We start from the raw sequence: 114,910 nt of genomic DNA, 5'->3' as shown, positions 1-114,910 counted from the left end.
CCGGCTTTATTATCAAGCAAATTATAGGCAGCCATTAAAAACTGCATACTGGCACCCCCTTGTAAGAATAAGGCTTGGTACCCTTTGCCTTCCAGTCCCATTAGTTCAAGGGCCAAGGAGCGGGCCTTTTCCATAATGGCCACAAACTCTTTGCTGCGGTGCGATATTTCTATAAGTGATAATCCGATACCATCCAGTTCCACTACGGCTTCGGAAGCTTTTTGCATGACCTCCTTGGGCAAAATGCAAGGTCCTGGACTAAAATTGTGTTTTTTCATTCCCTTATTTTAAAGAGTAAAGGTCTAAAAAAAACTTGGATCTAAAAACGGTTTTGCGAATCGGTTTCTTTATAGCTGAAGTAAAAATTCCAAGGTATCCACACCATCCGCATAATCGTCCAGTCTAGGTTTTTGGGTCTCCCCAAAAGATACTGCGTTTGGTATGGCTCCGCCGGAGACGACACATTGGATTTGTTCTTCTTGTCCCGATAATTGGTTACGTAATGTTTCCAATGAGTCATAACGCGAGTAAAATAATGCGGCAATGGGAGAGGAGAAGCCCTCATCTTCCTTGAGCACTAAAAACCCATTGTCCAAGATTTTAAAATCACTCATCAGGTATACGGCCTTGTTATAATCGTAGTTGTTGGCGTATTTATGTTGATGGATTACGTCTTGAAACTTAAAAACAGCCTTGTAGAACGCATCAAAATCATAGTCTTGGGGGACAAACAGCTTGGAGACATTTCGGCAACCCAATCCGTAATACCTGAAAATATCTTCACCCAAGGCTTCCAGTTCGGCATTGGACTCGTTCCCTGTTAAAACGGCTACCGAACTTCTATTCTTACGTATAATATTGGGCTTTTTTCCAAAGTAATATTCAAAATAGCGCCCTGTATTATTGCTTCCTGTTGCAATAACGGCATCAAATTTTTCCAGTTTGCCTTCAGTGAATTCAATTCGTTCTGCCAGTAAGGGCTCTTGCTGAATCAAATAATCGGCAAGAAAAGGAAGCAAAACTTTATCATTGGAGGATAATTTTGCCAACACCTTGTTTCCAGAAAGCAATACACAAAGTAAATCATGGAATCCCACCAGAGGAATATTCCCTGCCATGACAATACCAATGACCTTTGGGGCGTTATCAACCGGAAAATCATACTTGGAAAGCCATTGGGATAGATTTTCATCCGTCAACAATTTGCTCCATTGCCTTAAGGCAAAGATGATGTTTTCACGGGTAAACCATCCGTTTTGCTGTTCGGCCCTGACCAATGTCTCGTTAAATGAAGAAAACGAATCATTGTCATTTTCACAAAAATCGGTGAGGTAGTTTCCAAGTTTAACAAAAGCTTTCGATATTGGGAGATGTGCCCTCATTATATTTGTATACTAATTTGGTAGGGTTTATTTTTGCCAAAAATACGCATGCTGAAATGAATCAGCACCACGGAAAAAGAAAATTATGGCGATAATTATTACTGACGAATGCATTAACTGTGGGGCCTGCGAGCCAGAATGCCCCAATACTGCAATATATGAAGGAGCTGATGAGTGGCGATATAGTGATGGTACTTCCTTGGAGGGCGATGTGGTCCTTCCCAATGGAAAGGCCGTAAATGCTGATGAGGTTCAAGAACCGGTCAGTGACGAGATTTACTACATTGCACCCGACAAGTGTACCGAATGTATGGGATTCCATGAAGAACCACAATGTGCAGCAGTTTGTCCTGTAGATTGTTGTGTTCCTGACGAGGACCATGTTGAGAGCGAAGAAGAACTTTTGGGTAAACAGAAGTTCATGCATCCCAACGGATAGCCCATAAAAAACATGTAATTTTGGCCCGAACTTAAAATGGTTCGGGTTTTTTTATGCAAGAAAAAGAAAAAACATACAATGGTTTTTGGAAACAAGCTGGGTGTATTTTGTCACTGGTGGCCATCTTTGGCATGATTGCACTTTTTGCCATGGGTTTTTATTTCCTGATAAAAGGGTATTAAAACGTTCAAAACAAAACTTCAACTTATATTTGCAGCCTTAATTCAGTAATTCAGTTGGCAGTATTCAGTAAGATATCTTTTATTCGAATGCTTCTAATACAGAAGTATGACATCTGATAATCTGACATCTTAAAATCTAACATCTAGTATTTAGCCAATGAAAGCCGGTATCGTAGGACTGCCCAATGTGGGAAAATCCACCCTCTTCAACTGTTTATCCAATGCCAAGGCGCAAAGTGCCAATTTCCCTTTTTGTACCATTGAGCCCAATATAGGTGTGGTAAATGTGCCGGATACCCGTTTGGAAAAGCTTGAAGAATTGGTTAAGCCAGAACGTGTGATTCCAGCAACGGTAGAAATCGTGGACATTGCAGGTTTGGTAAAAGGTGCCAGCAAAGGTGAAGGATTGGGCAACCAATTTTTGGGCAATATCCGTGAAACGGATGCCATTCTTCATGTGTTACGATGCTTTGATAACGATAATATTGTACACGTGGATGGTTCCGTGGACCCTATTCGCGATAAGGAGACCATAGACATGGAACTCCAATTAAAGGATTTGGAAAGCGTTGAAAAGAAGCTCGAAAAAGTAAAGCGTGCCGCCAAGACCGGAAACAAAGAGGCCCAGAAAGAAGAAGCTGTTCTTACTGCTTTGAAAACTGGTCTGGAATCGGGTAAATCGGTAAGAGCCATTGTAATAGGTGAGGAGGATAGGTTGGAATACGTAAAACCCCTACAACTCATCACGGACAAGCCCGTAATGTATGTCTGTAACGTGGGCGAAGAAGCCGCAGCAACAGGGAATGCCTATGTAGACAAGGTAAAAGAAGCTGTGGCCCAAGAAAATGCAGAGGTCATCTTTTTGGCTGTAGGAACCGAAGCCGATATCACCGAACTGGAAACCTACGAAGAACGACAAATGTTCTTGGAAGATTTGGGACTTTCAGAACCTGGTTCCGCTAAATTGATACGTGGGGCCTATCGCTTATTGGATTTGGAAACCTATTTTACCGCCGGGGTAAAGGAAGTTCGCGCATGGACCATTCCTGTGGGAGCCACGGCACCCCAAGCCGCTGGTGTAATCCACACCGACTTTGAAAAAGGATTTATTAGGGCCGAGGTCATTGCCTATGATGATTATGTAAAGCATGGTAGCGAGGCCAAGGTCAAGGAAGCTGGCCGTATGCGCGTGGAAGGCAAGGAATACATTGTTAAAGATGGCGATGTGATGCATTTTAGGTTTAATGTGTAGACTTCCTTTTGCATGTCCTTTTTTGAATATCAACATTTCTTGTTGATTAATTTCTTGCTTCCATACTTTTATTTTTGCCCCTAAATTTTATATTAGCAAGGATTAACCCTTAACACATGGCAGAAACCCAGTATACCGAGGATAATATTCGTTCACTGGATTGGAAGGAGCATATTCGTATGCGTCCCGGAATGTACATTGGCAAATTGGGCGATGGCTCTTCTGCCGATGACGGCATCTACATTCTTCTTAAAGAGGTCATCGATAACTGTATCGATGAATTTGTCATGGGGGCCGGAAAAACCATAGAAATCAACATTAAGGACAACACCGTGCATGTTCGTGACTTTGGTCGGGGCATTCCATTGGGAAAAGTGGTGGATGTGGTCTCCAAAATGAATACTGGAGGTAAATACGATACACGTGCCTTCAAAAAATCCGTGGGACTTAATGGGGTAGGTACCAAGGCCGTGAATGCTTTGTCCAGTTATTTTAGGGTAGAGTCTACCCGTGATGGACAATCCAAATCTGCAGAATTTGAGACAGGAAATCTTACCAACGAGGAATTTTTGGAGGAAAGTTCAAGACGGAGGGGCACCAAGGTAAGTTTTGTTCCTGATGAATCTATTTTCAAGAAATATAAATATCGTAACGAGTATGTGGAACGCATGCTCAAGAATTATGTTTACCTAAATCCTGGACTCACCATTATCTTTAATGGCGAAAAATTCCATTCGGAAAACGGTTTAAAGGATTTATTGGAAGACAATAACAATAATGAGGATTTCCTATATCCTATCATTCATTTAAAAGGAGATGATATTGAGGTGGCCATGACCCACAGTAAAACCCAATATAGCGAGGAATATCATTCTTTTGTCAACGGCCAGCACACCACCCAGGGAGGAACCCACCAAGCAGCCTTCCGGGAAGCCGTGGTCAAGACCATTCGAGATTTTTACGGAAAGAATTACGATGCTTCAGATGTAAGAAAGTCAATCATTTCTGCCATCTCCATTAAAGTGATGGAACCCGTTTTTGAAAGTCAGACAAAAACCAAATTGGGTTCTACGGACATGGGAGGGGACTTGCCAACTGTGCGTACGTACATCAACGATTTTCTGGGAACACAGTTGGATAACTACTTGCACAAAAATCCGCAAACCGCTGAAGCCCTGCAGCGTAAGATTGTACAGGCTGAAAAGGAACGTAAGGAACTTTCAGGTATCCGGAAATTGGCACGTGAACGCGCAAAGAAAGCAAGTTTGCACAACAAAAAACTTAGGGATTGCCGTGTGCACCTCCAAGACATGAAAAATGAGCGACGCTTGGACACCACTCTGTTCATTACGGAAGGGGATTCTGCATCGGGTTCCATTACCAAATCCAGGGATGTGAACACACAGGCTGTTTTCAGTTTGAGAGGAAAACCCTTGAACTCCTACGGCATGTCCAAAAAGATTGTGTACGAAAACGAGGAGTTCAATCTACTCCAGGCTGCCTTGAATATTGAAGAATCCATGGAGGATTTGCGGTACAACAATATTGTAATCGCCACGGATGCCGATGTGGATGGGATGCACATACGGTTGCTGTTAATTACCTTTTTTCTTCAATTCTTTCCTGAACTGATCAAGGAAAACCATTTGTACATCCTTCAAACCCCACTTTTTAGGGTTCGAAATAAAAAAGAAACCATTTATTGCTATAGTGAGGAGGAAAAAAGAAAAGCCATTGACAAGCTAAGTGGAAAACCAGAGATTACCCGATTTAAGGGATTGGGTGAGATTTCGCCAGATGAATTCCAGCATTTCATTGGAGATGACATTCGATTGGAGCCTGTAATGTTGGACAAAGCCATGAGTATAGATAACTTATTGCAGTTCTATATGGGGAAAAATACTCCCGATAGACAGGAATTCATTATAAATAATCTTAAAGTTGAACTTGATTTAGTTGAAGAAAACTAACTGTAAAACAAATAAATACACATCCTTCTGAATGGAAGAGAACGAAGAACTGAATGATGAAGGTTTAGAGAATCAGGATACCTCCCAAGATAGCTTGGTAAAAGTTACCGGGATGTACAAGGACTGGTTTTTGGATTATGCTTCGTACGTAATCCTGGAACGTGCCGTACCAGCAATTGAAGACGGGTTTAAACCAGTGCAACGGAGAATCATGCACGCTCTCAAAGAACTGGATGACGGCCGTTACAACAAGGTGGCCAACGTGGTAGGACATACCATGCAATACCACCCCCATGGAGATGCCAGCATTGCTGATGCCATGGTTCAAATAGGGCAGAAAGACCTTTTAATTGACACACAGGGAAACTGGGGAAATATTTTAACAGGTGACGGGGCCGCCGCACCAAGATATATTGAGGCCCGGCTTTCCAAATTTGGGCTTGAGGTTGTCTATAGCCCCAAGATAACAGAATGGCAACTATCCTACGACGGTAGAAAAAAAGAACCCATACATTTACCGGTCAAATTTCCTTTGCTTCTTGCCCAAGGTGCGGAGGGAATTGCGGTTGGGCTTTCAACCAAGATACTACCACATAATTTTATAGAACTTATTGATGCTTCCATAAAGCACCTTAAAGGTCAACGCTTTACTATATATCCCGACTTTCCCACTGGTGGAATCATTGATGTGACCAATTATAATGAAGGGGTTAGAGGCGGAAAAATACGGGTCAGGGCAAAGATTTCGGCTCTGGACAAAAATACGTTGGTCATCAACGAAATACCATATGGCACCAATACATCTTCTTTAATTGATTCCATCCTTAAAGCTAATGACAAGGGGAAGATCAAGATCAAAAAAATAGAGGACAACACAGCTGCAGAAGTTGAAATTTTGGTTCATCTGCCCAGCGGTCTTTCACCCGATAAAACTATTGATGCCCTATATGCTTTTACCGCATGCGAATCCTCCATTTCGCCATTGGGCTGTATCATAGAGGACAATAAACCCCTGTTCATTGGGGTCAAGGAAATGCTTGAGCGATCCACGGACAATACAGTGGAGTTATTGAAATCCGAATTGGAAATTCAATTGAGTGAGTTGGAAGAGCAATGGCATTTTGCCTCCTTAGAACGAATTTTCATAGAGAATAGAATCTACCGGGACATTGAGGAAGAAGAGACCTGGGAAGGAGTGATTGCTGCCATAGACAAAGGATTGAAACCATTTACCAAGAATTTAAAAAGAGCAGTTACCGAAGAAGACATTGTCCGTTTAACAGAGATTCGCATTAAGCGTATCTCCAAGTTCGATTTAGAGAAAGCCCAACAACTTATCGATAGTTTGGACGAACGTATTGCCCAAACCAAGCACCACTTGGAGCATTTGGTAGAATATGCCATAGACTATTTCAAAGAGCTGAAAAAGAAATATGGGGCTGGTCGTGAAAGACAGTCAGAGATTAAAGTTTTCGATGACATCGAGGCTACCAAGGTGGTCATTAGAAACACAAAACTCTATGTAAACCGCGAAGAAGGTTTTATAGGAACGTCGCTTAAGCGCGACGAGTATGTAACTGATTGTAGCGATATCGATGATATTATTGTCTTTACAAAGAGCGGGGAAATGATGGTCACAAGGGTAGACTCCAAAGTCTTTGTGGGCAAAAACATCATCCACGTGGCCGTGTTCAAGAAAAAGGACAAGCGCACGGTCTACAACATGATTTATAAAGAAGGCAAAGGAGGCTCCAGCTACATCAAAAGATTTAATGTCACCAGCATCACCCGGGATAAAATCTACCCATTGGCTGGGGACAAAGCCTCTTCTGAAGTGCTATATTTTTCAGCTAATCCCAATGGAGAAGCAGAAGTCATCACAGTACTCTTGCGGCAATCCGGGAGTATCAAAAAACTGAAATGGGATTTGGACTTTGCCGATGTACTCATCAAAGGCAGGGCATCCAAAGGAAACTTGGTCACCAAATACAGCGTCAAGAGAATAGAATTGAAAGAAAAAGGAGTTTCTACCCTAAAACCTAGAAAAATCTGGTTTGATGATATCGTAGGGAGACTAAATGTTGATGGAAGGGGAGAACTATTGGGAGACTTTAAAGGAGACGACTTACTTCTGGTCATAGATCAAAAAGGAACGGTAAGGACCATTCCTCCAGATTTGTCTACCCATTTTAATGAAGATATGATCGTGCTGGAAAAATGGCACCCCAAAAAACCCATATCCGTAGTGCATTTTGAAGGTGAAAAAGAGCGTTATTACCTCAAAAGGTTCTTAGTGGAGAACCCCAACAAAGAAGAATTGGTAATTTCTGAGCATCCGAAATCATTTATGGAACAGGTGTCAACAGATTGGCGACCCATGTTAGAGATAGAATTCGTGAAACCTAGAGGTAAAGATGCCAAACCCAATCTTCAGGTGAATGTTGAAGATTTTATTTCCGTTAAAGGGATAAAAGCGATTGGAAATCAACTTACTACGGAAAAAGTAAAGAACATCAATGCATTGGAACCATTACCATTTGAAGAACCCGAGGACACCAAAGCAGAGGACTTGGAAGTAGTGGATGAAGAAAGTGTGGATGTTGACAAAACCGAATCCGAACCTAAAAAAGATAGTTCTGACCAAACCTCTTTGTTTTAAAGTAATTTCTACCTATATTCTCAACCGAACATGATTATAAAAAATCCTAACCCCATAGCATAGATACTTTATGGATTTCACCAACCCGCTGGTATATGGCGTACCAGTTTTTATTGCCTTCATCTTAGTTGAACTCACTTATAGTAAAACCCATGGAGACGACCATCTGTATGATTGGAAGGATTTAGCCGCAAGCGGGTTTATGGGTATAGGCTCTGCCATATTGGGACCTTTGTTCAAGGTAGTTTTCGCGATTGTATTATTTAAAGCCACCTATGCTTTTTTTAATCCCGAGATAGATGGGGTAAGGCAAAACTTGCTGGGCTATGAGTCTTTTGGTTATGCATGGTATGTTTGGATACTTTGTCAGTTGGCCGACGATTTTACCTATTATTGGTTTCACAGAGCCAACCATGAGATTCGTATTTTGTGGGCAGCCCACATCGTACATCATTCCTCTGATAATTTTAATTTAGGTACAGCCGTTAGAAATGGATGGTTCACAATTTTATACAAGCCTTTATTCTATATGTGGATGCCTGCTATTGGTTTTCCGCCTGAAATGGTAGTGGTTTGTCTAGGTATTGAGGCACTATGGCAATTTCAGTTGCATTCTGTATACATCCCTAAGCTTGGTTTTTTGGAAAAGTTTCTAAATACCCATACCATGCATCAAGTGCACCACGCCCAAAATGTTGAGTATTTGGATAAAAACCACGGCGGTTTCCTCAATATTTTTGACAAGGTATTCGGAACATGGAAAGAGCTGGATGATGACATTGATGTTAAATACGGCGTAATCCACTCTCCAAACTCCTATAATCCGGTAGTAATTCTGACCCATGAGTTCAAGGATATCTGGAATGATGTAAAGAAGGTGGATAAACTATCACACAAACTTATGTACATTTTTGGACCTCCTGGATGGAGCCATGATGGAAGCACCCTAACCGTAAAGCAGCAGCAAAAACTGTTTGAAGAACATCGAGAAGCTCATCCTGAACTTGTCTACCAGCGCCCTAACTAACTTTAGGTCAATTATTTTCGATGGTTTCCTGTTCTGGAGTTTTGTTTTTCTGCATTCTTAGATTTAAGAACTCCACCATTAAAGAGAACGCAATGGCAAAATAAAGATACCCTTTGGGTATTGCCCCAACCTCGTTGCCAAACACAACCAGATGTGATAGGTGGGCCGCTTCGGCAATCAGCATAAACCCAATAAGAATCAGAAAGGACAGTCCCAACACTTGTATTGATGGATGACGATTCACGAACTCCCCAACAGGGTTAGCAAATAGCATCATAATAACAACAGAGATAACCACTGCGGTAACCATAAGTACCAATGCATCTGTTGGATTGGGAGAAATTCCATTGGTCATTCCTATTGCCGTTAAAATGGAATCAAATGAAAATACAATGTTGATCACGGTAATCTGAACAATGGCGTTCGTCAAGGACGAAGACCTTGATTTTTCAACTTCACGCTCATCATGACCACGGTCCTCTATCTTTTCGTGAATTTCTTTGGTACTCTTGTACAAAAGGAACAATCCCCCAAGAAACAGGATAATAGCCTGCCAGCTAATGCCACCCGTGATCCAAGATTCATCAAGAAGCATGAAAGGTTTTTTCATCTTTGTAAGCCAGGTAATTCCAAACAACAGTAAAATTCGCATTACCATTGCAAGTACCAACCCAATGTTGGTCGCTTTTCTTCGATCTCTTTTTTCCAGTTTGCCGGCGGCAATGGAAATGAAAATGATGTTGTCTATCCCCAGTACAATTTCCAAGAAGGTCAAGGTTATCAAGGCCATCCAGGCATCTGGGCTGGAAAAAATTTCAAACATGGTCAGTGTGTTTTATATGCGGTTCCCCTAAATTTTCGTTTGTCGCCAATGGCGCTATATTCAAATGTATAAGAAGAATCCGTAGTGGTCAAGATTTTTATATGGATTGATTTTTCCTCGGCCTTGCTCTTTGGGTTAATGTTCTTGAGAACATACTCACAGTCATTGATCCACCGAACTGTTGATGTGTCCTGTTTACCATCATAAAAATCGACTTCGGTATCCAAAGTCCTATGAAAGGTGGTTTTCTTTTCTTCACCATCAACCATGGCAGTGAAGGTAAATTCACCTGTCTTAAAATTTGCACAATTGCGTTGTGGAGGCTGATTACAGGCTATAAAAATCAAAAAAATCCCGATGGAGAAAAAGTATTTTACCATAGTGGCAAATTAACGGAAAGAACTAAAGCGGGTCAATCATTTTTTGGGAGAAACGACTCAAAAGTACCGTCTTCGTAAAAAACTACAATTTTTGAAGGCACTTGAGATCTATTTTCGTCTTTTGAAACCCTCTTTTTTGGCTCATCCATATCCAAATTTGCTACTTTAAGTGATGGCGCAGCGGGTATTTCTTTACCGCTTTCTGTTTCTGAAGGGAAATTTCCAATGCCCATTAAAAGCCAATACAGATTAACGCTAGGGTAGGCGTCCACTAATTTTATTACAAAATCCAAACTAGGTTTATTGCGTCCATTGAGCAAATGGGAAATACTGGATCGTTGTACACCAATCTCATCCGCAAAGGCAGACACCGTTAAACCGTAGTGCTCCATTATTGATTGTATACGTGGAATTATATCGTTATTCACAAATGTAAATTTATCAATTTCAAAGATATGGATAAATTTAGAAGATGTTAGAAAAGCACTAGTTATAATCAGGTTTTACTATAAGTTTTGATTTACATAAACTACATTAAACGACTCTTTTTTACATGATTATAATATGGTTATAGTTTTACATTTACAATTGTATCAAGATGTATTATCCAGTACATCATATCTATTACATTTGTAACATAAATTTATTTGACAGGGTACATTTGTAAACTTTTCAAAGATTACTTTTGTATGCTTTAAGTTTAGCTACGCTATGATTGAGCATTCCGAATACAAGGAGCCTAACTTAAAGGACAGGTACATTACATTAGATATGTTAACGCCCTGTTTTAAAAAAGTGGCTTCATCATCGTTAAGGGTATTGGGGAAATCTGTACAAGGTGACCCTATAAGCGCATTTACATTGGGCCATGGTAAGCACAGAGTGCTTATGTGGTCACAAATGCATGGAAACGAATCCACAACCACAAAGACGGTTTGGGATATGGTAAACTATTTGCAGGGCAACGAAACGCTTGCAAAAACTATTCTTGATTCTTGTACCCTTATGGTAGTTCCCATGCTTAATCCTGACGGCGCAAAGGCTTACACAAGGGTAAATGCCAATCAGGTTGATCTAAACAGGGATGCGCAACAACGCTCACAACCTGAGAGCAAGATACTGAGAGAACTTTTTGAAGCGTTTAAACCTGATTTTTGCTTTAACCTGCATGACCAGCGCACACTTTTCAGTGCAGGATCGGCTAAAAAACCGGCAACGGTTTCCTTCCTGTCACCTGCCAGCAACGAGCAGCGTGATGTGACTCCGAGTAGGGAAGTAGCCATGAAGCTGATTGTGGCCATGAACAGGGTCTTGCAAGAGTTGATTCCAGGTCGGATTGGACGTTATGATGATGGCTTCAATGCCAATTGCGTAGGGGATGCATTTCAAATGCAAGGTGTACCCACTATACTTTTTGAGGCAGGTCATTATGAAAAAGACTACATGCGTGAGCACACGCGAGAGTACATATTCCATGCACTCATGGCCGCTTTGGATACTATTTCCAAAGAAAAAATAGATGAGCAGCGTACTGAGGATTATTACCGGATTCCGGAAAATGAAAAATGGTTTTTTGATATTTTAATCCAAAACCCACAAACAATCAATTCTAATTTGGAAACCGGTTCCCGTATTGGTATCCGTTTTCAGGAAATTTTGGAAGGAACCGCAATTCAGTTTAAACCTGAGCTTGCTGAAATTGGTAAACTGGAGGGTTTTTATGGCCATGAGACCTTTAACTGTTTAAATAAAAAGGATTTGGAACAGTTGTCCAAGCACAATGAAATCATGGCTTTGATCAAAAGGGTTAAAAATTAAATAGGTAATTTTTACCACTCCTTGCATTTTATTTAAAAAAGAAGCATTTTTATTACGTTAATTTCTTTATTTAACTAATTTTGCTGTTAAATTCAATGTAATGACCAAAGTAAAACTAGACGAAATCGACCATCAGATATTAGATATGCTGATCGATAACACCCGTACACCCTTTACTGATATTGCTAAGAAACTGTTGATTTCTGCAGGAACAGTACACGTTAGGGTGAAGAAAATGGAAGAATCAGGAATCATCAAAGGTTCCTCACTTACATTGGATTATGTGAAGCTGGGCTACTCGTTCATTGCCTATGTGGGAATCTTTCTTGAGAAAACCCATCAGACCAAGTTTGTGCTGGAGCGGCTTAACCAAATTCCGTATGTAACTGTCGCACATATTACCACGGGTAAATTCAATATTTTCTGTAAGATTCGGGCCAAGGACACCACTCATGCCAAAAACATCATCTTTAAGATTGATGACATTGACGGTATCAGCAGGACCGAAACCATGATATCATTGGAAGAAAGCATCAATGACAAGAAGCGTTTGATGCATACCATTTTCAACGAACTGTAATTCTACAGTTCTTTTTATCGCCTTATGAAAAGTTCAGAATTACCGTCTTCTGAGTATAGTCCTTTTTACCATAAATATATACTCGCCTTGGGGGATGTATCCTTAATGGATGAACTGCAAAAGGGAAAAGAACGATTTCTTTCCTTTTTGGAAAAACTGCCCGAAGATAAATTGGGGCATGCCTACGTCGAAGGAAAATGGACCTTGGCAGAATTGGTAGTGCATATTATTGATGCAGAAAGAGTTTTTCAATATAGAGCGCTTCGATTTGCAAGAAATGACAAGACCCCCTTACCTGGTTTCGAACAAGACGACTATGTTCCCCAATCCAATGCCTCCAAAAGAACCATAAAAGATTTGATGGAAGAGTACAAGGTGGTTCGGGACTCCACTATTTTGTTGTTTCAATCTTTTGATGAAGAGGCTTTGAAAAGGGTAGGGGTTTCCAGTGGTTCGCCCTTGAGCACAAGGGCCACAGGATTCATTATAAGTGGCCACCAAGCTCATCACCTTAAGATTATTACCGAAAGATATCTTTAGCGTAAAATTCTAGTATAGGCTATCATTTTCGTAATCTGAATCTGAATCCGGTTCAAAATCGGCTTCATTGTATGAGGTTTCTTCAGTTTCCATAACCTCTTCCTTGCCAAGTTCTTTTTCTATCTTCTCCTCAAAAGTGGAAATGAAGTGGGAAAGACTTTTACTGATTTTTACCAAGTAAATGGTGTCCTCGGTTCTTACTTCAACAGCTTCGATCACTTCACCGTTTGGCTTTTTGATCGTAATGATGTCTTCATCGCCGTAACCGTAAGGATAGGAGTCAATTAGTACGGCGGCCACCTTGTGGTCCAACTTTTTGTAGTCAATTAATACTCGTTTCATAATGGATAGGTTTTTATGCTATCCTAAACTATGAATTTTTAAAAATGGGGCTTCCAAAGAGTTGTAAAACGAATGTATTTAGTATACGAAGCTCTTATTCCCTGTAGTAAGCAAATGCTTTGTAAAAGAGTTCTACAGGCACTTTTACATCGGTAACTGCAGTTCCAATGGATTGCAATAGCACAAAATTCACATCTCCGTGCGAATTCTTTTTATCGTATTTGAGCAATTGCAAAATGGAACGGATATCATTATCATCAAACTCTACCAAATCAAAATATTGTAAAAAGACATCTTTGATTTCCAAGAGCGACAATTTAGGAAGTCCCTTTAACTCGTGGGAAAGATATCCTTCCAAAATCATTCCAACCGCAATGGCCTCTCCGTGTAACAACGTTTTCTTGTTTGGGTTTTCCAGACAGTATGATTCTATGGCATGGCCAAGTGTATGGCCAAAATTCAAAATCTTTCTTAGTCCTTTCTCTGTAGGGTCCTCCAAGACCACTTCATTTTTAAGAGCTATAGATCGTTGTATGCACGAAGCATCGGTAAAATTTCCGTCTGTTTTCAAGTTCTGCCAATATTCGGCATCCATGATCAACCCATGCTTCAACATTTCTGCATAGCCACTGGTCACCTGTCGCGGATCCAGCGTTTTTAAAAACTCAGGAAATACCAATACCATTTGTGGTTGATTGATAACCCCGATTTGATTTTTCAATGCTCCAAGATCTACCCCCGTTTTTCCACCAATGGAAGCATCTACCATGGAAAGCAGGGTAGTGGGAATATTTATAAAATCAATTCCCCTTTTAAAAGTTGAGGCAACAAAACCACCCATGTCCGTAATCACACCTCCGCCCAAGTTAATCAGCAAACTTTTACGGTCACCATCGAAATTTGACAATTGCTTCCACAAATCCAAGCAAGTGTAAATATGCTTATGTTCTTCTCCAGATTTGATCTCAAAAATGTGATCAATGGGGTGGTTCAACATTTCTTTAAAGGAAGGCAAACAATGTTCTTTGGTGTTTTCATCCACCAAAACGAACACTTTGGAATAGTTGATTTTTGCAATATGCTGTTTTAGAGCAGCTTCTGCAAGCTGGCCCAAATGCACTTCGTATGATTGTGATTTAACGGATTCCATATTTCAATTTACACCACTAAATAAAGATTATTTTTATTGATAATCTTCTTGAAAGGCGACTTATATTTGGATCTTTAAAAGATTGCCAAAAATGCGACCAAATTTTGAGAATACCGCAATAGCTTTTGAGCTAAAATCGGACTCCCAACTAGAAAGGGCCTACTTTTTATTCAAAATGATTGCCAATGAACCCTTGGTTAGAATCGGGACCGCTGTGACCAACTTTGCCATAAAGGCGCACTTGCCCGTAGAAGGCCTCATCCGGGCCACGGTGTTCGATCATTTTTGTGGTGGGGTCAGTGAAAAAGACTGTCTTCGGGTAATAGATAGAATGTATGGTAATGGTGTTTGCTCCATTTTGGACTATTCCGCAGAGGGAAAGGAAGTGGACAATCAATTTGATTTTGCCCTGGAAAAGACTTTGGAGATTCTCTCATTTGTAAAGGAGAAGGATGCCATTCCATTTGCCGTATTCAAGCCAACTGGTTTTGGTCGATTTAAACTCTATGAAAAGATAAGTGCCGGGGAAAAATTAACAGAAAAGGAAACTGCGGAATGGGGTAGGATCATTGATCGATTTGAAAAAGTCTGTAAAAAAGCACACGAACTGGAAGTAGGTCTTTTAATTGATGCTGAGGAAAGTTGGATGCAAGACGCTGCAGATGATTTGGTATTGCAAATGATGCGCAAATACAACAAAGAGAAGACCATTGTTTACAACACTTTCCAAATGTACAGGTGGGACAGAATGAATTATTTAAAGCAATTATATGATTTGGCCGCAAAGGAAGGTTTTACGATTGGGGCAAAAGTGGTTCGCGGGGCTTATATGGAAAAAGAGAATGAACGAGCGCAGGAAAAGGGATATGAGAGCCCAATTTGCAAGTCCAAACAGGAAACGGACAATAATTTTAATGATGGGATTACCTATTGCATGCAGCACTTGGACCGCATCACCATATTCGCTGGAACCCATAACGAGGCTAGTTGCCATAAGCTAATTGACTTAATGGAAGAGAGAAACCTTGATTCTTCCGATCAGAGTATTTGGTTTGGGCAGCTTTTTGGGATGAGCGATCATATTACATACAATTTGGCCAAGGAAGGTTACAATGCTGTAAAATATGTTCCTTACGGGCCCGTAAAGGATGTAATGCCCTATCTTATCCGAAGAGCTGAGGAGAACACATCAGTGGCTGGCCAGACCTCTAGGGAGTTGGCACTTATCCAAAAGGAGCGAAAACGCAGGAAGTTGGATGTTTAAGGGTTTTTCTCCAAGGTTTCAACTACGGCTTCGTTAGGGCAATTTTTTATGGTAAGAGTAAACTCGGCACCATCAATCGAACTACGAATCACATAAGTTTTACAAGGCTCAGATTTGGTATCACTACTGCCAAAATCTATATCGCCATCCGTTAAAAAAGCCTTTACAAGTAATGTGTCCTTATATTGTTCAGGCAGGTTATCATCAAAAATGAGGGTCTTGGACCGCATGTCCTTCAATACCCTGCAATTGGGGAAGTAACAAAATTCTATTCCCTCTTCACCCGATTTTTTCTTCAGAAAAAAAACCAAAAACACAATCCCAATGGACAGTCCTACCAAGTACCATCCCAAACGCCGTAAAAAAGCCATCCGTCTTAGAAAATCAGAAAATTAATATCACTATAGTTTAGGCCAAACCAATCCCCAACAGATTTATTGGTCAAGATGCCATGGTACATGTAAAGCCCGTTTCGCAATCCCTTATCAAAATGCAAGGAATGTTCCAATCCACCGTCTTCGCCAATTTTCAACAAATACGGTGTAAATATATTACTAATGGAAATGGAAGAGGTTCGTGGATAACGAGAAGGTATATTGGGCACACCGTAATGGATCACCCCAAATTTTTCAACCGTGGGTTTATTATGTGTTGTTACCTCAGAAGTCTCAAAACAGCCGCCCATATCAATACTCACATCTATGACCACGGCGCCTTTTTTCATGTTTTCCACCATGGAACTGGAAACCACAACCGGGGAACGATTTTTGCCACGGGTAGCCCCAATGGCCACATCGCAACGCTTTAATGCCTTGATAAGGTTTTTTGGTTGGATGGTAGAAGTATATACGGTTCTATTAAGGTTGGTTTGAAGCTTTCGCAGCTTGGTAATCGAATTATCGAACACCTTAATATTGGCACCCAACCCCAAGGCAGACCTAGCGGCAAACTCCCCAACCGTACCGGCACCTATAATAACCACTTCAACAGGAGGGACCCCACTGATGTTGCCCAGCATAAGCCCATTTCCTTTGTTGGTGGTTGCCATGAGCTCCGATGCAATTAAAATGGAAGAAATCCCTGCTATCTCGCTTAATGAGCGTACCGCAGGATAATTTCCATCCTCGTCCCTTATATATTCGAAGGCAATGGCAGTAAGTCTTTTCTTGGCCATGGCCTCAAAATACTCTTTACGCTGTGTTTTTATCTGCAAAGCAGAAATTACAATGGTCTGAGGGTTCAGAAAATCAATTTCAGAAAGTGAAGGTGGCTCCACCTTAAGAATAATGGGGCAAGAGAACACTTTTTTGGTATCTCGGGTAATTTCCGCACCGGCATTGGTATAATCTATGTCCAAAAAGTTGGCGCCATTTCCTGCACCGGACTCAATTAAGACCCTATGCCCGTTGGCAACAAGAGCATTTACAGCATCAGGGGTGAGGCAAATCCGTTTTTCTTGATATTGGTTTTCCTTTGGGATTCCAATATACAGTTCGCCCTTCTGCTTAAGAACCTCCAGAGTTTCTTCCTGGGGCAGTAATTGTTGTTTGCTAAAAGGGGACGATGGTTGGTTCATAGAAAGTAAATCTGAGTATCATGCCATGGCAATCAAACAAATTTACATTTTTTTTGAAAGGGTCTTCTGGCGTTGTTCCAGTTTCTCTCTTTCTTTTCGCAGCTCTTCCTTTTCCTTCAAAACTTGGAGTTCGGCATCCATGGCATCCAAATCAATACCATGAACGTGTTTATCTACCAACTTGACCCTGATAAAATATACAATGGGAGTCACAACCATGGTAACGGCCACTACGTACATGACCTCATTCTCATCCACAATATTGGAATCGAAGGTAAGTACGGCAAACAGCTGAAAGCTGTACATGGAAATTGGGATCAGAATGGCATAGTACCACCAATTTTTGCATGTTACGAACCATACCACCAATAGTAATAATGGAACAATTTTGTTGAAATAATAATAAAAGGCTTCCCCGACATCATCAAATCCATTGGTGCCAAACTCGATGCCCAAAACAGACCATGTTTCAGCGCCTTCCGGCATGTATTTGTACCAGTAGAATAAGATGGGGGTTACTGCGATCAGAAAAGCAAAAGCGCCTTCCATGATCAGTTTCTTACGGATACTTTTTTTTGTCACTCATCACTCATGATAACATAAAAAAGCTGATTTTATTGCAAAAAAATGGCCCTACCGTAAAATAGGACCATTTGTACTTAAGTTAAGATCGAAAAAAATTACAGCTTTCTAATCTTAGACTTCTCGATACTAGTAGTTTGATTTTTGTCTAAATCAACTGTAGCTACTGCAACAGTCATAGCCAAAAAGGCAACACCTAGTAATCCAAAAAAAACTTTTTTAGTGTTCATCGTAAAAGAGTTTTTGGTTAATAAATGAATTCATCTACAAGACAAATGTAGGAAAATATTTCAACTTCACCTACACTTCATCGATAAAAGTGGCATTTTAACGTAAAAAAAATACACTTCAACGATTCGTCGATGTTTTGATAAATGTATTGCTTGAAGATAAACGGATTGTCCGTTAACAAACATTTAACTCGATTGAACGTGTATTTTCATCGACAAAATGCAGGAAAATGGATACAGCATCTTCTGGCAGGAGGGATGAAATTTTTTCTGGCCATTCCATGAAAAGCCAAGCAGAAGAACTTAGGTAGTCTTCCAGTCCCATATCCAAAGCTTCGGACTCATCATTTAATCGATAAAAATCAAAATGATAGGCCAAAAGTTTTCCATGGACGTCACTATACTCGTTTACAAGACCAAAAGTAGGACTGCTGCCAGCATCTTTGGCGCCTAATTCTTTCAACAAGGTCTTGATCAAGGTGGTTTTGCCAGCTCCCATTTGTCCGTAAAAACACAGCGTCTTGTTGGGAACGGCCTTAATGAGCTGTTGTGCCACCTTTTGAATCTCTGATAATTGGAAGGTAATTTTCAATTCAGTCTATTTTGCTTCCAAAACTACAAAAGGTACGATCATTTCTTCCAAAGATACCCCACCATGTTGATAGGTGTTTCTATAATAGCTCACGTAATGGTTATAATTGTTGGGATAGGCAAAGAACAAATCGTTCTTGGCAAAAATATAACTGCTGCTTAAATTAATGTTGGGCAAGTGAATGTCCTGCGGATTCTTAGATGCCAATACATCCTTATCTTCAAAAGTAAGGCTCCTACCAGTTTTGTATCTAAGATTTAGACTGGTGTCCCTGTCCCCAATCACTTTTGAGGGCTGTTTGACATTGATCGTGCCATGATCGGTGGTCAAAACTAATTTCATGCCCAAGTTCTGTGCCTGTTGAATAATTTCCAATAGGGGCGAATTCTTGAACCAACTGAGTGTTAGTGAGCGGTATGCCTTGTCGTTTGATGCCAACTCCTTAACCACTTCCATTTCGGTCTTGGAATGGGACAGCATATCAACAAAATTGTAGACCAGCACCGTTAAATCATTATCTTTTTGCGACCTGAAATTCTGTGCCAATTGCTTTCCCTGCTTGAGGTTGTTTATTTTATGGTATTCCCATTTTAGGCTAAGACCGAGTCGCTTTAGCTGAGCGTCCAAAAACTGGGCTTCAAATAGATTTTTGCCTCCTTCGTCGGTATCGTTCTTCCACCAATCGGGATACTTTTTCTCCATATCCAAGGGCATGAGCCCAGAGAATATGGCATTTCGCGCATACTGGGTGGCGGTTGGCAAAATACTGTAATAGGCAGATTCTTGCTTCTTTTTGTAGTGGACAGACAGTGTTTCCTCAAAGGCCAACCACTGATCATAACGTAGGTTGTCTATGATGACCAACAAGGTTTTGTGTCCTTCCAATTCGGGTTGTATTTTGTTCCGAAAGAGGGTATGGGACATTATTGGACCATCTCCATTTTTGAACCAATCCCGATAGTTTTTGTCCACGAACTTTCCAAATTGTGAATTGGCTTCTGTTTTTTGGGATTCTAAGATTTCAAACATGCCAGAATCTTCAATCTCTTCCAATTGAAGCTCCCAATAAATAAGCTTTTTGTATAGTTCAACCCATTCCTCGTACGAATTCACCATAGAGAGGTCCATGGCAATTTTTCGAAATTCTTGTTGGTAATTGGCAGTGGTTTTTTCTGAAACCAAACGGGAGTTATCCAAACTCTTTTTAAGCGACAACAATATTTGGTTTGGATTTACAGGTTTTATGAGGTAATCTGCTATTTTGGAACCTATGGCCTCATCCATAATGTACTCTTCCTCACTCTTGGTGATCATTACTACAGGTATGGAGGCATCAAGTTTTTTTATTTCGGTGAGGGTCTCCAAGCCAGAGATGCCGGGCATGTTCTCATCTAAAAAAATAATGTCAAAAAAGGAATTTTTGAGCTCTTCAAGGGCATCTTGCCCACTTTGACTAGTAACTACTTTATAATTCTTGCCCTCAAGAAAAAGAATGTGCGGTTTTAGGAGATCGATCTCATCATCGACCCAAAGAATTGTAATCTTGTTCATATAGTAGTTATCTTTGTTGTTCTAAAAACAAAAATCCTTGGTAAAAACCAATAAGCTTAACGTTTTTAACGATCCAATTTACGGTTTTATTGGAACTCCAAATGAACTTATTTTTAAACTGATCGCCCATCCTTTTTTTCAAAGGCTTCGGAGGATTTCCCAAATGGGGATGTCCTTTTTGGTGTATCCCGGTGCCCATCACACTAGATTTCATCATGCTTTGGGGAGCATGCATCTGATGGACAGGGCCATTCAGATCTTAAAGTTAAAAGGTGTGGATATCAGTGAAGAAGAAGAGAATGGTCTTTTGTGCGCCATTTTATTGCATGATATTGGGCACGGCCCTTTTTCACATGCCCTAGAAGGTTTTGTGGTGAAAAATCAAAGTCACGAAAGTTTGTCCCTTCAGTTCATGCAAGAACTTAACAGACAATTTAATGGTGATTTGGATACGGCCATTGCCATTTTTAAGGGCGATTATCCAAAACCTTTTATGAACCAATTGGTGTCCAGTCAATTGGACATGGATCGATTGGACTATCTTAAAAGGGATAGTTTTTATGCAGGGGTCACCGAAGGAAATATTAATTCGGAGCGACTCATTTCCATGCTCAATGTGGTCGATGGAAACTTGGTGGTGGAAGAAAAGGGCATATATGCCGTTGAGAAGTTTTTAATGGCCCGAAGATTTATGTACTGGCAAGTGTACTTGCACAAAACGGGACTTATGGCAGAACAACTGTTGGTTAGGATCATGCAAAGGGCGCGTGAACTTTTGACAGGTGGCCATGCATTGCCAGCAAGTGGTTCCCTCTTGTTTTTTCTTGGAGAACCTGAGCAAGAAAAATTTGATGCCGAAGCGCTATTGAAATTTGCGCAATTGGATGATGTGGATATTCTTGGAGCTATAAAGTCTTGGCAGTTTAATGAAGATTTTGTGCTTTCCAAAATGTGTGGGATGCTGCTAAACAGAAAATTATTGCACATCAAGATTAAAAATCGCCCTGCAAACCCACAAAAAATGCTAATGAAATTAGAAGAAGTCATGCAGAAGTATGATCTTTCGAAACAAGAAGCCTCTAACTTTGTGTTTCAGGGCGAAATTTCGAACAAGGCCTATAATGTAAGCAAACAGGCCATATACATTCTTAAAAAGAATGGAAGGATAACCGATGTGCTTAAAGAGTCTGACCAGCTCAGCCTAAAGGCACTTTCCAAAACCGTGACCAAATATTATAGCTGCTACCCCAAGGAAGCTGTTTAACAAATTTTGTTACTTTTGCACAAATGAAATTTACGGCTACCCAAATTGCAGGAATATTAGAGGGTGAAGTTGAGGGAAATCCTCAAATCGCCGTGCATAAATTATCCAAAATTGAAGAGGGTGAAAAAGGCTCTCTAACCTTTTTGGCCAATCCTAAATACACCTCTTATATTTACTCCACCAAAGCCTCTATTACTATCGTAAATAAGGATTTTGTGCCAGAGCAATCCTTGTCTACAACTTTGATAAAAGTAGAGGATGCCTATAAATCCTTTTCCAAATTATTGGAATATTATAACCAGGTGAAGAACAACAAAGTGGGCATAGAAAGCCCTTCTTTTATATCTGGTAATGCCATTTATGGTGAAGGTTTTTACTTTGGAGCTTTCTCCTATTTGGGGGAAAATGTAAAAATTGGGGACAATGTAAAAATTTACCCCAATGTATATATTGGCGATAATGTTACCATTGGGAACCATGTCACAGTATTTGCAGGAGCCAAAATATACTCAGAATCCATTATAGGAAATCATTGTGTAATTCACAGTGGTGTAATTATTGGGGCAGATGGCTTTGGATTCACTCCAAATGCCAATGGCGAATACAGCAAAGTGCCCCAAACCGGTAATGTTATCTTGGAAGACAACGTAGATGTAGGGGCGGGCACTACCATTGACAGGGCTACCTTGGGTTCCACCATTTTACGGAAAGGCGTAAAGCTGGACAATCAAATACAGATTGCACACAATGTTGAAATTGGTGAGCATACCGCCATTGCAGCGCAAACCGGTATTGCAGGGTCTACCAAAATTGGAAAAAACTGCCTCATTGGCGGACAAGTTGGAATCGTGGGCCATATAACCATAGGGGATAGGGTCAAGATTCAGGCACAATCAGGAATAGGACGGAATGTGAAAGACGACGAAGTGCTTCAGGGATCCCCTGCATTAAACTACGGCGACTTCAATAAATCATACGTACACTTCAAGAATTTACCAAAACTGGTAAATCAAATCTCCAACATAGAAAAAAAGGTTGAAGGTGAGCAAAACAAGCAATAAGCAACGCACCATTGAAAAGAAAGTGACCCTGCAAGGTGTAGGGTTGCACACAGGAGAAAACGTAACCATGAGCTTTCTACCTGCAAGGGAAAATCATGGCTTTGCCTTTAAACGGGTAGACCTTGAGGGGGAACCCATTATTGAGGCCGATGCCAATTATGTGGTAAATACACAACGGGGCACCAACCTGGAAAAGAATGGAGTGAAAATCCAAACTTCAGAGCATGTGCTTGCCGCCTTGGTAGGGTTGGATATAGATAATGTCATGATTGAACTTGATGCTCCAGAACCTCCTATCATGGATGGGTCTTCCAAGTTTTTTGTAAAAGCACTGGAAGATGCAGGCATTGTGGAACAAGACCAAGAGCGTGAAGAATATATAGTTAAGGACGTCATCTCCTATAAAGATGAAACCACTGGAAGCGAAATTACCGTAATCCCATCCGACCACTACCAAATCACTACCATGGTGGATTTTGGCACAAAGGTATTGGGAACCCAAAACGCTACCTTGGAACATATTTCTGATTTTAAGGATCAAATTGCAAACGCACGTACCTTTAGCTTTCTTCATGAGCTTGAAATGCTTTTGGAGCATGGTCTTATAAAAGGTGGTGATCTGAACAATGCCATAGTCTATGTAGACAAGGAGATTTCCGAGTCTACTATGAAAAAACTCGAAAAAGCCTTCAATAAGAAAAAGTTGTCCGTGAAGCCCAATGGTATTCTGGACAATCTAACCTTGCACTATCCCAATGAAGCCGCAAGGCATAAGCTATTGGATGTAGTTGGGGATTTAGCCTTGGCCGGAACCCGGATTCGCGGTAAGGTCATTGCCAATAAGCCAGGACACTTTGTAAATACCCAGTTTGCCAAAAAACTGTCCAAAATCATCAAAATTGAAAAAAGGAACAAAGTTCCCACCTATGATTTGAACCAAACACCCCTAATGGATGTGACCAAAATTATGGGGATGTTGCCACATAGGCCGCCTTTTTTATTGGTGGATAAGATTTTGGAGCTTTCAGACACCCATGTAGTGGGAGTAAAGAATGTGACCATGAATGAACCTTTCTTTGTGGGACATTTTCCGGGTGCTCCAGTGATGCCTGGGGTACTCCAAGTTGAGGCCATGGCACAAACAGGAGGAATTTTGGTGCTGAGCACCGTTCCCGATCCAGAAAACTACTTGACCTTCTTCATGAAGATTGACAATGTTAAGTTTAAGCAACAAGTGGTACCTGGGGACACTTTAATATTTAAATGCGATTTGATCTCCCCAATCCGACGCGGTATCTGTCATATGCAAGCCTATGCCTATGCCAACGGAAGATTGGTTTCCGAAGCCGAATTGATGGCCCAAATTGTAAAAACCAAAAACACAGACTCTTAGATGAACCAACCTCTTGCATATGTACACCCTGGGGCCAAGATTGCCAAAAATGTGGTAATCGAGCCTTTTACAACCATTCACAACAATGTGACGATTGGTGAAGGAACTTGGATTGGTTCCAATGTTACCATCATGGAAGGTGCTAGAATTGGTAAAAACTGTAACATTTTTCCAGGTGCCATTATATCCGCCATGCCCCAAGATTTAAAATATCAAGGTGAGGACACAACAGTCCACATTGGTGACAACACTACAATCAGGGAGTGTGCCACTATAAATAAAGGGACTTCGGACCGCATGAAAACGGTCATTGGAAACAACTGCCTCATTATGGCCTATTGTCACGTTGCCCACGACTGTATTGTGGGAGATGGGTGTATTTTTAGCAATAATTCCACTTTGGCAGGTCATGTGACCATTGGCCAAAATGTGGTTTTAGCTGGAATGGTAGCAGTGCATCAATTTGTATCCATTGGCAACCATGCCTTCGTAACAGGAGGTTCCTTGGTCCGTAAAGATGTTCCTCCTTTTGTTAAGGCAGCACGGGAACCACTTTCCTATGTTGGCATCAACTCCATCGGTCTTAGAAGAAGAGGTTTTGAGGCAGAAAAAATAAGGGAGATACAAAACATCTACCGTATTTTATATCAAAAAAACTACAACAATTCCCAAGCGGCATCCATTATAGAAGCAGAGATGGAAGCCACCCCTGAACGCGATGAGATACTTCAGTTCATCAGGGATTCGCAAAGAGGAATCATGAAAGGTTATTTTAGTTCAAATTAATTATATGGCAAGTACTTCTGATATTCGCAAAGGGTTGTGCATTCGATTCAACCATGATATCTACAAAATTGTGGAGTTTCTTCACGTAAAACCTGGAAAAGGCCCGGCCTTTGTCCGCACAAAATTGAAAAGTGTCACAACGGGTAAGGTTCTCGACAATACATTTTCGGCAGGTCATAAAATAGAGGATGTTCGGGTAGAAACCCGTTCCTATCAGTATTTGTATCCAGAAGGGGAGACCTTTCACTTCATGAATACGGACGATTACAACCAGATTGCGTTGCAAAGAGATGCTCTGGATGCTCCAGACCTATTGAAGGAAGGCGAAGTGGTTACCATCATTTTTAATGCAGAGGACAATATGCCACTTTCAGTGGAAATGCCTGCAAGTGTTATATTGGAGGTGACCCATACCGAACCGGGAGTAAAGGGAAACACCGCCACAAACGCCACCAAACCAGCCACTGTTGAAACAGGTGCCCGTATTAATGTGCCTCTTTTTATCAATGAAGGAGACAAAATAAAGGTAGATACGGAAAAAGGTGCCTATTTGGAACGTGCCAAAGAGTAGCAGAACATGAAATTTCCAAGGGTTCATACCTTAAAAGAGGTTTCCGAAATCATAGACTCGGAATTTGTTGGGGAGGAATCATTTCCCATTTTGGGAATGAATGAAATCCATGTGGTGGAAGAAGGGGATATTGTATTTGTGGATCACCCAAAATATTATGATAAGGCACTTGAATCAAAAGCCTCAGTGGTGCTCATCAACAAAACGGTGGATTGCCCCGAAGGAAAAGCGCTGTTGGTTTCTGATGATCCATATCGGGATTTTAACAAACTGACCCGCCATTTTAGGCCTTTTCAGAGCTCGAGTATGGCCATTTCCGAGACTGCTGAAATTGGCAAGGGAACCATTATACAACCCAACGTTTTTATTGGAAATCATGTTACGATTGGTGAAAATTGCATGATTCATCCCAATGTCACCATATATGACCATTGCATCATTGGCAACAATGTGACCATCCACGCAGGAACAGTATTGGGTTCAGATGCATTTTACTACAAAAACCGCCCAGAAGGTTTTGACAAATTACTGTCTGGTGGTAGAGTCGTCATTGAGGATTATGTGGATATCGGGGCATCTTGTACCATTGATCGCGGAGTTACAGGCGATACAATAATTAAAACTCACTCGAAATTAGACAACCAAATCCAAATAGGACATGATACCGTTATTGGTAAGAAATGCTTAATTGCTTCTCATGTGGGGATTGCTGGATGTGTTGTTCTAGAAGATGAAGTTACCATGTGGGGGCAAGTAGGGGTTACAAGCGCGATCACTATTGGAAAAAAAGCCGTGATTCTGGCCCAGACCGGTGTGGCCAAATCCTTGGAAGGCGGCAAGACCTATTTTGGCAGTCCAGCTGAAGAAGCCCGTGATAAACTAAAACAAATGGCCTTGGTTAAGAAAATCCCCGAAATCCTTGAAAAATTGAAAAAGAATTAAAAAAACAATAGACAAAACGCATAGCAAAGCCTATTTTTACACCTAATTAAGTTTAACATATGAGCGTCTTAGTAAACAAAGATTCAAAAATAATTGTACAAGGTTTTACCGGTAGCGAAGGAACATTCCATGCCGGACAAATGATAGAATACGGAACCAATGTTGTAGGTGGTGTCACTCCCGGAAAAGGAGGACAGGAACATTTGGGAAAACCTGTTTTCAATACGGTTCAAGAAGCTGTTCAAAAAGCAGGTGCGGACACTACTATTATTTTTGTTCCGCCAGCCTTTGCTGCAGATGCTATTATGGAAGCTGCCGATGCAGGCATCAAGGTCATCATTACCATTACGGAAGGGATTCCCGTTGCCGATATGGTAAAGGCCAACGATTATATAAAAGATAAGGACTGTACATTGGTAGGTCCAAACTGCCCTGGGGTAATTACTCCCGGTGAAGCCAAGGTAGGCATCATGCCAGGATTTGTCTTTAAAAAAGGACATGTGGGCATTGTTTCCAAATCAGGAACATTAACCTATGAGGCTGCCGACCAAGTTGTACGTCAAGGATTGGGCATTACTACCGCCATTGGAATAGGCGGGGACCCTATAATCGGAACCACCACCAAACAAGCCCTAGAGCTTTTAATCAACGACCCTGAAACAGAATGTGTGGTTATGATTGGAGAGATTGGTGGTCAATTGGAAGGCGATGCCGCCAAATGGTACAAACAAAGTGGCAGTAAAAAACCCGTAGTAGGATTTATTGCTGGGGAAACTGCACCAGCTGGACGCACCATGGGACATGCCGGAGCCATTGTAGGAGGTAGTGACGATACTGCACAGGCCAAGAAGCGAATCATGAGGGAATGCGGTATCCATGTAGTGGATTCCCCCGCAGAAATCGGTATTAAAGTTAAAGAAGTGGTTGGCTAGACCAACCGTTAAAACTATTCTAAATCCCGTGCAAAGCGGGATTTTTTTTCGGCAAAACATAAAACAACAACTATATTTGGTAGATAACCATTCAAACACGATCATCTTATGAAACTTTTGGAAGGCAAAAATGTAATTATCACAGGGGCAAGTAGAGGAATTGGAAAAGGGATAGCCCAAATATTTGGACAACACGGCGCCAATGTGGCATTCACCTATAGTTCCAGTGAAGCCCCTGCATTGGAATTACAAAAAGAGTTGGAGGACATGGGCGTAAAAGCCAAAGCTTATAAAAGTAATGCGGCCAGCTATGAAGACTCTGAAGCTTTGGTGGCACAGGTCTTGGAAGATTTTGATGGGAGAATCGATGTATTGATCAACAATGCAGGAATCACCAAGGACAATCTGTTGATGCGTATGGGTGAGGAAGATTTTGACTCGGTAGTCGAAATCAACCTAAAGTCTGTATTTAATATGACCAAGGCGGTACAACGCACCATGTTGAAACAACGGAAAGGTTCCATTATCAACATGAGTAGTGTTGTGGGTATAAAAGGAAATGCCGGACAGGCCAATTATGCCGCCTCAAAAGCCGGAATGATTGGGTTCACAAAATCTATCGCACTTGAATTAGGTTCCAGAAACATTCGCTGCAATGCCATTGCTCCCGGTTTTATTGAAACCGAAATGACAGACAAGTTGGATGAGAAAACGGTTCAGGGTTGGCGAGATGCCATTCCATTGAAACGCGGTGGAAAACCAGAAGATGTTGCCAATGCCTGTCTGTTTTTGGCATCGGACCTTTCAGATTATGTTACCGGACAAGTTTTAAGTGTGGACGGTGGCATGCTAACCTAAAAGAACTGCATGGAATTGCGCACGGTACTCCTTATTGTTCTTGCAGCGATTGCCGCGCTTTCCTTGGTAGTCTATCAATATTTCTTCAAAAACCCTAGAAAGGGATCGCTAAAGATAATACTGGCCGCATTACGGTTTCTAACCTTGTTCTGCGGCCTTCTATTGTTGATCAATCCCAAGTTTGTCAATAGAGATTATTTTTTGGAAAAGGCGAACCTGATTGTATTGGTCGATGATTCATCATCCATGCTTCAGGCCCAATCCCAAGACAATCTTTCTGGGATGTTGCAAACCCTTTCAGATAACCAAAACCTTAAAGAGCGTTTTGAGGTTCATCAATACGCCTTTGGTAAAGATATCCGTCCTATGGATTCCCTTGGGTTAAATAAAAAGAGTACCGACATTGCCGCTGCTATTTCTACCGTAGATGAAATTTTTGTGAATGGGAACAACGCCGTAGTGCTTATAACGGATGGCAACCAAACGTTGGGCAGGGATTATGAACATCTCAACCTTGGAGAAAACATTTCTATAAACCCTATTGTGATTGGGGACACTACGGCCTATGAAGACATTTCCATCGGACTCACCAACACCAATACCTATGCGTTTCTCAACAATAAGTTTCCAGTTGAAACGACCATCCTGTACAATGGAAAAACAGCCGTTTCCAAGACAATGACCATTTCTTTGGATGGAAAAACCGTTCACCGACAACAAGTAACACTAAATGACACAAAGAACAGTCAAACCGTGCATGCTTTGTTGGAGGCTCAAAGTGTTGGGGTGAAAACCATACGGATTGAAGTGGAAAATCTAAGTAATGAAAAGAACACTATCAATAACCAGAAGGAAACGGCCATAGAGGTCATAGATGAGCGGACCAAGGTGATGATTATTTCAGATTTGCTTCATCCAGATATTGGCGCTCTAAAAAAATCCATTGAAGCAAACGAACAACGTTCGGTAACGTTACATGGACCCAATGTTTCTTCCAACACTCTAGATGAAGCCGATCTTTTGATTCTCTATCAGCCTACAAGGGCTTTTGCCAATGTCTACGACCATGTTTCCAAATCAAAAGTGAGCACCTTCACAGTTACAGGGAAGCATACGGATTGGAACTTTTTAAATAGGGCGCAAAAAGCGTTTCAAAAAGCGAACAGCACTCAATCCGAGGATATTTTGCCAGTTCGAAATAATTCCTTCCGAACATTTGGTCTAGAAGATTTTGATACTAGCGGATTTCCTCCTTTGAATGGAGCGTTGGGAGATATCCAACTCAATAAAAACGGGGAGGTTTTACTGTTTCAACAAATCAGGGGAGTTAATTTGGACCAACCTTTATTTGCAGTTTTAACCGATGGAAGTCAGCGAGAAGCAGTCCTTTTTGGGGAAAACATTTGGAAATGGCGAGCCCAAACTTACCGAAGCCACGAAAACTTTGAAAGTTTTGACGCCTTTATAGGAAAACTGATGGTGTATTTAGCCAATAGTGGGCAACGCAACCGACTGGAATTGGACTACAACCTGGTTTTTGATAGTCCAAGCTTGGCACTTATACGGGCTTCCTATTTTGACGAGAGCTACCAATTTGATTCCAATACCAACCTTAATATTGACATTCAAGGTAAAGAAAACAATTTTGTACGTAGGTCCCCCATGCTACAAAAGGGCAATTTTTTTGAAGTTGATTTAAGTGATTTGGAAGCGGGGGAATACCAATTCACTGTGAGCGTAACAGGCGAAAATTTAAAACAATCCGGACAGTTTAAGATTTTGGATTTTAATCCTGAAAAGCAACATATGGGAGCCAATTACGGCAAGCTGGGCCGTTTGGCCAACAACACTATGGGCAAGCTTTATTTTCCCAAGGATTTGCAAACACTTTCGGATGATTTGTCTACTGCACAACAATATCTTCCGGTGCAAAAGAGCAAACAGAATATTGTATCTTTAATAGATTTCCGTATACTACTTGGATTGATGGCCCTAACCCTTACTTTGGAATGGTTCATCAGAAAATACAATGGATTAATTTAAATGTTATAAAACCATGGATAGATTACCAAAGATTGCTTTACCAGCCTTAGCGGGCATTATTTTTCTTATCATATTTATTTCTAGGTCTACAGTGACCATCGGTTCCGGGGAGGCCGGGGTTCTCTATAAATATTTTGGTGGGGGTGTGGTCACCGATGAGCCGCCCTTGGGCGAAGGATTCCACTTGGTTGCTCCATGGAACAAAGTGTTTGTGTATGAGGTTCGACAGCAAGAAAAGTTGGAGAAAATGAATGTGCTTTCTTCAAATGGTCTAGATATAAAACTTGAAGCCTCTGTGTGGTTTCAACCAAAATATGACGAGCTTGGGAAATTGCACCAAGAAAAAAGTGAACAATATATAGAGCGTGTCCTATTACCTGCCATTCGTTCTGCAGCCCGTAGTGTGGTGGGACGATATACCCCGGAACAATTGTATTCCAGTAAACGGGATGCCATTCAACAGGAAATCTTTGAGGAAACCCAAAAAATTGTGGATGACCAATACATTCAACTGAATGAAGTTTTGGTACGTGATGTAACCTTGCCGCCCACCATCAAGGATGCCATCGAACGAAAGCTAAAACAGGAACAAGAGTCCTTGGAGTATGAATTTAGATTGGTCACTGCCCAAAAGGAAGCGGAAAAAGTTCGAATCGAAGCACAAGGAAAAGCGGATGCCAACAAGATTCTGAGTGCTTCCCTGACAGATAAGATATTACAGGACAAGGGTATTGAAGCTACATTGAAACTTGCCGAATCCCCCAATGCAAAAGTGGTAGTGGTGGGGTCTGGAGACGATGGTTTGCCCCTAATTTTGGGAAATAACTAAATAAGTCTTTTTTGATAAAAAAATATGTCCTACTTTTGATTCCATAATGAGAAACAAAAACGTACATCATCATTTTTACACTTGCTCTCAAGCGAGGTAGAGATGTATTGCTGTAACCAAAAATATATTCTAACCCGTTTGAGAAATCAAACGGGTTTTGTTTTTGTGCCCGTTTGGGTTGTTGAACACCAAAAAAAGAGTAATGACAAAGATTAGGATCGCGGTTCAAAAAAGTGGCCGGTTAAATGAGGATTCCCTCGCTATTTTAAAGGATTGTGGCATTTCCATAGACAATGGAAAAGATCAACTCAAAGCTACCGCCCGAAATTTCCCCTTGGAGGTATTTTACCTTCGCAATGGAGATATTCCCCAATACCTAAGGGATGGGGTAGTGGACATTGCCATCATTGGGGAAAATGTACTGGTGGAAAAAGGGCAGGATATTTCCGTTATTGAAAAACTGAACTTTTCCAAATGCAGGGTGTCCTTGGCGGTTCCGAAAGGCGTAAAGTATAACTCCGTAAAAGACTTGGAAGGCAAAAAGATAGCCACTTCCTATCCCAATACGGTAAATGAATATCTGAAATCCAAAGGTGTTACGGCAGATTTGCACATTATTAACGGTTCCGTGGAAATTGCCCCCAACATTGGATTGGCCGATGGTATCTGTGATATTGTTTCCAGCGGAAGCACCCTCTTCAAGAACAATTTAAAAGAGGTCGATGTGATCCTGACCAGTGAGGCAGTCTTGGCGGTATCGCCTACCATATCCAAAGAGCGTTTGGAGATTCTGAAGAAAATCCAATTCAGGATAAAATCGGTGTTACAAGCACGCCAAAACAAATATGTATTGCTGAACGCACCCAATGACAAGTTGGATGAAATCATTTCGCTTTTGCCCGGAATGCGTAGTCCAACAGTATTGCCGTTGGCAGAAGAGGGCTGGAGCTCCGTACATTCTGTCATCACAAGAGATACCTTTTGGGAAGTCATCGATGCCCTGAAACAAGCCGGAGCCGAAGGAATTTTAGTATGTCCTATTGAAAAAATGGTACTGTAGTGAAGCGAATAGATTTTCCAGAACGAGAAAATTGGGAAGGAATTTTAAAAAGACCCACCCAAACGGTATCCGATATTGAGGGTACCGTCAATACCATCTTTGAAGAGGTGAAATCCGGAGGGGATTCTGTTGTCAAAAAATATACGGAACGCTTTGATGGGGTTGCCCTTAATGACTGCAGGGTTTCTTCTGATGAGATAAAAAAAGCGTCAGCGCTTGTTTCTGAAGATTTAAAACAAGCTATAGATCTGGCCAAGGCGAACATTGAAAAGTTCCACGCGGCGCAACGTACGGAAAGGGTAGAAGCGGAAACCATGCCCGGGGTATCCTGCTGGCAGGAAAAGCGTCCCATCCAAAAAGTTGGATTGTACATCCCTGGAGGTTCCGCGCCACTGTTTTCCACTATTTTGATGTTGGCCATTCCAGCGAAATTGGCAGGTTGCACAGAAATTGTACTCTGCACGCCTCCAGACAAGAAAGGGGAAATCAACCCCGCCATTTTGTATACCGCACAACTTTGTGGTGTAACGCAGATCTATAAGGTAGGGGGCATACAAGCCATTGCGGGAATGACCTTCGGCACGGAATCCATCCCTAAAGTCTATAAAATCTTTGGCCCTGGAAACCAATTTGTTACCGTGGCCAAGCAACTGGCCACCAAGTATGGGATTGCCATTGACATGCCTGCCGGACCTAGTGAACTTTTGGTGGTGGCAGATGATACGGCCAATCCAGCTTTTGTAGCGTCAGATTTGTTGAGTCAGGCCGAACATGGAGCTGATAGTCAGGTGATTTTGGTATCAACCTCAGAAAATTTGATCAATGCTGTAGAGGAGGAAATCGAGACTCAGCTAAAAGTGTTGCCCAGGGCTTCCATTGCTGAAAAAGCTATTGCCAACAGCAAACTGATTCAGGTAAAGAATGACCAAGAAGCCTTGGATTTAATCAATGAATATGGCCCTGAACACTTTATTGTATGTGTGGAAAATGAGGGTTTTTACCTTGACGGAATCCAAAATGCCGGTTCGGTGTTTATCGGAAACTATACCCCGGAAAGCGCTGGGGACTACGCTTCGGGGACCAATCACACCCTGCCCACCAATGGGTATGCCAAGCAGTACAGTGGAGTGAACCTGGACAGTTTCATGAAAAGCATGACCTTTCAAAAAATATCCGAAGAAGGCATAAAAAGAATTGGAAGTGCCATAGAACTCATGGCCGAAGCAGAAGGTCTCCAAGCACACAAAAATGCAGTGACCCTAAGATTAAAAAGTTTACAATGAGAGCTGTTTTCAATATAAAAAATATGGTAAGGGAATCCGTGGACCAATTAAAACCCTATTCTTCCGCGCGGGATGAATATGTTTCGGACGGTTCTGAAATGATTTTCTTGGATGCCAATGAAAATCCGTTTGAGAACGGCGTCAATCGCTATCCAGACCCCTACCAACGAAGCCTAAAATCACTCTTGGCCGAACAAAAAGGAGTTTCTGAGAGCAACATGCTTCTGGGAAATGGAAGTGATGAAGTATTGGATCTTATCTATAGGGCATTTTGTGAACCCAATCGGGACAACATCATCACTTTGCCCCCCACGTATGGCATGTACAAGGTTCTGGCAGGTATCAATGCGGTGGAGAACAGAGAGGTATTGTTGACACCGGATTTTGAACCCAATATCCCTGAAACCCTGAAAGCGGTGGATGGGAATACCAAGTTATTATTTATTTGTTCGCCAAATAACCCCACTGGAAACACCTTTACGGTGGATAAGGTGCAACAATTATTGGAATCTTTTCCAGGACTAGTGGTAATCGATGAAGCCTACATTGATTTTTCAGAAGAAGAGAGTTGGGTTGGCAAATTGACAGATTATCCCAATTTGATAGTGACCCAAACCCTTTCCAAAGCCTATGGTTTGGCGGGGATTCGACTGGGGATTTGTTATGCCTCGGAAGAAATCATTGCCATTTTAAACAAGATCAAACCACCCTATAATGTGAATCAACTTACACAGCAGCAAGCCTTGCAGCGTCTGTTGAATCAAGATGCGGTTGCCTCTGAAGTTGAAAAAATACTAAGAGAACGGGCATCATTGACCGAAGCATTAAAAGCATTGGCTTTTGTACAGGAAATCTATCCAACAGATGCTAATTTTGTATTGGTCAAGGTGGATGATGCCAATAAACGATATCAACAATTATTGGGGCAAAAAGTAGTGGTGCGCAATAGAAGCACCCAACCTTTATGTGAAGATACCCTTCGGTTTACCGTTGGGACTCCCGAAGAGAACAAAACACTGATAGCCATTTTAAAACAACTACCATAATGGGCAAGAAAGTATTATTTATTGATCGTGATGGAACCATTATAAAGGAAACGGCCGACGAACAGATTGATGCATTTGAAAAAATGATTTTTTACCCCAAGGCCTTCACGTTTCTGGGAAAAATTGCCAAAGAACTGGATTATGAGTTGGTCATGATCACCAATCAAGATGGTTTGGGTACGGATATTTTTCCAGAAGATACCTTTTGGCCGGTACACAATTTTATCATGAAATCTTTTGAGAATGAAGGAGTGGTTTTCGACCAAGTATTTATTGATAAAACCTTTCCCAAGGACAATGCCAACACTAGAAAACCGGGAACAGGGATGTTGACTTCTTATTTTTCCGATGCCTATGATTTGGAAAATTCCTTCGTGATCGGAGATCGCTTGACCGATGTGGAATTGGCCAAAAATTTAGGGGCGAAGGGAATCTTCATCAATGATGACACCCATTTGGGAACAGGAGAGATTACGGTAAAGCGGGAGGAATTGGACGATTATATCGCCTTGGAGAGCAATGACTGGGAAAAAATCTATGAGTTTTTAAAACTCGAGAACCGTATTGGTGAAATTTCAAGAAAGACCAATGAAACGGACATCCAAATCAAGTTGAACCTGGATGGGACCGGAAAAGGTAACATCCAAACAGGATTGGCCTTCTTTGATCATATGTTGGACCAATTGGCCCGTCATGGACAAATGGATTTGGACATCAAGGTGAATGGTGATTTGGAAGTGGACGAACACCATACCATTGAAGATACGGCCATTGCTTTGGGGGAAGTTTTTTCAAAAGCCTTGGGCAATAAATTGGGCATAGAACGCTACGGTTTTTGCTTGCCCATGGACGATTGCTTGGCGCAGGTGGCCATTGATTTCGGTGGAAGAAATTGGCTGGTATGGGATGCTGAGTTCAAAAGGGAAAAAGTAGGGGATATGCCTACCGAAATGTTCCTGCATTTCTTTAAATCCTTCACGGATGGAGCCAAGGCCAATTTGAACGTTAAGGCCGAAGGTGACAATGAACACCACAAAATAGAGGCTATTTTCAAAGCTTTTGCCAAGTCCATTAAAATGGCTGTGAAACGGGATGCCGAGAAAATGGTATTACCCTCAACCAAGGGTTTATTATAAACTAGGTCATTTCGAAGGAGTTTGCGACTGAGAAATCTAGATTTCTTAATACGTTCCAAATGACATAAAAAAATTAATGTAGATGAAGTTGGTGATAATCGATTACGGCGCAGGAAATATCCAGAGCATAAAGTTTGCCATACAACGCTTGGGTTTTGAGGCGGTCTTGAGCCATGATGCCGAAGAAATCAAGCAAGCGGACAAGGTTATCTTCCCTGGCGTGGGAGAGGCCAGTTCGGCCATGGCCAAGCTTCGGGACACTGGTTTGGACAAGCTCATTCCCACACTGAAGCAACCTGTTTTAGGCATATGTCTTGGTATGCAGCTCATGTGCAGCTCCTCAGAAGAAGGAAATACAACGGGCTTGGGTATTTTTGACCTGGACGTGGTTAAGTTTCCCAATACCGTAAAAGTACCCCAAATTGGATGGAACCAGATTACGGAACTCCAATCGGATTTGTTCAAGGGAGTACCTGAAGAATCCTATATCTATCTGGTGCACAGTTTTTATGCCCCAAAGGGTGAGGATACCATTGCAGAATCCGATTACGCATTGCCCTACAGTGCTGCATTACAGAAAGATAATTTTTATGGGGTGCAATTCCACCCGGAAAAGAGCAGTGAGGTGGGCAGTACCATTTTGGAGAACTTTTTAACGGTGATTTGATCATGGAGTACTATATCTCATCGGACAAGGAAAAATTGGATGTCCCCAGAATCCACCAAGAGGTGAAATCTACCTATTGGGGTGGCTATAGAACCCCGGAAATGACCCAAAAGACCATTGATACCTGCCTGTGTTTTGGGGTATACACCAACGATGGTGAACAAGTGGGTTTTGCCCGTATACTGACTGACAAAGTGGTTTTTGCGTACCTTATGGATGTCATCATTTTTGAACCACACAAAGGAAAGGGATTGGGTAAAAAACTGGTGAGTACTATCTTGGAACACCCGGATATCAAAGCGGTTCTCACCGTTGGATTGAAGACCATGGACGCCCATGGACTTTATGAACCATTGGGATTTAAAAAAATAGGGGACTCCACCATGTGGATGGCCATGGACAACGCTAAATACGATTACGAATGAGACTGATTCCAGCTATAGATATTATTGAAGGGAAATGTGTTCGCCTTTCCAAAGGGGATTACAACACCAAGAAAATTTACAATGAAGACCCCGTGGAAGTGGCCAAGGAGTTTGAGGCCCATGGAATTCAAAACCTCCATTTGGTGGATTTGGATGGAGCGAAATCCAAGCATATCGTCAACCACAAGGTGTTGGAAAGCATTGCTTCCAAAACCAGCCTAAAGATTGACTTTGGGGGTGGCCTAAAGACCGATGAAGACCTGCACATCGCTTTTGAAAGTGGCGCCCATCAAATAACAGGAGGGAGCATTGCTGTTAAGAATTCGGACGTTTTTTTGGGGTGGTTGGAGAATTATGGCCACCGCAAGATCATTCTTGGGGCCGATGCCCAAGATGAAAAAGTGGCGGTTTCGGGCTGGCAGGAGGAATCCGATCAAGAATTGGTTCCTTTTATCCAGTCTTACCAAAAGAAGGGAATCCGATATGTGATTTGCACAGACATTGGCAAAGACGGCATGTTGGAAGGGCCTTCTTTTGAACTCTATAAAAAAATCATCTCCAAGACCATGAAACATGAGACTGTGGTCTCAGGAAGCGGTGTGGAAGACAAAGAGGTAATCGGCATCAACCTTATTGCCAGTGGTGGTATTTCAACTTTTGACGAACTGCCCAAACTAGCCGAAATGGGCTGCGAGGGCACCATTATTGGCAAGGCCATCTATGAAAACCGAATCAGTTTAAAGCAATTGGAAGCTTATATTCTTCAAAATGGATAAGGAAAAACAACTTCAGGAAGAACTCATCTGGAATATAGGCTATCGCATGGACGAAAGCCTACGCATGATCAAAATCTGTCTGGACCAACTTTCGGAATCCGATATCTGGAACAAGCCTAATGCATCGGCCAACAGCATAGGAAACCTTATCCTACACCTTTGTGGCAACATTACCCAATATGGGATTGCCTCCATCCAGAATTTGGAGGATACCCGTGCACGTGATGAGGAGTTTTCTGTTTCTTCCGGGTTCACCAAGGCCGAGCTTATACAAAAGCTCAGTGATACCATTGATGAGGCCAAGAGGGCCTTTTATGAAGCTCCCTTGGAAGAATTGTTGCGAAAAAGAGCGGTGCAAGGATTCCAATTTTCTGGGGTGGGCAATATCATTCACGTTGCGGAGCATTTATCCTATCATACCGGGCAGATAGCCCTATGGACCAAATTGTTGAAGGATACCGATTTGGGGTTCTATAAAAATGTAGACTTGAATATTAAAAATGAATAACGTTTAGACCCATATGCTTACAAAACGTATCATACCCTGTTTGGACATCAAGGACGGAAGAACCGTAAAGGGCGTCAATTTTGTGGACTTGCGTGATGCAGGGGACCCTGTGGAACTGGCGGCCATCTACGCCCAAGAAGGAGCCGATGAGTTGGTGTTCTTGGATATTTCGGCCACCGAGGAGAAACGAAAGACCTTGGCGGAGTTGGTGTACCACGTTGCCGAAACCATCAACATTCCCTTTACCGTAGGTGGGGGCATCTCATCGGTTGAGGATGTGGATATCCTTCTAAAAAATGGTGCGGATAAGGTCTCCATCAATTCTTCGGCGGTGAAACGGCCTGAGCTGATCAATGAACTGGTGGCCAAATTTGGTTCCCAATGTATTGTAGTGGCCATAGACGCCAAACAAATTAATGGACAGTGGATAGTTCACTTGGTTGGCGGCAAAGTCCCCACGGAAATGGACCTTTTTGAATGGGCCAAGGAAGTGGAACAACGCGGTGCGGGGGAAATCCTGTTCACCTCCATGGACCACGATGGCACCAAAAATGGCTTTGCCAATGAGGCGCTGGCCAAATTATCCGAGTTGGTGAACATTCCCATCATTGCCTCGGGTGGAGCCGGGACCATTCCCCACTTTGCGGATACGTTTAAAGATGGAAAAGCGGATGCCGCTTTGGCCGCGAGCGTATTTCACTTTAAGGAAATTGAAATAAAGGATTTAAAGAACGAACTGAAGGAAGAAGGAATTCCTGTAAGAACTTAGGATATGAAAATAGATTTCACCAAAAACCCCGATGGGCTGATACCCGCCATCATCCAAGACGCAAACACCAAGAATGTCCTCATGTTGGGCTATATGGACCAAGAAGCCTTTGATACCACCCAAAAGACCCAAAAGGTGACTTTTTTTAGCCGTAGCAAGCAACGTTTATGGACCAAGGGGGAGGAAAGTGGTAATTTTTTGGAATTGGTCGATATAAAAAGTGATTGCGACAACGACACTCTATTGGTGTCCGTCAATCCTGTAGGGCCTACTTGTCACAAAGGAACCGATACCTGCTGGGCCGAGGAAAATACCCAAACCTATGGTTTTCTATCTACTTTGGAGCAAATCATCACCTCCAGAAAGAACGACCAGGAAAATCAGGATAGCTATGTGGCCTCCCTATTTCGAAAAGGCATCAACAAGATTGCCCAAAAGGTGGGTGAGGAAGCTGTGGAAACTGTGATCGAGGCCAAGGATAATGATGAAGAACTATTTTTGAATGAAAGTGCCGATTTGCTCTTCCACTATTTGATTCTGCTTCAGGCCAAGGGATATACCTTGGAGGATATTGTACATACCCTCCAAAAAAGGCATAAGTAAGCCATAGCGTTAAGTTTTCTTTAAACGCTGAGCCATTAGATCAAAATGAGTTAATTTTATGTAATGGCTATGAATACAAGAAAAGGGTTTCGTTTTACCACCTACGAAGCGCCGGACCAAACCCCGTTCGAAAAACTCTTTGAGATTTTTCAGGAACTCATTACACATACTTCAGGTGATGTGGAAGAGGCTTTGGACTGGCTCCGGGAGTTGGACAAGGAGTACGAACTTACCGATGACGACTATACCATTGACGACTTTATAGAGGACCTCAAGGCAAAAGGCTATATCCGCGAGGAATTTGATACGGATAATCCCGAAGGGGGGCAAGGCGAGGAAGGTGATGAAGAAGGACCTGGAGGCGGTATCTTGTCCATCACCGCCAAGTTGGAGCGTATGTTGCGCCAGCGGGCCTTAGATCAAATCTTCGGAAAACTCAAGCGCAGTGGTGCCGGGAACCATAGAACCGGAAAATCAGGCAGAGGCGATGAGCATACGGGAGAATTTCGGGAATATCGTTTTGGGGATGCCCTGGAACATATTTCCATGACCGAAAGTCTTAAAAATGCCCAAGTAAACCATGGACTCGACAGCTTCTCGTTGAATGAGGATGACCTTGTGGTGGAAGACACCCAGCATAAGGCCCAGATGAGTACGGTCTTGATGATCGATATCAGCCATAGTATGATCCTCTACGGTGAAGACCGGATTACCCCGGCCAAAAAAGTGGCCATGGCCCTGGCGGAATTGATTACCACTAGATATCCCAAAGACACCTTGGATATTTTGGTCTTTGGAAACGATGCTTGGCCCATTCCCATCAAGGATCTTCCCTACCTAAAGGTAGGGCCATACCATACCAATACCGTAGCCGGTCTACAGTTGGCCATGGACATGCTCCGAAGAAAACGGAATACCAACAAACAGATTTTCATGATCACAGATGGAAAACCTTCCTGTCTGAGACTCCCCAATGGTGATTATTACAAAAACAGTGTTGGGCTGGACGACTATATTGTGGAAAAGTGCTATGCCATGGCCCAACAGGCCCGAAAGCTCCATATTCCCATAACCACATTCATGATTGCCCAAGACCCTTATTTGATGCAGTTTGTGAGGGAGTTTACCAAAGCCAACAAGGGGAAAGCATTTTATACAGGTCTAAAAGGTCTGGGTGAAATGATTTTTGAGGATTACGAACAAAACCGAAAAAGACGAATCAAAGGATAACGATTTATATGAAATTAGATCATACCAAAATAAAGACCCTCGGGGAATTGAAAGCCGCAGGGTACCAAAGTAAGAGTATCAAAGATGAGCTACGTACCAACCTGCTGGGGAAAATTGCCAGTGGCGAGGACACTTTTCAAGGGGTATGGGGTTATGAAAACTCCGTAATCCCTGAATTGGAACGGGCCATATTGTCACGGCACAACATCAATCTATTGGGATTGCGTGGTCAGGCCAAAACCCGCTTGGCCCGATTGATGGTACAGCTTTTGGATGAGTGGATGCCCGTTGTGGCCGGTTCTGAAGTGCATGACGATCCCTTGCAGCCCATTTCCAGGTATGCCACGGAACTGATCAAGGAAAAAGGGGATAAAACCCCGATTGAATGGATTCATCGGGATGAACGTTTCTATGAGAAGTTAGCCACGCCAGATGTTACCGTTGCAGACCTCATTGGTGATGTAGATCCCATAAAAGCGGCCAACCTCAAGCTTTCTTATGCAGATGACCGGGTAATCCATTTTGGGATGATTCCACGGGCCAATCGATGTATTTTTGTCATCAATGAGTTGCCCGATCTACAGGCAAGGATTCAAGTGGCACTTTTCAATATCCTTCAAGAAGGAGATATCCAGATCAGAGGATTCAAACTACGCCTTCCTTTGGACCTACAATTTGTTTTTACCGCCAATCCAGAGGATTATACCAATAGGGGTAGTATTGTAACCCCACTGAAAGATAGGATAGGGTCCCAGATTTTGACCCATTATCCGGAAACTATTGAAATCGCCAAGAAAATCACCCAGCAAGAAGCTAAGTTGGATGAGCGACAATCTGAGGGTGTCTATGTTCCGGAAATCGCTATGGATGTACTGGAACAAATCAGCTTTGAGGCCAGAAACAGCGAATACGTGGATACCAAAAGTGGAGTAAGTGCCCGTATGAGCATTACCGCTTTTGAAAATTTATTGAGTACCGCGGAACGTAGGGCCATTAAATCTGGAGATGAAAAGACTACCGTTCGTCTGAGTGATTTTATGGGCGTGATTCCGTCCATCACAGGAAAAATAGAACTGGTTTATGAAGGGGAACAGGAAGGAGCCGGTTTTGTAGCCGAAACCTTGGTTGAAGAAGCCATAAAATCCATATTTCCCAATTATTTCCCAAAGATTGACAAGCTACAGCGAAAAGATGCCGAAACGGAATACGATGAGCTTATCCATTGGTTCTTTGAAGGTGAAGGCTTTGACCTTCTAGATGAGGATTCCGATGAGGAATATAAATCTAAATTAGATTCAGTAGCTCCATTGCGGGCTCTTTTAAAAGAATATCAACCCGATATTTTAAAAGAAGACTCCTATTTTATGAAAGAATTGTTACTCTGGGGCTTAGTGGCCCATAAAAAATTGAGCAAGCACCGTTTTACCCAAGGGTATCAATTCAAAGATCTTTACGGAAGTTACATTAGGGGGTTGTAAAACAGAAACTATTTCCAAATATCGAATTGCTCATTGTAGCTTTCAACATTATAGGGGCCTACATATTGTTTTCTATACCTAAACAGTGTAATGGTAAGTATAATGAGCAGACAGTACAGTGTCAATGTGAGAACGGCCACTGGTTTAAACGTCTCGGGGACTATCCGCTCTACAAACTCTGGAAATAAAATAAAAGCCTGGACACTATCATAGATTTTAAAAATATATACGATCATGATAACGTAAAGGGCGAACTCCGTATTCCGCAATTTGGAACTGTGCGGTGCCGTTTTCCCTATTCCATACCATAAAAAATATAAGTAGACCAAGTGGACCAAACTCAATATTGGAAATATATAGTTGTCTGGTTTTGAAAAATAAAATTGATTGGTGTAAACACCATAAAAGTTTAGAATATCCAATGCTATCAGTACCATCAAACTAATGATGATGCCTATTTTGCAAGGTAGGATTTTGTCGTAATGTTTCATTTACGTCCAGAGATTTGGGATCACTCAAAAACTTTAAAAAAACGGGAGGCCTTTGGCTTTATTTTAAATTAATCGACGAACCGTAAATAATGTTGGCAAGGCATAAGATATTGATGTGAACTCCCAGTTTTTATTAATCAATTCCCTCTATTTACTATCATGAATACTACTACTCGACCCTTAATGCCGTGTAGTTGACTTGTCTGTATTTTTTGTATTTTGGAGCAAATGATTTAGTATGCAAAATTGGCTCTACATAGTGTTTACTCTACTTGGAGTGTACCTTTTGTTAAGCATACTATTGTATTATTTACAGGACTATTTTCTTTTCAAACCAGAAAAACTGCCCAAAGATTTTCAGTTTTATTACGATAATCAAGAAATTGAGGAGTATAATGTTGAGACAAGGGACGGAGCAACCATTAATGGACTTCGGTTTAAATCAAGAGATCCCAAAGGTGTAGTTTTCTATCTAAAAGGAAACTCCAGAAGTATTAAAGGATGGGGCAAGTTTGCCGTGGACTTTACCCGTCATGGGTATGATGTGATTATGGTGGACTATCGTGGTTTCGGGAAGAGTACGGGACGACGTACCCAAAAAGCCATCAAGCGTGATATGCAGGTGGTGTACAATAAAATCAAGGAAAAGGTGCCTGAAAAATACATTATTCTCTATGGACGCTCCATGGGTTCGGGTTTTGCGGCCAAACTGGCCTCCATGAACTCTCCGCGAATGCTCATTCTGGATGCTCCCTACTACAGTTTAAGCAAGGTGGCTAAAAAATTTATCCCGTTTATGCCACTCTCCCTCTTGATAAAGTTTCCCATGCCCACATACAAATGGTTGAAGTACGTTAACTGTCCCATACATATCATACATGGGACCGACGATAGACTCATTCCCTATAAAACCAGTGTCAAGCTATCTAAAATAAAACCGGAATTATCAAAATTATATACCGTAATAGGAGGAGGGCACAAAGACCTTAACAACTTTGAATCATACCACAGCATGTTGGAGGAAATCATAACCAGCCGCCCCACTAAGGTAAATTTGGAAGGTTCCAGCATCAATGTCAAACACTCTTCAAAGCGCGCCAATGCCAAAGCTTAAGCGTTTCGGTATTTTAGTAGCGTCTATCTTGATACTGCTCTCGATTATGCTCTATTCATTTCAGGAAAAACTCATTTTTTTGCCCACCAAGCTATCCGAGAACCATCTCTATGAATTCAATGCCAATTTTAATGAAATCTTCCTTGATGCCAAAGATGGAGCACGTTTGAACGCCCTTCATTTTTATTCGGAAAACCCTAAAGGATTGATTTTATATTTTCATGGGAATGCTGGCGATTTGTCACGCTGGGGTGAAATCGTATTACCCTTTGTTGACTTGGATTATGATGTTTTGGTGATGGATTATCGCAATTATGGCAAAAGCACAGGCAAACTTAGTGAACAGGCACTCTATCAAGATGCCCAACTGTTCTATACCTATGCCAAGGAAAAATATGAAGAAAACAATATTATTGTTTATGGAAGATCATTGGGAACGGGCATTGCAAGTCAGTTGACTTCCAAAAACCGACCCCAAAAACTTATTTTGGAAACTCCTTTTTATAGTCTTTCAGAAATAGCCCAAGAACGTTTTCCATTTTTACCGGTTTCCTATCTATTGCGCTATAAGATTCCGTCATATCAATTTTTGAAGAAGGTAGATTGCCCCATTCGTATCTTCCATGGTACCGACGATAGAGTAGTTCCCTATAAATCTGGCAAAAAATTGTTTGATTCCATTCAGAATGAAGACAAAAAAATATACACCATTCCCAATGGAAACCATAATAATCTTATAGATTTTAAGGAATACCGAAACGCAGTTGAGATGGAACTAAAATAATCTCAATCAAATAAATCCGAAGAAAGGTAACGATCCCCTCTATCACAAACAATGGATACAATAGTGCCTCTTTCAAGGGTTTCGGCCAATCGAATCGCTGCCGCAGCGGCTCCACCACTGCTCATCCCTGCAAAAATCCCTTCTTCCTTGGCCAAGCGTTTGGCCATTTCAGTAGCTTCTGTCTCACTGACCTCCAATACAGTATCCACTTTTTTGGGATTGAATATCTTGGGAAGATAAGCTTCGGGCCATTTGCGAATGCCCGGAATTTTGGAATCATCGGTAGGCTGCACACCCACAATCTGAACCTTGGAATCCTGTTCCTTCAAATAGGTAGAGGTTCCCATAATAGTTCCTGTGGTACCCATACTGGATACAAAATGGGTGATTTCGCCATGGGTGTCCTTCCAAATTTCCGGTCCAGTGGTTTGGTAATGGGCCATCCAGTTGTCGTTATTGGCAAACTGGTTGAGCATAACATACCCTTCATCCCTGACCTTGGCCTCTGCATAGTCTCGGGCACCTTCAATCCCCACATCTGTTGGTGTCAAAGTTACCTTGGCTCCATAAGCGCGCATGGTCTGTACGCGCTCCTTGGTGGAGTTTTCGGGCATTACCAACTCAATATCAAGCCCATAAATTCCCGCAATCATGGCCAAAGCAATACCTGTATTTCCACTAGTGGCCTCAATTAGCTTTGAAGACGATGAAAAATCCCCTCGCTCCAATCCGCTCTTGATCATATTATAGGCAGGTCGGTCCTTAACACTTCCACCAGGGTTGTTTCCTTCCAGTTTAAAAAGTAATTTCACATTGGGATTGGGATTCAACACCTTGGATTCTACCATAGGCGTGTTCCCTATAAGGTCCAGAATAGTTTTAGACATTGCTTGGAGCAGTTTTTATTTTGATTTCGGGCGTATGAAATACTGTTGAATTCGGTGGAACAGAAGACGTTAGCCATGCATTACCCCCAATTACCGAATTCTCCCCAATCACAGTGTTCCCACCTAAAATGGTGGCATTGGCATAAATGGTGACATTGGACATAATGGTAGGGTGCCTTTTGGTCTTTTGCAGACTTTTGGCCACATAAAGGGCCCCCAGGGTTACCCCTTGATAAATTTTCACATGGTCATGAATCACAGCAGTTTCCCCTATGACCACACCAGTGGCATGATCAATAAAGAATGATTTTCCTATCTGTGCACCCGGATTGATGTCCACTCCCGTTTGTCTATGGGCATATTCAGTCATAAGTCTCGGCACCAAAGGAAAACCTTGAATATACAGTTCATGGGCCAAACGGTATATGGCAATGGCGTAAAAGCCGGGATAGGCCATATAGATTTCCTGAATGGACAATGAGGCTGGGTCACAATCCAAAATGGCCTCGGCATCCAAGTTGAGTTTTTCCAAAACCTCTGGTAATCGGGACACATAATTGTCCCACACTTTGGTGCATGGCTTTTGCAATTCCCAACAGGCCATATCTGCCAAATGCTGAAACTTTTCCTCCAAAACATCAAGATTCTCGGCTACGGGTGTATTTACATCAAAGAGGGTATAGAAAAGTGTATTGGTAAATTCCTCTGTTTCTTCTTTTAGTCTATAGTCTAAATAGGGTTGTTTCTTGTGCCTATTCAGTTCTGCGATGATTTTCTCCTTGTCCATGCTTTAAAAGTTGTCCTAAAATTAGCCAAAACCTAACCATCCACTTATAGAAATGTATAACTTTAGCTTAAAAATAACACATCCTAAAAAGAAGTCGTGAATAATTCCATTATCTCCAAAGAAGCTTTTGACATATTAAAAGTACTTGCCAAAAACAACAATAAAGAGTGGTTTGAAAAGAATAAATCCGTTTTCAAAAAACATGAATCGGAGGTTAAATCCTTTTTTGAAAGCGTTAAGGAACGACTGAGTCAACACGACGATATCGAGAAAATGAAAATGTTCCGGATTTATAGGGATGTACGTTTTTCCAAGGACAAAACCCCATATAAAACCCACTTTGCAGGGTCGTTTTCACGACTGGGCGCACATCTAAGAGGAGGATATTACATTCATTTACAGCCGGGAAATTCTCTGCTGGCCACCGGCTTTTGGGCACCCAATAAAGAAGACCTTTTTCGCATACGAAAAGAATTGGAAATGGATGCGTCCGATTTTAGGAAGGTCATCAGTGACCCCGATTTCAAAAAAATCTGGGGAGAACTTCAAGGCGATGCCGTAAAAACAGCGCCAAAAGGTTTCGACAAGGACCACCCGGATATTGGCCTCATCAAAAACAAACAGTATGTCTTTGTGCGGAATTTTACAGACCAAGAGGTGCTATCCCCAAATTTTATAGAGGACGTGGACAAGTCGTACCGGGCTATTCGACCTTATTTTGATTTGATGAGCGATATCCTTACCACCAATCTCAATGGAGAATCAATGCTGCAATAGCGCTTCACTTTCCAAAAGTTGTACTTGGTCCTTCAGCCGTTCAATGACCATATTCATCATCCGCTTGTTCAGGGCAGAGGAGTTTTTAATGTATGTTTGGTACTCTTCAACCGTAAATTGCCCAATGACCATGCCCTTGAGCGAATTTCGAAACTTGATGTCCTTTTGGATGGCCCGCTCAATATATTCCATCTTTTTCTCTAAAGGAAGGTCATGGAAAACCCCTTTGTGTTTGGCAATGTAATTCTTGAAAGCTTCTACCAACAAAAGGTTTTGGAGTTTAATGACAGGGCGTAAAGTCTGGTTCTGAAAACGTTCTTCCGCACTCATTTGGTTGTTGAAATAAGACTGTAGAATTTCGGGGCGGAGGTCCAAAAGACTCTTAGATCGTGAATCCATGGCTATTAGTTTCAATAAAGTTACACAATCGTCCACCTAGCATTTTTGGTAAAGCTGATAGTTGTTAACGATGTTATGAACATGCATTGCAAAGTTTATTTAAGTATTTTTAGGCCAAATCAAAATCCATGAGCGTAAAATTTGTTGGCTTTTCTTTGCTTTTTTTGATGGCCATTTCCTGTAAAAAAGAAACCAAAAAAGAAGACACCCAAGTTTGGAATACCAAAAAACTGGCAGAGGAAAACGCCACCCACAACCAATTGCTCGATATTGAAAAAGAGCAGGGGTGGGAACTGCTGTTTGATGGGAAAACATTAAACGGCTGGCATGTGTACAACGCTGGCGCACCAACAGTCTGGGAAGTGAAAAACGGCGAACTCCATAGAAATGTGGAACTAGAATCCGAGCATAATGAGGATTTGGTCACGGACAAGGCCTATGAAAACTATGAGCTGATCTTGGAATGGAAAATCTCGGACCGTGGAAATAGTGGCATCTTCATCAACGTTCAGGAAAAGCCCGATGTTGGCACAGCCTATCAAACAGGGCCTGAGTTCCAAATTCTGGACCCCAACCATATGGATCATGATGTTGCTGTTAAAAAATCGGGCTGCCTGTATGGTTTTTCCCCTCAAAAGAATGAGGCCCTCACCAAATCTGGCCAGTGGAATCAAACCCGTATCAAACAGGTAAATGGAAAAGTGGAATTCTATTTAAACGGCGTACTTACCGCAGTCGAAGATTTTACTACACCGGAATGGAAAGAAAAAATCACGCAGACACATTTTAAAAACTATCCCGAGTTTGGACAAGCCACAGAGGGAAAAATCACCTTACAGGATTGGTATTTTGAGGTATGGTTCCGGGACATAAAGATTCGGGAACTTTATTAAGGCCAGTCTCAATAAGGTCAAATGACCTTCTTCTTTTGAAACTGACCCTCTTATTATTCTTCTGGTATCAAAACCACTTCTTCCGGTATCAATAAAAACAATACGCAACCTGTGTTGGATATTACGCTGTGTTTGCCCTTGGGAGGAGTGTACAGATAATCTCCTTGGGTAAGGGTTTCATGGTGGATTTGGCAACTTCCTTCCAAAACCAAGATTTCTTCCCCGGCCGGATGTACATGATAGGGATACGAAGCTCCTTTTTCAAATTTTAACAAGATGGCCTTTGAACGATTAGTTTCCTTGTCAAAGCGGAGCGATTTAACGTAGATGCCCTCGTAATGCACCCCACTTTCCACTAGGGGCTGCCATGCTTTCTTTTCACTCTTAGTAATGTAGTCTTTAATATTCATCGTGTTATTTTTTTTGATGAACAAAGTTGGGGAAAGGGGTAAGGCCAAAAAATGGAAAATCTTGGGTTTTTGATGGAGAATTCAGTTTTTGAGATTTTTTAGATACTCGATAGGGGGCATCCCCACATGGTTTTTGAAGAATTTTGAAAAATAGTAGGGATCTTGAAATCCAAGGGCAAAGGCTACCTCTTTCATGCGCTTGTCCTCGTACTGGAGAATGCGTTGGGCTTCGGAGACCACCAATCCATGGATAACGCCCTGTGCGGTTTTGCCCGCGTGCAATTTGGCCAGTTCGTTCAGTTTTAACTCGGTTGTTTGGAGCTGATCGGCTATTTGGGAGAGTGTATAGTTTTTATCAAAGTTATTACGAACCAATTCCAGGAAACGTAAAAATAAGGCATCGGGTTTCCAGACCACACCACCATGGGCCAGTTTGGAGCGGTTGGTCTCAACAAGCAGCAATTCTATTCTAGCATGAATGGATTCCAAATATTGAAATGGTCTTTCAATGAGTTCTTGCTGTATTTTTTGGAGTCCCGATTCAATGGCTACGGAATCATCTATGGTGATAATCTCATTATAATCGAAATGGCAAAAAAGACTGTTCTGGAAAATGAGTTCAATATCCTTCTCCGTTTTGCAGATATAGTCCAAGGTAAAATCCAATACAAATCCTTTGGCGTTTTTCATATTGGAAAAACAGTGGTATTGGCCAGAAGTAATAGTAAGTACCTGATTTTGGACCAATCTCAAAAGTTTTTGGTCCACAAGAACGGTAAACTCACCGCTGCTGCACCAAACAAAAAGGTATTTCTTCACCCTTTTCGGCGCAAAGCTTTTTAAGGTTTCAATATTTTGGATATCAACCATATACAGTATCTCTTTACCCTATTTTCCCACCTTGGATAATTTGTATGCCCTCTTTTTGAAAATAGTGTTCAACGGCTTCTTGCACAGCCCGTAACGAGCTGTATTTGGGTTGATATCCCAACAGCTTCTTTGCTTTATCAATGCTGCCACATGGGCTGTGCGCAATGTGGTCCCAAGTGAGTTCCCTATCCCTATCGCTGACGCCCTTTTGCCATTCCTCCCAAGGCTGAAACCGCAATTGGGGTACTTGTTCAAATAGTTTGGCCATTTCTTCCGCATAGCCCCGTAAAGTAAGTGCCTGCTCGGAAACTACATGAAAGCTTTCTCCAATGGCATTTTCCCTATTCTGCATGGCCTTGACAAAAGCTTGTGCCACATCGTCCGCATGCACATGATGAACCGTTTCCAAACCAAGGTTGGGCAAGGTGATTTCCTCGCCTTGGGCCAATCGCAGAAATACCTCCGGATTTAGATTCCCCGCCGGGTTCACGGGCAACCATCCCGGTCCCGTAATATGCCCTGGGTGGAGAATAGTGACCGGAAACCCACATTCTTCATGAAAATTCAACAGGTAGGCTTCAATTTTAGCTTTATTGATTCCATAGGTTCCAAAAGGATTCCGCTCTTGGGTTTCCGTCGTGGGAACCTGTACGGTATGTCCATGGACCCACATGGTGCCACAATGCAGAAAATGTTGCACTTTGCCCTTTAGGTTTTCAGCAAGACGTTGGGCACTCTGGGGGGTGAAACAAATCAAATCAATGACCACATCGCCGTTCAGGGATGCGATTTGAGTCCCAAAATCCCCGTTCTCTTCAGATTTTTCCCGATCAATGTTCACAAACTCCACCGATTGCCATGCCTCATGACCAGCATAGGGTTGGGACTGTTGCCGACTTACACAGACCACATCATGACCGGCTTCAACAAGTTTTGGCACCAAATAAGTGCCAATATGGCCAGTGCCTCCAATCAATATTACTCTCATCTTCGATATTTATTTCTTGATGTGGAACATTTCCTCATTCAACTGCGAAGAGCTATAAACCCTGTCCGAAAACGCTGGATATCGCCCATAACAAGAATAGGGGGAGGGTAATGTTCTTTTTCATTTGTCTTACGAGGTTATTTTAAAATACGACAGGGTTCAAATGCGAATCTATGGTCTCTCCAATGGCCACTCCCGGGCACCAGGTCTCCCAATCGTTCTTTTGGCCGTCGTTCTCAGGTTTCTTCAAAGTCATGTCTTTGTCCATATAGATTACCGTCATGACCTTTCTGGTTTCCGCGGTAGTATTGGCCCCGGCCCGGTGGAAAATCCAACCGGAATGAAAACTGACCTCGCCAACATCAAAAGCTTCTATGGTGTGCGGAAAATTATTGATCTTCAGGTTTTTTTGAATTACTTGTTCACTCTCATCGCTGATGGACAGTTCGCGCCCCAACAGAATCTCTTGACTGCCCGCACTGAATTCCAGGGGTCCCATCTCCAAAGGTGTTTCTTGCAAGGGAATCCAGATGGTGATGGACTTGTCCGAAGACAACGGCCAGTAATATTGGTCCGCATGCCAAGGGGTGATTCCCCCGCCAGCCTCCTTAAAAAGGGCTTGATCGTGGTAGATACGAACCCCATCTACCTGCATGAGGTCTGCGGCCACTTTGGCCAACCGTTTGCTTAGGATCAGTTTTTTGATTTCCTCGTCCTGCACCCAGAGATTACAGAGTTGCAAAAAGGCCTTTCCGTAGGTATCTCGCTGATTGATGGGAACATCCACCTTGTTCAGTTCTGCAACCTTTTTGGAAATGACCGTATTGAAATGCGCCACGATTTCGGGAGATAAAAATTCCTTGATCTTGATGAAGGCGTTCTTTTGGTAAAAGTCCACCTGTTCTTTGGTCACCTGAAAAGATTCATCCAATAGGGTTAGATTCATAATATTTTTAGCTCTGTCTTAGTATTTTTTCCATTTTCCGGCCCTTGGCCAACTCATCCACCAGTTTGTCCAAATAACGGACCTGTTGGGTCAGGGGATTGTCGATGTCCTCTATTCGATACCCACAAATCATCCCGGTAATGAGGCTGGCATTGGGGTTCAAGTCCGCATCTTGGAAGAAGGTCTCAAAAGTACTCTTGGCATCGATATGTTTTTGAATGTCATCATTATCAAAGCCCGTGAGCCATGTGATTACCTCGTGCAGTTCTTCTTTGGTGCGACCTTTTTTCTCCACTTTGGTCACGTAATGGGGGTATACCCCGGCAAAGGTCAGTTTTGCCATGCGTTCGTTATGTTCTGGGGTGACTTTCATGTTCACTTATGATTATCTGTTAAACTCTACGGCAATTATTTATAGGAATTGTTGGTTACAGGTCTTTCTTCTTTAAATTCAGTTGGGTCATGATACCCAAAATAGTCCAAATCGCTTCCATGATCTTCAATGATCATCCGTACAGTATCCAAAGATTTTAGGCGTATTTCATTGTTTACGGCCCTTATGGTGGCCAGTTGGTCAACGGGGTGGTTCCTATCTTGTAATTCAGCCTTTAAATAGTATGCATCGCCCACATAAAAAGTCCAACGGTCATCTAATCTGTAAGCTACACCGCAATGCCCAAGCGTGTGCCCAAAAAGTGGTATTAGGTATGCCTCAAGAGCCAAATCCAATCTACGGGCAGGTAAGCCGAGCCATTCGCTATCATCATCGCTGTACATGCGGATTTCAGGATTGTGCGATAGTTGATGGGGAAAGTACCTTTCATTGCCGCTTTTATAGCTATCGTATTCTTCCTTTGATACGTGGACTTTAGCGTTGGAAAAGTCGGCAATCCCACCAATATGGTCCGGGTCTAGATGCGAGCAGATGATGTTGGTTACCTTGAGCGGATCCAAACCCAATTCCTCTATTTGCCGAATTGCAGTAAAGCTCTCATCAAATTGGAATCCCGTAATCTCCACCAATTCCCTGCCCAGTTTTTTCTCCGGTTCCCTAGTTTCTGCCAACCCGATTCCTGCGTCAATAAGGGTAAGGTTCCCATGGTTTTCAATCAGTATGCAATGACCGATAGCCGAACCAAAGGGCGATTCTATTTTTGTGCAGTTTAAATGATACGCTTTCATCTATCCTTGTTTTTTGATTTGTGGTCAGTGTATGATGATTAAAAAGAGTAATCAAGCAATCTTTTGTATAGGCTTGCTTAAATGTAGCGATTTTGAAAGGATCTAGGAAGACAGTCACGGTCAGTTGCCCACCTTGCGTAGGATCTTCTCTTTTAGCCGGACAAAGTCTATCCAGTAAATATCACCGATTTCAACTTCTTGATCATCTCCAGAGACACCGCGGTGAAAAAACAGGTACTTTCCATCAGGGGAGACACTTGCGGTCATTTCACAATGTTCCGTATTAACTTCGGGGCCCATATTATACGGTTCTGTCCAAGTGCCGTTCTGGTTAAAACTGATGTACAGGTCGCAGTCCCCAAATCCGTCTTCGCTTTCACCATCATAGATCATATAGCTCTCATCCGGTGCAATGTAGGAATGGGCGATCCACTTTCCTGAGAAATTGATGTCCGTTGCCATGGTCTTGGCATCGCCATAGCCGTTTGCTTCTTTATCGGAATTATAAATAACCCAATCCCCGGGCTTGTCGTCCTTCTCGCCAGAAGTAAAGTACAGGTTGCCGTTTTCCGAAGCGGTCAGGTACATGACCACCCGATCCACGAACGGACTGCCCAGAGGCTCGGGGGCGCTCCATCCTTTTGCGGTTTTTGTACTGTACCATTGGTGCATCCCGGAAGCCTTGATGGTATCGTTGAGGGGTCTTGTGGTCCCAAAATAGAGCAGCTTTCCAGTGGGGTCAATATGGGGCTCAAAATCCCAGCCCGTATCGGTGGAAAAAAAGGCCGGCTCCGGTTTGGACCATTGTCCATTTTCCAGTTTCATGGTGAAAATCTCATTATCGTCTTCCGGTTTTCTTCGTGTGAAGAACATTTCATCCATTTCTGGGCTAAAAGTGATGGCAAACTCAAAATCATCGGTGGAGACCACACCTTCCCCAAAAATCAGGGCGGTGTCCGTAGGGATTTGATCGCTGAGCAGCGTTAGGTTCGACTTTTTCTCTGGCTGACAGGACACGAAAAAAATCAGCAGTAAGACAAAAATAGGGTAGTGGATTCTCTGTTTCATTCTATGGATTTTTTGATTGATGTTCATTGTATTGTCTTTGGTAAAACTTGCGCTATGGCCCTTCATTAGCCGCATCTTCCCCGATCTGCGCTATTTTTTCCTGACAGATTTCCTCGGTAAGCTGCTTTAGTTGCAGCACTTTGTGGGACAGGTATTCCAGATCACCTTTGGTGATGTGGTACTCCTTCATGTTGTAACGGGCATCGATGTAGGCGCGTTTCAGCAGCTCAAAAAGGCGCTTGTGCTCCTCGGTCTGTTTGGGAAAAAGGTCGAAACGCTTGTCGCACATGGCCACCTTGATTCCCAAAGTCTCCAGATTGTGGTCCTTGGGCCGGTAATCCGTGAACACCAACAAAATGGTAGTGTAGTAGCGCTCCACGGCTTGATGAAGATCAAACGCAGCCTCATTCAATAAATCTTCGCTTATGCTGAATTCGTATTTTTTCAACGCATTGTTTGCACTCGGGAACCATTGGTCAAAATAGTCTTGGGCCTTGTCTTGGTACTGTTTTGGGGTGAGCTTTTTGGGCGAGGCCAGTTGATGCTTGCCCGAATCGTACAGCACAATGCCCTCTTCCTTGATGTCCTTAAAAAAGTAGTTCCCCACCCTTAGGGCCTGGTTCAGGTGTTTGATCCCGTGGAAAATAAGGTTCACCGGGGTGGCCACTTGGCCCGTGACGGTGAGCTCCGCCTTGATCTGGTCCTCTATACGGAACTTTTGCTGCAGGTCTTCGTGGGTGAGGACCACGAGCAGGTCGTAATCGCTGCGGTACTCGTAGGTGATGCCCTGTTCCACATAGGTGTCCTCTACCCAGTTGCCGCGGGCGTAGCTGCCAAAGAGCAGTACCATTTCCACTTCCTTGAACCCGGACAGCAAAGCGGTGAGCTTGTGCAGCTCGGCCTGCTTGTGATCTGGGAGATGTGCCACGGTCTTGTTCAATTGTTGGGTGTTTGTGCCCGAAAGATAGGCATATTTGGGTTTGGGTGGTTTTTGGTTGGGGAGGTTGAAAGTTTAATGCTTAACCACTTTTTTAATTTTTCCCTCATCCAAGTATTTTATCCATTCGCCTGTTTTCTTGTAATTCAACATTTGTCCTTCATCGGATAAAAACCATTTACAGGCTTTATAAGTATACTTGTAATGCTTTTCAAGCGTCAAGATATCAACGGAATTCTTGTCATCTAAAAACTTCTTGAATTCCTTTACATCGGTATCTATCTTTAAAGCTTTGGATTCGCGAAGTAAGTTTCCTTTGCCATCATATAATTTCCAAACCAAAGGATTTCCAAATTTGTCATATTCAGCTTCTGTAAGAACCTGTCCATTTTTATAATATTTGGTCCATCTACCAACATTAAAAACATATTCATAATTCTCAAAGTCATAAACTGCAAGTGTCCCCAACTCTTTTTGTACCCCATTTTTGAACTTTATATCAACGACTTCTGTTCTTGATGGTAATCTACCTGAAACTATTTGCTCAAATCTTTCCGTATGTTGTGCTTCTGATAAATTACATACCAGAAATATGATTATGAAAGTGAAAATACTTCTCATTGAATTTTCTTAAGAACCTAAGTCATGGATTAGAGGCAGAAGAACGTGAATACTTCTTATGGGTTATTTTCTATACTTTATTTTTCTAGTGGAAACCTGATACTTTCTTTTTTTACCGTTTTTATATTCATACCAGGTTTTTTTTACCCAATTATTGAATTCGTCATATTTATATTCATATTCATTTCCCTTTGATTTTATTAAATCCCCTTGTTCATTATATATGAGGTCATCAAATTTTCTTTCTTCAAAATTGATTTTCATTTCACTTGTGGAAATTATATTGCCCCTTTCATCCAGCACCGATATATTGGCGATATTTTTTTCATAATCATAATCAGCTATCTCGACTCCAGTAAAGTTTGAACTTAACTCTTTCAATACCAGTTTTTCAGGATGTCCTTTATCATTGTTCTGCAAAGAAGTAATTCTAAATGGTTGGTTATCGACATTTTTATCTATTGTTTTGATTAAGTGACCATTTTTGTCATAAACATATTCCGCAGTCTGTGTAGAATGGCCAACTATTCTATTCCAAGTTTCAAATCTTCTGGAAATACTTTTGGTGTTTGTTGAGTCGTACATAAAGTTAAGCCTTGCCTTCATATTTCCTTTATCATCATACCTCATTTCGGACAGCAGCATATTTTTTCCATTGAAAAAGGAAACGGATTTTGACTTTTCCGTTTCATTTTTTCTGTAATACGTCGTGATGGTTGTTATTTCGGCAACATTGGGTTCATCTTTAATGTCTGGTTTACGATCATGGTTTAAAGCCGTTGCAATACTTTGAGAATAACAATTCAGTCCTACAAATAATATGACTATAAGATTTAGCTTTTTTTTCATGAATACTGACATTACTTCCAACTTATCAACATGATGGACCATTTGGTTCCAACAATATTTTCTAAATGTAGGTATTCTTAAAAGATCTTTCCCCATAATCCCAATGTGGAAGTTTTCCAAAAAAATCAACCATAAAATTATACGTTTTTTCCTACTTATTTAATAAGAATTACTATCTTAACCAGGAAACACCTATTAAACATTTAATCATTGACATTATGAAAAAACAGATCTTTTTTTTCGCGATTCCCGTATTGCTTTTGGTAGGGCTACTGTTCTTGAACACACCACAAGAAAGGGCCTACAACGAGTTGCCGGAAAACCCGGAAACCGAACAGGCCTTTACGTTTCCCTGCGCATTCTGTGATGCGGAATTGGCCGCTTGCATAGCGGGAGGCTCCTTTACCGAACAGGAGTGCCAACAAATGATGGCCTCCTGTTACGCGGAGTGCCAGCCCTAAGGTACAGCCAAGTATTTTTTTGGGACAGTGCCCGGACCTATCGTTCAACCTGTACGTATTCCTTTAGGAATACCTCCCTTGTTTGACCATTAGACGGTAGGTTTGGGCGCTTGTTCTTTTATGCCCAAGCCATTTGCCGATGGCTTTTTCTTTTTCACAGAATTTGTTTAACATTGGGCCTATAAGCAACGTTATGAAATTTGGCCAAGTAGACCACCCGGAACTTATTGATTTTACCATTCCGCCAGACCACCCGGACACCGCCGTGGTGCTGTCCCAGTACAAGGGTGGGGGAGCGCCCAACGTATATGTGGGCTGCGCCAAATGGAACCGGCAAGACCTTAAGAACTTTTACCCCCGTGGTACCAAGGACGAGCTGGAATATTACGCCACCCAGTTCAACAGTATTGAGCTGAACGCTACCTTTTACCGCATTTTTCCGGCAGAGCAATACCGAAAATGGTACGACAAGACCCCGGAGGGTTTCAAGTTTTTTCCCAAAATGACCAATGCGGTGAGCCATTTGCGACGTCTGAACGATCAAGTTTATGGGATAGTGGACGAGTACTTGCAGGTAACCTCGCTCTTGAAGGAGAAATTGGGCACCATTTTCTTGCAGATGCACAACAACTTCAACCCCAAGAATTGGGACAGGGTAGTGCGCTTTGTGGAGTATTGGCCCAAGGAATTTCCCTTGGCCCTCGAGTTCCGCCATACGGATTGGTTCACCGATGAAACGGTTTCGCAAGAGCTTTACCATCTGTTGCAAGAGAACAATATGGCCAATGTTTTAGTGGACACGGCGGGCAGGCGGGACCTGATGCACATGCGGCTTACCAACAACGAGGCCTTTGTGCGCTACGTGGGCGCCAACCACGAAACAGATTATCCCCGACTGGACGATTGGGCGACCCGATTGACCGCTTGGAAGGAGCTGGGATTGGAGAACATCCACTTTTTTGTGCACCAGAACCTGGAGCTGGCCTCGCCCTTGCTTTCGGCCTATTTTATTGAAAAACTGAACCCTGCCCTGGGGTGTGGGCTGGCCATCCCCAAGACCACCATCAGTCCGCAGGAGCGTTTGTTCTAGGCAATTTCAATTGTGGAATCTTTGACGGGCAAAATTGCAGAGTCCGTATTCCCTGATAATGAAATGTTTCAAATCCGTAATTCCATCGTAAAGGAGTGCTAAAATGGGGCGTTTTGGCTTTGATTTGACCTAATTTTGTATCACAAACAGAACGCTAAATGTTACAATAATGCGATTTCACACTAGAAAATGGGTAAAACCAGAAGACCTGAACGCCAACGGGACCTTGTTTGGCGGTAGGGTGCTGGCATGGGTGGATGAGGAAGCCGCGCTGTACAGCATCATACAACTGGAAAACAAAAAAGTGGTCACCAAATACATGTCAGAAATCAATTTTATGAGCACTGCCGAAGAGGGTGATATCATTGAGATCGGAATCGATGTGATCAAATTTGGGGTGACCTCCATTTCCTTGAACTGCGAAGTGCGGAACAAAATGACGCATGAGAGTATTGTTACCGTTGACAACATCATTATGGTAAACCTAGACGAAAACGGCAACCCGAAACCTCATGGCAAGACCAAGATAGAATACGTTAAGGACCGCTTGGCCCAAAAAGAAAAGGAAGAGAAGGCCTAGACCTTAATCCATAGTGGCTGCTACGGCTTGTACCTCGTCCAAGACGCGTAGAAGGTTACCGCCCCATAGTTTGGCGATTTCTTCTTCGGTATAACCGCGTTTTACCAATTCCAAGGTTACATTGAAGGTCTCCGAAGCGTCGGACCAGCCCTCGATACCACCACCGCCATCAAAATCGGAGCTGATGCCCACGTGGTCAATCCCAATGAGTTTCACCATATAGTCGATATGGTCCACAAAATCAGACACATTTACCGCTGGAGGTACATTGGGGTCGTTTGCCGCCATTTCCTCTCCCAATTTGGTCACTTTGGGATAGTTTTCCATGAATTCTTCCTGTTGATCCTTGTTGAGAGAGCCAAATTCGGAGCGCTCGTACCAGTTCAATCCTAGGGAATCAGCCGCTTTTTGGTTGACGCTTTTCATATACGCCGCACGGGCATCGTTCTTTTCCGTACTCAAATACGAAGTGAAGGCCACCGTTTGGGCCACTCCTCCATTTTCCTTCAACAAAAGGAGCAGTTCATCGTCCAGATTACGGCTATGGTTGCAAAGTGCCCTAGCAGAGGAATGCGAAGCGATGACTGGGGCCTTGGACAGTTCTATCATCTGTTTTATGGCCTCTTTGGAAGGGTGGGAAATATCGATCATGATCCCTACGCGGTTCATTTCGGCAACGGCCTGTTTTCCCAACTCACTGAGTCCGTTGTGCAACCACACATCGTCCGCTTCACCAGTGTTGGAATCACTGAACTGACTGTGTCCGTTATGGGCCAAGGAAATGTACCGTGCTCCCTGTTTTTGGTAGTCCGCTATCTGAGATAGGTCCTCGCCAAGGGGATAGGCATTTTCCACCCCGATCATGGCCGCTTTTTTGCCCGCTGCTGAAATCCTTCGCACATCGTCCGAGGTCAAGGCCAATTCTATCCGATTCGGGGCATATTCTTCGCACAGTCTGTGGATGGCATCAAACTTGGAAATGGCATTCTCCTTGGCCTTGGCATAGCCATCGGCGTTCAAGGAATCCTGTCCGGTATAGACAATGAACCAGGCCACATCCAGTCCACCTTCTTCCATCTTGGGCAGGTTTACCTGATTTTCGAGTCTTTGGGTATAGTTGATACTGTCCGTAAAGTTCCTCACATTGATGTCGATATGGGTATCAACAGTGATCACGGTATCATGGATTCTTCGGGCTTTTTCTTCCAAGGTTTCAGTTTTATCGGATTGTTTTTCAGCGCATGAAAAAAAGAGGCTCACAGCGCACAAAAGATAGGTGTATTTCATAGTTGGTGGTTTACACCTACAAATAAAGCAATTTGACAACAAAATCCATGGGCTACGTAACAATTAATTGTAATCCCTTGATCCAATGCGGATTTTTAGGTGATAATTCAATAATTGAACAAACTTTGGGAACTCGGGAATTACTTACCTATCTGGAAAAATTGGAAATTGGGCTCAGCAGCTTTTCGTATGAGGAATTGGGCGTTGTGGAGGCCGGTGAGCTGAAAAAGTCTTTTGAAGTCTTTAAGTACGGACTCGAAAACAAGGTTTTTGGGGTTCCTGAAATGAAGCAATTGGAAAGCATTTACCAAAGTGTGGGCATCCAAGGTTCCGACAGACCCCTAAGAGATACGAATGATGTACCCACCGAACTAAAAGAGTTTCTATCGCTGATCGATGCCATGGAGAATACCCGCTTGTCCCGCGAACAACAGAAAATCGCAAAAGCCATGAAACAGGTGGCAGAGCGATTGGGCAAAGGCTTGCCCATATCCAAAAGCCTTCAATTTATTGAGAAAGAGCTAGAACCTGGCCATTTGGCCCATAAAATCAATTTACAGCCCATTTTAGACGATTGCATGGGCCAGATGGAACTTATGGAGGAGTTGGTACGACTCTTCAAACAAAACCTCATGGAATTTATTGGCAGCGTAAAGGTGCACTTGAAAAACGAAAGTTATAAACAAGTAGATCTGGCCTGCCAGAAAGTCCGCCCCAGTCTGGAAATGATGAAAGCCAACAGTTTGTTGGAAATCGTGAAGGAAATCCTCATGCTCTGTAGAACAGACAATGATTCTAAACACCACGCTTTTTTGTACGACCAGTTTCTAATGGAATATCCCAAAGTACAGGAGCAGGTAGATCTTGAAATGGAAATCCTTCGAACCATGTAAAGTTCATATCATGGAAAACCAGACCCTTCCCGATTATCTACAAAGTATTTTTCATCCGTTGCTTAAACACACTAGTGACTTGGAGTGCCAACTCATGTTGCTGGATGAAATAAAAGAGGTAGGGGACAAAAAGGAAATCCCTTTGCTTAAGGAGCTGGAGAGCCATGACAATCCTAAAATCAGTCATAAGGCCTTTGAGGTAAAAACTGTTCTACAATCCAAGTTGGGAATGGATGCCGATAGGGAACGCAGAAGGCTGCCCATGAGCCTATGCTTCATCTACGATGAATTTAATATTCGACCAAGTAAAATTGACCCAGATCTAGAATTTGGCGTGTCTCTGGACATCCTTGATTCCGAATAACTTGGGGCACTTTTTTGTTTATCCTTTAGATAGTCCATTTCACAACTGCAATCCAGAATTTCACCACAAATTATTGGTACACAATAATCTTTCCCATAGATTCACGTTAGTAACAAAGACCCAAACATTAAACCCTCGAATCACAATGTTATACGATACCTACGGAGAAGAATATTTGGCGTTCTTGCAGGAGCTCAACGAAATTTTGAGCATCAACGAACTTGCCGAGCTTGATTATTTATAGTTTAACCAAACGTTGTACCATGAAAAATCTTAACCACGAAAACACGGCATATCTTAATTTTATTCAGGATTTGAACAATATGCTCGTCGATTTTGATATCAATCAGCTGAGCTTTCCATAGTAGTTTAAGTGGATATCATGGAAAAGGGGATGTTTTTAACATCCCCTTTTCTATTTGTAGTGATTTAAGATGTTATCCTAAATACGATTTCAATATTTTACTTTTTGAAGTGTGCCTAAGTTTTCTGATGGCCTTTTCCCTTATTTGCCGCACACGCTCACGGGTAAGGTCAAATGTACTTCCTATCTCCTCAAGGGTCATGGAAGGTTGGTTGCCGATGCCGTAGTACAATCTAACCACATCAGCTTCCCGCGGCGAAAGGGTGTCCAGTGCCCGGTTGATTTCCGTGTTCAAGGATTGATGCATTAAACCTCTATCCGGTTTTGGCGAATCCCCAGCGTTGAGCACATCATAAAGGTTGGATGTTTCGCCCTCTTTTAAAGGTGCATCCATGGATACGTGTCTTCCTGTGTTTCGGAGAGATTGTTTTACCTCGGAAACGGTCATATCCAATTCTTTGGCAATTTCTTCGGCAGAAGGTGGTCGTTCATGGGCCTGCTCCAGATAGGAAAAGGTTTTTTTGATTTTATTGATGGAACCAATCTTGTTCAAGGGAAGTCGGACCACTCTTGATTGTTCTGCAAGAGCTTGTAAAATGGACTGTCTGATCCACCATACGGCATAAGAGATAAATTTGAATCCACGGGTCTCATCAAAACGTTTAGCGGCTTTTACCAGACCAACATTGCCTTCATTGATCAAATCGGGTAGTTTTAACCCTTGGTTTTGGTATTGCTTGGCAACCGAGACCACAAACCTAAGATTGGCATTGGTCAATTTTTCAAGGGCAACCTGATCGCCGGCCTTAATGCGCTGAGCCAACTCAACCTCTTCTTGGGCAGTGATCAAATCAATCTTACTGATGTCCTGAAGATATTTATCCAATGATTTAGACTCCCGGTTGGTTACCTGCTTGATGATTTTTAATTGCCTCATGCTCAAAAAATGGTTTTCAAAGTGTTATAAGCTTACATAATACATTATAATGGGCTATTTTCCAAACGCTAAATGTTATTGTTATCCAAATGTTATGAGTATTTGCCGCTAAAACTACAGATCTAGGGCATTGTTGATAGTATCTTAATAGAATTGCGACAGTAACTTTCCACCTAACTATAAAAAACTGCTAATTTTGCAAGGTTTGTTGATCAAGAACCAAAAATCATTTTCCATTGGAGGTAGATAAAGCAGTAAGAAAGAAAACACTTTACAATTACCAGCAAGAAGACCTGAGAAAAATCTTCAAGCATTTGGATGATTTGCCCTCTGGTACAAACATTCTTTATCAGCTTCCTACCGGGGGTGGAAAAACGGTGGTTTTTTCCGAAATCACCCGAAAATACATTCAAAATACAGGTAAAAAGGTCATTGTACTGACCCACCGTATCGAGCTCAGTAAACAAACCTCACAAATGCTCCACGGTTTTGGGGTTGCCAATAAAGTCATCAGTAGTGAGGTCAAGGAACTGCATGACCAAGATGAGTACATGTGCTTTGTGGCCATGGTGGAAACCTTGAACAATAGGCTCCAGGAAGAGAAGGTCACCATCAACAATATTGGTCTTGTAATTATAGATGAGGCCCACTACAACTCGTTCCGAAAACTCTTCAGGTACTTTGACAAGGCCACCATTTTAGGCGTAACCGCAACACCTTTGAGTTCCAACATAAAACTTCCCATGAAAGATCATTACAAGCATTTGATCATTGGGGAGTCCATAAAATCGTTGATCGAGAAAAATTTCTTGGCCAAGGCCAATCTATACAACTATGATGTAAGCCTAAAAACCTTGAAACTGGGTATCCACGGAGATTACACGGTAAAATCTTCTGATGAGTTCTATGGCAACCACAGTATGTTGGGTAAGTTACTGACCGCCTATGAAGAAGTGGCCAAGGGCACCAAGACCTTGATATTCAACAATGGGATCAATACCTCCCTGTATGTGTATGAGACCTTTAAAAAGGCCGGATATAACATTCGCCATCTGGACAATAAGAATACGGCTACGGAACGAAAGGAGATTTTGGATTGGTTTGCGGAAACCCCAGATGCCATCCTCACCTCGGTGAGTATCTTAACCACAGGATTTGATGAGCCAACTGTGCAGTCCATTATTCTGAACAGGGCGACCCGCTCCCTAACTTTATATTTTCAGATGATAGGAAGAGGGTCCAGGGTATTGCCACACAAAGATGAGTTCAATGTTATTGATTTAGGGAACAATATTGCCCGTTTTGGGCCATGGGACACTCCTGTGGATTGGCAGGAAATTTTTCACTTTCCTGATTTTTATCTGGAGAACATTAAAAATGATGAAGATATTGAGCGTGAGTTTATCTACGAAATGCCCGATGAGCTACGGGCCAAATTCAGCAAGTCTGAAAACATTACATTCGATATCAAGGAAGAATACAAAAAGGTCTTTGCCCAAGGGAAAAAATCCAAAGAGGTTCTGGAGCGTAGTATTGAACAGCATGCCCAAATCTGTGTAGAGAACAGTGAAGACGTGTTTGATGCCCGTATCTTGGCCAAAGAACTCAAGGAAGAAATTGCATACCGTGTGCGACAGTATTCCTATTGTATCATGAACAACACCAAAAACTACAAAGAGTGGTTGGAGGAAGATTATGAACGTAAACTGCGTTCCAGCATTTCCAAAAAATTTGCTGCGTTGATGTAATCATGAAAAAGGCGCTGTTCATAGGTCATGTATGGCCAGAGCCCAGTACCACCGCAGCCGGTCACCGAATGCTGCAGTTGCTGGAAGCCTTTCAAAAGTTTGGTTATCACATCACCTTTGCTTCCACCGCACAGAAAACGGAGTACAGCCTTGATTTGGAAAACATGGGCATTACTTCTGTCGATATTTTGCTCAACCATTCGAGTTTTGATGTCTTTGCAGCAGAACTGTCACCTGATGTGGTAATCTTTGACCGATTTATGGTTGAAGAGCAATTTGGATGGCGCGTGGCCGAATTTGCTCCCAGAGCTATCCGAATACTAAATACCGAAGACCTACACGGACTGCGAAAGGCTAGGGAAGAGGCTTACCTAAAACAGGAAACATTTTATTTGGATCTTTGGAAAAACCACCCCGTTACCCTGAGGGAGGTGGCCAGTATCTACCGCTCCGATATTTCGTTGATGATTTCCAGCTATGAACTATCAATTTTGCGAGAAAAGCTGGGTATTCCAAATGAGTTGCTGCTTCACCTTCCTTTTATGGTGGAAAACATATCCAAAGAAGAGATTCTCAAATGGCCGAAATTTAAAGACCGTAGGGACTTCGTTGTTGTGGGTAATGGCAAACATGCCCCCAATATAGATTCCATAAAAATCTTAAAGGCCAAAATATGGCCCCTTATCCGAAAAGAATTGCCCGATGCCCAAATCCATGTGTACGGTGCCTATCTACCACAACAAGTCGAGGAAATGCACCGTCCCGATCAGGGATTTCTCGTAAAAGGTTGGGCTGAAGATATGGGCGCCATCATGGAAAAGGCCCGTTTGGTATTGGCACCAATCCAGTTTGGGGCAGGCATCAAGGGTAAATTATTGGACGCCATGCAATTTGGAACACCAAGTGTCACCACACCTATTGGGGCAGAAGGGATGCATGGTAATTTGCCTTGGAACGGAACCATTTGCCGAGATTGGGAATCCTTTGCCCAAGCAGCGATTACGCTCTATCAGAACCCGGTCCAATGGAAAGAGGCACGAGCCGATGGAGTGGTATTGGTCAATACGCTGTTTAACAAGGATTCCTTGCAAAGCCGATTGCTGCAAGCCATGGATGGTGTCCATCAAAACCTTGAAGAACATCGCAATAAAAACTTTATAGGTCGATTGTTGCAGCACCATACTTTAACCAGCAGCAAATATTTGGCCAAATGGATTGAGGCGAAGAACACATGACATTATTCTGTCTTACTCAATGGAGCTGGATCGGCAATTTTTGACGAAAACTGATATGATGTAATAACAAAATAACTGCACCAGAATACAATACCTATCCACTTTGCAGCATCTTCAGCAAAATTTTGCCAATCACCAATCCAACTTATCAAGAATTGTTTTATGATCTTATCCATCAGAACCGATAGAGATAGAAATGCCATTGCAAGGATAAATACGAAAACATCTGTTTGGAATAAGATTACCTTTCTAAAAGTTATCAGATAGGTTAGTACTGCAGCTCCCAAGAGAATAATAGTTACATTTTCATTTAACCCAATAGTACCGCCCAAAACCTCATGAAATAAAAACAAATCATCAAACAGCAAATACCCTGATAATAAGGCAGAAAAAATCAAGAATAGAAATTTTTCTTTCGAGAGTGCATGGCGTTGGATTAATGCCGCAAAACCGCAACTCGTCCCTGCCACACACCATAGTAGTATTCCTAGATTGGAAAGAAACCCTGAAATTGGATGTATACCTCCCAAGGAAACTGTGTCTTTTGTAAAGGTAGAAATCGGTATTTGATAATTAACACTAATTGCAACTGCTGCCCCAAGAATCAATAAGGCTGGAAAAATAATCAGTAACAGTAATTTGATTGATGTAATCTTAAATGTAAATTTTTTAATTGAAATACTTCTACTCATTTTAACATTGACTTGGAATGTATAACGATATTTTGTGAAATTTCTTGCAAATTCAGTTGCGTAAAAGCAAAAATATTGAAAATAATCTTATATATCCTTCCGCAAAAAAAGCAGCCTAGTTAGTGCCTTATTTATCCAACTTTCTATGAAAATCAATTTTCCGATTTTTCCTCTAGGTTGATGTATATTTTTTTCATCACGGTCGTTTTGCCTTCGTCCTCAGCAACTGAAGAGGTGGTGAACATCATCACACCGCTAGATGAGCCTGCAAGTCCTCCCCATAGGACATCTTCAAACTCTTCCGGGGAAATTGTTCCTGGGCTGTTGTGCGCTTGAACAATAGGCCATACTTTGGGATATTCACCCTTCTTAATGTCCAATTGGTTGCTAAACCAAAGGATATTTTCTTTAACCCAATCGGAATCTCTTTCCATTCTGCCATGATAGACCATGGGGGAAAAGACATCTATGGTTTCACGCAATAGTTCATAATCCAGTCCTAAAATGCGGCGTCTTGCGCCATCGAATTCCTCATCATTCCATGGACAATGGTAAAGCCCAAGAAGAGCATTAGGCTTAACCTCTTTGATGATTTTTTTCATTTCATAGGTCCAATCATAGATTACCTTACAACGCCAATCCCGCCAAGATTTATCATGCTTTTCCAGAATCCAATCCGCTTTTTCAGCAGTGGTTCCTTCTGGAATTTCAATTTTGGCATCCTTTGAAAATCTGTCAAGGCAATGGCCACAAAAGCAAGTCTCGGGCAATATGGGTTCCGGGTCTTCAAACTGGGCATGCCAGTGTACATAATCCATCCAAACCCCATCCAAATCAAACTCCAGAAGTAAATCCCGAAGTTGGTCAAACCGAAACTTCCGGAAGCCTGGTTCAGTTGGACACACCCCCATAAACCAAGTGGCAGCCTCTACTTTTTCGCCTTTCTCATTGATGGCCCAAGCTTCAGGGTTCTCTTCCACATAGCCTTTTCCATTTAAAGTTGCAAACTCGGCATATATCTTCATGCCTTCTGACTTTGCCCTTTTCATCATATCAGCGTTGATGGACCCACTGTGGACAAATATCGCGTTAACCCCAAGTTCCTTAAGGTCATACCCTTTGTCCCATAAAGGTTTGGGGTTCCCATAAACACCTCTTATCTCAACGGTTTCTACCGCTTTTTGTGCGCAAGATGCGACCATACCTAGCCACATGCAGAGCAAAAAAATAGAGGCAAAGCGTTTCGTTATTTTCATTTTATCTTAATTATTTATCCTTTGACAGCTATTACGCGCTATTTTCCATTGTATCCAGGTCCACGTACCACACGCCCTGGGAAAGAGCCCGTATGTTCCCCATCCTTGAGCACTTGGGTTCCGTTCACAAAAACATGCACCATTCCTGTTGCATACTGATGGGGTTTTTCAAAAGTTGCCTGATCTTGAATTTTTTCTGGATCAAACAAAACCACATCGGCATAATGGCCGCTAGTCAATACACCACGATTTTTGATTTTTAGATTGTTTGCAGGAAGGGAAGTAAGCTTATAAATAGCCTCTTCCAACGGGATTACTTTTTCATCCCGAACATATTTGCCCAACAAGCGTGAGAAATTGCCATACGCCCTAGGATGGGTACTCGATTCAAGAAAAACACCCTCCGTGGCCATGGACTGCCCATCGGAACCAAAACTCATCCACGGCAACGCTATTTGTTTTTTCACATTCTCTTCCGACATCAAAAAATAAATGGTTCCCACCCGGCTTCCATCCTGTACCACCAAATCCATTGCAGTTTCTTCTGGTGTGGTCCCTCGCATTTCAGCAATTTCCTTGAGGGTCTTCCCTGTTAGATATTTGAGTGAATCATTTTTAAACCCTACAAGCAATATTTTTTCCGGATCTCCAGCGGCCTGCATAAGACTTTCCCATTCATCGGTAGGGGTCACCATTTCTTCCAATACCTTTTTTCTTATAGTGGGGTCTTGTAAACGTTCCGCCCATTTATCGTATCCCCCTTCTTGGACCCAAGGAGGCATGGAGGCATCCAAGCCTGTGGCTCCCGCAACATAATTGTACATATCTGCGGTAATGTTCAATCCTTTTGCCCTCGCCGAATCTACTTTGGCAACCACTGCGTCAAACTTATCCCAATTGTCTTTGCCACTTTGTTTTAAATGATAGATTTCGGCACGGATACCAGCTTCATGGGCTATTTGGATCAATTCATCCAAACTTTCCAACAGCCTGCTCCCTTCACTTCTCATATGGCTGATGTACATCCCATTGTAGGCTGCCGCAACTTTACAAAGCTCTATCAGTTCTTCCGTGCTCGAATAAAATGCTGGGGCATAAATCAAGGAAGAGCCTACGCCCAAAGCACCTTCTTCCATAGCTTGTTTTACCAAAATTTTCATGGAATCCAATTCTTGGGTGGTGGGTTCCCTATCCTCATAACCTACGGTATGGACCCGTAGGGTAGTAGCGCCTACAAAAGAGGCTACATTGGGGGAAACTCCTTTATGGGTAAGGAATTCAAGGTACTCATTCAATGTGGTCCAGCTAACATTATATTTTATATCGCCTTGACTCTCTTGCTCCTGTCTTTTCATTTTTTCACTCAAGGGCCCCATGGACACCCCTTCCCCAAATACTTCCAGGGTAACCCCTTGCTTGATGTCTCCCATGGACCGACCGTCCTCAATCAAAGATTCCACTGCCCAACTCAACATATTGATGAACCCAGGGGCCACCACCAAATCGGATGCGTCAATCTCCGTATTCCCAGTAGCATTCTTTAAATTGCCAATTGCGGCAATCGTATCGGCATTGATGCCCAAATCCCCAACATAGGAAGGGTTCCCAGAACCGTCCACAATGCGGCCATTTTTTATGAGCACATCAAAATTTTGTGGTTTGGAACAGCTAAAAAATAGGAATATAGCAAGGACAAGGATTGCTATTGGGTTGAATTTCATAATTAGGTTATTTAGTGATGGTAACCAATTTAGTGAATTTTATGTTCATGCCATCTGCATAGTGCATAGCGTAAAAAAAGAAAAACCAATCCTTTGTATGGATGACTTATGCTAGAAAAGTCTTAATGGTTCACTGTCCCATAAATTTTAAAAATACCGTACTTTGTGCTTCAAATACCATATTTATGAAATCACCTAACTGGCAAACTGTCCAAGAATTTGAAGATATCACCTATAAAAAAAGTGATGGGGTTGCCCGAATTGCCTTTAACAGACCCAATGTACGCAATGCGTTTCGCCCAAAAACAACCAGTGAGCTCTACCAAGCTTTTTATGATGCCCAAGAGGACACATCCATAGGGGTAGTGCTACTTTCGGCAGAAGGACCTTCCACCAAAGATGGTAAATGGGCGTTTTGTAGTGGCGGAGACCAAAAGGCCAGGGGGCATCAAGGATATGTGGGTGAAGATGGCTATCACCGTTTGAACATTTTGGAGGTACAGCGCCTCATCCGCTTTATGCCCAAGGTTGTCATTGCTGTAGTGCCAGGCTGGGCCGTTGGGGGAGGGCACAGTCTGCATGTAGTCTGCGATATGACCCTTGCCAGTAAGGAACACGCCATTTTTAAACAAACCGACGCTGATGTGACCAGTTTTGATGGTGGTTATGGATCGGCTTATTTGGCTAAAATGGTTGGACAAAAGAAAGCTAGGGAAATTTTCTTCTTGGGTCGAAACTATTCGGCACAGGAAGCCTATGAAATGGGTATGGTAAACGCCGTTGTACCCCATGAAGAACTTGAAGCTACTGCTTATGAATGGGCTCAGGAAGTTTTGGCCAAGTCGCCCACTTCAATCAAGATGCTCAAGTTTGCCATGAACCTTACCGATGATGGCATGGTTGGTCAGCAGGTATTTGCCGGTGAAGCCACCCGATTGGCTTATATGACCGAGGAAGCCAAAGAAGGTAGAAATGCGTTTTTGGAAAAACGTAAACCTAACTTTGGAAAGAATAACTGGATTCCTTAATCGATTGCTTCCCTAAAACAAACACTATTAGCATACCCCAATAAACAACAGACAATATGTAGTGTTCCACGGGATGCCCAACAAATAGCTGTAAAAAATAATCCAAAAAGAAAAAGATTATAAAGAATCCACCACTGCTAAACAAAAGGTGGGTTACCGCACCGAGGTTTCTATACTCATGGGTATCTGTTGAAACCAAAAGACCGGCTTCAGAGCTTTCAGAGTTTGTATTCTTAATGGTGATTTTTTGATTCCAATCAAACAACTTCTTTATCCACATGGACAGGGAATACCATCCCCCTTTGGCATAAACCTGCATGGGAACGGATTCTTTAGTAACAAAAGCAATCAAAATAATGACAATATCATCAAAGAAATGCCCAAATCGTTGCATGGTCACCGTGAACAGCACCAAGTGAAAAAACACAATCAGATAGACCGCTGTATTCCTAAATCGTTTGGTGAACAAGAATATCCCAATTACCACTTCCAAAAACATGGAAAACCATGACAGTGCTTGGGCAAAGACCAGATTTTCTGTTTTATTGAAAATTAGCAAATACGGCTTGTTCTCCATAAGAATTCCCATCCAGTTGTGCATATAAAGTCCATTCCACCAGTCAACATGAAAAAGCTTGTTGACGGCTGCACCTATATAAACAATTCCCAATTGAATGAAAATAAGACGGGGAATGTCTCCCTTTTTATAGATGGATGACATTAAAAAGACACAGGCGCAAATAAAAATGTGGTTCCTAAAAATGCTTTTGGAGGCCAATAAAATCAGTATAATGGCAATCCCTAAAATTAAGCACATTAATCGTGGTTTGTAATTAATGAGCAAAAATCCCGCAGGTATCGCAAAGGCAACCCGCATTGCGGTTTTATACGTGCCAGGGAAGTCTTGGAACATGTCCAAAAATGACAAATTCGGAATATAGGGGTCGCCGATTTTCCAAATAAACCCATTTAGAATTAGAATAACCAAAAGCAGTTTGCACATGACCAAAATGTTCCAACGCATTTCAGTAGTGTCACTGCGCCACGGATAATATTTTGGAAGCCAAGGGTAGTTTTGTTCTATTGAGGATAGTACCATGTTTTTGAAGGATGTCCGTTAGTTGAATATGTTATGCTCACTTTGGCATTGTCAGTTTTACCATATGTTTTTTCATACTGTTCCACGATAGAAAAAATATTATCTATAGCCCTGGGCTCAATGGCATCTGGACTGTATCTATATCTTTTTTCGACCTCCTCCATGGATAACGAATCCCCATCTATGACAACATTTATTTTATAAACGGTCTGTTCATCAAAAGGGGCCCAGCAGAAAAAACGCTCGGGAATAAACCTTGAATAAACAATAAGAACAACTTGGGAAGCTATGAACAACCAAGCTAAGACTAATCCTATTCTCATATATACGTATTATAAATCCTTGTATAAACCAAAAAGAGCCTTGCCACTTGGGTCAAGACTCTTTTACGAGAACACTATATGAAAATGAAAAAATTTACTTTCGAATCAATTACATGGTAAAACTACCATCTGTGTCCCTGTAAAAGAAATTATTGTTGTGAATATATCCTTTATTGTGGTTTATTTCAACTTCGGTATGATTTAATCGACATTCTGAACAGATTTCACGATGGCTGACAATACGCCATTCACGTCAAATTCCGGTTCCTCTGCCAAACCGGTACGCACAACGACCAAATCCTTGGACGGTATCACAAACACATATTGTCCCTGATAGCCATTACACGAGAATAGGTCTTTGGGCACATCTGGATACTTGCCTTCGGCATTAAGCCAAAAGTGTGCCCCATATGTTCCGTTAGAGTGCAGGGTAGGGATAGTGATATAGTCTACCCACTCTGGGGCAAAGATTTGTTTCCCATTCCATTTTCCCCTGTCCAGATACAACTGTCCAAAACGGGCCCAATCACGTGTGCTGGCCCAAGCATAGGAGGACCCCACATAATTCCCGGCAATATCGGCCTCCAAAACCATGGAATGCATGCCAATTTTATCAATTAAACTGGAATAAGGGAAATCCAAATATTCCTGATGGCTTCTGAACTGTTGTCTGAGTATCCCGGAAAGTAGATTGGTGGTTCCTGAAGAATAGTTCCAAATCTCCGTAGGGGGTGCGATGGCTTTTTTCTCTCTTTGTTTTTGTGTCATATCGCTATCCAAGAACAACATTTGAGTAACATCGGAAATTCCGCTATAATCCTCATCCCATTCCAACCCGCTTTGCATGCGCAGCAAATGGTCAAGCGTAATATTCTTTCGCTCATCGGCTTTCCATTCTGCAATTGGAGCAGGCCAATCCATTTCCAACTTGCCCTGATGTTCCAAAACCCCAAAACAGGTGGCTAAAACGCTCTTGGTCATGGACCAACCCAAAATAGGCGTATCCTTGGTAAAGCCCTCTATATATTTTTCGGTGAGCAAATGACCTTTGTAGAGCACCAAAAGGGTGCGTGTTTTCTGTACATCTGGATTGCCAAAGGCCATGGCCACTGCTTTACTGAGTTGTTCCAAATCCACTTCCTCAAAAATGGAATCCAGAGGTTCTGCTTGCCCAAAAGGGTATGGAATGGTATCCATAATTTTGTTTCGATTGGGGCGAATGGTCAATTTGTCAGGATCATAGCTATCATTAATCAGTACGGTTCCCAATCCATCACGATACACTGCAGTACGTTCCATCAACCCATAAACCGTAGAAGAAGCTGATTCTTCCGTTTCATCCACTTGGGTTTCGGCCAACTCTATTAAAGGCACATTGTTATCATACGTATTCATGGATGCGGTCGAACGCTTTGCCACAAAGACCCCAGAGGCCATATTTTTTGCCGCGTACCCTGAGATAATGTTCAATTTGGGATAATTCAAATAGATGACCACCCCCACAATAATAATCAGGAGCAGCAAAACACGTTTAAGTAGTTTCATGGTGTTGGATGTATTTGTAACTTTCTGTTTCTAAATATAAACATTTACCGCATGTCCAACATAGGATTGATCATTGAAGAACGCAGCAGGGATATAGGCGATTTTTTGGTGGGAAGACTTATCCCTTTCCGAAAGAAGCGAATGATAGGCCCTTTCATTTTTATAGACCATATGGGACCTACCCAACTGGGACCAAAAAAATATATGGATGTGGACCAACATCCACATATTGGCCTATCCACACTGACATTTATGCTAGAAGGGGAAATTATCCACAGGGATGGAATGGGAACGCATCAGCGCATACGGCCAGGCTCCGTAAACTGGATGACCGCAGGGAAGGGGGTAAGCCACACGGAACGAACCCCCGAGGATATGCGCCAAGGAAATATCTTCACGGCACATGGCTATCAAATATGGGTGGCACTGCCCAAAGAATTGGAAGACATGGAACCCCAATTCCATCATATTGAAGGGAAAGACCTCCCCAAATGGAAAGACCAAAGTGCAGAATTCACCTTGGTGGCGGGAGAGGGCTACGGAAAGAAATCGCCAGTTCCAGTACATTCCCCTTTATTCATGATTGAAGTAAAGAACGCTGAGGCCTATTCACTTAACGTGAACGGGAAACTTAAAGGGGAAATTGGAATTTGCATTGTAGAAGGTAGTATAGAAGCCTGTGGTGAAGTCGTCGAAAAAGGAAATATACTGGTATCCAAAGTCGAAGACACCTGTAACATCAAGCTTAGCCCAAACACACACCTTTTATTGTTCGGCGGTGAACCCTTCCCGGAGGAACGTCATATTTTTTGGAATTTTGTGTCGTCAAGCAAGGAAACTATAGAACAGGCCAAGGAAGCTTGGAAGAACAAAACCTTTCCCATGATGACGGATGATAATACCTATGTGCCACTTCCTGGCTGATTCTGAGGAATATGTACCTTTAAGAAATCAACACAAGGCCTATTGCGAAAACTACTCTTCATATTTATTCTTGCCACGGCTTGCTCCAAAAAGCCTGATGCTAAATTGAAACCTCCCCAGTTTGAATGGTTGGGGCATGAGGTAACTGCTTCGGCCTATAATTCTGTCTTTTGGCAAACGGATAGTATTTCTCCCTCGGTAGCGGCATGGGGCGATACGTTAAAACCCGGCATGAAATGCATTGCGGTCTCACGCGACCTCATTAAAATGGGGCTTACACACAATACGATGGTTAAAATAGACACCTTTCCAGACACCTTTTATGTAAAGGACAAAATGCACTGGAAGTGGAAAAACCGGATTGACATCTACATGGGAAAAGATGTAAAAAAAGCGCGGGAATGGGGAAAAAAGAGGTTGCAAATTTGCTATGCTCTCCCTTTGGACACTATTTTTACGCAAAATACCCTTCAATGAAAAAAATACTGTTCCTCTCTTTATTGGCAATTGCAACCTGGTCTTGTTCCGTAAAAAGACAAATCGTGGATATCCCAATCCTTTTCAACGAACAACGTGTAGAACTTACCAAGGAATATTTGGCCCAACGTTACAATTTGGAGCAGGAAACTACGGACATTGTCCCAAAAATGGTCGTGTTGCACTGGACCGTCATTCCTACTTTGGAAGGATCATTCAGGGCATTCAACAACCCAACACTGCCCAACTGGCGTCCCGCATTGGAAAATGTGAGCGGGTTGAACGTTTCTTCCCACTTTTTGGTGGACAGGGACGGTACCATTTACCGATTGATGCCCGAAACCACCATGGCAAGACACACCATTGGATTGAACCACTGCGCCATTGGAGTGGAAAATGTGGGTGGGGGCAAAGATTTACCGTTGACCAAAGCACAGCTTAAGTCCAACATTTATTTGGTGGAATATTTGGCCTCAAAATATAATATCGAGTACGTTATAGGTCATCAAGAATATACACAGTTCGAGGGTCACCCCCTTTGGTTGGAAGTGGATGATGGCTACCGTACCACAAAAACAGATCCTGGAATGGACTTCATGGAAAAAGTTCGAAAAGCCACTAAAAAATATAACTTTAAGCCTGTACCCACAAAATAAGAAGATGCTAAAAAAACTCTTGCCCCTTGTATTGGCGTTGACCACCATGTCTATTAATGCACAGGATGCCCTCACCTCACAACTGTATGAAACCTATGAGAAGTACAAGGAGCCTTCTTTGGACAAAAGACGGGTAAAGCATGTGGACATACAGCCCTTGATCCAGCAATTTGATGCAAATCCGAAATTTAAAGTCCAAAAAGTAGGAGAATCCATTGAGGGCAGGAACCTAAACCTGATCAGTATTGGTACGGGTAAAATAAATGTGTTCTTATGGTCGCAAATGCATGGCAATGAACCAACGGCCACTCAAGCCATTTTTGACATCCTTCATTTTTTGGACTCCCAAGACTTCAAAAAGGAAAAACAAGAAATATTATCCCAATTGTCCCTACATTTTTTACCGATGCTCAATCCTGATGGGGCGGAAGTTTTCCAACGCAGGAACACCTTGGGAATAGATATCAATAGGGATGCGCTTCGCTTACAATCCCCGGAAGGAAGGGCTTTAAAGCGCATACGGGACAGCTTGGATGCTGATTTTGGTTTCAATCTACATGATCAAAGTACCTATTACAATGCAGAGTTGACGGATAAACCGGCCACCATTTCCTATTTGGCCACGGCCTATAATTATGAAAAGGACATCAATGAGATTAGGGCCAATGCCATGAAGATCATTGTGTACATGAACAAGATTATCCAGAATTATGCCCCGGGCCAGGTTGGACGTTATAGCGATGATTTTGAACCCCGTGCTTTTGGGGATAATATAGCAAAATGGGGAACCAGTTTAATTTTGATAGAATCAGGTGGCTATGCCAACGATGTGGAAAAACAGGAAATCAGAAAGTTGAACTATGTGTCCATTCTCTCAGCGTTGTATACCATAGCCAAGGACACCTACAAAAGTATTCCCATTGAGGATTACGAGAAAATTCCCCATAATGACAGGAAGTTATTCGACCTAAAAATTGCCAATGCCACCTATAATCTTTTGGGTGAGGATTATATTCTGGACTTGGGAATTTACCGTAACGAAGTGGACCTTACTGACCACAATCATTTTTATTACCGAAGTTCTGTAGGGGATCAAGGGGATTTATCCACTTTCTACGGATATGAAACCTTTGATGCAACAGGTTATACCATTGTGCCCCCAAAAATGGTTTCCGCTACAGGTGAGGGGTATACCCAAGAACTCTTGAAAGAAGGTGTGGCCTATTTAAAAACTGCGCTACCAAAGCTAGATCCAGCTGTGAGTACCCCTATCCATCTTGTAGGGGAAGATTTTACATTGACACCTTTTCGTTTACAACCCGGCGTAAACCCTACTTTCTTTTTAAAGAAAGGAGATAAAATAACCCATGCCATCATCAATGGATTTCTACTGGATTTATCCAAACCCATTGAAGAACAAAACTTTGGAAATGCGTTGATTTATCGTTAGTAACCGTAGTGGAAATTGGCCGTGGCCCCATTGATCAGCAATAGGATCAACATAAAAAGCAATGTGCACACAATGGATACAAAAAGGGAAAGCACCAATCTTTTGTATCCCATCGGCAATGGTCCGATGGCACTGTTCTGAATGATTTCTTTGACTACATCCATGGTATTGTTTTTGAGTTAGACGTTAGTTTTTAGGATGTAATTTAGTTGTGGTCGCTACATAATAAACAACCTTTGTTAGAAAAACCCTACCATGGGTCTTGTCAAATACATCAAAGTTTCAGTATCTTTTCAGAATCTTAAAATCAAGAAACCATCATTACATTATGAAACTAACTTTTTTTGGCCTTTTGTTGGCATGTATCTCGTTAGTGGGCTGTGCCCAACAAAACGCAATCGAATTGTTCAATGGGGAAAATCTGGACGGCTGGACCGTTCATGGAGATGAGAAATGGTACGTGGAAGACGGACTTCTCATCTGTGAAAGTGGACCAAAAGCCGGGTATGGGTATTTGTCCACCAATGAGTTTTATGATGATTTTGAGTTGACCTTGGAATTCAAACAAGAGGCCAATGGCAATAGTGGTGTTTTTATCCGTTCTACCGTTGATGGTACCAAAGTAAGTGGCTGGCAAGTGGAAGTGGCCCCTCCAGGTAAGGATACTGGAGGAATCTACGAATCCTATGGTCGCGGCTGGTTGATCAAACCAGACCCAGAGAAAGACAAAAACCTTAAAATGGGAGAGTGGAACACCATGAAAATCCGTGCAGAAGGATCTAAAATCACCTCATGGTTGAATGGAGTTGAAATGGTTACACTGACCGATGAAAAGATTGGGGAAGGAAAAGGTTCTATAGCACTTCAGATTCATGATGGGGGCGGCATTAAGGTAAACTGGCGCAACATTAAGATTGTACCCCTAAAATCATAAACACAAAAAAGCCGGAATTTAATTCCGGCTTTTTTTATGTTCAATCAATACATATATTATTTCTTCAATGGAGTGACCACAAAGCTTCTGTATTCAATTGGGCCATGGTCTCCTTGGATCATAAATGGACCAGGTTCTCCTTCCTTACTATCCAACGCTCCACCGGTAATCCCAGGAATTGTGGCATCTGTGATTACGGCCTTGCCATTAAGCGTCACGGAAACTCTTCGTCCAATCAGAGTGATGTCGTAAGTCTGCCATTCCCCGGCAGATTTGGCTGCATTTTCCGTAGGTTCCAAGAAACCATAGACACCACCAATATAGATATCCAAAGGTTCCAACCCTTCATCATCCTCAATTTGCACCTCATACCTTCCACGAAGGTAAATGCCACTGTTACTTCCTTTTGGATAACGGAACTCAACGTGTAGTTTAAAATCCTGGAATTTTTCATCGGTAATCAAATTGGCTCCGGACTCAGGGCTGATGAGAATCCCATCTTTGACCACCCATTGGTTTGGGTCACGGTCGGTATGCCATCCTGAAAGGTCTTTCCCGTTGAAAACTTCAATGGGTTTGTCCCATTTTGGATTTTCGGTATAAGCCAATTTAGGGGCTCTAACACCTGTCCAATGGTTCACAGACCCATCAGTATAGATCATGGTTCCCTTAAGTTTACCGTCCACCAAGGCTCCATGAAAAACCATATCGGTTCCTTCGGGTTCCCACTGACGGGGAATGCTGAAAGAAAACTGGTTGTCTCCAAAGGTCTTCACTTCGGCAACTGGTCTAGCACTACCAAAAGCGAAGACAAAGCGACCTATAAGCGTTGCATGCCCTGAATGTTTGATTTCCAACCAAGATGGAACCGTTTTTCCCTCAAACTCCATTTCCAAATCCCATCGACCTTCCAATGGAATCTTATTTTGGGCATTGGTTACAAAGACGGCCCCAAGGAGCAGGGCACAACATAAAGTGTACAAGGTTTTTTTCCTGAAAGTCATAGTTTGTTTATTAATTATGACGCCCAAGATAGGGATTATTCAAAAGTCCCGCTATTCGCAACCACCAGTAAATCCATTGGCACTGAATTTAGTCTGAACGGCCCCTTTACTGTTACCATCGGTCAACTGAATGACCAAGTTACTTTCACCACTGCCATCACGTTTTGGGGTACAATACTCAAAAAGATAGAAGCTGTTGGCTTGTTCGGCCACTCTTTGGGATATCTGATTGAAGGTGTTTTCCAATTCCTCTTTATTGGAAGCAAACACACTGGCGGTCTTCCCGATTTTGGTCAACACCTCTGTATCTATCTCCGCACCGAGTCCGATGGAGAAATAAGAAATGTTTCTGTTGGCATTCTCTACAGCTTTTAGGGCATCGGCCTCTTTATATCGGGAAGCTTGGTCCGTGCCATCTGTAAACAACACTATGGATGCCGCCCCTATGATTTCACTGTTGTTGTTTTCCTTGAGCAGATCTTCCGCCTTTTTGGTGGACTTGATCACCGCACCGTACAAATCCGTGGAAGGGTCATTACTGATATCGGCAGTGATCCCATTTATGGCAGCGGTCAATTCCTCAGCAGATGAAGATAACGGATTCAATGCATGCAATTCATCTTCCCCATCAAACCAATAAATCGCCATTTTAAATGAGCCTGTTTCATCTTCGCCAGTGGGCATTACGTTATTGATGAAACTGATGGAAGCTGACTTCAACTCTTCCAGACTTCCCTGCAATACGCTATTGCTCAAATCCAGCACCAATAAAGTGTTGTTGTTGAACACTTGGGAATTTGGGGAAATACGCGCCTGCGATTCCGAAGAGGATATAATATTGAAACAATCATCGTTTCTACCTTGCTCATAAATGGTGAACTGATTGGCTGTTAATCCAGAAACGGGATTACCCATATCATCTGAAACCTTAAAGAGAATGGATACTTTCCCAGGTAAGGTGGTAAACTGGTCTTGAATGGACAATAAGAGGTCATTTTCACCAAAGCCCAGACAGTCATCCGGCTCTTTGCCCTGACCCAATTCACCATCATTTATGTTGAAATTCACATCATCATCAGCATTGCCGCAAGAGAAAAAAACAAGAACTAAGGAGGTTAGGAAAAAATAACGAAGTACGTTTTTCATTTTCATAAAAGTTAAGGTTCAACATGCAGAACGTTCAATTGGTCCAAAAATTATTTTCAAAATGAGTAATAGATTTAAAGAAAAGTTAAAAAACCGTCTCTCTTGTTAAAAAAGAAGCTTTGGATTCATTTTTTGGTAACTTCAACAGCATACAAACTATATTCATTCAAATCAAAAAACTATGCCAACGTATCAAATCAATGTCAACGGCGCATCCAAAACTGTAGATGTTGCCGAAGACACTCCTGTTTTATGGGTGCTGCGTGATCACCTTGATCTTGTGGGTACCAAGTACGGTTGTGGAATTGGCCAATGTGGTGCATGTACCATCCATGTTGATGGCACTGCCATGAGAAGCTGCTCCCTTACCCTTGCCCAGATTGATGGAAAATCCATTACTACAATCGAGGGCCTTTCCGAAGATGGCACCCATCCCGTGCAAGAGGCCTGGAAAGAGATGGATGTACCCCAATGCGGGTACTGTCAAGCGGGACAGATCATGACCGCTTCTGCTTTTTTGGCGAAAAACCCCAATCCTTCTGAAGAGGACATTGAGAATGCCATGAACGGCAATATCTGCCGATGCGCCACTTACACTAGAATTCGCAAAGCGGTGCAGATCGCTGCGGAAAATATGGATTAACACCAGCTTTTCACCTAAAAACAGAATCATGTCAACTAACAATACATTCAACACTTTAAATAGAAGAGCCTTTTTGCGCAATTCTTCCCTAGCCGGAGGAGGTCTGCTCATTGGCTTTAACCTTTTCCAGGCGTGCAAACCTAAAGTCATTGCCGAACCTGCCATAGATTTGGCCAGTTTGGACTATAACGACTTTAATGCCTTTATCAAAATTGCAGACAATGGTGCGGTCACCATATTTTCCCCCAATCCCGAAGTAGGGCAGGGGGTAAAGACATCAATGCCCATGATCATTGCTGAGGAACTCGATGTTGCTTGGGACAATGTGTATGTGGAACAAGGTATTTTGGATACCAATAATTACACCCGACAGGTGGCTGGGGGTAGCCAATCCATCCGATTTGGATGGGATGCCCTACGCCAGACCGGGGCTGCGGCCAAACAAATGTTGGTCAGTGCAGCAGCGGCACGTTGGGGCGTGGACCCATCGGAATGTACCGTGAGCGAAGGGGTCATCACCAATGCAGCAGGAGAAACCCTGGGCTATGGCGATGTCGTTAAAGATGCCGCCCAACTTGAAGTCCCTGAGAATGTTCCCTTGAAAAAAACTTCGGAATATAAGATTATGGGGAAAGACACCCCAAATGTGGATATTGATAAAATTATCACTGGAAAATCCTTATACGGGATGGATTACAAAACTGAGGGCATGGTCTATGCTTCTGTAATGCGTCCACCTGCTTTTGGACAAAAATTGGTTTCCTATGATGATTCCGCCGCAAGGGCCATGCCTGGTGTGGTGGACATCTTCACCATAGGTGAAAAACTACGAGGACTTACAGAATCGGTTCCTAGGATTACAGGCATTATAAGTGACAGTGATAAAATAGTGGTGCTCGCCAACTCTACATGGGAGGTCATGAAAGCCAAAAAAGCCATCAAGGCCGAATGGGAACAGGCCACCAAAGCTGAAAGTACCGAGGAACATGACAAAATTCTGACCAGTCTTTTGGATGGGAACAAATTTGAGACTTTACGTTCGGACGGCAATGTAAAAAAAGCCTTGGCAGAAGCAGACCAAGTGCTGGAACGCACCTATGAATCCCCTTTCTTGCCGCACAGTTGTATGGAACCCATGAATTTCTTCGCAAATGTGACAGAAGAGAAAGTGCACCTAGTGGGCCCTATACAAACTCCAGAAGGCACTGCTGGTTTTGTGGCACAATTGTTAGGCCGCGAAGCCGATGATATCCATTTGGAAATGACCCGTATTGGTGGCGGTTTTGGAAGAAGACTCTATGGTAACTTTGCCATAGAAGCTGCTGAAATTGCCGATAAAGCCAAAAAACCGGTAAAGTTGGTTTTCTCCAGGGAAGAGGATATGGAAGATGGAATCTACAGAATGTCCATTAAATACCGTATTAAGGCAGGAGTGAAAGATGGAAAAGTAACGGCCTACCACTTAAAAGAGGCCGCCGTGAATTCCAATATGTACGGCCTCGTTCCCAATTTCTTCCCAGCCGGGGCCATTGAAAACTACCAAGTGGATACCGCTAAATACGACAGTAACATTACCACAGGCGCATGGCGTGCCCCATATACCAACTTTTTGGCCTATGCCGAACAAAGTTTCTTTGATGAGCTGGCCGAGCTGATGGAAGTGGATAAAATACAATTGCGATTGGATTTGTTGGATAACGTAAATCCTGAGGAAGATGAACGTATCCAATATTCTCCCGAGCGCATGAAAGAAGTCATCAAAGTGGCGGTCGAGAAATCAGGTTGGGGCAAAAAGCCGGAGCATGTACACCAAGGCTTCGTGAACTATTACTGCCACAACACCCACGTGGCCGAAGTGGCCGATGTTGAAATTGAAAATGGAGAGCCTGTACTGAAAAAAATCACCTGTGTGGTGGATTGCGGGATTGTGGTGAACCCCCTCGGAGCCAAAAACTTGGTGGAAGGCGGTGTGTTGGATGGCGTAGGACATTCCATGTTCGGGGAATTGGCATTTAAGGACGGGAAGCCCACCGCCAATAATTTTGACAAATATCGATTGCTGCGGATTAAGGATGCCCCAGTTGTGGAAACCCATTTTATAGACAATGGTCTTTCACCAACCGGTTTGGGCGAACCCACTCTGCCGCCAGCAGGAGGTGCCGTGGCCAATGCTTTTAAATCTGCCACAGGAAATAGACTCTATAAACAACCATTTACCAAAACACCAGAACTTTTAAAAGTACCAGAAAAGGAAATTATAGGCTGATTATATGACGATACTTTTGTTTGGAATCACGAAGGACATTGTGGGAAGTCCCACTTTGTCTGTTCCCACATCCAGTGTAACCGGTAAACAAATACCAAAAACCGTAAGGGAATTGAAACAATTTTTGGGAAACAACTACCCAGAACTCAACAAATTGTCCTCCTTGGCCGTGGCCGTAAACCACAACTATGCCGATGATGACGATGCTATCAATTCCTACGATGAGATTGCGCTTATCCCCCCAGTGAGTGGGGGATAATCCGCATAAAATCGGTATCTTTCCATTACAAAGCAGTTATTTAGATTTATGTTGATAGACAATCACGGAAGACAAATTAATTATCTACGATTGGCGGTGACCGACAGATGCAACCTCCGTTGCAACTATTGCATGCCTTCTGAGGGAATCAATTTTGTCCAAAATGATAAATTGCTCACCATCCCTGAACTTAAACAGGTCAGTGAAATTTTGGTTTCCCAAGGCATTGATAAAATCCGAATCACGGGAGGCGAACCCTTTGTGCGTAAAGACTTAATGGTGTTACTGCGCCATTTGGCAACTTTGGATGGCCTTAAAGCTATTTCGGTCACCACAAATGCCACATTGATTGGCCCCCATATTAATGAACTTAAAGCATTGGGCATTAAAAATATTAATGTGAGTTTGGATTCCATCAACAGGGAAACTTTTGAACGTATTACCCGAAGGAAGCAGTTTGATACCGTCCATGATAATTTAATCCGTCTAATTACCGAAGGATTCAATGTACGTATCAACTTTATTGTATTGGAAGGGCAAAACGAGCAGGATATTATTCCTATTCTGGACGTTATGAAACACCATGATGTCTCAGTTCGATTTTTAGAGGAAATGCCATTCAATGGGGGAAGCAAAAACTTTAAATCCATTGCTTGGAACTATAAGGCCATATTGGAACATATTGCCAGGGCCTTTCCTGATTACCAGAAATTGGAGTCGCCCAAGGAATCCACATCCATAAACTATAAGATTAAGGGGCATACGGGAACCTTTGGCATCATCCCATCTTTTAGCAGAACATTTTGCGGCAGTTGTAATCGCTTGCGAGTTACAGCTACTGGAGATGTGATCACCTGCTTGTATGGAAAGCCTAAGGCAAATCTTCGGGATATAATTCGTGGCGAATCATCAGTGGAAAAAGTGAAAGAAACTATCTTAAAAACCATTGGTTCGAGGGCCAAAACAGGATTTGAAGCACAAAACGAACATTCCAATACCGTTTTTGATAGTTCAATGACATCCATTGGCGGATAGGTAACCCATATCTTGATCTAAACGCAGACAAAATGGAAAAAGCAACACCCAAATTATACGGATTGGTCCTTGCGGGAGGTAAAAGTACCCGCATGGGGTCGGACAAAGGGTTGATTACCTACCATGATGTTCCTCAGCAGGAATATCTCTACCGGTTATTGGAACAGCTATGCGATACTGTTTTCTTGAGCGTTCGCGAAGAACAGGAAGCAACTGTTGAAAAAGCATATAGGACCATTGTGGACAAAAATGAATATCGTGGTCCTTTTAATGGTATTCTTAGTGCGCATGCTTTGCATTCAGATGTTGCTTGGTTAGTGTTGGCCTGTGACCTCCCTTTATTGGACTTGAAAAGTTTAAAACAATTGGTAGAACAAAGGGATTCCAATGCATCAGCTACTTCCTTTGCCACCAACCAAACAAAGCTGCCCGAACCTTTGATTACCATTTGGGAACCCAAAGGGCTTCAAAAGGCCATAACCCACTTGGAAACATCGGAAAGTTCCTGTCCCCGAAAGTTTTTGCTCAATACGGATACCAAGTTGGTCTTCCCCGAACATGACGAGGTGTTGTACAATGCCAATTCACTTTCGGAATACGAGTTTGCAAAATCCAAAATAGCAATCAACCATGGAACCTAGGTATATCAGACAAACCCAATTAAAGGATTTTGGTCCGGAAGGACAGCAAAAACTCGCCAGTGCAAAAGTCTTGGTCGTGGGATTGGGCGGATTGGGCCTCCCAGCTTTGCAGTACCTCAATGCCATGGGTGTGGGCACTTTGGGATTGATGGATCAAGATGTTGTTGAACTGCATAACCTGCAACGTCAGACCCTCTACACCGAAAAAGATGTGGGAAGGTTGAAACTGGAGGTGACCCATGAAAAACTGAGTGCCCAAAATTCGGGCACGCAATTTATTTTACACGACACCTTTTTGACCAAGGATAATGCTCTGGAGGTCATTAAATCGTATGATTTGGTGCTGGACGCCACAGATAATTTCCCAACACGGTATCTCATCAACGACGCCTGCGTTATTTTGGAAAAACCTTTTATCTATGGTGCCTTGCACAGTTTTGAAGGACATGTGAGCGTATTCAATTACAACAATGGACCCACCTATCGCTGTTTATATCCCAACATGCCAAGTCCACAAGAAGTGCCCAATTGTAATGAAAATGGAGTTTTGGGGGTAATTCCTGGAATCATTGGCACGCTTCAAGCTCTGGAAGTGGTAAAGGTATTGACCGGAATAGGGGAGGTCTTATCAGGAAAATTATTGCTCTTTGATGGTCTGAGCCAACAATTCACCAAGATTGGTTTTAAAGCCACCCCTGAAAACCATAACATCAAAAAATTACAAGACCAATACGAATCCTTGGATTGTGGTTTGGTTCCTTCAATATCTGCTGAAGAATTCCAGATTCTGCTAGAATCCCAACAAAGTATCCTTGTATTGGATGTCCGTACTCCCGAGGAGTTTATCGGCCAACATCTGAACGAATCCATCAACATCCCTTTAGGTCAGTTGGAATCCGCATCGGAACACATTGTTGGGGCGGAAGAAATATATGTCATATGCCAATCGGGAAAACGAAGTGAGCAGGCCGTACAACAATTGGAAACCTCTTTCCCAGCCATAAAATTTTATAACGTCTTGGGTGGCATGAACAAAATGAAAACCCTATGTCCTTAGCTTCCGGAGATTTTATTTTACTGACCCTCGCTTTCTTTGTGGTTGCAACCCTTTATTCCGCTGTTGGCTTTGGAGGCGGGTCTAGCTACTTGGCCATCCTCACCTTGGTCTTGACCAGTTTCTTTGCTATCCGCACAACGGCCTTGTTGTGTAACCTTACCGTGGTTACGGGAAGCTGCTACCTCTATTACAAGAATGGGCATTTGCCTCTGAAAAAATTCATCCCATTTGTTGTCACCAGTATTCCCATGGCCTTTTTGGGCGCTTCCTTTAAGTTGAAGGAGCAGGTTTTCTTTATTTTGTTGGCCTTGGCCTTGATCGTATCAGCCATTGCACTGATTTACCAAACCCTTTCCCTGCGTTCCAATTTCAATGTAAAGGAATATCCAAGCTATGTTTCTTATCTTCTAGGAGCAGGTATCGGCCTTTTATCCGGTTTGGTAGGTATTGGAGGAGGGATATTCTTGGCGCCTGTACTTAACCATATGAAATGGGACAAACCAATTGTCATTGCCTCTTTGGCCAGTTTTTTCATCTTGGTCAATTCCGTTTCCGGTATTGGAGGATTGTTTGTTAGTGACTCTTTTGAAATCTTCTGGCCCGAAATATTGGGATTGCTATTTGCCGTGTTGATGGGCGGACAACTGGGTGTGCGGCTCAGTATCGGAAAACTGTCCGCAAAACGCATTCGACTGTTGACTGGCTTTTTGGTACTCTTTGTAGGGGTTCGGGTATTGCTCAAAAACGGATTGGAAGTAAACTTTTTTTCATGATTGGATTTAATGATGCACTAAAAAAAGTGCTGGACCATGCACAAGATTATGGGAAGGAAACTGTATCCTTGGATGAATCCCAAGGGAGGGTTTTGGCTGAAAATATTATAGCCGACAGGGATTTTCCTCCTTTTGATAGATCTACCAAGGACGGCATTGCCATACAATTTGATGCTATTAAATCCCAAGGACAAAATTTTGTCGTTTCTGGAATGGCCCAAGCGGGAACCCCCCAAATACTCCTTGAGAATAGCAGTAATTGTATGGAAGTCATGACTGGGGCAATCGTACCCAAAAATGCCGACACGGTGATCATGTACGAGCATACTTCCAGGGAGGGTGACATATTTACAGTTAATAAACCCATTAAAAAAGGGCAAAACATACATTATCAAGCTAGCGACATTAATCAAGGTGAAGTTTTACTTCAGCAAGGTATCCCAATCACTCCTGCTGAAATTGGAGTGTTGGCCTCGGTGGGAAAGGCACAGGTTATGGTGAAAAAACTTCCCAAAGTTGCCGTCATTTCAACAGGAAATGAATTGGTAGATGTGGAAGAAGTTCCGCTACCGTTTCAAATTAGAAAATCCAATTCCCATTCTTTGCGGACGCTTCTGGAAGTGGAACGTATTACCGCAAACACCTATCATCTAATGGATGACCCTTCCAGTATTGAAAAAACCCTTAAGGAGCTCATGGACACCTATGATGTATTGCTACTTAGTGGAGGTGTTTCCATGGGGAAGTACGATTTTCTGCCAAAAACCTTCGAAGTATTGGGTGTTGAGAAAGTTTTTCATAAGGTGCTACAACGTCCAGGGAAACCATTTTGGTTTGGGGAACATGCAAAAAACAAAACCATTATATTTTCGTTTCCTGGAAATCCAGTTTCCACTTTCGTCAACTATCATTTGTATTTTAAGGCTTGGCTTAACAAAACTTTAGGTAGGGAGGCACCACAATTTGCCGTACTTTTAAGTGAATCCTTTACCAACGAAACGGATTTGACCCTATTCATCGGAGCTAAAATTGATATGAAGGAAGGTAGATTGATGGCCGAAGTTCTGTCATCATCCGGTTCTGGGGATTTGGTAGGACTTTCCAAAGTAGATGGATTCGTATCGATTCCCCCAAAGGAAAGCCTGCAGAAAGAAGCTAAAGCAATGTTTATACCAACCCGAAATCTTTGGCAATGACACACGAACTTAAAACGATAATACAAAGCTATCAGGAAAGGAGTGAGGCTGCCATACTGGCCACTGTGGTTGCTTTGGATGGTTCATCATACCGTAGGCCTGGTGTCCGTATGCTCATTTTTGAGAATGGAGACATGGTAGGAGCCGTGAGTGGTGGATGTGTGGAGAAAGAAGTACTGCGACAGGCCCAAACGGTCTTTACCACAGGAATCTCCCGGATTATGGTGTATGACGGACGTTACCGATTAGGATGCGAGGGTATCCTGTATATCTTATTGGAAACCTTTAAACCCAACGAAACCTTTTTGACCCGTTTCTGGAATGCCATTGAAAACAGAGACCCCTTCCAAATCAATTCCTACTACCAAAAAGAGCAGAGTGATAACGCCAACTATCATTCCGTTTTCCAGTTTGGGGACAACATGTTCCCTGTGACCGATGAAGTTGGGTCAAAAGAAGGACTTTCCATTTTTGAACAGGAAATGCAACCATGTTTTCAGTTGTTGATCATAGGCGCGGAGCACGATGCCGTGCAATTATGTAAATATGCAGCCCTTACTGGTTGGGAAGTAAGTGTGGTGGTCAACCCGAGGGAAGAAAAATCGGAAAAGGATTTCCCCGGCATCCATAAACTCATTCAGGTGGAGCCTGAAGCATTTCAATATAGTCTAGATCCACAAACGGCCGTAGTCATTATGACCCATAGTTTTGTCAAGGACCTACAATTCGTGATGGCCCTAAAGGATGAACTTGGTGCTTACATTGGGCTATTGGGACCTTTTAAACGAAGGGAGAAACTATTTGATGAACTCTTGGAACGTTGCCCTGATGTTTCGGAAACGTTTCTGGATCAAATCCATGGGCCTGCAGGGATTGATATTGGTGCGGAAACCCCTCAGGAAATTGCCATCTCCATTTTGTCCGAGATTTTATCTGTGATCAACAAAAAGGAGCCTCAACTCTTGAAGGATAAAATGGGAAAAATACACACTTAATATGGCCGAAATTTCCATTCTAGTATTGGCAGCGGGGGCCTCTTCCCGAATGAAGGATAAGGCCAAACAGCTCCTTCCTTGGAAAAACACCACGCTCTTAGGACATGCTATCGATCAAGCTAGAAAAGTATCGGATTCGGTAACAGTGGTAATTGGGGCCAATGCCGAAACCATCAAGAATATAATTCCCAAGAAGGTCGAATCGATTTACAATCCCAATTGGGAATCGGGAATGGGAAGTTCCATCGCCGCTGGTGTGCACCACATTTTAGAAAAGAATGATTTTTTGGATGGAATCATGATCATGCTGGCCGACCAACCGTTATTGGATGCAAATTACCTGCATCAGCTAATGGTTAGTTTTGAAAAAGATAAGTCCAAAATCATAACAACTTCCTATGGAAAAAAAATGGGCGTTCCTGCAATTTTCCCAAAAGCTGCTTTTCCGGAACTCCTCCAACTCAATTTAGATGTGGGTGCAAAATATGTAATTGAAAATCAAATCGAAAATTGTATAGCCATAAATCCCCATGGAAGGGAAATCGACATAGACACCCTTAAAGATTATAATCAACTAACTGATAAATAAACTCATGAATAAATTTATTTATAGTATTACTTTAATTTACATATTAATATTTTTTCAATGTAATGCCCAGCAAATGGGATTTGAGGAATACAATCCAAAATCCACTTTAGTGGTTCCTAAAAATCCTGTAGAACGCGCCAAGTTTACCTTTATTGATGTGCATAGTCACCAGTTCCGCATGGACACCCAAAACTTGTCTACACTGATTAAAGATATGGACAGGCTCAATGAGGGTATTATGGTGAATTTAAGCGGTGGGTCTGGAGAAGACCTAAAAGCTAAATTGCGGAATGTAAACCAACACTATCCCAATCGGTTTGCCATTTTTGCCAATGTGGATTTTAGCGGCGTTGGCGGATCCAATTGGGGAGAACGTGCCGCGGCACAATTGGAAGAGGATGTAAAAAGTGGCGCCAAAGGATTGAAAGTATATAAAAGTTTGGGATTAAGAAACACTGATGTGAACGGCAAGCGAGTCGCCGTGGATGACCCCAGATTAGACCCCATTTGGGAAAAATGTGCTGAGCTCGGCGTTCCAGTATTGATTCATTCCGCTGACCCAAAATCCTTTTGGGACCCCATGGACAGAAACAATGAACGATGGTTGGAGCTAAAGACCCACCCAAGGAGAAAGCGTTCTGCGACAGACCCTGCCCCTTGGCAACAGATTATTGATGAACAACATCGTATGTTTAAAAAACATCCGAAGACCAAGTTCATTAATGCGCATATGGGGTGGTATGCGAACGATTTAGACCAATTGGACGGCATGATGCAAGAAATGCCCAATATGTATGTGGGTATTGGGGCCATTATCGCCGAGTTGGGACGTCAACCTAAACGTGCCCGGGCATTTTTCATTAAATATCAAGACAGAATACTATTCGGAAAAGATAGCTGGAAACCTGAAGAGTTTCCCACCTATTTCAGGGTGTTGGAAACCGCAGATGAGTATTTTCCATATTACAAAAAATACCATGCCTTTTGGGCTATGTACGGATTGGATCTTCCAGATGAAGTCCTTAAAAAGGTATACTACAAGAATGCATTGGAGCTCATTCCCGGTTTGGACAAATCTCTATTCAAAGAATAGCCTATTTTCTAGGAGCACTTTTATTGATTCGAAGTCCTTCAGTATCCAAATCCTGAAAAATTCCGCATGACACTTGTCTTTTTACCAATGTCTTGGTTTTTTTCCGTTTGGTCAACGCTTCTATTTCTTTGTTCAAAAATTGCATCGAAACTGTTTTTGTATCAAAACGTAATGGAGCCCAAATTATTTTTTACTGGAACCGTGTTGTTCCATTTGATGTCATTTTTCTCGTAACATATTCCAATACAGTCATCCAGTTCATTTTTAAAATAAGGGCTGCTGTAGGCACATTATCTTCTTCGATTGCACTGAGAATTGCTTCGTTTTGTTGATTCATTTCTGCATAAAAGGAAAGGTCTTGAATCAAACCTTGCTCGTAGAATCGTAATCTGAGTTTCAAATTGTCCAAGGTTTGCAATAAAATGGGGTTGGCACAGTCTTGCACCAACAGCTTGTGAAACATAAACCGAAGATGTAAACACTCCGTTGAGTCTTTTTCGTCATCAAACAAATGCAAGGTACGTCGCAATCTTTCCATGGAATCAGCACTGAAATTGGAATCTTCCAAGGCCATTACCTCAAGTTGCGCTATGGTTTCGTACAAGTGTTTGGCTTCCTTTTCACTTAATTGTGCAATGACAAAGCCTCTATTTCGCACTGCCTTTATTACCCCTGCATAGGTCAATTGGCTCAAAGCCTCCCGGATTGGAGTGGCGCTTATCCCAATATCACGTGAAAGTTGGGCCAAATTAATGGTTTTGCCCACTTCCAGCTCCCCATTTTGGATTTGGACAAGCAGATGATTCTTCACAATATCCCGTAAGGCGCCAATTTGATTCATATCCCTAAAATACAAATCCTTAGCTTAACCCGTCATATCCACAGAAGTAATGAATAATCCATTAGCTTTCATCCAGATAGGCCCCTAAATTGTCCAACGCACCATCCCAGAATTTTTCATAGAATTTCATCCACTCAGAAACTTGTTTGAGCGGCTGTGCATCGGCCATACAAAAGCGCTCCCTTCCTTGTGACGAAATGGTAACCAAACCAGCCTCCTCCAAGGTCTTGATATGCTTGGTAACCCCTTGCCTGCTGATGCTAAACTGACCACAGATCTGTGTAATGGATAGGGCAGAGGAAGCAATGATCAAGGCGTGAAATATTTCACGCCTTTTTGGATCGGCAATGGCCTTGAAGATTTTTGTAACATTATCCTGCATGTACTTCCTCCTTTAAGAATGATTTGAGGTCGTTCACACAGTGCTCCCAACCCGAATCAAAACTATTGAAGAATGTAACCGCAGAATTTTCGGGATAGTTTGAAATACCGGAATGTTCCAAATACAGTTTGGTTCCTTCATCCGTTTCTTCAAGTTCCCAACAAACCACAGTCTCAACATTGGTATCCTTCACAATCCATGTGTAAATTAAAGTGTAGGGGTCGGCACTTCTTACTTCACCTGTAATTTGGGTGCAATCGGCCTCACCACTGGACTGAAAGGTGTACTTAAAGCCTTTTTCGGCTTTAAAATCGGTTTTGAGAAACCACTTGGAGATCTCTTCCGCTTTGGAGATGGCGTCCCATACTTTTTGAATGGGATGGGCAAATACATGTTCTTTTTTAATTACATCGTTCATATCTATCGTTTTTTGATTATATTCATGCAACTTATTGGTTGCTAATTTACAAAACTTTTTCTATTACGCAACTTTTTGGTTGTTTAATTTTAATTTATTATGAAAGCAGCATCGGGATATTCTGGAACACCACTAGCAAAAAAGCTTGGTATTAAAGAAGGTTTTTCTGTTTTGATTCTAAATGCCCCTAAACAATATTGGAGTCTTTTTGCAGACCTTCCCAATAAATTGAACATTGAACAGGGCTTCGGAAAAGACAGAATAGATTTCATCCATCTATTTATAACTACCCAAGAGGAAATGATTCTACAATCCGGGCATTGCAAAGAACACCTAAAACTTAACGGTAGTTTATGGGTGAGTTGGCCCAAGGGTACTTCCAAAATCCAAACGAATCTCAATAGAGACCACATTCGAGAGCATTTTCTTTCCATAGGCCTTGTGGATACTAAAGTGGCTGCTATTGATGAAGACTGGAGCGGGCTTAAATTTGTATATCGCCTCAAAGACCGTAAATGAAACTATTCGGCTTAAGATTAGTGTTTTTTTCACATTTCTTTTAGAACTGGCATACAGGCTTTTAGTTATATTACACTGCTAATCCGACTAAACTGTTACACATGGGACATTACTACAAAGTCTACACGCTATTTCTATTATTTTTCTCCTGTACTTTTACCTTCCAAGCCCAAAAAACCGACCCATCCCCATATGCGGGGCTAGAGTTTCGCAACTTGGGACCTGCATTGACATCGGGACGTATTGCCGATATTGCCGTACATCCCAACAATGAAAATACATGGTATGTTGCCGTTGGTTCTGGCAATGTATGGAAGACCGTTAACGCTGGGGTAACCTGGACCCCCATTTTTGAAAAGGAATCCAGTTATTCCATTGGATGCATCACGCTAGACTCCAATAATCCCAGTACCATTTGGGTAGGAACCGGGGAAAATGTAGGTGGCAGACATGTAGGTTTTGGCGATGGAGTATATGTAAGCCATGATGAAGGAAAGTCATGGAACAACATGGGACTTAAAACTTCCGAGCATATTTCAAAGATTATTGTACATCCTGAAAATTCTGATATCGTTTGGGTCGCTGCCCAAGGACCACTATGGTCTAAAGGAGGCGAAAGGGGGCTCTATAAGACCACTGATGGCGGAAAAACCTGGAACAGAACCCTAGGCAATAGTGAATGGACCGGAGCCACAGACCTTGTCATGGACCCCACCAACCCAGACGTACTCTACGCTGCCACTTGGGACCGACATAGGACCGTTGCCGCTTATATGGGTGGAGGTCCCGGGTCGGGAATCCACAAAAGCACTGACGGAGGGGAGAGTTGGACCCAGCTTTCAAGCGGTATTCCCACTTCCAATTTGGGGAAAATTGGCTTGGCCATTTCCCAATTCGATAATGAAACTGTTTATGCAGCCATTGAATTGGACCGTAAAAAAGGAGGGGTCTTCATGTCAGAAAACGGCGGGGCTTCATGGACCAAGCAGTCTGATGCAGTTTCCGGAGGAACTGGACCACACTACTATCAAGAATTGTATACCTCACCCCATCATGAAGGTCGATTGTATCTCATGAGCTATATCGTTTTGATTTCGGATGACCATGGGAAGACGTTCCGACAAATGAATGAGGACAAAAAGCATGTGGACAGCCATGCAGTGGCCTTTAAACCTTCAGACCCTGATTATGTACTCTTCGGGACTGATGGCGGCCTATATGAATCCTATGACGATACCCAGACCTGGCGTTTCTTTGCCAATCTACCCGTGACCCAATATTATAAGATTGCCGTGGATGATGCCGAACCCTTCTATAATATTTTTGGAGGTACCCAAGACAACGGTTCCCATGGTGGGCCTTCTCGCACCAAGAGCAAGGCGGGTATCCTAAATTCGGATTGGTGGATCACCCTCGGGGCTGATGGGCATCAATCTGCCACAGAACCCGGAAATCCTAATATCACCTATGGTGAGTTTCAACAAGGTTGGTTGTGGCGTATAGACCAGACCACTGGTGAAACGGTCTTTATCCAGCCTCAGCCAAAGGCTGAAGATCCTTTTGAGCGATTCAATTGGGATTCTCCAATTTTGGTAAGTCCGCACAAACCGGAACGTTTGTATTTTGCTTCGTACCGGGTATGGAAATCGGAAAATAGAGGAGATGACTGGATTCCAATATCATCTGATCTTACCCGAAACGAGGAACGGTTGCCATTACCCATCATGGGACGCCAACAAAGTTGGGACAATCCTTGGGATGTTGGGGCCATGTCCAACTACAATACCATCACCTCACTGGCAGAATCTCCACTACAGGAAGGTCTTATTTATGCCGGAACTGATGACGGCATACTACAAGTCACTGAAAATGGAGGGGATTCATGGAAAAAAATCATGTTGGGCAACATCAAGGGGGTTCCCAGCAGAGCCTTTGTTAATGATGTTCGTGCGGATTTGCACGATGCAAACACGGTTTATTTGGTACTCGATAATCACAAGGAAGGGGATTTTAAACCGTATTTACTAAAAAGTACGGACAAAGGAAACACTTGGAACTTCATCAATGGGAATTTACCCAATCGTTTGATTACTTGGAGAATTGTTCAAGATCATAAAAAGAAGGGAATGTTGTTCGCAGCCACAGAATTTGGCATCTATTTTACCAATAATGGAGGTAGTAGTTGGACCAAGTTGGATGGAGGTGTCCCAACCATTTCTTTTAGGGATATTACCATTCAACGTAGGGAAGATGATCTTGTTGGCGGTTCATTCGGTCGTGGAATCTTTGTTTTGGATGATATTTCCTCTCTTCGGGATTTTGATTCATCTACCACAACCCCAACATTATTTAAGGTAAAGCCTGCCTATTGGTACATTGAAAAAGACGAGGTGTACGGTCAAGGACATTCTGAATATGCAGCCAAAAATCCAGCTTTTGGGGCCACCTTTACTTACTATCTGCCTGAAAAACTGAAATCCTTAAAAGAAATCAGAACGGAAAAAGAAAAGGACCTAAACAAGCAAAAAAGCAATGTCCAGTTCCCCGGATGGGACAAACTAGCTCAAGAAACCACCCAAGAAGACCCCGCATTGGTCCTTTTGGTAAAGGACAGTTCGGGCAAAGTGGTAAATACCGTTTCAGGCACCAACAAAAAAGGATTCAACCGTGTAGCATGGGATCTTTCCTATGCATCCCGAGGAGGAATTTCTTTAGACAGCCCTCAAGGTGGAGGGGATGAAGACTATTTTGCAGTTCCTTACTTGGCTACACCAGGAACCTATTCCGTGGAGCTTCATCAACGTATAGACGGAGAATTAAAGCCATTGTCCAATCCTCAAACATTTCAGGTAAAGGCATTGGGTACAGGTGCATTGCCATCCAAACCCATTGCTGAAATAGATGCCTTCAGGGCTAATTTCCAGGAGTTTCAACAAGACCTTACGGCTACCAATACTGTCTTGGGCAAAAGCATCAGCCTAGTTAATGCAATGAGACGTGCTTTAGATCAAGCTGAGAACCCCAATGCTGCGCTTTCATCAAAAATTTATGCAGCGAAAACACAGCTATTGGATTTGAATCAACAAATGAACGGAAACCCCGCGAAGAATGAGATAGGGGAGAACAATGCACCAACACCGGGTGATGGCAATTTTGTGGGCATGGTGGCCCTTGGTAACACCTATGGTCCAACAGGAAACCACAAAGCTGCTTTGAAAAGAGCCGATGATCAGTTACAGGAAATCAAAAAAGCGCTATCCACTCTGGTTAAAAGTACATTACCTACCCTTGAAGCCGATCTAAAAGCTGCTGGTGCTCCATGGATAGAAGGACAGGGACTTATTGAAAACTAGTCAAGTATGATAAAACAATCCACCCGTTCCCTCTATTTGTTGCTTTTGGTTTTTTTCCCTTTTATGGTATTGGGGCAATATACCGAAGCCGATTGGAAGGAACGGGATTTATGGATGAAAACTGAATTCTTGCTAAAAATAGTAGGAGTAGAGCAGGGGGACAGAGTGGCCGATATAGGCTGCCATGAAGGATATTTAAGCATTCATCTAGCCAGAAAAGTATCTGAAGGCGGAAGGGTATACGCGGTAGATGTTCGTTCAGACCGGTTGGAAAAACTACGGGAAAATGCCCATGAGAGAAGTTTGGGGAACATTGTTACCATATTAGGGGATTATGATGATCCCAAATTGCCACAAAGGGAGTTGGATTTTGTCTTTATAATGGACACTTACCATGAAATGGATGCCCATAAAGAAATCCTACAACATGTAAAAAATGCGTTGAAACCCGGTGGAAAAGTGATGATTCTGGAAAAACTCAAGGAATGGGTTCGCGGTACATCTAGGGAAACCCAAGTGGCATCCCACTCACTAGCTCCGAATTATGTCCGGGAAGAGCTGAAACAAGCTGGTTTTACGATTGTTTCCGAAATTGATGATCATGGTAAATGGGAGCGCGAAAACGATAAACAAATGTGGGTGATTGTGGCCCAAAAACCTGAATAGCTTCAAATCCTATTCCGCCCTGCGCACATATACATAACTTCGTATTCCCGGGAGATCGTCCCCAACATTTTTAATGAGGCGGTCACCACTTATGGATAAGGTTCCCAATAAATCGCTACCCTGCAATACGACTTCAGTTTCCGAAGAAGCCCATGCACCCGTAGCGACCACAGTGCTAGAACATTGGGCAAAAAAATGACCATTGGTTATCGCGGTAATGCTCACATTGGTCTGCTCAAAGGTCCATACCATATCACCATCAATCAAAAGTGTACCGGAAATACATTCCAATTCATCCATTAGGTTGGATGACAAAGAACCGTCCATATCTATATCCTGTGACGAGCTTACGTTTACTTCGGCCAAATCCCATAACCCTATCACTTGGAGGTTGGTCGTGTTTGTAGAGCCCCCATCATCATTGCTACAAGACAATACAAGAGCAAAAACAAAAAGGTATAGACAAGCTTTTCTTAATTTTTTCATGATAGCTTTTTAGATTGATGTCTCAAAATAACACATTTCGGGGCAAAATACTTAAATACCCCCAAACATTTTATCGATCTACGACAAACAAATACACTAAAGTGCATGTATTACCGTTAAAGCAGCATGAACCCAAACTTATATAACATGAATAAAGCCATACAATACTTCGGTAAAATTGCTTTTTTAAGTTTAACACTACTTGTTGGGCAATCTTGTAGTGATGATGCCAAAGCACCCAACGATCAAGAATTGACCCAGGTTGAAGTGCAGACCATTCTAACTTCCGACCAATTGGCAAGTGTTGCCGATAACGCCTTGGCTGAACTTTTTGCGGATAACGGTGAAACCGCAAAAACATCAAAATCCAATGATTGCTATGTTGCAGAATATACCGAGACAGGATATACCGCTACTTTTAACAATTGTGTGTTAAATGGCACCGATAATGTAAACGGTACCGTGACCGCCACCTACGACACAGGGGGAGAGGCTACATCTTTTAATGTGACCTTTACAGATTTCTATGTAGGCAACATAAAACTGAACGGAACCCGAAACTTTGTGGTAAATGGCAATATGGAAGGAAATTCCTTTTCGATTACCGTGACAAGCAATATGACCATTGAATTGGTCGATGGAAGCACCATCGTGGAGAATGGCAATAAAACCTTCACCTTTAGTTTTGGCGAAACCTTGGAAAACTTTACCATAGGTCTTTCCGGTACTTGGACCATCCAGGCCAACGGAAATACTTATTCCATAGAAAGCAGCGGTATTGAGGCCGATGCCCAATGTGGTCACTTCACTTCTGGAAGCATGGTCGTTTCCAAAAACGGACTTGAGGTAACTGTGGATTTTGGCGATGGCACATGTGATGACAAAGCCACCGTAATCTACCCCAATGGTGCCACCGAAGAGATAACTTTATAAGTGCCACCTTCCTTATACAATATAAAAAAGAGCACCGATGTATTCGGTGCTCTTTTTTTATGACCTCTAGGCATTGAGGGATTTGGTTATATTTATAGAAATCATTCAAATGACAGTATGGTTAAGAGCATAGTGCAAACCCAGAACACCTTTTTTGCTTCGCAACGTACGAGGGATTCGCATTTTCGCAAGCAGTACTTAAAAAAGTTGATGCAAGAAGTTTTGAAAATGGAAGACGCTATCTGTGATGCGCTGTATGCCGATTTTAAAAAACCTAAGTTTGAAGCTTTGGCCACGGAGACGCAATTGTTGCTTGCCGAATTGAAGCATGCCATAAAGCATATATCGATTTGGAGCCGACCAAATCCTGTGGATTTTTCATGGACCAATTTTCCATCCAAGGACTGGATTCAACCAGAACCCTACGGTAAGGTATTGATCATTTCCCCATGGAATTATCCCTTTATGTTGGCCATGGCACCATTGGTAGGGGCCATTGCTGCTGGTAACACTGTGGTACTGAAACCATCCGAGCTTAGTCCCAATACATCAAAAATCATTGCCAAAATCATTACCGCAGTCTTTCCGCCGGAGTATGTGGCAGTTGTTGAGGGGGGAGTAGAGGTATCCCAAGCGCTTTTAGCAGAAAAATGGGAATACATCTTCTTTACGGGAAGCACCCGTGTGGGAAAGATCATCTACCAGAGCGCCGCCGAGAACCTAACTCCGGTGACATTGGAACTCGGCGGTAAAAACCCCTGCATTGTTGATGAAACGGCCTCCATCAATTTGGCTGCAAAACGAATAGCTTGGGGAAAATTTATCAATGCTGGGCAGACCTGTCTGGCCCCGGATTACATTCTGGTACATCAATCTGTAAAAGGGAAATTGGTAGAACAGTTGAAGAAGAATATTGTTAAGTTTTATGGCGAAGATGTGCAGAGTTCTACTGATTTTGCCCGGATGGCCACTGAAAAACATTATGAGGAACTCAAACAAAGCTTGGAAGGGGAAGACCTGCTGTTTGGAGGCACCTGTTCAGATGCAGACCTGTATATTTCGCCCACTTTGGTAAACGAGCCCCAAATACAAAGTGGTTTAATGGAAGGAGAGATTTTTGGGCCTATATTGCCCATTGTTTCTTATTCGACCCAAGAGGATTTGGACCGTTATATTTTACATTATCCCGAATCATTGGCTCTATACGTGTTTTCCAAAAACCGTAAGTTTCAGAAAGAAATCATGGGGCGCTACCGTTTTGGGGGAGGCGCCATAAATGACACCGTGATCCATATCAGCAATAAAAATTTGCCTTTTGGGGGCGTGGGGCATTCCGGTATGGGTGGATACCATGGCAAGCATTCGTTTGACTTGTTTTCACATCAAAAATCGGTGGTAAAACGGGCCAATTGGTTGGATGTGCCCATGCGTTATGCGCCGTATAATATTCCCATTCGTTGGGTAAAGAGAATACGGCACTTGTTCTAGTTTTTTAGAAATTCTCAATTTAAACAGTATTTAATTGAGCATCAACTAATTAATATATTAATCAAAAGTTAAACTTCAGCTGATTTTGGGATTGTACAGTATATTTAGGGTAACACATCAAATCTAGAGCAAATGATTCCTAAAAAAAATAACCCTAAATACCGTATTTCGGTTGTGTTGGATCTATCCAAGAATTCTGACCAAGTATTTATCAACGCAGTGGAAATGGCCAAGACCATTAACGCCAGCATCGAGGTTCTCCATGTTAAACCCGCCATTGACGTGGTAAAACGGGAAAGTCAGTTTTCCGCCATTGATACCATCTATAAAGACGACCGCGAGACCCGTGCCAAGATGCACAGCCTGATCCAACATGTACCGGTGGGAGAGGAGCTGCCCATTGCATATACCTTGGTCTACGGTAACGTAAAAAACACGGTAAAGGAGCATTTGGAACAACATAAACCTGATATTGTAGTATTGGGCAAACGCCGGAACAGACTTGGTCTGTGGGCGGACAGTCTTACGGATTTTGTCGTTTCCGAAGCCAAAACGAACGTACTGATCATGGGTGAAGACCACAAATTTCACACTTTTAGGGACCTTAATTTGGGCTTTTTTGGAAATGAAATGCAACTTAAAGGTCTAGAAATCATTAAAGACTTAAAACGTGACAACGACAAACCCGTACGTTTGTTCCAAATAAAGAATCAGGATGCCAGCGAACCGCAGCAAGAAAATCTATGGAAAAAAACTGTGAGCTATGTATTTACGGAAGGCTCTAATGCTATGGATGGTCTGGTAAGCTACGTAGCCCGTACCAATACGCAATTATTGTGTGTGCACAACAAGGCCCAGGCCAGACATTTGGTTCGAAAATCCAATGTGCCTATTTTTGTGATGGCTTAAGTAAAATAGGGGAAGTTTTATTGGCTTCCCTTTCTTTATATATTTTCTATTTTACATAACATAAATTATGGTACAAATGTCGTCATGTTGTATTTTAAGGGTTTGCCATTAGATAGCTATAATTCTCCATTATGTAAAATATCCCTCAAGTCAGCGTTATTTATTGAAATTTTCAACGGGGTCATGAAACATTCACTAGCGGTCGGCTACGCCGCATCTTTTCATTTACTCACACAATAATTATTTTATGGGTGTTCGTGAATGCTACGCATTTGTACCTATAATTTGTCGCTATGTAAAATAGCCGCTCGGCCAACAGCACATTGCTTTCATAAAAAGTAAATGCCCAAGCATTTATTTTTATACGCAATTCTCAGCCACTTGGCCAGCGCCATTAAAAGCTCAGCTTTTCGTAATTGTTGTAACCTTTGGTCTAATTGAAAATTCAGAGAAGAAAAATTTCAGGAAAATCTCGTCAGCTTGTCGCAAAAGCTTAAAATTTCGCTGAAGCGTAAATTTCTAAGCACTTGCTCAAATACTCCCCTAATTAAAATTTATTTGGCCAATGGAATATTATGTCAAATAGGAATGATATGTGAGTTGTTGTCTCCTTTCTTTTTTCTTGATAAAAAAGAAACAAAAAATCAAGAAGAAAATATGCTTCCACGCGCTCTTTGTGTCTTATAGCTTCGCTACTTGGGCGTTTACGCCCACACAGGGCCGAACGTAAAGAAAAGGTCTGGTAGACCTTTTTAGTGAAGGAGCCAGATGGCGCGTTGGTGGCAATGCTCCATTCTCCATCTCGCCGAAAAAAGTAATCATCCACTGGATAATCACTTTTTATCGCGTGTGCCAAGCCACAAATTCACCCCAACGCCGGCCCGCATTTTCCTCTAGCAACTCTTTAAATCACTAACTAATTGAGGTTCTTGGAGAGCAAATAAAATTGTTTGTTTCAGAATTATTCTTAAAAGCCTTAGAACGTCGTGATAAGAAACCTTCTCCAAAATCTTAAGTTTTTTCTTAAAATCAAGAACATCTCCATGGGCAATTGAACTCCTATAATTGTAAATTTTACCTATTACCGTTCCTAAATCTAGTGAATCAGGCCCTTTAAAAAAATTTGATACTATAATTGGATTGTTAAGTCGATTATTTATCAAGTTCACTTTAGATTGTAATTGCATATTAATGGATTTCAAACGATCCATACCAATATCTACAAGGAGCAATTCTAAACAAGCTATATAGCTCACAATTTTAAAAACCGAATTATTCGAAATTTCATTTATCTTGAAAAAATCATCTAAGGCCTTAGAGATATGAATGTAATTGTCTTTTATTTGCTCGAAGTCTCTAAGTAACTGGAGAATTTTCAAAAATTGGGTTTTGTCTTCAGCCGTAAAAGACTTAGCATCCCATTTTTTTGGATAAAACTGGCTTTTTTGTGCGTCAAAATTAATTATGCTCTTGTCAATAAAATAAGTATGAGCACTTAACTGTTCAAATGAATATTTTATAGAAACTCCTATTTCAGAGGATTTAGCAAATCCAAAGGGAACAAAAAAATCCTTATCCATTAATTGGAGTGTTTTTGCAAAGTTTAAATCATAGTGATTACCAACACTATGTTCTAGAACAAAGTATCTAAAATCATCATTTTTTCTTTTTTCTAGATTTGCCCCTCCAGACTTAAGCCTTTTTTTTACCCTATGCTCATGTAAACTAAAATCAAATGGTATAACTCCAAATTGAACCAGTAACCCTTTTAATAATTCAAGTTGTTCTTCTGGTGCAACCTTTAATATAAGACCATTCTCGATTTCTAATTCGGTTTTGACATCAAAATCAATTAAATCTTCGATATAATAGTATGCGGCCATATTTTGGATATCTGAAACAGATTAGTCCTCTTTTTCAATATTTAAATGCTTACATACCTCATTTAAAATTTCGCAAGGATTCACATCAATTGCTAGAGCTATTAAATAGAGCTCGTCAGCACGAAGTTTTGTTCTTTTATTGTTAGAAAGCTCGCTCAAACGAGTCCTACTAATTCCTGTCTTCCTCGCTACATCTGAACGATTAACAGATTTCTTAGCTAAAAACAATCCTAATTCAGTCATTCTTATCTGATTTTCAGTTCATAAAGTTAGCTTTTAGGGAAGGTTTATCTAAAAATCTAAACTTTTAACATTCATTCTGTCTGAAATACAGTATATTTATTCCGATAATCGGAATATTTGATATTAATTTCTTACATATGAAACAAGAAAATAATGAGTTGAACCATAGTGACCTCACACCCCTACTCTCTTACATTGAAGAATGCCATGAAGGGGACCTTCTTTCCCTTACCCAAAGTTTGGACAAAACCATTTTTATGTTCCATTTTCTTCCTTGGGATACCTTTTCAGAACTGGAGCGTCAAAATTGCTGTCATGTTCTCATGGAACTCAAAGAGGCGGTTATGGAGATTTACCTAAATAATGAAAACGGCAACTAGTTCAGTTTTCCTATTCTATGTGAGTATACCTTCAACATTATAAATTGAAGTTTAATATGGACATTTTGGACTAATCTTGTTCTGATATTTCTTGTATTTTCTCTTTCTAAATATATTAGATGTTTCGTCAACACAAATATGATAGAAACTCTTAGAAGACAGAAGTTCGATAGGTATATTTTTAATTTTGGTGTTGGTAATATCTAAATATTTTAAATTTGGATAAGAATTGACAAACTGTTTATTTAAATACTTTAAATTTTGATTACCAGAAAGGTTTATCCATTCGAGGTTTGTATGGTTAGGCCAGTCTTTCGAATTTTTTAAGTTATTCCCAGACAAATTAAGAGAAACTAAATTATCCAAACTTTTAAGGTTAGGGACATAATCCCAACCCATATCACTTAAATCAATAAAGGTTTCTTGGGATAATTCTTCCCAATCTTCGAAAAAATCATTTGACAATTCAGTAGCATTCAACCATCCTTTAATGTAAAGTAACCTATATATAGTTTCGTCTATGATTGGATCATAATAGTTTTCTTTGTTATTCTCCGCGTTACTAAGGTACTCGGTAAAATCTTCAAGATATTTGTCAAATTCAATTGTACTCTTGGAAAATGAATTGCCAAATGTATATTCAACCTTTACATAGAACATGTTATTGAGCTGACCCTCCATTCGCGGAGATAATTGGATATCAACTATTCCCAAATTATTTAGTTCTCTATCAGTATCATTGATTTTTTTTTGAAGACTTTGCCATCCAATTTTTCCTTTTTTTAAATACTCTTTTTCCAATTCAATTATACTCTGCAGAATTTCAATTGATTTGCGAAGATTAATTCTGAAATCAAGACCGTTTGTAAGATTTTGTACTATATAGTCTAGTCGTCCAAATCCTAACTCATCATTAACATATAATCTATTCATGGCAGTCATAGAATAGGAACGAATGATTGCGTTTAGATTGTTAAGTCTATCAAGTTTATCATTAATAGAAATACTTTTGGATTGAATTTCTAACTCATATTCTAAGTACTTTAGAAATTCTATTTTTTGTCTCAGCAAATCTCTATACAGTATGATGTCCAAATATTTCTTATACTCTGACCAATCCTTAGATATATCATAATCTACATCTTTAAACCCTTTGCTTATGTCGCGATTCACCAGATCCACAAAATTTGGTTTATGTCCCCCATGCTTATCGATAAAGGCATTTACACCAACTCCCCAAAGATCATGTCTGTTTGCTCTAAGAGGGTTTTTTGTAGATCTATTATAAATCCAAGAATTATTCCCAAAATCCCCACCGTTGGGCCCCTTATTTCCTGCGTGCCTAAGAGTACCATAGGTCAGTATGTGTTGTAAACAATTAGACATTATGGAATTATATTCACTCGTTTTGTAAAAAAGCAAATTCTCATTGTAATCACTAATAAGGTTAATGTTGAGATTTTCAATATCTTTTTCGCTGAGCTTAAGATCACCTTTGGTGAAAAGAACTGTTATCAAATCACCTTCACGTCCGGCATCAACTACGTTATTTATCCCAGTTTGAGGGCCGCAACGATTTCCTTCTAAGAAAAACCAATTTTGATTGAACTCTATATAACCTCTTTTAACTAAAGCCAAAGGTGTTTGCCCATCCTTGGAAAACAGAAAATCTCTTAACCCGGAATCATATACATCTCCTAGTTCATCATTGAATTCATTTTTAATTGAAAATGCACTTATGGGAACATTGAACTTATTCATACCTTTTTCAGGAAAGTTCTCAATAAATGGCTTGTCTGAATCTTTTAGATTCGTTGCAATCCTATAATTTTCAAAATCTGACGGTACGATGCTAGGAATGCCTGGGGCTAGATTTATTTCAGACAATGAGAAATCTGAAGAATTTCGCTTTGGAAAATTCAAGTAACCTTGATATACTCTACCTTCATCAGAATTAAAGAACTTGCTTTCAAAATCAAGTACTTGCACCTCAAATTGCTCCGAAATACCTTTGAAGGCGTTAATTGTGTTTTGAAGTGCGTAAAGCCTGAGTGAATCACCGTCAAAAATCAAATTGCGATGGCTTCTTTTGATTCTATTGCCTTTTTCAATTAGTCCACTTAGTAGATTAACTAATTCATTTCTATTAATGTTTTTCAGCCCCTCTCTCTGCTCATAAATCAAGTGGATAAGTTCATTAGAGAGTTCCGACCAGATTTCATAGTTTGGCACTACTTTTTGATAATTAAGTATATTCACAATTATGTCATCCCTCTGTTCAGGAGAAAGATTAAGGTTCTCGATAATAGCATAGGTTAATGCAGAAATGTTATTAGGGTGATTTGAAATAATCTTTAGGGCATCATCATTAGTTTCTATTGTGAAAGCAGCAGATTCGCTTAAGTTGTGAATACTATGGATTAACATCAAAATACATTCAGTTAAGTCCGCTTCCTTGTTGTTGGAGGATGTCAATTTGTGGTAATTATGACAAATTGCTAGCTCTTTTTGGATATCATGTTGGAGTATTTCTTTCGTGTAACTATTTACTTTACCATTCAACCTGTTTAAAGTTCTTTGTATGCGGTTTAGTTTCAACGAATTAGATTCTACAATGTCTTGATTTATTCTTACATTGTCGATTGTGATATCAAAACTTTGAACCATTGTATCGAAAATTTGCCTTAAATTTTCATCTATATAGTCAAACCTCTGGTGCATTTCTTTTCTAAGGTCACTCAACATTCTCATAATCTCTTTGAAGGCTTCCATCTCGGCATTTTTACCCCCACTGGATAGTATACCAGCTACTGTCATTCCGATACCAATCCAACCTGAAGCTAGTTGTAAACTGTTGCTCCACCCCAATTCTGCACCATCTAGTTTGGTCAATAGTTTTTGAGTAAATTCAGCTCCTTTTAGTATTTCTCTAGAAGCCGCTATTGTCTTTTGAGCTTCTGGTGAGGTGAACACATAAGACAAAATCTGAAGCCCTGCATTGTAACCTGAATAATCTTGTTCAAGATCATTGATTTTTTTTGACAAATCTGATTTGCTTTGATTGTTGGAAATAAGAAGTGCTAATGATTTCCCAACATGACCAAGGATTTTTTCGTTATTAATTGCAATTTCGCTCAATTGCCGCATATCATTTTTTAAGGAATCAATTGCGATGCCATTTAGTGCATTAAGAACAGATTGTAGATAGCCATGATCATTTAATTTATTATAATCTATATTCTTTAATTCTTCATTTAATATTTTCCTAAATGCCCCAACATCTCCTTTGGCTGACTTCCATGCTCTGTGCACCAAATAATTTTCATTTTTTTTAAGGCAAGATTCCGTATAATTTCCTTCACATTTCATATGTTCACTAAAGAGAATACTTTTAACTCTTCCATTCCCTTCAAGTATAGCCTCAGAACCTTTTTCAAGAATCAAATCAACATCAAACTCAACTTTTTCGGATTTTATCAATTCGGGTGCATGACCTATGCCTTCTTTATGAGAAGCAAGTCCCTTTTTTATTCTAATTGTTTCTACATAAACCTCTTTATTACTAAACCATTTATTCATATTTTCATATTTGGATTCAACTTGGTTTCTGCCAAATCCTATATCATGGAGCGAACCACTGATATCATATCCAAATCCCGCCTTAACTGAAGCATACTTACTTATGCTCTTATTTATTCCAACACCAATTCCTATACCTCCAGACAAGTTTTTCGCAAAATCGTCTGATACAGAGCCTTTCATTTGTTCTACGAAGTTGCCGGGTTTATAAGACCAACTATATCTCTTTTTGAATATATAATCATCTGTTTCCATGGTTTCCTCCATTGAATTTAAAACCGCTGTTGAATAATCTCCATAAAATCTTTCCGACCTTGGAAATTCTTTGAAAAATCCAGATTGATTGTCAATAATTTTTTTTGTCTGGGAATGAACATTATTTGACATAACTAATAGCACTCCAACCATTAAGGTCAAATTGATTTTTTGAATGATAACTTGATTCATCGTTAATGATATTTAAAGGTTTTGTTTTGAAGACTGCGAAAATTATCAGATACTAGATTGCAAGTCGGTCATGGATGTTACAGGGGAAAGGTAAACTGTAGGAAGTCAATAACTTGGAGTCCCTTAATATATAAAATGATCACAAAAACTCATTGCAGAAAAACCTTAGAAATTCTGGGGTTTTTATCCATTTCATGCACTTTTGCCCCCTACCCTACGGCTTTTTAGGCAAAAAAGCATTCCATTATCTTTTTAAAGAAGTTTTTTAGAAGAAATTTCTCAGGGAGTGCTGTACAAACTTTCGCTTTTACCAAAGCTCAAGTTACATAACGCAAGAACATTATAGTACAAATGTCGTTGTATAGTAATTTATAGGTTTCGCCATCCGTAAGCTATAATTTGACGTTATGTAAAATTGCTTGGGAAGTGTCATTCTATATTTAAAGTTCCTTACAAAACTATAGCTGTTACCAATCTATAACTTCAATAAACAAGTCATTTTTGGTTTCACCCCGTCCATATGTGCACAAATTACGTATAGCCCAGTTATGGAAATTCTTATCACTATTCTCCTAGTGTTCTACACTCCGAATAGCTTTTCCCTCCCCTATTGTCAATGCCGTTAAAACAATTGGAGGATTCCGGCTTTGTACCGTCATCACATCCTGCGGCAAACCACCAACCGTCCACGGAGCGTTGCAAATACCAAAATGAAACGGTATTCTTTGAACCATCCTTCTCAACCACCTGTACCCGGTAATGCCCGCCATTGTTTGGTGCGGCCACCTGTACTTGCGCACCGGGCGGTACCAAAATACGTTCAGAACGTTCCCCAGTCTCCAAATTGAAGAACTCACTGTTCCTATTTACAAACTCTAAGGTCAATCCAGTATATCTTTTACAAGTCCCATCATTTGAATTGTACAAAACTCCCTTTGCCCAACCAGCTGGGGCTTCCTTTAGTGTTTTGGCCGTGGAATTTGGTTTAGAATTCAACGGTTGTGGATCGGTGACTTTTTTTGGGGTCTCGTAAAACTTCCTCTTGTCATAGACGTATTTGAGTTGGTTTATTTTTCCAGGAACCACCACAACTTCTTTGGTATCGGAATCAAAGGCATGTATAAGCTCCAATTGCAGTTCTACCCCCGCTTGCAGATCGGTAGTTACCGTCTTGTTTTGTGCTGTTAGCGAAGAAGCTATTGTTTTGCCGTTGGATAGATTTTTAAAAGCATATCTAAAATCAATGGGGTTGCCCGCTTGGTCCACTACATCCAAATTGATTCTACCGTACGGATTCAGGGTAATACTATAGGGGTCGTAGCTCGAAATGTTATGATAGGAAATGGTAGCTTCGGATACCCTGAAAAAACTCAAATCGATAGATTCCTTGATATGAATCTTATAGTTACCCGGGGCTAACCGTATGTCTTCGGATTTGCTGGGTCCATCGTAAACCACATGGCCATCGGAAACCCTTGCAATGTTGATGTAAGGGGTTATGGGCCTACCCACACCGTCCATAATGGTAAACTTGTAGGGATGTGGGTAAAGGGTATAGCTGAACTTTCTGAGTTTTCCAGGCTCCAGGACAAAATCCTTGACCTCTCTAGGTACCAAAATACGTTTTAAGTCTTCCAATCCCAGATATAGGGTATCACCCGCTGGGAGGTCCAAAATAACCGGTTGGGTGGTTTCATTCTTGGCTTCGGATATCTTGCCTAGGTACGCAGTGGATCTCTCGATTTTACTCCCTTTGGAAATAGTATAGCTAAAGGGCATAGGGTTTCCTTGTGGGTCAAACACTTCCAATTGAACTCTTCCATAAGGTTTTACCGTGATCTGGCGAATGGAATCTTTGCTTGCAGAATTGGGTTTTATGACCTGTTTTTGGCTGTCCGGTATTTTATAACTCCAAAGTATAATATCGCTTTTGGACACTTGGTCAGGACCCGTTTGCTGTGGGATTCTAAGGAGATAGGTGGTTGGTAGGAGCATGAATTCCTTGTTGCCATTGGCAATCCCCTCAAACTTTTTTCTGTTACTGTTGGTACCGGTCCACTGCTCAACTGTAATTTTTGCTGGAAACTCCTTCCCTATACCATCCCTAACCGAAAAGCGATGCGCATAGGTTACACAGGGAGGGCTTTTCCAAAGTAAACCATGGTCAGCCGCAGCATTGACTATCTTTTCCTTGTAGTAGAGAAGACCGGCACCAAAGGTGTTTTTGTTCATGAGGAAATTTTTTCGGTCTTCCCGAGAAAAGCGGGAGCTACATTCCACGTTCCGCATTTGCTTTTGGACTCTGGTCTTCAGGGTGTCGATATAGTCATAAATACTACGCTTCAACACTTTTCGCTGATAATGTTGCTGGTATACATGTTGATTGACCCGCAAATATTCATCCAGTTCGCCGATGGATTCTCTCATGAGCTGCTGTTCATGGTTGGCCCAAACACCCAACAATCTAAAAATAAGGGCACCAACCCCTGCCCTGGCCCTAGAATACTGTACCTTGGTGGCATTGCCCGAACCGACCAAGGTCTTGAAATGCTCATTCAAGACTAAGGCATCTATGCCAGATTTAAGGCTCGCATACACATTGGACCAGTTTTGGCTGCCGGTAATTTCTGTGACAGCATCAGTACCCCCATCTCGCTTGGCCACCTTGACCACGTTATTGAGAACGGTAAGATTGGCATCCGCTTTGTTCAGCAATTGTACTAATTTGTCACCTGTCTTTTTGGGTAACGGACCACTACCATTCTTGATATGGTCATAGATGGAGGGAATATCTGCAAGCAGCGAGGCAAACTGGGCTATGCCTTCCTTTACTATTAGTCTATTTTGCAGCTTGTTTTTAAACTCCTCGTTTGCTATTGTGGTCTCTGCATAGGTTTCAAAAATTTGTGTGGAAGCATAGATGCTGTAATACAGTAGATTTTGATATACCCTTAAGTCATCTTCCAGATTGTAGAGTTTGTGGTGGTACTCTCGTAAACTTTGACAGGTCTGTTCCCCACACTCGTCGTTTATGTCGAGTGGGTTGGAAGCATCCAGATCGGCCGCTATGGATTTTAAGGTGTTGAGTTCGATGTAATATCTGGTGTCCAACGTAATGCTGTCGGTTGGAATGACTTTGTGAAGTTTGGCGCTATGGGCACTGATACTTATGGTGAAAAAAGTATACACTGCCAGATTGAAAATAATCGAACTTTTATACGTCGGTCCAACAAGTTTGATGAGTTTCTCCATGTGAAATTGCTTTTGACAATAGCTTATTCAAAAAAGGAGAAGTTCGGAAATTAAAAAGCTTTGAGGTTCGTAAATATAACATTTACTGATTTAATACAATTGAACAATAGTTTTGGTTTACAACAACTTACATAAAAAATAGGGCACCAACATCAACTTATTCATTCAATCTGGCAAAAAACCGCCTACGGATAGACCTTGGTGTCTCCCCAAAATAATCTTGCCACCAATTGCCCGTGCTCAAAGGTCTGGGTGGGTCGTCTGGTTTACGCCATGCCAACGATTCTCTAAAAGCATGGTGGGTATGTAAGCGCATAAATTCTCCCAGATACATATCGGCCACCCGGGTATTGCCCTTGACCACCACCATGTTTTCATCATTTTTAATGGTCGAAGCCTCACTAAAATTTGCAGAACCCGCCACTACAATGGGGGAATCCGACAAGGGATCTATCAGCATAAACTTGTTGTGCACGTAACGCACGTGGAAATTCAAGGTGGTCAATTTCTCCTTGAGCCAACCATCTATTTTATGGGTTCGGACAAAATTGCCCACGGCAAACACATTTTCCTTTTTGTTTCTAAGGAGCTGCATTCGGTTCACTTCTGCGACTTTGTCTGCTGGGTCCCGGAAACCACGGGTGAGTTTGTCCAACAGGGCGACCCTGAACGGTGCCTGTCCATTTTCGTAAACATCCTTGAACACATCGTTCATCCCAAAAGCAAACGTCATAAAAAGCCCTTCTTGGGCATTTTTGGCCAATTGTGCGTACCAATCCAACGCATCGATGGTTTTTCTGGGGCTGAACACCACATGGGTGCCGTCGGTCAGGTTATTGACAGGAAGCGGTGAAAGGGCCTCCACCCGTTGTTTAAGGGTACTGCTCTTTTCAGGTTTTTCCACCAGGGCATCCCAATACAGTTTGAATTTATGGGCCACGGCCTCATCCTCTACCACATGGGCCACGTTGGAATGGCCATAAATGCCCCCTTCCGAAAAATTGGTGCCCCCGGTCCAGACCGATTTCGCCACGCCGTTGGTCACTTTTACGATAAACTTGTTGTGGGAGATATAGGATTTTGGACTGGTCCTTTCAAGCGCGAAGGGATGGGTGTCCAACCCAAAAGTGACCATGGCCTCTTGGTTTTTAATTTTTGGGCTGTCCTTGCGGGCATCGTACACAAATTTTACCACTACTCCCCTATCAATGGCGTTTTTGATGAGCAACAACACCTTGTCATAATAAAATTCGTAGGCGGCAACGTAGAGTTCGTCCGTTCCGGGCGTACAACTATTGATATAGCTCTCCAAAGCCTCGTACAACCCTCGCGACAGCCACTCAAAAGCTTTGTCGTTGGGCACATCTTCCGGTCTTTGGTCCCCAAAACGGCGCACGTATTCCTGTGAGGCGGCTATGCCCCTGTTGAAATAAACATCCTGATTGCCATTTTCGGGGCTCTCGGTGGTAATGTCCACCGAAACAGAACTAAACTCCTGTAGATTGGCCGGGGTACCTTTCAAGGCCGTGACCGTGTAGGTATAGGTAAGTCCCGGTTTGGCCGAATAATCGGACCATTGGAACCCCTGTATGGGCTGTTTGCTGGTCTCGTACATGGATCCCGGAGGAAATCCCGGGTCGGTCTCGGGAAAGACCTTCATGCCCTTTAAATAAAAGGCTTCGTTCTCCGAAGGGCTCTCGCGGTGTATGGAGAAGCCCATAAGCCCCCCGCACTGGTTCTGGGGCAAGTGCCACCCCATCATCACCACATAGGTGCCCGATATCACGTTCAGTTTAAAGCCGTTGTTGGTGCCCGATTTTCTCATGACGTTGTTTTTTGATGACCAAATAGATGTTCGGGGGAAAAATCAAGAAGGCTATCCTGACTCTTTAAAGATAAAAAATGTTTGCCGGAACGGATTGCAGAAAAACCTTAGAAATGTTGGGGTTTTATCAAATATATACTCATTTTAAATCTTAACTATCAGGACTTTACAGCACTCAAGCTTTTCTTTTTATATACTTGCTTTAATCTTTATGTGCTATTGAATTCCTGATGTTATTTCTTTCAAGGGAAAAACCCTCCCTTTCCGAATCCAGATAATCGATTAATTGAAATATCCGCTTTTCGAGTTGTTTATTTGACTCCTTTTTTTCTATCACGAATTTCTCATATGAGAATTGTACAAATTGATCCAGAGCCTTTGTGCCGATTTCATCTAACTTGGGTGCCAAATTCCCCCATGACATATTTATCATATCATCAAAAGTTAGGTTCCCTTGAGATTTGAGCAATTTATTTAGTTTTTTCTTGCTTAATTCTTCAACCCCATTTCCTTTAAAAAGCCGTTGTAGAAACTCCGAGAAATATTCAACTAAAACTCCTATTCCCCTTGCACTTCCTGACATTTGAACTGACGCTATGTTGATTATGATTATTCTTTAGTGGAAACCAATAACTCCCGAATATCCACATCCAAGATTTCAGCAATCTTCTTCAAATCTTTTAAATGCGGTTGGGATTTGTTGTTGCAAATGGCTGTTATCGAAGTTGTACTTTTTCCAAGTTCCTCTGCAAGCCAAACTTGAGATTTTCCTTGAATTACCAATACTTCTTTTATTCTGTTAATTCTATCTGCCATAATGCTTCTTAGATACTACAATATATAATTCAAACTTGTTAAAATATAACCAGAACTTCCATTAATGCAACAAGGACTTTGAAGTTTGAATATTTTTATATAAGTTTATATTAACTTTATTTAAGTTTTATTTATATAAATAAAATCTAAACTTAATCTTTGGTTGTTGATAACTTTATTCCAATACATGGTGCCATGAATCCTAAAGAACTTGACCTACACCCCCTCCTCGCTTACTTTGAAGAATGCCACGAGGGCAATCTGCTTTCCTTTGCCCAATGGCTGGACAAGGCCGTTTACATGTTCCACTACCTGCCCATAGATGCCTTTTCAGAATTGGAACGGCAGAACACCTGCCATGTACTTATGGAACTTAAGGAGGCTGTTCTAAAAATTCATGGTGTATAAAACAAAAAACGCCTTACCCAAAAGGATAAGACGTTGAGTGTATGTGGTGTTGTCTTCTAAAGTATTTCAACCAATTCCAGGTCAAACACCAAGTCTTGGCCGGCCAAAGGATGGTTCCCGTCCAAAATAATGTCATCGGCTTCCACTTTGGCCACTCGGAACTGTTGTTGCTGTCCATCGGCATTGGAACCCACCAAGCCCATACCTACCTCGGGCTTAAGATCTTCGGGCAACTGGGATTTGGATATTTTTTGAAAAAGCGATTCATTGACCTCCCCATAGGCCTCTTCCTTAGCTATGGTTATGGTTTTCTTTTCATTCACGGCCATGTCAATAAGTCCCTTTTCAAACCCGGGGATAAGCTGACCTTGTCCCAAGGCTACTTCCAAGGGCTCTCTTTGCAACGAGCTGTCAAAAATTTGCCCATTGGTCAGTTTTCCGGTATAATGGACTTTTACCGTGTCGTTCTCTTTTACTTTACTCATAATTTTGGTTTACAGTTTTATAATCAAAACGTTGCAAATATATGAGGTATAAAATGGTTGAACGAAAGAGTAGCCCATTGCTTTTCCATAAACCATTTTTAGCAGGCATTCGTGGATTGAGCCGTACCCAATCGTAATCATTGCATTTGGTCCAATATCAACCTATTGGATAGGTACATGTAACGGGCATAAGGTTTGGACCGCTCCCCAGCAAACTCATAGGCCTTGCCAAAATGATAGGTTGCCTTTTCTTGGTTTTTTGCTTTGATGTAGTATTCTCCCATGGCCAGGTTGGCAATCCAATTGTTGGGGTCTTTCTGGAGCATTTCGGACAAGATTTCAAAGGTTTTTTCAGGATTGCCCTCCAATAGCATAAAACTTAGGGGGTAGTAGTAAAAATAGGGAAAGCCCTCTCCCACTTCCAATGCTTTCTGCTCGTAGGTCTTACTTTCCTGCACCTTTCCTTTTTTGGCCAAGAGTTCGGATTTCAATATCAAGTTACGGAACTCCTCTCCCATGGCGATGGATTTTTCGGCATATTTTAGGGCCGCATCCACATTTTTGGCATCTTCGGACAGGGTCAATTGTGCCAATTTGATGTAGTCATCAGAAGTTTTCTCATCCTTGGATGTTAAATCGGAAAGTATATTGGTAGTGACATCCGTTCCGATAGTAATGCCACATTTTACCGTGGACCATTGCAATTCCAAGACAGCCTCTTCGGCCTCCCTTGTGGTGAACTCATAGGTAAGCCATTCCCTGTATTTGTTTGGTTCAGGGGTAGCTGTAACCCGAAGGGCATCCTCCTTGGGGTCATAGCTAAAACTTCCCCAACTTTCATGGTTCTTCGAAAAAATATAGGTCCACTCCCCTTCCTGTACAAAAATGTGCAATCCGTAGGTGCCTTTGGCAAGTGGTTTTCCCTGTACCGTAACATCATGGGTAAAGCTGATGGTGGTATTCTCGTTGGCCCCGGCCCGCCATGGGTATTCTACCCCATCCACTACAAAATCGTAGGGCACTATGCCGCCAAAAATCTTGCGCTGCTTTGCAGCCGGACTGTTGTAGGTCACGGTTACATCGGTTGTGCCAATTCGTTGAGTGACACTAGCTCGCTGACTCACCTTGGTGGCTACCAACATATCTTGGGCCAAGGCCATATGACAGCTTATTACTACAGAGCTTAATGCGATTACTAGAAATCGTAGGTTCATTTTTTATCGTTTTTTGATGTGTTATTGTATTTTCAATCCTTTGGTGTCCACAAATCTCCCAGTGACCAACCATCCTCCAAAATCCTCCGAAACGGCCAATAAAAGCGTATTCTTTCCTTTTCTCAAGGGAAGATATACCGCATCGAAGAGACCAATAGTGCCCAAGTAGCGATAATCCCGTGAACGGTACCTATTGTTGCCCTTATATATGGGTTTGCCATTAAGGATGACCACCACCCTATCGCTGTAACCAAACTCAAAGAGTTTGGTCATATCCGATGTTGCATCCAGTTCAATTTTGGCAAATACGGTATTACCGGGGGTATCATTGAAGCGTTCCACTTTTCGGGAAATATTGGCGGCCGTACCTTCTTCTACCTCAACAGATTCCTTCCAAGTCCTGTCGGCAATGATTTGTGGGATTTTGGAATGATCATCCAAAAGTTGTTCCTCAAACTTATCAGAGAGCTGCCATTGGGGAATCAATCCTTCAATGGGCTTGCGGTCCAATGGTTTAAAATTCTTGAGTTCGTGCTTGGTCTTATCAATTCGGATGTTGGCCAAATGCATGCCTTGGGCATTTCCGCCATTCAACGAGATGCCGCCCTCCACCGATTCAT

General features: G+C 41.9%; 120 protein-coding genes (2 of these 120 only partly in view). 67 read left to right on the top strand and 53 right to left on the bottom strand.

Annotation, left to right across the window (positions count from 1 at the left end; genetic code table 11):
* Both serC and ACP14V_RS08645 read right to left on the bottom strand, forming a co-directional pair.
* Nucleotides 1-278, bottom strand: partial view of a 3-phosphoserine/phosphohydroxythreonine transaminase gene (serC, locus tag ACP14V_RS08650; protein WP_272610195.1) — the beginning only. 787 nt of this gene lie to the left of the window's left edge; the window shows 278 of its 1,065 coding nt (coding positions 1-278); the start codon lies at nt 276-278; its stop codon lies beyond the left edge, outside the window.
* 69 nt (nt 279-347) lie between these two features.
* Nucleotides 348-1,382, bottom strand: a complete 1,035-nt coding sequence (locus tag ACP14V_RS08645) for an acyl-CoA reductase (RefSeq protein WP_272610194.1) — start codon at nt 1,380-1,382, stop codon at nt 348-350.
* 85 nt (nt 1,383-1,467) lie between these two features.
* Between ACP14V_RS08645 and ACP14V_RS08640 the strand changes: the two genes are divergently transcribed.
* From ACP14V_RS08640 to ACP14V_RS08620, 5 genes are all read left to right on the top strand, one after another.
* A complete protein-coding gene (locus ACP14V_RS08640; protein ID WP_272610193.1) occupies nt 1,468-1,821 on the top strand; it encodes a 4Fe-4S dicluster domain-containing protein in 354 nt (117 codons plus the stop codon).
* 339 nt (nt 1,822-2,160) lie between these two features.
* Complete coding sequence (gene ychF, locus ACP14V_RS08635; RefSeq protein WP_272610192.1) at nt 2,161-3,255, top strand: redox-regulated ATPase YchF; 1,095 nt, start codon at nt 2,161-2,163, stop codon at nt 3,253-3,255.
* Nucleotides 3,256-3,371: 116 nt separating this feature from the next.
* Nucleotides 3,372-5,225, top strand: a complete 1,854-nt coding sequence (locus ACP14V_RS08630; protein WP_272610191.1) for a DNA topoisomerase IV subunit B — start codon at nt 3,372-3,374, stop codon at nt 5,223-5,225.
* Between the two features lie 31 nt (nt 5,226-5,256).
* On the top strand, nt 5,257-7,884 hold the full coding sequence (locus ACP14V_RS08625) for a DNA gyrase/topoisomerase IV subunit A (protein ID WP_272610190.1): 2,628 nt from the start codon (nt 5,257-5,259) through the stop codon (nt 7,882-7,884).
* A 70-nt stretch (nt 7,885-7,954) separates the two neighbouring features.
* On the top strand, nt 7,955-8,911 hold the full coding sequence (locus tag ACP14V_RS08620) for a sterol desaturase family protein (protein WP_136567166.1): 957 nt from the start codon (nt 7,955-7,957) through the stop codon (nt 8,909-8,911).
* A gap of 7 nt (nt 8,912-8,918) precedes the next feature.
* Here the strand turns inward: ACP14V_RS08620 and ACP14V_RS08615 are convergent, their stop codons facing one another.
* Genes ACP14V_RS08615 through ACP14V_RS08605 form a run of 3 tightly spaced genes read right to left on the bottom strand, consistent with a single transcriptional unit; the run spans nt 8,919 to nt 10,542 of the window.
* On the bottom strand, nt 8,919-9,734 hold the full coding sequence (locus ACP14V_RS08615; protein WP_272610189.1) for a TerC family protein: 816 nt from the start codon (nt 9,732-9,734) through the stop codon (nt 8,919-8,921).
* 2 nt (nt 9,735-9,736) lie between these two features.
* Nucleotides 9,737-10,114, bottom strand: a complete 378-nt coding sequence (locus ACP14V_RS08610; protein ID WP_272610188.1) for a DNA topoisomerase IV — start codon at nt 10,112-10,114, stop codon at nt 9,737-9,739.
* 32 nt (nt 10,115-10,146) lie between these two features.
* A complete protein-coding gene (locus ACP14V_RS08605) occupies nt 10,147-10,542 on the bottom strand; it encodes a helix-turn-helix domain-containing protein (RefSeq protein ID WP_272610187.1) in 396 nt (131 codons plus the stop codon).
* A gap of 283 nt (nt 10,543-10,825) precedes the next feature.
* Between ACP14V_RS08605 and ACP14V_RS08600 the strand changes: the two genes are divergently transcribed.
* The 3 genes from ACP14V_RS08600 to ACP14V_RS08590 all read left to right on the top strand — a co-directional run bounded on the left by ACP14V_RS08600 (nt 10,826) and on the right by ACP14V_RS08590 (nt 13,052).
* Nucleotides 10,826-11,932 carry a M14 family metallopeptidase gene (locus ACP14V_RS08600; RefSeq protein WP_272610186.1) on the top strand — a complete coding sequence of 369 codons (1,107 nt, stop codon included), beginning with the start codon at nt 10,826-10,828 and terminating at the stop codon, nt 11,930-11,932.
* A gap of 100 nt (nt 11,933-12,032) precedes the next feature.
* The gene (locus ACP14V_RS08595; protein WP_116218835.1) at nt 12,033-12,512 is read left to right on the top strand and encodes an Lrp/AsnC family transcriptional regulator; all 480 of its coding nucleotides are present in this window, start codon (nt 12,033-12,035) and stop codon (nt 12,510-12,512) included.
* A gap of 24 nt (nt 12,513-12,536) precedes the next feature.
* Complete coding sequence (locus ACP14V_RS08590; protein ID WP_272610185.1) at nt 12,537-13,052, top strand: DinB family protein; 516 nt, start codon at nt 12,537-12,539, stop codon at nt 13,050-13,052.
* Nucleotides 13,053-13,061: 9 nt separating this feature from the next.
* On the opposite strand, the gene ACP14V_RS08585 is transcribed toward ACP14V_RS08590, so the two are convergent.
* Both ACP14V_RS08585 and aroB read right to left on the bottom strand, forming a co-directional pair.
* Entirely contained in the window at nt 13,062-13,394 is a 333-nt protein-coding gene (locus tag ACP14V_RS08585; protein WP_136567171.1) for a hypothetical protein, read from the bottom strand.
* A gap of 94 nt (nt 13,395-13,488) precedes the next feature.
* A complete protein-coding gene (aroB, locus tag ACP14V_RS08580; RefSeq protein ID WP_272610184.1) occupies nt 13,489-14,544 on the bottom strand; it encodes a 3-dehydroquinate synthase in 1,056 nt (351 codons plus the stop codon).
* 91 nt (nt 14,545-14,635) lie between these two features.
* On the opposite strand from aroB, the gene ACP14V_RS08575 reads away from it, so the two are divergent.
* A complete protein-coding gene (locus tag ACP14V_RS08575; RefSeq protein ID WP_272610183.1) occupies nt 14,636-15,808 on the top strand; it encodes a proline dehydrogenase family protein in 1,173 nt (390 codons plus the stop codon).
* Here ACP14V_RS08575 and ACP14V_RS08570 read toward each other — a convergent pair.
* The 6 genes from ACP14V_RS08570 to ACP14V_RS08545 all read right to left on the bottom strand — a co-directional run bounded on the left by ACP14V_RS08570 (nt 15,805) and on the right by ACP14V_RS08545 (nt 20,339).
* Nucleotides 15,805-16,179: a DUF4258 domain-containing protein gene (locus ACP14V_RS08570; protein WP_272610182.1), complete on the bottom strand. Its 375-nt coding sequence runs from the start codon at nt 16,177-16,179 to the stop codon at nt 15,805-15,807. The two genes, ACP14V_RS08575 and ACP14V_RS08570, sit on opposite strands and share 4 nt — an antisense overlap.
* A 5-nt stretch (nt 16,180-16,184) precedes the next feature.
* Nucleotides 16,185-17,384, bottom strand: coding sequence for an alanine dehydrogenase (locus ACP14V_RS08565; protein ID WP_272610181.1), 1,200 nt, complete (start codon nt 17,382-17,384; stop codon nt 16,185-16,187).
* Between the two features lie 42 nt (nt 17,385-17,426).
* A complete protein-coding gene (locus ACP14V_RS08560) occupies nt 17,427-17,966 on the bottom strand; it encodes a hypothetical protein (protein ID WP_424987164.1) in 540 nt (179 codons plus the stop codon).
* 98 nt (nt 17,967-18,064) lie between these two features.
* Nucleotides 18,065-18,196: a hypothetical protein gene (locus ACP14V_RS08555; protein ID WP_262709765.1), complete on the bottom strand. Its 132-nt coding sequence runs from the start codon at nt 18,194-18,196 to the stop codon at nt 18,065-18,067.
* A gap of 175 nt (nt 18,197-18,371) precedes the next feature.
* Nucleotides 18,372-18,788 carry a tRNA (adenosine(37)-N6)-threonylcarbamoyltransferase complex ATPase subunit type 1 TsaE gene (gene tsaE, locus ACP14V_RS08550; protein WP_272610179.1) on the bottom strand — a complete coding sequence of 139 codons (417 nt, stop codon included), beginning with the start codon at nt 18,786-18,788 and terminating at the stop codon, nt 18,372-18,374.
* A gap of 6 nt (nt 18,789-18,794) precedes the next feature.
* A complete protein-coding gene (locus ACP14V_RS08545) occupies nt 18,795-20,339 on the bottom strand; it encodes a PglZ domain-containing protein (RefSeq protein WP_272610178.1) in 1,545 nt (514 codons plus the stop codon).
* Nucleotides 20,340-20,376: 37 nt separating this feature from the next.
* On the opposite strand from ACP14V_RS08545, the gene ACP14V_RS08540 reads away from it, so the two are divergent.
* The 22 genes from ACP14V_RS08540 (at nt 20,377) to ACP14V_RS08435 (ending at nt 41,999) form a co-directional block, all read left to right on the top strand.
* On the top strand, nt 20,377-21,603 hold the full coding sequence (locus ACP14V_RS08540; RefSeq protein ID WP_272610177.1) for an HD domain-containing protein: 1,227 nt from the start codon (nt 20,377-20,379) through the stop codon (nt 21,601-21,603).
* A 23-nt stretch (nt 21,604-21,626) separates the two neighbouring features.
* Complete coding sequence (lpxD, locus tag ACP14V_RS08535; RefSeq protein WP_136567183.1) at nt 21,627-22,664, top strand: UDP-3-O-(3-hydroxymyristoyl)glucosamine N-acyltransferase; 1,038 nt, start codon at nt 21,627-21,629, stop codon at nt 22,662-22,664.
* On the top strand, nt 22,645-24,057 hold the full coding sequence (locus ACP14V_RS08530) for a bifunctional UDP-3-O-[3-hydroxymyristoyl] N-acetylglucosamine deacetylase/3-hydroxyacyl-ACP dehydratase (RefSeq protein ID WP_272610176.1): 1,413 nt from the start codon (nt 22,645-22,647) through the stop codon (nt 24,055-24,057). Before lpxD ends, ACP14V_RS08530 begins: the two co-directional genes overlap by 20 nt.
* Nucleotides 24,058-24,843, top strand: a complete 786-nt coding sequence (gene lpxA, locus ACP14V_RS08525) for an acyl-ACP--UDP-N-acetylglucosamine O-acyltransferase (protein ID WP_116218825.1) — start codon at nt 24,058-24,060, stop codon at nt 24,841-24,843.
* A gap of 4 nt (nt 24,844-24,847) precedes the next feature.
* Complete coding sequence (gene efp / locus ACP14V_RS08520; RefSeq protein ID WP_136567185.1) at nt 24,848-25,414, top strand: elongation factor P; 567 nt, start codon at nt 24,848-24,850, stop codon at nt 25,412-25,414.
* A 6-nt stretch (nt 25,415-25,420) separates the two neighbouring features.
* Nucleotides 25,421-26,356, top strand: a complete 936-nt coding sequence (locus ACP14V_RS08515) for a UDP-3-O-(3-hydroxymyristoyl)glucosamine N-acyltransferase (protein WP_272610175.1) — start codon at nt 25,421-25,423, stop codon at nt 26,354-26,356.
* A 59-nt stretch (nt 26,357-26,415) separates the two neighbouring features.
* On the top strand, nt 26,416-27,288 hold the full coding sequence (gene sucD, locus ACP14V_RS08510; RefSeq protein ID WP_136567187.1) for a succinate--CoA ligase subunit alpha: 873 nt from the start codon (nt 26,416-26,418) through the stop codon (nt 27,286-27,288).
* Nucleotides 27,289-27,396: 108 nt separating this feature from the next.
* A complete protein-coding gene (fabG, locus tag ACP14V_RS08505) occupies nt 27,397-28,146 on the top strand; it encodes a 3-oxoacyl-[acyl-carrier-protein] reductase (RefSeq protein ID WP_272610174.1) in 750 nt (249 codons plus the stop codon).
* Nucleotides 28,147-28,155: 9 nt separating this feature from the next.
* The gene (locus ACP14V_RS08500; protein WP_272610173.1) at nt 28,156-30,189 is read left to right on the top strand and encodes a VWA domain-containing protein; all 2,034 of its coding nucleotides are present in this window, start codon (nt 28,156-28,158) and stop codon (nt 30,187-30,189) included.
* 13 nt (nt 30,190-30,202) lie between these two features.
* Complete coding sequence (locus ACP14V_RS08495; RefSeq protein WP_136567190.1) at nt 30,203-31,018, top strand: prohibitin family protein; 816 nt, start codon at nt 30,203-30,205, stop codon at nt 31,016-31,018.
* 202 nt (nt 31,019-31,220) lie between these two features.
* Nucleotides 31,221-32,078, top strand: a complete 858-nt coding sequence (gene hisG / locus ACP14V_RS08490; protein WP_272610172.1) for an ATP phosphoribosyltransferase — start codon at nt 31,221-31,223, stop codon at nt 32,076-32,078.
* The gene (hisD, locus tag ACP14V_RS08485) at nt 32,078-33,361 is read left to right on the top strand and encodes a histidinol dehydrogenase (RefSeq protein WP_272610171.1); all 1,284 of its coding nucleotides are present in this window, start codon (nt 32,078-32,080) and stop codon (nt 33,359-33,361) included. The genes hisG and hisD overlap by 1 nt, the downstream gene beginning before the upstream one ends.
* Nucleotides 33,358-34,407, top strand: a complete 1,050-nt coding sequence (gene hisC, locus ACP14V_RS08480; RefSeq protein WP_272610170.1) for a histidinol-phosphate transaminase — start codon at nt 33,358-33,360, stop codon at nt 34,405-34,407. The genes hisD and hisC overlap by 4 nt, the downstream gene beginning before the upstream one ends.
* On the top strand, nt 34,407-35,543 hold the full coding sequence (gene hisB, locus ACP14V_RS08475) for a bifunctional histidinol-phosphatase/imidazoleglycerol-phosphate dehydratase HisB (protein ID WP_272610169.1): 1,137 nt from the start codon (nt 34,407-34,409) through the stop codon (nt 35,541-35,543). The genes hisC and hisB overlap by 1 nt, the downstream gene beginning before the upstream one ends.
* Nucleotides 35,544-35,625: 82 nt before the next feature.
* Nucleotides 35,626-36,210: an imidazole glycerol phosphate synthase subunit HisH gene (hisH, locus tag ACP14V_RS08470; RefSeq protein WP_272610168.1), complete on the top strand. Its 585-nt coding sequence runs from the start codon at nt 35,626-35,628 to the stop codon at nt 36,208-36,210.
* Nucleotides 36,211-36,212: 2 nt separating this feature from the next.
* On the top strand, nt 36,213-36,635 hold the full coding sequence (locus ACP14V_RS08465) for a GNAT family N-acetyltransferase (RefSeq protein ID WP_272610167.1): 423 nt from the start codon (nt 36,213-36,215) through the stop codon (nt 36,633-36,635).
* Complete coding sequence (locus tag ACP14V_RS08460) at nt 36,632-37,411, top strand: 1-(5-phosphoribosyl)-5-[(5-phosphoribosylamino)methylideneamino] imidazole-4-carboxamide isomerase (RefSeq protein WP_272610166.1); 780 nt, start codon at nt 36,632-36,634, stop codon at nt 37,409-37,411. The genes ACP14V_RS08465 and ACP14V_RS08460 overlap by 4 nt, the downstream gene beginning before the upstream one ends.
* On the top strand, nt 37,404-37,919 hold the full coding sequence (locus tag ACP14V_RS08455) for a DinB family protein (RefSeq protein WP_272610165.1): 516 nt from the start codon (nt 37,404-37,406) through the stop codon (nt 37,917-37,919). The genes ACP14V_RS08460 and ACP14V_RS08455 overlap by 8 nt, the downstream gene beginning before the upstream one ends.
* 13 nt (nt 37,920-37,932) lie before the next feature.
* Entirely contained in the window at nt 37,933-38,688 is a 756-nt protein-coding gene (hisF, locus tag ACP14V_RS08450; RefSeq protein WP_272610164.1) for an imidazole glycerol phosphate synthase subunit HisF, read from the top strand.
* Nucleotides 38,689-38,691: 3 nt separating this feature from the next.
* Entirely contained in the window at nt 38,692-39,291 is a 600-nt protein-coding gene (gene hisIE, locus ACP14V_RS08445) for a bifunctional phosphoribosyl-AMP cyclohydrolase/phosphoribosyl-ATP diphosphatase HisIE (protein ID WP_272610163.1), read from the top strand.
* Nucleotides 39,292-39,354: 63 nt separating this feature from the next.
* Nucleotides 39,355-40,521 (top strand): vWA domain-containing protein, encoded by a 1,167-nt coding sequence (locus ACP14V_RS08440; protein ID WP_272610162.1) that lies wholly within the window; start codon nt 39,355-39,357, stop codon nt 40,519-40,521.
* Nucleotides 40,522-40,529: 8 nt separating this feature from the next.
* On the top strand, nt 40,530-41,999 hold the full coding sequence (locus ACP14V_RS08435) for a magnesium chelatase (protein ID WP_272610161.1): 1,470 nt from the start codon (nt 40,530-40,532) through the stop codon (nt 41,997-41,999).
* A gap of 8 nt (nt 42,000-42,007) precedes the next feature.
* On the opposite strand, the gene ACP14V_RS08430 is transcribed toward ACP14V_RS08435, so the two are convergent.
* A complete protein-coding gene (locus tag ACP14V_RS08430) occupies nt 42,008-42,490 on the bottom strand; it encodes a hypothetical protein (RefSeq protein WP_272610160.1) in 483 nt (160 codons plus the stop codon).
* A gap of 238 nt (nt 42,491-42,728) precedes the next feature.
* On the opposite strand from ACP14V_RS08430, the gene ACP14V_RS08425 reads away from it, so the two are divergent.
* Both ACP14V_RS08425 and ACP14V_RS08420 read left to right on the top strand, forming a co-directional pair.
* Nucleotides 42,729-43,604 carry an alpha/beta fold hydrolase gene (locus tag ACP14V_RS08425; RefSeq protein ID WP_272610159.1) on the top strand — a complete coding sequence of 292 codons (876 nt, stop codon included), beginning with the start codon at nt 42,729-42,731 and terminating at the stop codon, nt 43,602-43,604.
* Complete coding sequence (locus ACP14V_RS08420) at nt 43,591-44,388, top strand: alpha/beta hydrolase (protein WP_272610158.1); 798 nt, start codon at nt 43,591-43,593, stop codon at nt 44,386-44,388. Before ACP14V_RS08425 ends, ACP14V_RS08420 begins: the two co-directional genes overlap by 14 nt.
* 2 nt (nt 44,389-44,390) lie before the next feature.
* Here ACP14V_RS08420 and cysM read toward each other — a convergent pair whose 3' ends face one another.
* The gene (cysM, locus tag ACP14V_RS08415) at nt 44,391-45,275 is read right to left on the bottom strand and encodes a cysteine synthase CysM (protein WP_272610157.1); all 885 of its coding nucleotides are present in this window, start codon (nt 45,273-45,275) and stop codon (nt 44,391-44,393) included.
* Entirely contained in the window at nt 45,268-46,062 is a 795-nt protein-coding gene (epsC, locus tag ACP14V_RS08410; protein ID WP_136567206.1) for a serine O-acetyltransferase EpsC, read from the bottom strand. Before epsC ends, cysM begins: the two co-directional genes overlap by 8 nt.
* Nucleotides 46,063-46,158: 96 nt before the next feature.
* On the opposite strand from epsC, the gene ACP14V_RS08405 reads away from it, so the two are divergent.
* Nucleotides 46,159-46,839, top strand: coding sequence for a DUF2461 domain-containing protein (locus tag ACP14V_RS08405; RefSeq protein WP_272610156.1), 681 nt, complete (start codon nt 46,159-46,161; stop codon nt 46,837-46,839).
* Here the strand turns inward: ACP14V_RS08405 and ACP14V_RS08400 are convergent.
* Nucleotides 46,825-47,238 (bottom strand): glyoxalase, encoded by a 414-nt coding sequence (locus tag ACP14V_RS08400; RefSeq protein ID WP_272610155.1) that lies wholly within the window; start codon nt 47,236-47,238, stop codon nt 46,825-46,827. The two genes, ACP14V_RS08405 and ACP14V_RS08400, sit on opposite strands and share 15 nt — an antisense overlap.
* Nucleotides 47,239-47,366: 128 nt before the next feature.
* Here ACP14V_RS08400 and ACP14V_RS08395 point away from each other — a divergent pair, with 128 nt between their 5' ends.
* Nucleotides 47,367-48,131 (top strand): 3-keto-disaccharide hydrolase, encoded by a 765-nt coding sequence (locus tag ACP14V_RS08395; RefSeq protein ID WP_272610154.1) that lies wholly within the window; start codon nt 47,367-47,369, stop codon nt 48,129-48,131.
* 53 nt (nt 48,132-48,184) lie between these two features.
* Here the strand turns inward: ACP14V_RS08395 and ACP14V_RS08390 are convergent, their stop codons facing one another.
* From ACP14V_RS08390 to ACP14V_RS08345, 10 genes are all read right to left on the bottom strand, one after another.
* The gene (locus ACP14V_RS08390; RefSeq protein ID WP_272610153.1) at nt 48,185-48,541 is read right to left on the bottom strand and encodes a cupin domain-containing protein; all 357 of its coding nucleotides are present in this window, start codon (nt 48,539-48,541) and stop codon (nt 48,185-48,187) included.
* An 81-nt stretch (nt 48,542-48,622) separates the two neighbouring features.
* A complete protein-coding gene (locus ACP14V_RS08385) occupies nt 48,623-49,411 on the bottom strand; it encodes a helix-turn-helix domain-containing protein (RefSeq protein ID WP_272610152.1) in 789 nt (262 codons plus the stop codon).
* Nucleotides 49,412-49,424: 13 nt separating this feature from the next.
* The gene (locus ACP14V_RS08380; RefSeq protein WP_272610151.1) at nt 49,425-50,399 is read right to left on the bottom strand and encodes an NAD-dependent epimerase/dehydratase family protein; all 975 of its coding nucleotides are present in this window, start codon (nt 50,397-50,399) and stop codon (nt 49,425-49,427) included.
* Nucleotides 50,400-50,541: 142 nt separating this feature from the next.
* On the bottom strand, nt 50,542-51,345 hold the full coding sequence (locus tag ACP14V_RS08375; protein WP_272610150.1) for a phytanoyl-CoA dioxygenase family protein: 804 nt from the start codon (nt 51,343-51,345) through the stop codon (nt 50,542-50,544).
* 7 nt (nt 51,346-51,352) lie between these two features.
* Entirely contained in the window at nt 51,353-51,718 is a 366-nt protein-coding gene (locus ACP14V_RS08370) for a DUF2200 domain-containing protein (protein ID WP_272610149.1), read from the bottom strand.
* 35 nt (nt 51,719-51,753) lie between these two features.
* Nucleotides 51,754-52,527, bottom strand: coding sequence for an MBL fold metallo-hydrolase (locus ACP14V_RS08365; RefSeq protein ID WP_272610148.1), 774 nt, complete (start codon nt 52,525-52,527; stop codon nt 51,754-51,756).
* A 120-nt stretch (nt 52,528-52,647) separates the two neighbouring features.
* On the bottom strand, nt 52,648-53,595 hold the full coding sequence (locus ACP14V_RS08360) for a hypothetical protein (protein WP_272610147.1): 948 nt from the start codon (nt 53,593-53,595) through the stop codon (nt 52,648-52,650).
* A 52-nt stretch (nt 53,596-53,647) separates the two neighbouring features.
* Nucleotides 53,648-54,535: a HEPN domain-containing protein gene (locus tag ACP14V_RS08355; RefSeq protein WP_272610146.1), complete on the bottom strand. Its 888-nt coding sequence runs from the start codon at nt 54,533-54,535 to the stop codon at nt 53,648-53,650.
* Between the two features lie 72 nt (nt 54,536-54,607).
* Nucleotides 54,608-55,153, bottom strand: a complete 546-nt coding sequence (locus tag ACP14V_RS08350) for a hypothetical protein (protein WP_272610145.1) — start codon at nt 55,151-55,153, stop codon at nt 54,608-54,610.
* A 63-nt stretch (nt 55,154-55,216) separates the two neighbouring features.
* Nucleotides 55,217-56,098, bottom strand: coding sequence for a hypothetical protein (locus tag ACP14V_RS08345; protein WP_272610144.1), 882 nt, complete (start codon nt 56,096-56,098; stop codon nt 55,217-55,219).
* Nucleotides 56,099-56,220: 122 nt separating this feature from the next.
* On the opposite strand from ACP14V_RS08345, the gene ACP14V_RS08340 reads away from it, so the two are divergent.
* The 3 genes from ACP14V_RS08340 (at nt 56,221) to ACP14V_RS08330 (ending at nt 58,133) form a co-directional block, all read left to right on the top strand.
* Nucleotides 56,221-56,463, top strand: a complete 243-nt coding sequence (locus ACP14V_RS08340) for a hypothetical protein (protein ID WP_272610143.1) — start codon at nt 56,221-56,223, stop codon at nt 56,461-56,463.
* A 193-nt stretch (nt 56,464-56,656) separates the two neighbouring features.
* Entirely contained in the window at nt 56,657-57,553 is an 897-nt protein-coding gene (locus tag ACP14V_RS08335; protein WP_272610142.1) for a DUF72 domain-containing protein, read from the top strand.
* Between the two features lie 169 nt (nt 57,554-57,722).
* Nucleotides 57,723-58,133 carry an acyl-CoA thioesterase gene (locus ACP14V_RS08330; RefSeq protein WP_136567572.1) on the top strand — a complete coding sequence of 137 codons (411 nt, stop codon included), beginning with the start codon at nt 57,723-57,725 and terminating at the stop codon, nt 58,131-58,133.
* Between the two features lie 3 nt (nt 58,134-58,136).
* Here ACP14V_RS08330 and ACP14V_RS08325 read toward each other — a convergent pair whose 3' ends face one another.
* A complete protein-coding gene (locus tag ACP14V_RS08325; RefSeq protein WP_272610141.1) occupies nt 58,137-59,420 on the bottom strand; it encodes a dipeptidase in 1,284 nt (427 codons plus the stop codon).
* Between the two features lie 47 nt (nt 59,421-59,467).
* On the opposite strand from ACP14V_RS08325, the gene ACP14V_RS08320 reads away from it, so the two are divergent.
* Together ACP14V_RS08320 and ACP14V_RS08315 are read left to right on the top strand one after the other, a co-directional pair.
* Complete coding sequence (locus tag ACP14V_RS08320; RefSeq protein WP_272610140.1) at nt 59,468-60,313, top strand: hypothetical protein; 846 nt, start codon at nt 59,468-59,470, stop codon at nt 60,311-60,313.
* Nucleotides 60,314-60,323: 10 nt separating this feature from the next.
* Nucleotides 60,324-60,677, top strand: coding sequence for a hypothetical protein (locus ACP14V_RS08315; RefSeq protein ID WP_272610139.1), 354 nt, complete (start codon nt 60,324-60,326; stop codon nt 60,675-60,677).
* A gap of 437 nt (nt 60,678-61,114) precedes the next feature.
* Here the strand turns inward: ACP14V_RS08315 and ACP14V_RS08310 are convergent, their stop codons facing one another.
* On the bottom strand, nt 61,115-61,978 hold the full coding sequence (locus ACP14V_RS08310; RefSeq protein WP_136567568.1) for a sigma-70 family RNA polymerase sigma factor: 864 nt from the start codon (nt 61,976-61,978) through the stop codon (nt 61,115-61,117).
* A gap of 236 nt (nt 61,979-62,214) precedes the next feature.
* On the opposite strand from ACP14V_RS08310, the gene ACP14V_RS08305 reads away from it, so the two are divergent.
* Both ACP14V_RS08305 and ACP14V_RS08300 read left to right on the top strand, forming a co-directional pair.
* Complete coding sequence (locus tag ACP14V_RS08305) at nt 62,215-63,726, top strand: DEAD/DEAH box helicase (protein ID WP_272610138.1); 1,512 nt, start codon at nt 62,215-62,217, stop codon at nt 63,724-63,726.
* A gap of 2 nt (nt 63,727-63,728) precedes the next feature.
* Entirely contained in the window at nt 63,729-64,961 is a 1,233-nt protein-coding gene (locus ACP14V_RS08300) for a glycosyltransferase (RefSeq protein WP_272610137.1), read from the top strand.
* A 2-nt stretch (nt 64,962-64,963) separates the two neighbouring features.
* Here the strand turns inward: ACP14V_RS08300 and ACP14V_RS08295 are convergent, their stop codons facing one another.
* The 3 genes from ACP14V_RS08295 to ACP14V_RS08285 all read right to left on the bottom strand — a co-directional run bounded on the left by ACP14V_RS08295 (nt 64,964) and on the right by ACP14V_RS08285 (nt 68,630).
* Nucleotides 64,964-65,653, bottom strand: a complete 690-nt coding sequence (locus ACP14V_RS08295) for a hypothetical protein (RefSeq protein WP_272610136.1) — start codon at nt 65,651-65,653, stop codon at nt 64,964-64,966.
* A gap of 152 nt (nt 65,654-65,805) precedes the next feature.
* A complete protein-coding gene (locus tag ACP14V_RS08290; protein ID WP_272610135.1) occupies nt 65,806-66,909 on the bottom strand; it encodes a hypothetical protein in 1,104 nt (367 codons plus the stop codon).
* A 38-nt stretch (nt 66,910-66,947) separates the two neighbouring features.
* Complete coding sequence (locus tag ACP14V_RS08285; protein ID WP_272610134.1) at nt 66,948-68,630, bottom strand: N-acyl-D-amino-acid deacylase family protein; 1,683 nt, start codon at nt 68,628-68,630, stop codon at nt 66,948-66,950.
* Nucleotides 68,631-68,815: 185 nt separating this feature from the next.
* Between ACP14V_RS08285 and ACP14V_RS08280 the strand changes: the two genes are divergently transcribed.
* Nucleotides 68,816-69,658, top strand: coding sequence for a 1,4-dihydroxy-2-naphthoyl-CoA synthase (locus ACP14V_RS08280; RefSeq protein WP_136567562.1), 843 nt, complete (start codon nt 68,816-68,818; stop codon nt 69,656-69,658).
* Here ACP14V_RS08280 and ACP14V_RS08275 read toward each other — a convergent pair.
* From ACP14V_RS08275 to ACP14V_RS08265, 3 genes are all read right to left on the bottom strand, one after another.
* A complete protein-coding gene (locus ACP14V_RS08275) occupies nt 69,627-70,757 on the bottom strand; it encodes an HTTM domain-containing protein (protein ID WP_272610132.1) in 1,131 nt (376 codons plus the stop codon). The two genes, ACP14V_RS08280 and ACP14V_RS08275, sit on opposite strands and share 32 nt — an antisense overlap.
* Complete coding sequence (locus tag ACP14V_RS08270; protein ID WP_272610131.1) at nt 70,739-71,080, bottom strand: hypothetical protein; 342 nt, start codon at nt 71,078-71,080, stop codon at nt 70,739-70,741. The genes ACP14V_RS08275 and ACP14V_RS08270 overlap by 19 nt, the downstream gene beginning before the upstream one ends.
* 201 nt (nt 71,081-71,281) lie before the next feature.
* Entirely contained in the window at nt 71,282-72,625 is a 1,344-nt protein-coding gene (locus ACP14V_RS08265) for a serine hydrolase domain-containing protein (RefSeq protein ID WP_272610130.1), read from the bottom strand.
* Nucleotides 72,626-72,676: 51 nt separating this feature from the next.
* On the opposite strand from ACP14V_RS08265, the gene ACP14V_RS08260 reads away from it, so the two are divergent.
* From ACP14V_RS08260 to ACP14V_RS08245, 4 genes are read left to right on the top strand one after another with little or no spacing between them, the layout of a single operon-like run.
* Nucleotides 72,677-73,549, top strand: coding sequence for a pirin family protein (locus ACP14V_RS08260; protein WP_272610129.1), 873 nt, complete (start codon nt 72,677-72,679; stop codon nt 73,547-73,549).
* Between the two features lie 42 nt (nt 73,550-73,591).
* Complete coding sequence (locus ACP14V_RS08255; RefSeq protein ID WP_236640945.1) at nt 73,592-74,026, top strand: 3D domain-containing protein; 435 nt, start codon at nt 73,592-73,594, stop codon at nt 74,024-74,026.
* Nucleotides 74,023-74,682, top strand: coding sequence for a peptidoglycan recognition protein family protein (locus tag ACP14V_RS08250; protein ID WP_272610128.1), 660 nt, complete (start codon nt 74,023-74,025; stop codon nt 74,680-74,682). Before ACP14V_RS08255 ends, ACP14V_RS08250 begins: the two co-directional genes overlap by 4 nt.
* A gap of 4 nt (nt 74,683-74,686) precedes the next feature.
* Nucleotides 74,687-76,132 (top strand): M14 family zinc carboxypeptidase, encoded by a 1,446-nt coding sequence (locus ACP14V_RS08245; RefSeq protein ID WP_272610127.1) that lies wholly within the window; start codon nt 74,687-74,689, stop codon nt 76,130-76,132.
* Here ACP14V_RS08245 and ACP14V_RS08240 read toward each other — a convergent pair.
* Nucleotides 76,129-76,296, bottom strand: coding sequence for a hypothetical protein (locus tag ACP14V_RS08240; RefSeq protein WP_161594433.1), 168 nt, complete (start codon nt 76,294-76,296; stop codon nt 76,129-76,131). The two genes, ACP14V_RS08245 and ACP14V_RS08240, sit on opposite strands and share 4 nt — an antisense overlap.
* A 164-nt stretch (nt 76,297-76,460) precedes the next feature.
* Between ACP14V_RS08240 and ACP14V_RS08235 the strand changes: the two genes are divergently transcribed.
* A complete protein-coding gene (locus ACP14V_RS08235) occupies nt 76,461-77,066 on the top strand; it encodes a 3-keto-disaccharide hydrolase (RefSeq protein WP_272610126.1) in 606 nt (201 codons plus the stop codon).
* Between the two features lie 56 nt (nt 77,067-77,122).
* On the opposite strand, the gene ACP14V_RS08230 is transcribed toward ACP14V_RS08235, so the two are convergent.
* Entirely contained in the window at nt 77,123-78,070 is a 948-nt protein-coding gene (locus ACP14V_RS08230) for a 3-keto-disaccharide hydrolase (protein ID WP_272610125.1), read from the bottom strand.
* 51 nt (nt 78,071-78,121) lie between these two features.
* Complete coding sequence (locus ACP14V_RS08225) at nt 78,122-79,222, bottom strand: vWA domain-containing protein (RefSeq protein WP_409557932.1); 1,101 nt, start codon at nt 79,220-79,222, stop codon at nt 78,122-78,124.
* 175 nt (nt 79,223-79,397) lie between these two features.
* Here ACP14V_RS08225 and ACP14V_RS08220 point away from each other — a divergent pair, with 175 nt between their 5' ends.
* The 11 genes from ACP14V_RS08220 (at nt 79,398) to ACP14V_RS08170 (ending at nt 89,763) form a co-directional block, all read left to right on the top strand.
* Nucleotides 79,398-79,859, top strand: coding sequence for a (2Fe-2S)-binding protein (locus ACP14V_RS08220; protein ID WP_136567554.1), 462 nt, complete (start codon nt 79,398-79,400; stop codon nt 79,857-79,859).
* 28 nt (nt 79,860-79,887) lie between these two features.
* Complete coding sequence (locus ACP14V_RS08215; protein ID WP_272610124.1) at nt 79,888-82,125, top strand: xanthine dehydrogenase family protein molybdopterin-binding subunit; 2,238 nt, start codon at nt 79,888-79,890, stop codon at nt 82,123-82,125.
* Nucleotides 82,126-82,129: 4 nt separating this feature from the next.
* The gene (locus ACP14V_RS08210; RefSeq protein WP_152130593.1) at nt 82,130-82,384 is read left to right on the top strand and encodes a MoaD/ThiS family protein; all 255 of its coding nucleotides are present in this window, start codon (nt 82,130-82,132) and stop codon (nt 82,382-82,384) included.
* 48 nt (nt 82,385-82,432) lie between these two features.
* Nucleotides 82,433-83,419, top strand: a complete 987-nt coding sequence (gene moaA / locus ACP14V_RS08205) for a GTP 3',8-cyclase MoaA (RefSeq protein ID WP_272610123.1) — start codon at nt 82,433-82,435, stop codon at nt 83,417-83,419.
* 32 nt (nt 83,420-83,451) lie between these two features.
* A complete protein-coding gene (locus ACP14V_RS08200) occupies nt 83,452-84,060 on the top strand; it encodes an NTP transferase domain-containing protein (RefSeq protein ID WP_272610122.1) in 609 nt (202 codons plus the stop codon).
* The gene (locus ACP14V_RS08195; RefSeq protein ID WP_272610121.1) at nt 84,050-85,117 is read left to right on the top strand and encodes a HesA/MoeB/ThiF family protein; all 1,068 of its coding nucleotides are present in this window, start codon (nt 84,050-84,052) and stop codon (nt 85,115-85,117) included. Before ACP14V_RS08200 ends, ACP14V_RS08195 begins: the two co-directional genes overlap by 11 nt.
* Complete coding sequence (locus ACP14V_RS08190; RefSeq protein WP_272610120.1) at nt 85,108-85,890, top strand: sulfite exporter TauE/SafE family protein; 783 nt, start codon at nt 85,108-85,110, stop codon at nt 85,888-85,890. The genes ACP14V_RS08195 and ACP14V_RS08190 overlap by 10 nt, the downstream gene beginning before the upstream one ends.
* On the top strand, nt 85,887-87,086 hold the full coding sequence (locus ACP14V_RS08185; RefSeq protein ID WP_272610119.1) for a molybdopterin molybdotransferase MoeA: 1,200 nt from the start codon (nt 85,887-85,889) through the stop codon (nt 87,084-87,086). Before ACP14V_RS08190 ends, ACP14V_RS08185 begins: the two co-directional genes overlap by 4 nt.
* Nucleotides 87,083-88,081 (top strand): XdhC family protein, encoded by a 999-nt coding sequence (locus tag ACP14V_RS08180; RefSeq protein WP_272610118.1) that lies wholly within the window; start codon nt 87,083-87,085, stop codon nt 88,079-88,081. Before ACP14V_RS08185 ends, ACP14V_RS08180 begins: the two co-directional genes overlap by 4 nt.
* Before the next feature lies 1 nt (nt 88,082).
* A complete protein-coding gene (locus ACP14V_RS08175) occupies nt 88,083-88,670 on the top strand; it encodes a nucleotidyltransferase family protein (protein ID WP_272610117.1) in 588 nt (195 codons plus the stop codon).
* Nucleotides 88,671-88,743: 73 nt separating this feature from the next.
* A complete protein-coding gene (locus ACP14V_RS08170) occupies nt 88,744-89,763 on the top strand; it encodes an amidohydrolase family protein (RefSeq protein WP_272610116.1) in 1,020 nt (339 codons plus the stop codon).
* 1 nt (nt 89,764) lies between these two features.
* On the opposite strand, the gene ACP14V_RS08165 is transcribed toward ACP14V_RS08170, so the two are convergent.
* The 4 genes from ACP14V_RS08165 to ACP14V_RS08150 all read right to left on the bottom strand — a co-directional run bounded on the left by ACP14V_RS08165 (nt 89,765) and on the right by ACP14V_RS08150 (nt 91,404).
* On the bottom strand, nt 89,765-89,908 hold the full coding sequence (locus tag ACP14V_RS08165) for a hypothetical protein (protein WP_201741879.1): 144 nt from the start codon (nt 89,906-89,908) through the stop codon (nt 89,765-89,767).
* 45 nt (nt 89,909-89,953) lie between these two features.
* Nucleotides 89,954-90,604, bottom strand: coding sequence for a GntR family transcriptional regulator (locus tag ACP14V_RS08160; RefSeq protein ID WP_272610115.1), 651 nt, complete (start codon nt 90,602-90,604; stop codon nt 89,954-89,956).
* A gap of 61 nt (nt 90,605-90,665) precedes the next feature.
* Nucleotides 90,666-90,986: an ArsR/SmtB family transcription factor gene (locus tag ACP14V_RS08155; RefSeq protein WP_272610114.1), complete on the bottom strand. Its 321-nt coding sequence runs from the start codon at nt 90,984-90,986 to the stop codon at nt 90,666-90,668.
* Nucleotides 90,976-91,404, bottom strand: a complete 429-nt coding sequence (locus ACP14V_RS08150; RefSeq protein WP_272610113.1) for an SRPBCC family protein — start codon at nt 91,402-91,404, stop codon at nt 90,976-90,978. The genes ACP14V_RS08155 and ACP14V_RS08150 overlap by 11 nt, the downstream gene beginning before the upstream one ends.
* A 99-nt stretch (nt 91,405-91,503) precedes the next feature.
* Between ACP14V_RS08150 and ACP14V_RS08145 the strand changes: the two genes are divergently transcribed.
* The 3 genes from ACP14V_RS08145 (at nt 91,504) to ACP14V_RS08135 (ending at nt 95,942) form a co-directional block, all read left to right on the top strand.
* Nucleotides 91,504-91,923, top strand: a complete 420-nt coding sequence (locus tag ACP14V_RS08145) for a DUF3052 domain-containing protein (RefSeq protein ID WP_272610112.1) — start codon at nt 91,504-91,506, stop codon at nt 91,921-91,923.
* Nucleotides 91,924-92,024: 101 nt separating this feature from the next.
* The gene (locus tag ACP14V_RS08140; RefSeq protein ID WP_272610111.1) at nt 92,025-95,276 is read left to right on the top strand and encodes a VPS10 domain-containing protein; all 3,252 of its coding nucleotides are present in this window, start codon (nt 92,025-92,027) and stop codon (nt 95,274-95,276) included.
* 6 nt (nt 95,277-95,282) lie between these two features.
* A complete protein-coding gene (locus ACP14V_RS08135) occupies nt 95,283-95,942 on the top strand; it encodes a class I SAM-dependent methyltransferase (RefSeq protein ID WP_272610110.1) in 660 nt (219 codons plus the stop codon).
* 9 nt (nt 95,943-95,951) lie between these two features.
* Here ACP14V_RS08135 and ACP14V_RS08130 read toward each other — a convergent pair whose 3' ends face one another.
* On the bottom strand, nt 95,952-96,428 hold the full coding sequence (locus ACP14V_RS08130; protein WP_136567537.1) for a hypothetical protein: 477 nt from the start codon (nt 96,426-96,428) through the stop codon (nt 95,952-95,954).
* 147 nt (nt 96,429-96,575) lie between these two features.
* Between ACP14V_RS08130 and ACP14V_RS08125 the strand changes: the two genes are divergently transcribed.
* The 3 genes from ACP14V_RS08125 (at nt 96,576) to ACP14V_RS08115 (ending at nt 99,758) form a co-directional block, all read left to right on the top strand.
* Nucleotides 96,576-97,361 carry a hypothetical protein gene (locus ACP14V_RS08125; RefSeq protein WP_272610109.1) on the top strand — a complete coding sequence of 262 codons (786 nt, stop codon included), beginning with the start codon at nt 96,576-96,578 and terminating at the stop codon, nt 97,359-97,361.
* 117 nt (nt 97,362-97,478) lie between these two features.
* The gene (locus ACP14V_RS08120; RefSeq protein ID WP_272610108.1) at nt 97,479-98,849 is read left to right on the top strand and encodes an aldehyde dehydrogenase; all 1,371 of its coding nucleotides are present in this window, start codon (nt 97,479-97,481) and stop codon (nt 98,847-98,849) included.
* A 132-nt stretch (nt 98,850-98,981) separates the two neighbouring features.
* Nucleotides 98,982-99,758: a universal stress protein gene (locus ACP14V_RS08115; protein WP_272610107.1), complete on the top strand. Its 777-nt coding sequence runs from the start codon at nt 98,982-98,984 to the stop codon at nt 99,756-99,758.
* 893 nt (nt 99,759-100,651) lie between these two features.
* Here ACP14V_RS08115 and ACP14V_RS08110 read toward each other — a convergent pair.
* On the bottom strand, nt 100,652-101,641 hold the full coding sequence (locus ACP14V_RS08110) for a HEPN domain-containing protein (protein ID WP_272610106.1): 990 nt from the start codon (nt 101,639-101,641) through the stop codon (nt 100,652-100,654).
* A 21-nt stretch (nt 101,642-101,662) separates the two neighbouring features.
* Nucleotides 101,663-101,884 (bottom strand): helix-turn-helix domain-containing protein, encoded by a 222-nt coding sequence (locus ACP14V_RS08105; RefSeq protein ID WP_272610105.1) that lies wholly within the window; start codon nt 101,882-101,884, stop codon nt 101,663-101,665.
* A 137-nt stretch (nt 101,885-102,021) separates the two neighbouring features.
* Here ACP14V_RS08105 and ACP14V_RS08100 point away from each other — a divergent pair, with 137 nt between their 5' ends.
* Nucleotides 102,022-102,264, top strand: a complete 243-nt coding sequence (locus tag ACP14V_RS08100) for a hypothetical protein (RefSeq protein ID WP_272610104.1) — start codon at nt 102,022-102,024, stop codon at nt 102,262-102,264.
* Nucleotides 102,265-102,315: 51 nt separating this feature from the next.
* On the opposite strand, the gene ACP14V_RS08095 is transcribed toward ACP14V_RS08100, so the two are convergent.
* The 5 genes from ACP14V_RS08095 to ACP14V_RS08075 form a co-directional block, all read right to left on the bottom strand.
* Nucleotides 102,316-106,290 carry a hypothetical protein gene (locus ACP14V_RS08095; protein WP_272610103.1) on the bottom strand — a complete coding sequence of 1,325 codons (3,975 nt, stop codon included), beginning with the start codon at nt 106,288-106,290 and terminating at the stop codon, nt 102,316-102,318.
* Nucleotides 106,291-106,854: 564 nt separating this feature from the next.
* Nucleotides 106,855-109,542 (bottom strand): hypothetical protein, encoded by a 2,688-nt coding sequence (locus ACP14V_RS08090; RefSeq protein WP_272610102.1) that lies wholly within the window; start codon nt 109,540-109,542, stop codon nt 106,855-106,857.
* 157 nt (nt 109,543-109,699) lie between these two features.
* Complete coding sequence (locus tag ACP14V_RS08085; RefSeq protein WP_272610101.1) at nt 109,700-111,367, bottom strand: phospholipase D-like domain-containing protein; 1,668 nt, start codon at nt 111,365-111,367, stop codon at nt 109,700-109,702.
* A 202-nt stretch (nt 111,368-111,569) separates the two neighbouring features.
* Entirely contained in the window at nt 111,570-111,950 is a 381-nt protein-coding gene (locus ACP14V_RS08080) for a hypothetical protein (protein WP_272610100.1), read from the bottom strand.
* Nucleotides 111,951-111,976: 26 nt separating this feature from the next.
* Nucleotides 111,977-112,183: a helix-turn-helix transcriptional regulator gene (locus ACP14V_RS08075; RefSeq protein ID WP_129652394.1), complete on the bottom strand. Its 207-nt coding sequence runs from the start codon at nt 112,181-112,183 to the stop codon at nt 111,977-111,979.
* A gap of 195 nt (nt 112,184-112,378) precedes the next feature.
* Between ACP14V_RS08075 and ACP14V_RS08070 the strand changes: the two genes are divergently transcribed.
* Nucleotides 112,379-112,591 (top strand): hypothetical protein, encoded by a 213-nt coding sequence (locus tag ACP14V_RS08070; protein ID WP_272610099.1) that lies wholly within the window; start codon nt 112,379-112,381, stop codon nt 112,589-112,591.
* Between the two features lie 56 nt (nt 112,592-112,647).
* Here the strand turns inward: ACP14V_RS08070 and ACP14V_RS08065 are convergent, their stop codons facing one another.
* The 3 genes from ACP14V_RS08065 to ACP14V_RS08055 form a co-directional block, all read right to left on the bottom strand.
* Complete coding sequence (locus ACP14V_RS08065; RefSeq protein ID WP_272610098.1) at nt 112,648-113,076, bottom strand: FKBP-type peptidyl-prolyl cis-trans isomerase; 429 nt, start codon at nt 113,074-113,076, stop codon at nt 112,648-112,650.
* A 137-nt stretch (nt 113,077-113,213) separates the two neighbouring features.
* Complete coding sequence (locus ACP14V_RS08060; protein WP_272610097.1) at nt 113,214-114,290, bottom strand: DUF2911 domain-containing protein; 1,077 nt, start codon at nt 114,288-114,290, stop codon at nt 113,214-113,216.
* A 21-nt stretch (nt 114,291-114,311) separates the two neighbouring features.
* Nucleotides 114,312-114,910, bottom strand: the 3' portion of a protein-coding gene (locus ACP14V_RS08055; protein ID WP_272610096.1) for a hypothetical protein. It continues 502 nt past the right edge of the window; only the last 599 of its 1,101 coding nucleotides appear in the window; its start codon lies beyond the right edge, outside the window; it ends in the stop codon at nt 114,312-114,314.

The organism is Flagellimonas alvinocaridis, from assembly GCF_965248585.1.
In the GTDB taxonomy this organism is placed as follows: Bacteria; Bacteroidota; Bacteroidia; order Flavobacteriales; family Flavobacteriaceae; genus Flagellimonas; species Flagellimonas alvinocaridis.
The sequence above is the reverse complement of the archived record's forward strand: the minus strand, read 5'-3'. Positions and strand labels throughout refer to the sequence as shown.

Excerpts from the sequence above, each read along its gene's own strand:
- ACP14V_RS08645 (WP_272610194.1), bottom strand. The coding sequence starts at position 1,382 with ATGAGGGCACATCTCCCAATATCGAAAGCTTTTGTTAAACTTGGAAAC.
- ACP14V_RS08640 (WP_272610193.1), top strand. The coding sequence starts at position 1,468 with ATGGCGATAATTATTACTGACGAATGCATTAACTGTGGGGCCTGCGAG.
- ychF (WP_272610192.1), top strand. The coding sequence starts at position 2,161 with ATGAAAGCCGGTATCGTAGGACTGCCCAATGTGGGAAAATCCACCCTC.
- ACP14V_RS08630 (WP_272610191.1), top strand. The coding sequence starts at position 3,372 with ATGGCAGAAACCCAGTATACCGAGGATAATATTCGTTCACTGGATTGG.
- ACP14V_RS08625 (WP_272610190.1), top strand. The coding sequence starts at position 5,257 with ATGGAAGAGAACGAAGAACTGAATGATGAAGGTTTAGAGAATCAGGAT.
- ACP14V_RS08620 (WP_136567166.1), top strand. The coding sequence starts at position 7,955 with ATGGATTTCACCAACCCGCTGGTATATGGCGTACCAGTTTTTATTGCC.
- ACP14V_RS08615 (WP_272610189.1), bottom strand. The coding sequence starts at position 9,734 with ATGTTTGAAATTTTTTCCAGCCCAGATGCCTGGATGGCCTTGATAACC.
- ACP14V_RS08610 (WP_272610188.1), bottom strand. The coding sequence starts at position 10,114 with ATGGTAAAATACTTTTTCTCCATCGGGATTTTTTTGATTTTTATAGCC.
- ACP14V_RS08600 (WP_272610186.1), top strand. The coding sequence starts at position 10,826 with ATGATTGAGCATTCCGAATACAAGGAGCCTAACTTAAAGGACAGGTAC.
- ACP14V_RS08595 (WP_116218835.1), top strand. The coding sequence starts at position 12,033 with ATGACCAAAGTAAAACTAGACGAAATCGACCATCAGATATTAGATATG.
- ACP14V_RS08590 (WP_272610185.1), top strand. The coding sequence starts at position 12,537 with ATGAAAAGTTCAGAATTACCGTCTTCTGAGTATAGTCCTTTTTACCAT.
- ACP14V_RS08585 (WP_136567171.1), bottom strand. The coding sequence starts at position 13,394 with ATGAAACGAGTATTAATTGACTACAAAAAGTTGGACCACAAGGTGGCC.
- aroB (WP_272610184.1), bottom strand. The coding sequence starts at position 14,544 with ATGGAATCCGTTAAATCACAATCATACGAAGTGCATTTGGGCCAGCTT.
- ACP14V_RS08575 (WP_272610183.1), top strand. The coding sequence starts at position 14,636 with ATGCGACCAAATTTTGAGAATACCGCAATAGCTTTTGAGCTAAAATCG.
- ACP14V_RS08570 (WP_272610182.1), bottom strand. The coding sequence starts at position 16,179 with ATGGCTTTTTTACGGCGTTTGGGATGGTACTTGGTAGGACTGTCCATT.
- ACP14V_RS08565 (WP_272610181.1), bottom strand. The coding sequence starts at position 17,384 with ATGAACCAACCATCGTCCCCTTTTAGCAAACAACAATTACTGCCCCAG.
- ACP14V_RS08555 (WP_262709765.1), bottom strand. The coding sequence starts at position 18,196 with ATGAACACTAAAAAAGTTTTTTTTGGATTACTAGGTGTTGCCTTTTTG.
- ACP14V_RS08545 (WP_272610178.1), bottom strand. The coding sequence starts at position 20,339 with ATGAACAAGATTACAATTCTTTGGGTCGATGATGAGATCGATCTCCTA.
- lpxD (WP_136567183.1), top strand. The coding sequence starts at position 21,627 with ATGAAATTTACGGCTACCCAAATTGCAGGAATATTAGAGGGTGAAGTT.
- lpxA (WP_116218825.1), top strand. The coding sequence starts at position 24,058 with ATGAACCAACCTCTTGCATATGTACACCCTGGGGCCAAGATTGCCAAA.
- efp (WP_136567185.1), top strand. The coding sequence starts at position 24,848 with ATGGCAAGTACTTCTGATATTCGCAAAGGGTTGTGCATTCGATTCAAC.
- ACP14V_RS08515 (WP_272610175.1), top strand. The coding sequence starts at position 25,421 with ATGAAATTTCCAAGGGTTCATACCTTAAAAGAGGTTTCCGAAATCATA.
- sucD (WP_136567187.1), top strand. The coding sequence starts at position 26,416 with ATGAGCGTCTTAGTAAACAAAGATTCAAAAATAATTGTACAAGGTTTT.
- fabG (WP_272610174.1), top strand. The coding sequence starts at position 27,397 with ATGAAACTTTTGGAAGGCAAAAATGTAATTATCACAGGGGCAAGTAGA.
- ACP14V_RS08500 (WP_272610173.1), top strand. The coding sequence starts at position 28,156 with ATGGAATTGCGCACGGTACTCCTTATTGTTCTTGCAGCGATTGCCGCG.
- ACP14V_RS08495 (WP_136567190.1), top strand. The coding sequence starts at position 30,203 with ATGGATAGATTACCAAAGATTGCTTTACCAGCCTTAGCGGGCATTATT.
- hisG (WP_272610172.1), top strand. The coding sequence starts at position 31,221 with ATGACAAAGATTAGGATCGCGGTTCAAAAAAGTGGCCGGTTAAATGAG.
- hisC (WP_272610170.1), top strand. The coding sequence starts at position 33,358 with ATGAGAGCTGTTTTCAATATAAAAAATATGGTAAGGGAATCCGTGGAC.
- hisB (WP_272610169.1), top strand. The coding sequence starts at position 34,407 with ATGGGCAAGAAAGTATTATTTATTGATCGTGATGGAACCATTATAAAG.
- hisH (WP_272610168.1), top strand. The coding sequence starts at position 35,626 with ATGAAGTTGGTGATAATCGATTACGGCGCAGGAAATATCCAGAGCATA.
- ACP14V_RS08465 (WP_272610167.1), top strand. The coding sequence starts at position 36,213 with ATGGAGTACTATATCTCATCGGACAAGGAAAAATTGGATGTCCCCAGA.
- ACP14V_RS08460 (WP_272610166.1), top strand. The coding sequence starts at position 36,632 with ATGAGACTGATTCCAGCTATAGATATTATTGAAGGGAAATGTGTTCGC.
- ACP14V_RS08455 (WP_272610165.1), top strand. The coding sequence starts at position 37,404 with ATGGATAAGGAAAAACAACTTCAGGAAGAACTCATCTGGAATATAGGC.
- hisF (WP_272610164.1), top strand. The coding sequence starts at position 37,933 with ATGCTTACAAAACGTATCATACCCTGTTTGGACATCAAGGACGGAAGA.
- hisIE (WP_272610163.1), top strand. The coding sequence starts at position 38,692 with ATGAAAATAGATTTCACCAAAAACCCCGATGGGCTGATACCCGCCATC.
- ACP14V_RS08440 (WP_272610162.1), top strand. The coding sequence starts at position 39,355 with ATGGCTATGAATACAAGAAAAGGGTTTCGTTTTACCACCTACGAAGCG.
- ACP14V_RS08435 (WP_272610161.1), top strand. The coding sequence starts at position 40,530 with ATGAAATTAGATCATACCAAAATAAAGACCCTCGGGGAATTGAAAGCC.
- ACP14V_RS08430 (WP_272610160.1), bottom strand. The coding sequence starts at position 42,490 with ATGAAACATTACGACAAAATCCTACCTTGCAAAATAGGCATCATCATT.
- ACP14V_RS08425 (WP_272610159.1), top strand. The coding sequence starts at position 42,729 with ATGCAAAATTGGCTCTACATAGTGTTTACTCTACTTGGAGTGTACCTT.
- ACP14V_RS08420 (WP_272610158.1), top strand. The coding sequence starts at position 43,591 with ATGCCAAAGCTTAAGCGTTTCGGTATTTTAGTAGCGTCTATCTTGATA.
- cysM (WP_272610157.1), bottom strand. The coding sequence starts at position 45,275 with ATGTCTAAAACTATTCTGGACCTTATAGGGAACACGCCTATGGTAGAA.
- epsC (WP_136567206.1), bottom strand. The coding sequence starts at position 46,062 with ATGGACAAGGAGAAAATCATCGCAGAACTGAATAGGCACAAGAAACAA.
- ACP14V_RS08400 (WP_272610155.1), bottom strand. The coding sequence starts at position 47,238 with ATGGATTCACGATCTAAGAGTCTTTTGGACCTCCGCCCCGAAATTCTA.
- ACP14V_RS08395 (WP_272610154.1), top strand. The coding sequence starts at position 47,367 with ATGAGCGTAAAATTTGTTGGCTTTTCTTTGCTTTTTTTGATGGCCATT.
- ACP14V_RS08390 (WP_272610153.1), bottom strand. The coding sequence starts at position 48,541 with ATGAATATTAAAGACTACATTACTAAGAGTGAAAAGAAAGCATGGCAG.
- ACP14V_RS08385 (WP_272610152.1), bottom strand. The coding sequence starts at position 49,411 with ATGGTTGATATCCAAAATATTGAAACCTTAAAAAGCTTTGCGCCGAAA.
- ACP14V_RS08380 (WP_272610151.1), bottom strand. The coding sequence starts at position 50,399 with ATGAGAGTAATATTGATTGGAGGCACTGGCCATATTGGCACTTATTTG.
- ACP14V_RS08375 (WP_272610150.1), bottom strand. The coding sequence starts at position 51,345 with ATGAATCTAACCCTATTGGATGAATCTTTTCAGGTGACCAAAGAACAG.
- ACP14V_RS08370 (WP_272610149.1), bottom strand. The coding sequence starts at position 51,718 with ATGAAAGTCACCCCAGAACATAACGAACGCATGGCAAAACTGACCTTT.
- ACP14V_RS08365 (WP_272610148.1), bottom strand. The coding sequence starts at position 52,527 with ATGAAAGCGTATCATTTAAACTGCACAAAAATAGAATCGCCCTTTGGT.
- ACP14V_RS08360 (WP_272610147.1), bottom strand. The coding sequence starts at position 53,595 with ATGAAACAGAGAATCCACTACCCTATTTTTGTCTTACTGCTGATTTTT.
- ACP14V_RS08350 (WP_272610145.1), bottom strand. The coding sequence starts at position 55,153 with ATGAGAAGTATTTTCACTTTCATAATCATATTTCTGGTATGTAATTTA.
- ACP14V_RS08345 (WP_272610144.1), bottom strand. The coding sequence starts at position 56,098 with ATGGGGAAAGATCTTTTAAGAATACCTACATTTAGAAAATATTGTTGG.
- ACP14V_RS08340 (WP_272610143.1), top strand. The coding sequence starts at position 56,221 with ATGAAAAAACAGATCTTTTTTTTCGCGATTCCCGTATTGCTTTTGGTA.
- ACP14V_RS08335 (WP_272610142.1), top strand. The coding sequence starts at position 56,657 with ATGAAATTTGGCCAAGTAGACCACCCGGAACTTATTGATTTTACCATT.
- ACP14V_RS08330 (WP_136567572.1), top strand. The coding sequence starts at position 57,723 with ATGCGATTTCACACTAGAAAATGGGTAAAACCAGAAGACCTGAACGCC.
- ACP14V_RS08325 (WP_272610141.1), bottom strand. The coding sequence starts at position 59,420 with ATGAAATACACCTATCTTTTGTGCGCTGTGAGCCTCTTTTTTTCATGC.
- ACP14V_RS08320 (WP_272610140.1), top strand. The coding sequence starts at position 59,468 with ATGGGCTACGTAACAATTAATTGTAATCCCTTGATCCAATGCGGATTT.
- ACP14V_RS08315 (WP_272610139.1), top strand. The coding sequence starts at position 60,324 with ATGGAAAACCAGACCCTTCCCGATTATCTACAAAGTATTTTTCATCCG.
- ACP14V_RS08310 (WP_136567568.1), bottom strand. The coding sequence starts at position 61,978 with ATGAGGCAATTAAAAATCATCAAGCAGGTAACCAACCGGGAGTCTAAA.
- ACP14V_RS08300 (WP_272610137.1), top strand. The coding sequence starts at position 63,729 with ATGAAAAAGGCGCTGTTCATAGGTCATGTATGGCCAGAGCCCAGTACC.
- ACP14V_RS08295 (WP_272610136.1), bottom strand. The coding sequence starts at position 65,653 with ATGAGTAGAAGTATTTCAATTAAAAAATTTACATTTAAGATTACATCA.
- ACP14V_RS08290 (WP_272610135.1), bottom strand. The coding sequence starts at position 66,909 with ATGAAAATAACGAAACGCTTTGCCTCTATTTTTTTGCTCTGCATGTGG.
- ACP14V_RS08285 (WP_272610134.1), bottom strand. The coding sequence starts at position 68,630 with ATGAAATTCAACCCAATAGCAATCCTTGTCCTTGCTATATTCCTATTT.
- ACP14V_RS08280 (WP_136567562.1), top strand. The coding sequence starts at position 68,816 with ATGAAATCACCTAACTGGCAAACTGTCCAAGAATTTGAAGATATCACC.
- ACP14V_RS08275 (WP_272610132.1), bottom strand. The coding sequence starts at position 70,757 with ATGGTACTATCCTCAATAGAACAAAACTACCCTTGGCTTCCAAAATAT.
- ACP14V_RS08270 (WP_272610131.1), bottom strand. The coding sequence starts at position 71,080 with ATGAGAATAGGATTAGTCTTAGCTTGGTTGTTCATAGCTTCCCAAGTT.
- ACP14V_RS08265 (WP_272610130.1), bottom strand. The coding sequence starts at position 72,625 with ATGAAACTACTTAAACGTGTTTTGCTGCTCCTGATTATTATTGTGGGG.
- ACP14V_RS08260 (WP_272610129.1), top strand. The coding sequence starts at position 72,677 with ATGTCCAACATAGGATTGATCATTGAAGAACGCAGCAGGGATATAGGC.
- ACP14V_RS08250 (WP_272610128.1), top strand. The coding sequence starts at position 74,023 with ATGAAAAAAATACTGTTCCTCTCTTTATTGGCAATTGCAACCTGGTCT.
- ACP14V_RS08245 (WP_272610127.1), top strand. The coding sequence starts at position 74,687 with ATGCTAAAAAAACTCTTGCCCCTTGTATTGGCGTTGACCACCATGTCT.
- ACP14V_RS08240 (WP_161594433.1), bottom strand. The coding sequence starts at position 76,296 with ATGGATGTAGTCAAAGAAATCATTCAGAACAGTGCCATCGGACCATTG.
- ACP14V_RS08235 (WP_272610126.1), top strand. The coding sequence starts at position 76,461 with ATGAAACTAACTTTTTTTGGCCTTTTGTTGGCATGTATCTCGTTAGTG.
- ACP14V_RS08230 (WP_272610125.1), bottom strand. The coding sequence starts at position 78,070 with ATGACTTTCAGGAAAAAAACCTTGTACACTTTATGTTGTGCCCTGCTC.
- ACP14V_RS08225 (WP_409557932.1), bottom strand. The coding sequence starts at position 79,222 with ATGAAAATGAAAAACGTACTTCGTTATTTTTTCCTAACCTCCTTAGTT.
- ACP14V_RS08220 (WP_136567554.1), top strand. The coding sequence starts at position 79,398 with ATGCCAACGTATCAAATCAATGTCAACGGCGCATCCAAAACTGTAGAT.
- ACP14V_RS08215 (WP_272610124.1), top strand. The coding sequence starts at position 79,888 with ATGTCAACTAACAATACATTCAACACTTTAAATAGAAGAGCCTTTTTG.
- ACP14V_RS08210 (WP_152130593.1), top strand. The coding sequence starts at position 82,130 with ATGACGATACTTTTGTTTGGAATCACGAAGGACATTGTGGGAAGTCCC.
- moaA (WP_272610123.1), top strand. The coding sequence starts at position 82,433 with ATGTTGATAGACAATCACGGAAGACAAATTAATTATCTACGATTGGCG.
- ACP14V_RS08200 (WP_272610122.1), top strand. The coding sequence starts at position 83,452 with ATGGAAAAAGCAACACCCAAATTATACGGATTGGTCCTTGCGGGAGGT.
- ACP14V_RS08195 (WP_272610121.1), top strand. The coding sequence starts at position 84,050 with ATGGAACCTAGGTATATCAGACAAACCCAATTAAAGGATTTTGGTCCG.
- ACP14V_RS08190 (WP_272610120.1), top strand. The coding sequence starts at position 85,108 with ATGTCCTTAGCTTCCGGAGATTTTATTTTACTGACCCTCGCTTTCTTT.
- ACP14V_RS08185 (WP_272610119.1), top strand. The coding sequence starts at position 85,887 with ATGATTGGATTTAATGATGCACTAAAAAAAGTGCTGGACCATGCACAA.
- ACP14V_RS08180 (WP_272610118.1), top strand. The coding sequence starts at position 87,083 with ATGACACACGAACTTAAAACGATAATACAAAGCTATCAGGAAAGGAGT.
- ACP14V_RS08175 (WP_272610117.1), top strand. The coding sequence starts at position 88,083 with ATGGCCGAAATTTCCATTCTAGTATTGGCAGCGGGGGCCTCTTCCCGA.
- ACP14V_RS08170 (WP_272610116.1), top strand. The coding sequence starts at position 88,744 with ATGGGATTTGAGGAATACAATCCAAAATCCACTTTAGTGGTTCCTAAA.
- ACP14V_RS08165 (WP_201741879.1), bottom strand. The coding sequence starts at position 89,908 with ATGCAATTTTTGAACAAAGAAATAGAAGCGTTGACCAAACGGAAAAAA.
- ACP14V_RS08160 (WP_272610115.1), bottom strand. The coding sequence starts at position 90,604 with ATGAATCAAATTGGCGCCTTACGGGATATTGTGAAGAATCATCTGCTT.
- ACP14V_RS08155 (WP_272610114.1), bottom strand. The coding sequence starts at position 90,986 with ATGCAGGATAATGTTACAAAAATCTTCAAGGCCATTGCCGATCCAAAA.
- ACP14V_RS08150 (WP_272610113.1), bottom strand. The coding sequence starts at position 91,404 with ATGAACGATGTAATTAAAAAAGAACATGTATTTGCCCATCCCATTCAA.
- ACP14V_RS08145 (WP_272610112.1), top strand. The coding sequence starts at position 91,504 with ATGAAAGCAGCATCGGGATATTCTGGAACACCACTAGCAAAAAAGCTT.
- ACP14V_RS08140 (WP_272610111.1), top strand. The coding sequence starts at position 92,025 with ATGGGACATTACTACAAAGTCTACACGCTATTTCTATTATTTTTCTCC.
- ACP14V_RS08135 (WP_272610110.1), top strand. The coding sequence starts at position 95,283 with ATGATAAAACAATCCACCCGTTCCCTCTATTTGTTGCTTTTGGTTTTT.
- ACP14V_RS08130 (WP_136567537.1), bottom strand. The coding sequence starts at position 96,428 with ATGAAAAAATTAAGAAAAGCTTGTCTATACCTTTTTGTTTTTGCTCTT.
- ACP14V_RS08125 (WP_272610109.1), top strand. The coding sequence starts at position 96,576 with ATGAATAAAGCCATACAATACTTCGGTAAAATTGCTTTTTTAAGTTTA.
- ACP14V_RS08120 (WP_272610108.1), top strand. The coding sequence starts at position 97,479 with ATGGTTAAGAGCATAGTGCAAACCCAGAACACCTTTTTTGCTTCGCAA.
- ACP14V_RS08115 (WP_272610107.1), top strand. The coding sequence starts at position 98,982 with ATGATTCCTAAAAAAAATAACCCTAAATACCGTATTTCGGTTGTGTTG.
- ACP14V_RS08110 (WP_272610106.1), bottom strand. The coding sequence starts at position 101,641 with ATGGCCGCATACTATTATATCGAAGATTTAATTGATTTTGATGTCAAA.
- ACP14V_RS08105 (WP_272610105.1), bottom strand. The coding sequence starts at position 101,884 with ATGACTGAATTAGGATTGTTTTTAGCTAAGAAATCTGTTAATCGTTCA.
- ACP14V_RS08100 (WP_272610104.1), top strand. The coding sequence starts at position 102,022 with ATGAAACAAGAAAATAATGAGTTGAACCATAGTGACCTCACACCCCTA.
- ACP14V_RS08095 (WP_272610103.1), bottom strand. The coding sequence starts at position 106,290 with ATGAATCAAGTTATCATTCAAAAAATCAATTTGACCTTAATGGTTGGA.
- ACP14V_RS08090 (WP_272610102.1), bottom strand. The coding sequence starts at position 109,542 with ATGGAGAAACTCATCAAACTTGTTGGACCGACGTATAAAAGTTCGATT.
- ACP14V_RS08085 (WP_272610101.1), bottom strand. The coding sequence starts at position 111,367 with ATGAGAAAATCGGGCACCAACAACGGCTTTAAACTGAACGTGATATCG.
- ACP14V_RS08080 (WP_272610100.1), bottom strand. The coding sequence starts at position 111,950 with ATGTCAGGAAGTGCAAGGGGAATAGGAGTTTTAGTTGAATATTTCTCG.
- ACP14V_RS08075 (WP_129652394.1), bottom strand. The coding sequence starts at position 112,183 with ATGGCAGATAGAATTAACAGAATAAAAGAAGTATTGGTAATTCAAGGA.
- ACP14V_RS08070 (WP_272610099.1), top strand. The coding sequence starts at position 112,379 with ATGAATCCTAAAGAACTTGACCTACACCCCCTCCTCGCTTACTTTGAA.
- ACP14V_RS08065 (WP_272610098.1), bottom strand. The coding sequence starts at position 113,076 with ATGAGTAAAGTAAAAGAGAACGACACGGTAAAAGTCCATTATACCGGA.
- ACP14V_RS08060 (WP_272610097.1), bottom strand. The coding sequence starts at position 114,290 with ATGAACCTACGATTTCTAGTAATCGCATTAAGCTCTGTAGTAATAAGC.